Raw genomic sequence first — 114,838 nt, 5'->3', positions numbered from 1 at the left:
TTTGTTCGCGTGCACGAAGTCGGGGAACTTGATGCCGTCGCGAATGAAGAACACCGGCCAGTTGATGCCGACCATGTCCCAGTTGCCCTGCTGCGTATAGAACTTCACCGCGAAGCCGCGCGGGTCGCGCGCCTGCTCCGGCGAGCCGCGATAGCCCATCACGGTGGAGAAGCGCACGAACACCGGCGTGCGGGTGCCCGGCGTGAAGACTTTCGCTTTCGTCAGGTCGGAGATGTCGGCGCTCGGCACGAACTCGCCGAACGCGCCGGTGCCGCGCGCATGCACGACGCGTTCCGGAATGCGTTCGCGATCGAAGCGCTGCAGTTTCTCGATCAGCGCGGAGTCCTGCAGCAGTACCGGGCCGGCCGGGCCGGCCGTTTGCGAATTCTGGTTGTCGCCGACGGGCGCGCCGGTGTCGCGCGTGAGTTCGGCGGCGTACGGAGAGGCTGAGAGTGCGACGCAGATCGCGGCGACTGCGTGCCGCAGCACGCGATGGGAAGATGAGGACATGACGATGGAACTCCTTGAATCCGATCGGTGGTGGGGAAGCCGACTGAATTAGAAGAGATCGTCAGACGATTGGCTAATTGATATTCGATATGTTTTCGATAGCCGTGGGGCGATGCGGTGCGAGCCTGTTTGTTGCGCAAGAAACCAAGCCGTATTGTTGCGCGCACAATGAGTTATTGCCGGATTGTTTCGATGAGGATGATGTATCGGCCGTGCATGATTTTCGGCCGCGCAGTCAACCGGCGCTTGCCTGCCATCCGAGCCCGAGGCTCTTCTGCACCGACACATAGTCCTTGATCAGTTCGGCCTGCCCGGCGATCACGTTCTGCTGCGCGGACAGCGCTTCGCGTTGCGTATCGAGCAGGTCGATCATCGACGCGACGCCCGCGCGATAGCGCTGGTCCATCAGCGTGCGCGAATGCACGGCCGACGTCTGCACCTTCGTCAATGCGACGACGTGCTCACGCTGATGCCCGTAACGCTGCAGTGCGGTATTGGCGTCCTGCAACGCACCGAGCACGGCCTTCTGATAATTCGCTTCCGCTTCGTCGCGCGACGCTTCGGCTGCGCGCACCGCGCCGCGCGTACGCCCGAAATCGAGAATGTTCCATTGCAGGTATGGTGCGCCCACCCAGGTGAAATTCTGCTTGCGGAACAAATGGCCGGGGTCGGTCGCGCTGAAGCCGAGATCGCCGAGCAACGTCACCTTCGGGAAATAGTCGGCGACGTGTTCGCCGATCTGGGCATTGCTCGATGCGAGCCGGCGTTCGGCCGCGCGGATGTCGGGGCGCTGTTTCAGCAGCGTGGCCGGATCGCCGATCGCGGCGCTGCCGGGCAGCGTCGGCAATGCGGCGTCCAGAGTCGACAGCGCGGCGTCCAGCGCGCCCGGCGCGCGGCCCGTCAGGATCGCGAGCCGGTCGAGCGATTCGGTCACCTGGGCATCGAGCGGGATCAACGACGCACGCGTGTTCTCGACCTGCGTGGTCAGCCGCTCGATGTCCGCATCGGCCGCGACGCCGCGCGCGCGGCGCTGCCGCGTGAGTTCGAGCATCTGCTGCTGCAATTGCGCGGTGCGCCGCGACAACGCAAGCCGTTGCTGCTGGTCGCGCAGGTCGACGTACGCATTCGCGACTTCGGCCGCGATCGACACCTGCGTGTCGGCGAGATCGGCATCGACGGCCTCGGCTTGCGCGGACGCGGCTTCGACCGCGCGGTGCGTGCCGCCGAACAGGTCGATTTCCCACGTCGCGTCGAAGCCCGCCGAATAGAGTTGCAGCGGGCCCGCGCCGCCGAGCGACGGCGACGTGCCGCCTGATTGTTCCGAGCCGTTCGACGGCAGCAGCGAGCCGAGCGCGCCGACGTCCGGTTCGCGCATGCGGATGGCCGCGACGGTGGCCGACGATTTCGGCATCTGCGCGGCGCGCTGTTGCGAGAGCTGCGCGCGCGCCGCGCGCAAGCGCGCTTGCGCGGCGTGCAGATCGGGGTTGTACACGAGCGCGGCAACGATCAGCTCGTCGAGCTGGCGATCGTTCAACGCGTGCCACCACGCGCTCGGCGCGGGCGCGGCGGTGTCGACGCCGGTGGCAGGCGCACGCACGAAGGTTGGCGCATCCGGCGCGGCGGGCGCGCCGCGATAGTCGGGGCCGACCGTGCAGCCGGCGAGCAGGCACGCGGCCGCGCACAGGGTGAGCACGGGGCGGCGGGGCAGGGAGAAGGATTTCATCGCGTATGACGGGTCAATGGCCGGACGACATCGGTTGCGGGCCGCGCGGCGGCGTTCTCAGCAGCAGCGCGAGCGGCACGCAGGCGAGCAGCGCGAGGCCCAGCAGATAGAAGGTTTCTGAATAGGTCATGACGACGGCCTGGATCTGGATCTGCCGCGCGAACTGGCCGAGCGCGCGCATGTTCGAATACGCGAGATCGCCGGTGTGCGCGAACCAGTTGGCCGCATAGGCCGACAGGCGATCCTGACCGATCAGCGAGTTCGCGCTCACCGATTCGCGCAGCACGGCCGTATGGAAGGTCGTGCGGCGGTCGATCACGGTGCCGATGATCGCGAGCCCGATCGAGCCGCCGAGATTGCGCGCCATGTTGTAGAGCCCGGCCGCGTCGCCCGAGTCTTCGCGCGCGACGGCCGCCATCGACGCCTGGTTGAGCGGCATCATCGCGAGCATCTGCGCGAGGCCGCGGATCAGTTGCGACCACACGAAATCGTGGCCGACGCTCTGCGCGGTCAGGCTGATGTCGAGCATGCAGCTCAGGCAGAACAGCAGCAGCCCGGTGATCACGAGGATGCGGAAATCGACCTTGCCGAGCAGGCGCGGCAGGATCGGCATCACCAGAAAGGCCGGCAGCCCCGACAGCAGCATGATCGCGCCGGCCTGTTCCGCGTTGTAGCCGGCGACGATCGCGAGGAACTGCGGCAGCAGGTAGGACACGCCGTACAGCCCGGCGCCCACCGCGGACACGATCACGATCACGCTCGCGTAACGCGGGTTGCGCATCAGCGACAGCCGCATGATCGGCCGCTTCGCGAAGCGCTGCGACAGCGCGATCAGGACCATCCCGACGAACGACACGACGCTTAGCGTGACGATCATCTGCGATTCGAACCAGCGTTCGCGCTGACCTTCCTCGAGCACGACGGTCAGCGAGCTCAGGCCGATCGCGAGGCCGAGGATGCCGAGCCAGTCCGCGTTGAAGAACGCACTCCATTGCGGGCGGTCCGACGGCAGGCCGAACACCAGCAGCGCCATCAGCAGCAGGCACACGGGCAGGTTCAGGAAGAAGCACCAGCTCCAGTTCACGTTTTCCGCGAGCCAGCCGCCGAGCACCGGACCGAACAGCGGCCCGAGCAGCACGATCAGGCCGAACAGCGTCATCCCGACCGGCAACTGCGACAGCGGCAGGCGGGTGCGGATGATCGTCTGCGCGGTCGGGATCAGCGCGCCGCCGGTGAAGCCCTGGCCGATCCGGCCGGCGATCATCATCGGCAGCGAATGCGACCAGCCGCACATCATCGAGAACGCGATGAACAGCGCGGAGTTCGTCAGCAGGAAATTGCGCAGCCCGAACACGCGCGTGAGCCACGCGGCGAGCGGGATCATCACGATTTCCGACATCAGGTAGCCGGTCGAGATCCACGTGCCTTCGGTGCCGGTCGCGCCGATTTCGCCCTGGATCTGCGGCAGCGCGGAATTCGTGATCGAGATGTCGAGCGTCGCCATCAGCGCGCCGAGCGCGCCGGCCGCGACCGCGATCCAGTCGGTCACGCTCGCGCGGCCTTCGTGCGGCGGCATGGGTATCGTGGCGGGCGTATCAGCCATGATGCTGCTCGTCGCGCACCGAGCGCGTATCGACGTCGACCGTCACCGACAGCCCGGGCAACAGCATGCGTTGCGCGCGAGCGTTCGCGGCGAGGCGGATGCGCACCGGCACGCGCTGGACGATCTTCGTGAAGTTGCCGGTCGCGTTCTCCGGCGGCAGCAGCGCGAACTGCGCGCCGGTGCCGGGCGCGAAGCTGTCGACGACACCGGACAGCGGGCCGTCCGGCAGCGCGTCGACGTGCAGCTCGACGGACTGGCCGATGCGCATGTTGCCGATCTGCGTTTCCTTGAAATTCGCGACGAGATAGATCGAATCGACCGGCACGACGGTCAGCAGCCGCGTGCCGGGCTGCACGTATTGGCCGACGCGCACCGTCCGGTCGCCGACGCGGCCCGCGAGCGTGCTGCGCACGATCGTATTGTCGAGGTCGAGCTGCGCCTGCGCGGCGCTGGCCTGCGCGGCCTCGAGCTGCGCGCGCGCCTGCTGGAGTTGCGCGGTGAACGACGCGATCTGCGTGCGGGCGGCGGCGATGGACGCGTTGTTCGCGGCGAGCGTCGCCGCCGCCTGGTCGCGCGTGCTCTTCAGGTCTGCCACGCGTTCGTGCGTTTCGGCGCCGGTCGCCGCGAGCGGCGCATAGCGCGTGTATTCGTCGCTCGCATGCTGCGCGTTGATGCGCGACACCTTCGCCTGCGCGTCGGCCTGGTCGAGATTCGCGCGCTGCTGGCTGATGTCGGCCTCGGCGCGCGCGATATCGGCGCGACGGGCGTCGACGGTCGCCTGCGCTTGCGCGAGCGCCACCTGGTACTGGCGGACATCGAGCCGCACGAGCGGATCGCCGGCCTTCACGGGCTGGTTGTCGCGCACGTAGACGTCGGTCACGTAGCCGGCGACCTTCGGTGCGGCGGTCATGCTGTCCGCCTGCAGGTACGCGTCGTTGGTGCTTTCGATGAAGCGGCCGACCGTCCACCAGCGGCCGAGCCACACCGCGCCGCCGACAGTCGCGAGCACGGCGACCGCGAGCAGGACGCGCCGCCTCGTTCCGCCGTTGCGAGGCTTTGTTCCGTTTTCCTGACGATCTGCTTTCTGTGGCGGGTCTTGTGGCGACGACATGCGGGATCCAATTTATTCCAAGTGGAAGAATTATTCCAGTTGATAAAATTGTGTCAAGTAGAATGTCGATCGAGCGAATGACGAGGAAGGCATGAACGAAGCGAAGAAGCTGCGCCGCACGTCGGCGGGCGGCTACGCGCGCGGCGACGAAACGCGCCAGCGGATCATCGAGGCGGCGATCGAACTGTTCGGCGAACGCGGGTTCGCGGGCGCGTCGACGCGCGAGATCGCCGCGATGGCGGGCGTGAACGCGCCGGCGCTCCAGTACTACTTCGAGAACAAGGAAGGCGTGTACCGCGCGTGCGTCGAGACGATCGCCGAGCACGGCTGGCAGGTGTTCGCGCCGGCGGTCGGCCATGCGCGTGCGATGCTCGACGCCCACGCGAGCGTCGATGCGCTGATCGATGCGTTCATCGGTCTGCTGCGGGCGCTGTCGGACCGAATGTTCACCGCACCGAAGACGATGAACCAGCGGATGTTCTTCGCGCGCGAGCAAGGCGGCCAGGAACCGGCGAGCGCGAGCGAAATCCTGATGAAGCGCATGCGCAAGCCGCTGAACGACGTGAGCGCGGAGCTGATCGGCCGCATCTCGGGGCGGCCGGCCGACGATCCCGTCACGCGGTTGCGCGCGCTGAGCCTGTTCGGGCAGATCACGGTGTTCCACATCGCGCAGCGTTCGGCGCTGCGGTTGCTCGAATGGGACGCGTTCGAGGGCGAACGCGCGGCGTTGGTGACCGACACGATTGCCGAGCAGACGCGCGTGCTGCTCGAGCAATGGCATGCGCAGCGCGATGCGGGGGCCGCTGGTCCGGAAACCGCCGCGAAGCGCGGGCAGGGTGCCGCGGCGAAACGACGTGCGGCGAAGCCGGGGGCCGCACCGCCCGCCGCGAAAAGCACGGCGCGCGTGAAGAAGCCCGCCGCGCGTTGAGCGCCGCCGGTCACCGGCCCCGGGCGATCGCGATCATCCCGGCTTGCGCTCCGCTGCGTCGGGCGACGGCGGCCGGGCCGCCGGTTCGGCGGTATTCTGCGCGTCTGGGCGCGCGTCGTTGTCATCGCTGCCGACGGGTCGCGACCCGTCCGCATAGGCCACGACGCTGCGCTGCGGATTGGCGATCCGGATCCCGCGTTCGAGGAACGTCTCCGCGATCCGCCGGTTGAATTCGCGCTGCACGCTCCAGCGCGCCGAGTCCGTGCACTGGATCTGACCGGCCAGCGCGAGCGCCGCGCCGTCGACCTGGTCGATGCCCCAGTAGCTGAAGTCCGACAGGATGCCGTCGTGGTACTTCGGATCGTCGCGCAACGCGGCGCCGATTTCCTTCAGCGTCGCGATCGCGCGCTCGACGTCCTCGCCGTACGCGATGCTGACCTTGACGGCCGCGTTGCCGAGCCCGCGATTCGTGTTGTTGACGGTCGTCACCGAGCTGAACGGAATCGTGTACAGCGACCCGTCGCCGGCGCGCAGCCGCACGGTGCGGATCGACAGGTATTCGACCGTCCCCGACACGCCGGCGAGCGTGACCCAGTCGCCGACCTGCATCGCGTTTTCCATCAGCAGGAAGATCCCGGTGATGAAATCCTGCACGAGCTTCTGCGAGCCGAAACCGAGCGCGACGCCGAAGATGCTGGCGCCGGCCAGCAGCGGGCCGACGTTTACGCCGAGTTCGCTGAGGCCCGTCAGCACGACGACGAGCGCGATCATCACGAACAGCAGCGAGCGCAGCATCGGCAGCAGCGTGCGCAGCCGCGCGGCGCGCACCAGGTTGCCTTCGCGCGTCCAGCGTTGCAGCCGGCGCTCGATCGCGATGTTGGCCGCTTCCCACACGACGAGCGCGACGATCGCCGCGATCGCGATCGTCACCAGCGCGGACGCGAGCCGGTGGCCGATCGTGCCCGTCTCGAATGCTCGGAAGATCGGCACGCCCCAGATCTGCAGTAGCAGCACGACGGTCACGACGCCGATCGCGCCCGACACGATCTGGCGCAGCAGCGGGTAGTAGCGGTATGCGTGCAGATGAACGAGCGTGCGATCGTCGTCGCGGCGCTGGAACAGCCGCGCGAGCGCACCGAACACGACGATCGACACCATCCGCATCGCGATCATCACGGCGATCGACCGGCCGCCGAGCGCGATCAGTACGCGGTAGCCGTTGTGGACGTCGAGCGCCCACACGAACCACAGCGCCATCACGATGAAGACCGATACGGGCGCCCACGCGTCCGCGAGCGCGTTGCCGACGACGGTGAAGGTCGGACGATCCGCGCCGGCGGCGCGGATGCGTGCCGCGACCGGCCGGCGGCACTGCAGGATCAGCACCGAGATCATCACGTGCCCGACGAGCGCGACGGCCTTCAGCAGCGCGACATGGCCGGCTTCGGTCAGGCCGAAGTTCGCGGCGATCTCGACGGCCGCCGTGCATGCACCGACCGCGATCACGATCCGCGCGATCGAGCGTTGCGCGAACGCGGCCCATGCGTCGCTGATATGCAGCAGCCGCAACTGCCGCGCGTCGGGCTGGAAGAACAGCCGGCTGACGATCGTGACGAGCCGGCAGATCACGTAGGTGTCGATCAACGCTTCGAGCGCGGCTTCGATCGGCGTGTCGGCTTCGACGAGCAACGACATCGTCAGGCTCGCGACGCCGACGAACACGAGCAGCGGTACCGCGCGCAGCGCGAGACTGATGAGTGCGCGCGGCATCCGGTTCAGCAGCGTGGTGTGCCGGCGGGCGTGGCCTCGGCTTTGCGACGGCGGGGGCGCGTGGTCCTCGTCCGATGCGGCGGCATCGGGTGCCGCGCGGCGCGCGGCCACCGCGGCCAGTGCGCGTCGCAGCAGCCGCTTCGCGAGCCATTCGACGACGAGCGCAGGCAGCAGCACCGCGAGGAGGATGCCGAGCGTGCGCGTCAGGTTCGCACGCTCGTCGGCGCGCACGAGCGTGTCGCGCCACCAGCTTCCCACCGAACCGATATCGAGCAGCGAGCGCAGCGACTCCTGCAGCGCGTTGCCGATCTGCGCGGCCCATCGCGAGCCCTGACGGACGAGCATCGAGGCGAGCCCGTTCGACGTGAGCGCGGCCGGCGCCGCGGCAGCCGATGCGCCGCTGGCTGCCGGCGCCGCGCTTGCCGGCACGGCGGGTGCGCTCAACGCGCCGACGGCCGCGATCGCGCGCAGCGTCGTTTCGACCTGCGCACGCTCGCGCGGGTTTTCGAGCACATTCAGTGCCTGCCGCGCCTCTTGCGGCGTCAGTGCGGGCGCGGCGCCGGAGGCGGCCGACGCGGCGGCCGGTGCGGGAGCGGCCGCGTGAGCGGCCGAGACGACGGCGGCGAGCAGCCAGCCGAGGAGGATATGTCGCATGGAATGGGCATGCGGGTGCGTCTCGTCACGCGGCCCGCCAGGCTGAACGATGGACGGAAGTTAACATGATCGCGATCGAAACCGAATAGTTCCGTCGTCGACGAGTTGAATCGGGCATGAAGGCGCCGGCACGGGCGTCGGCGGCACATGCCGGCAAGCCGTGTGCCGGATACGGACGGTCGACCGTCCGATATCGACAGGAACGTCATGTTGGCCCGGTCGTAAGGCGTCTGTAACGCGCCGTTGCCGATTCCTGTCAGGGATGCGCCGTTGCGGGAGCATTCGCCCGGCCACGATCAGCGCTCGCGTCGCATCATGTGAATTGGGATTCCTGATGAATCACGCTTGTTCGTCGTGAAAGACCGGCAACACATGCTCGGCGATTTCCTCGACGACGTCGCGCACCGGCCGGTCCGATCCCGGATTCAGCGTGACATGGTGCGTCCCGGCCGCGCGCATGTCCCGCAGGATATCGACCAACGCGCGGCGCCCGGTCGCATAACCGAGCGGCAGCGCGGTGGCGGGCGTATCCGGATGCGCGGCGAGATCGAGCCGCATCGATACGCCGAACGCGCGAAATTGCGGCGACGCGAGCCGCTCGACCGCCGCGCGCCACATCGAATAGCGGGCGCGCTGCGTATCCGGATCGCGGTGATACGTCATCCAGCCGATCGAATGCCGTGCGATCCAGTCGACGCTCTGTCCGCCCGAGCCGACCGCCAGCATCGGCACCGCGTCGCCGTCGCGCGGCAGCAGCGTGAAGGCGGGCGCATCGGGTGGCGTCCGGTCGGGCAGCACGCGCGCCGGCATGCCGAGCGCGGCCGCGACGACGTCCCAGTGCGCGCGATAGCGGTCGCGCCGGGTTTCCGCGTCGACGCCGAACGCCGCATATTCGGGTGGCCGGTCGCCGGAGCCGAGCCCGAGGATGAAGCGCCCGCCCGACAGCGTCGCGACCGACAGCGCGCCTTTCGCGATATGCAGCGGATGACGCAGCGGCAGCACGATCGCGCCGCTGGCGAGCGCGATCCGGCGGGTGCGCGACGCCAGTGCGCCGAGCAGTACCCACGGGTCGAGGTGGCCGACCGGGTCCGGATAGTCGGCGCTGTTCAGCGGCACGTCGCGAATCCACAGCGCGCGAAAGCCGAGCGAATCGGCCAGCGCGGCGAGTTCGAGTTGCTCGTTGAAGTCCGCGACGATGTGGCCGCCGCGAAGCAGCGGAAGCGTGAGGCCGATCGACAGCCGCCCGGACGAGAACACGCGATGCGCGACGTCGGGAGGGGCGGAAGCGGGTGGGGTCATGTCGGGTCCTTGGCGGCGAGGCAGCGGAAGCATGCGGGCGCTCCGTGTCCGAATGCTAGCGTGTTTGCGCGATGCACGAGCGGGACGGCGCAAACCCCGCGCTATCCGCTTCGCAACGCGAGACCCGGGCGGAACGCCGCGCATTGCGACGCGCGGTTGTCGCGATCGGTGCCGTAGAACAGCATGCGGTAGTCGATATCCGGCCCGTGCTTCGTGTCGGACAGGCAGCGAGTGCGGGTTCCGGTCGGGCGGTGGTGCGCCGCGGGAAAGGGCAAGTCCGGGCGCACGCGCGCCGCCAATCGTGGGGCGATTGTAAGGCGACTGGCCGCCCTGCAACGCGCCAACCCGACGATACCGACGCCACCGCCGGTGCGTTTCAGTTTCGAAACATTCGCGCTTTCTGACGGGGCGCGATGCCTGCCCGCGGCCCCTGATGTGCCCGCGCGGCCTTGCGGCATGAAGCATGGTGCGCTCCTTGCATGGTTGTATGCGCCGTGAGCGCGATTGCAGGTGCAGTTGGCCCGGCAATCGCTTCAGTGGGTCGGATGTATCGAAGACGGGGACAAGAGAATGAAAAAAGACCGAAACGCAACATGCCGTGTTGCAAACATGAATCGCCGACCTGCCAGGGTATTCGCTTCGCCGCTGATCGCGGCGACGTGAGCGAGCGGCTTTCCGTTCCATCCGAACGATCGGGTTCGTTCTGAACGACGGCGTGCATGGGTGACGCGCGCGTCCGACCAATGTCGGTCGGCCGTCCAGGATGAACCGCGAATGCAGGCGGATGGCCGCGGCCCGGATCCCGAATCGTCAAGCCATGGCGCAACGCACACCGTCGCGCGGCGAATGCGTTTGCACGCCGCGCATGACATCGGCGTGACGAGCGCGACGAACGGGATCGGGTCGGGAAAGCCGATGACGCGCCGATGGGCGCGGCAGTGCGGAACACGTGAAGTCCGGGGGAGCGTCCGTCGATCGCGGTATGACGGACGTCGCAACATTGTGCTGTCAGTTGATCCACTACCCCGATGGATCAATTGTTTGAAGCGCCCGTCGCCGAGCGGCGATGGGCGTCTTTTTGCGTGCTGTTGCGTGCCGCGGCTAGCCGCGGCGGCAGCCCGCCCGATCGCACGGCGTTCTGTATCATGTGCTGGCGCGCGTGGCCGCCCGTGCGGGCGCACGACCTGCCCGCGCGACCGATCACGTTGCCAACATGAACGACACAGCCTTGCCCGACTCCTCCATCGCCGACGTCGATCCGGCCGCGCTCGATGCGCTGCACGCGTTCGTCGAGCGTCATCCGCGCCTGTTCGTACTGACCGGCGCGGGCATCAGCACCGATTCCGGCATTCCCGGCTACCGCGACCGCAACGGCCAATGGATGCGCTCGCCGCCGATCCAACTCCAGGAATTCCTCGGCTCCGATGCCGCGCGGCGCCGCTACTGGGCGCGCAGCATGATCGGCTGGCCCGTGGTCGGCCGCGCGCGGCCGAACGGGTCCCATGTCGCGCTGGCGCGGCTCGGCGGCGCGGGCCGGATCGAGCGTCTCGTCACGCAGAACGTCGACGGCCTGCATCAGCGCGCGGGCAGCGACGACGTGATCGAGCTGCATGGCGGCATCAACGGCGTGACCTGCCTCGACTGCGGCGCGCATCATGCGCGGGCGACGATCCAGACCGTGCTCGAAGCCGACAATCCCGAGCTGCTGGGCGCGCAGGCCGAGCCGGCCGCGGACGGCGACGCGCATCTCGAATGGGCCGCGCTCGATACGTTCCGCATCCCGGCGTGCCCCGCGTGCGGCGGCCTGCTGAAGCCGGCGGTGGTGTTCTTTGGCGAGAACGTGCCGCGCGAGCGCGTGGCGCTGGCGTCGCAGGCGCTCGACGCAGCCGACGCGCTGCTCGTCGTCGGCTCGTCGCTGATGGTGTATTCCGGCTACCGGTTCTGCGTGTGGGCGCAGGCGCAGCACAAGCCGGTTGCCGCACTCAATCTCGGCCATACGCGCGCCGACCCGATGCTGACGCTGAAGGTCGAGGCGCGTTGCGCACCCGCGCTCGACGCACTGGTGACGCGGCTGGGGCTCGGGCGCAACAGCAACAGCGACACTGCGGAGCGTGCATCGTGACCGGCGCCGCTTCTTCTCACGATCCGTCCGCGCGGCTGTCGGCGCCGGCGGCCGAACGCAATCGCGGGCCGATCCTCGACGTGCTCCGCCGCGTGCTGCCGGCGACCGGCAGCGTGCTCGAAATCGCGAGCGGCACCGGGCAGCACGTCGTTCACTTCGCGCAGGCGTTGCCGGGCCTGCACTGGCAGCCGAGCGATCCCGACGCGCACGCGCGGCGTTCGATCGCCGCGTGGGTCGCGCATGCGGGCCTCGCGAACGTCGCCGGGCCGCTGGCGTTCGACGTGCGCGACACGCCGTGGCCGGTCGCGGCGCTCGACGCGATCGTCTGCATCAACATGATCCACATCTCGCCGTGGGCCTGTACGGAAGCGCTGTTCGCGGGCGCGTCGCGTGTGCTGCGGCCGGGCGGCGTGCTGTTCCTGTACGGCCCGTACCGTCGCGAAGGCCGCCATACGGCGGCGTCGAACGAGGCCTTCGACCGGCAGTTGCGCAGCCGCGACCCGTCGTGGGGCGTGCGCGATCTCGAGACCGTCGTCGCACTCGGGCTCGATCGCGGGCTCGACTGCATCGAGGTCGTCGAGATGCCGGCGAACAACCTGAGCGTCGCATTCCGGCGCCTGCCGCACGCGGAGCAATGACACGCAAGCGGGCAGCGCCGCCGGGTTTCCACTATCCTTTCGCCTGTGCGCGCGGCCCGGCTCGGGTCGCGCCCCGTTTTTTCCGGAGAATTGACTAATGGGCAAACAAGCAATCGGTGTGATCGGGCTCGCGGTGATGGGCCGCAATCTCGCACTCAATATCGAGAGCCGCGGTTACGCGGTGTCGGTGTTCAACCGCAGTCGCGAGAAAACCGACGAACTGATCGCCGAATTCCCCGGCCGCAATCTGGTGCCGACCTATACGCTCGAGGAATTCGTCGCGTCGCTCGAAACGCCGCGCCGGATCCTGATGATGGTGAAGGCCGGGGAAGCCACCGATGCGACGATCGCATCGCTGAAGCCGCTGCTCGAGAAGGGCGACGTGCTGATCGACGGCGGCAATACGCATTTCACCGACACGATCCGCCGCAACCAGGAACTCGCGCAATCGGGGCTGCATTTCATCGGCACCGGCGTGTCGGGCGGCGAAGAGGGCGCGCTGCGCGGCCCGTCGATCATGCCGGGCGGCCAGCGCGACGCGTACGATCTCGTCGAGCCGATCCTCAAGCAGATCGCCGCGAAGGCGCCGTCGGACGGCGAGCCGTGCGTCGCGTACATGGGCCCGGACGGGGCGGGCCACTACGTGAAGATGGTCCACAACGGCATCGAATACGGCGACATGCAGCTGATCGCCGAAAGCTACTCGGTGCTGAAGGACGTCGCGGGCCTGACCAACGACGAACTCGGCGCGGTGTACACCGAATGGAACCAGGGCGAGCTCGACAGCTACCTGATCGAGATCACGTCGAAGATCTTCGGCAAGAAGGACGAAGAGACCGGCAAGCACCTCGTCGACGTGATCCTCGATCGCGCCGCGCAGAAGGGCACCGGCAAGTGGACGAGCCAGAACGCGCTGGATCTCGGCGTGCCGCTGCCGCTCATCACCGAATCGGTGTTCGCGCGCGTGCTGTCGTCGCTGAAGACCGAGCGCGTCGCCGCCAGCAAGATCCTGTCGGGCCCGGCGGCCGCGCCGTTCGACGGCGATCGCGCCGCGTTCGTCGAAGCGGTGCGCCGCGCGCTGTACCTGAGCAAGGTGATCTCGTACGCACAGGGCTTCGCGCAACTGCGCACGGCGTCGGAAGAATACGGCTGGAACCTCGATCTCGGAACGATCGCGAAGATCTTCCGCGCGGGCTGCATCATCCGCGCGCGCTTCCTGCAGAAGATCACCGACGCCTACGCGAAGGATCCGGCGCTCGCGAACCTGCTGCTCGATCCGTACTTCAAGGACATCGCCGCGAACTATCAGACCGCGCTGCGCGACGTCGTGGTGGCCGCGGTGAAGGCCGGCGTGCCGGTCCCGGCGTTCGCGTCGGCGGTCGCGTACTTCGACAGCTATCGTTCCGAGCGGCTGCCGGCGAACCTGGTGCAGGCGCAGCGCGACTTCTTCGGCGCGCACACGTTCGAGCGCACCGACAAGCCGGGCAGCTTCCACGCGAACTGGGCCTGACCGGCGAGCGGGGGCAGCATTGTTGCGAAAATCTATGCTCTGAATAGGGTTTTTCCATCCCGGATGCCAGCATTGTTGGCTCCGGGGAAACAGTGTTTTCGTTCTTTCATGGTTTTCCCTAGGTGCTGCCGGGACTAAACTCTGTTCCATCGCTGCAGACATGGTGTGTGCGGCGGAGCAAAAAAATCCCGGAGGTAATCATGAAATCGCTGATCGCAACGTTCGCTGCTGCTGCCGTCCTCGCTGTCCCCGCCGTCTCGTTCGCTCAACAGAACGCGCCCGTCACCCGTGCCCAGGTGAAGGCCGAACTGGTTCAACTGCAACAGGCCGGCTACAAGCTGGGCAGCGACCGTACGAACTACCCGGAAGGCATCCAGGCCGCTGAAGCGCGTGTGAACCCGCAACAGAACGTCGCCGCCGCCGATACGACCGGCTACGGCGCACAACCGGCCGCCGGCCAGGAATCGGGCGTACCGGCTGCTGCCAAAACCGGCTGGCAAGTCAAGCGCATCGCTGATGGCGCGCCGGTCTACAAGGGTCGTTAATGGTACGGCCGCGCTGGCGACCGCATCCGACCCCCTGTCGTACGAAAGCCCGTCGTTCCGCATAGCGGAACGACGGGCTTTTTCATTGGCGGCGCGCAATGCGCCGTCGTTCAGTGCAGCGGGCGTCTGCCGCGCCCGATATCGCGGAACAGCGCTTCCGCCGGTTCCAGCACCTGCAGCCACGTTTCGTCGTAACCGCTCAGCGTGTCGAGCGCGTCGCGCAGCCGTTCGATCGCGAGGACCGGCAGCTCGACGCTGTGACGCGCGGCGCCGGTCAGGTGCGTGACGCTCGCCAGCTGGACGAGCGCATCGGCCGCTTCGGCGACGTCGGTCGCGAACAGCAGGTGCCGGTTGAGCAATTCGACCAGACCGCTGGAACCGGCGAAATCGTCGGCGTCGAGCTGCACGGAGAGAAACGTCGCGTTATTCATTGTCATGGTCCTCGTTGTCGTTGGATCGCGCTGCGCATCACCGAGTATAGGCGGCGATCGAAGCGGACAATATGACGCCGCCGATACGGCAGGCGGCGGTGCGCCTCCGCGACAAACCGCGAGCAGCCACTGGGCGGCCCGCCCGGCCCGGCCAGCAGGCCGCCGGCGCCCGTGCGACGCCGCAAGATTGTTTCCGGATCAGGCAACTGTCGGAGCCTTGACCGCGACAAATGGTATCTTTGCCGATCGGGACGATGCGAAAAAGGGCCGATGAGCGCTTCGCACCACGTTCCGCTGTGGAAACTGACGGCCGCGAAAGCGGTCGGATACTGATTGATCCGGCCGTTCGGCCGGACATCGTGCGTCGCGCGCCGGGGGGCGGTGGGCGGCGCAACGACGCAAATCCGGGAGGACCCTTGAGAGAAACTATTCCCATCCACGACGCGCTCACGCGTTGGCTGCCGCAGGCGGCGCTCGTCGCCGCGGCCATCGCGCTGACGGGCTGCACGATGACGCCGTGGACCGACAGCTGGCAGCCCACGCGCCAGCCGGCGTCCACGTCGGCGGCGACGCCGGGCGTGATTGCCGGTTATTACCGCGTGAACCCCGGCGATACGCTGGCGGGCATCGCGAACGCCTACGGGCAGCGCGTGCAGGACGTCGCCAACTGGAACCGCATGGCGCCCACGGACGCCGTGTCGCCGGGCCAGGTATTGCGGGTCGCGCCGCCGCAGGCCGCGACCTCGTACGGGCAGCCGCCCGCGGCGGCCGCCCAGCCGGGCTCGCTCGCATGGCCGGCCACGGGCGTCGTCGCGACACCGTTCTCGGCCGGCAAGACGCGCGGCGTCGTGATCGCCGCATCCGGGCCCGACCATTCGGTGCGGGCCGCGGCAAACGGGCGCGTCGTGTACGCCGGCACCGGCGTCAAGGCATACGGTCCGCTCGTGATCCTGAAGCACGACAACGGGCTCATCACGGCCTACGGGCACAACGGCAAGCTGCTCGTCAACGAAGGCGACGCGGTGCGTCAGGGCCAGCCGGTCGCCGAAATGGGCGCCGACGCGAGCGGTCGTTCGACGTTCGAATTCGAAGTCCGCCAGAACGGCAAGGTCGTCGATCCGATGAACTTCCTGCCGCGCAACGGCGGCTGATCGTCGGCATCGCCACGTGTGCGCCGGGCGGCGCACACGTTCCCACCTTTCTCCCCCGCCTCTTTCACCTTTCCGCCTTCATCCTTCCTTAAGCGTCGCGCTGCCAGACTGTCTCGCATGATTACCGAGCCAGCAAATGCACAACGCGAGCGCCACCGCGCCGAGCGCGATCAGCGAACACTGGATCGCGACGGGCAGGTAGCCGTGCGGCCGCGGATCGACGAACGGGTAGGGGTACCAGTTCTCCACCGCGCCGCGCACGAGCGTATAGCCGAGATAGACGACCGGAAAGCCGAGCCACGCGAACGCACTGCGGCGCGGAATCGGCGAGCGCGGTTCGACATACAGCCAGTCGCACAGCATCACGAGCGGTACGATCCGGTGCAATACCCAGTTGTTGAACGCCGGCGTGACGTGGAGCAGCGCATCGAGCCGCGCAAGCAGCAGCTCGTAGACGATCGCGGTGATCAGCACGTACAGCACGGCCGCGCCGCGCATCGATTCGTAGCGGGCCGAGCCGGGGCGCGCGATGCGCCACAGCCCCGCGGCCAGTATCGCGGCCGCGTAGAGGCTGCTCAGTTGCGTGAAGTAGCTGAGGTAGTTGCCGAGATGGAAGCTTGGCAGGCGCCAGTAGTCGGCGACGCTGTGCAGCGTGGTGGACACCGCGAGCAATGCGGCGATCAGCCGGTAGGCCGCAACGAAGAACGCTTTGCTCATGATGCCCGCGCGCCGCCGCACCAAAGCTTCATCGTGCCACAGCTGCCCGCCCGCGCGATGCGGATTTTCCATAGGGCGGCCATGGTTCGGCGCGCGTCGACAATACATCGGATATTTGACCGCGTCGTGCAAAACTGGACGCCCGTGCGGCTACAATCGCCACAGCTTTGCCGGGCGCAGGCCGTTTGCAATGGGCGCCCCTCCCCGAATACGACACGAGACGAAGCATGAAAAACATCCTCGCGAAACAGACGCGCTACAGCTCGCCCGCGATCTTCTTCCACTGGGCCATCTTCCTGCTGGTTGCGCTGGCCTACCTGGCCATCGAGATCCGCGGACCGAAGGGCAGCGACAGCCGGGCGTTCTGGATGAGCGTGCACCTGACGGCCGGTACGTTCGTCCTCGTGCTGTCGGTGCTGCGCGTGCTGTGGCGCGTCGTCAGCCGCGTGCCGGAACCGATTCCGCAGACGACGCTGCTGCGCTGGCTGTCGAAGCTCGCGCATTTTGCGCTTTACGCGTTCGTCATCGCGCAGCCGCTGCTCGGCATCATGACGATCAACATGGGCGGCAAGCCGGTGTCGCTCGACTGGCTCGGCGTGTCGTTCACGCTGTTCGGCCCCGACAAGGCGCTGCGGCCGACGATCAAGGAGGTGCACGAGCTGATCGGCAATGCGTTCTACTTCGTGATCGGCCTGCATGCGCTGGCCGCGCTCTACCATCATTTCATCCGGCGCGACGACGTGCTGCGCCGCATGATGCCCTGATCGTCCGGCTGCCGGCACGCGCAGCACGCGGGGGCGCATGGTTGTGTTGACAACCATGCGCCCCCGGTTCGTTTACCGTGCGCCCGCACTGGTCATCACGTTGAACATTCTGTAACATCGCGGCTGTTTTTTACATTCCGCTGACTCGTTGCCGTACATGCTGCACCGACATCGTCACCTGACTGCCTGGCTTGGCCTGCTCGCGATCTGGATCGCGATCGCGGCGCCGCTGGTGTCGCAGTGGCGTATCGCCCATGCGGCCACGCCCGAGGCGATCGTCTGCAGTACCGAGCATGGCGCGCATCGTCCGTCCGATGCGCGCGGCATGCACGATCATGCGCTGCATCTCGACGCGTGCGGCTACTGCGGTTTCTTCGCGCATAGCCCGGCCATCGGCGCGCCTGCCGCCGTGTCGGTCGACTCCCTTCCCGTCGTTTCCGTTTCCGCCGTCGCGTCGCCTGCCGTCGCGGCGCGCGGCGACCGTTATCCGCGCGCCTATCCGCGCGCACCGCCCGAGCGCGCCTGACGCGTTTCTTCCGTTCTTATCACCGCCGATATCCGTGCGACCGTCGAGGCCGCGTGGAGGGCGTCACTCGGGCTTTCGATCATGACCAATTTCCAGTTGCGTGCGCCGCGTGCGCCACGCAATGCCGGTGCGCGGCCTTTGCCGCGCATGCTGAAACTCACCGTTCGCGCGCTGGCCGTCGGCGCGCTGACCGCGGGCCCTGCCGCAGCCGACACCGCGCATGCTGCCGGTGCGCCGACGGGCGATGCGGCCATGCTGTTGCCGCCCGTCGAAGTCGTCGCGTCGCCGCTGTCGACGCCGCTCGTCGTCGTCACCGATCCGAAGGCGCCGCGCCAGCCGCTGCCCGCCAGCGACGGCGCCGATTACCTGAAGACGATTCCGGGCTTCACGTCGATCCGCAGCGGCGGCACGAACGGCGACCCCGTGCTGCGCGGGATGTTCGGATCGCGGCTGAACATCCTCGCGAACGGGATGCCGACGCTCGGCGCGTGCCCGAACCGGATGGATGCGCCGACGTCGTACATCGCGCCGGAAAGCTATGACAAGGTCACCGTCGTGAAGGGGCCGCAGACCGTGCTGTACGGTCCGGGCGCGTCGGCCGGCACCGTGCTGTTCGAACGCGTGACGCCGCGTTTCGAGCGCCCCGGCATGCGCTTCGACGGCAGCCTCGTCGGCGGATCGTTCGGCCGCAACGACCAGAACCTCGACCTGACCGCCGGCACGCCGGACGTCTATGGCCGCGTCACCGCGAACCACGCGCATTCGCAGGACTACCAGGACGGCAACGGCCACACCGTGCCGTCGCAGTGGGACAAATGGAACGCCGATGCCGCGCTCGGCTGGACGCCCGACGACCATACGCGTGTCGAGCTGACCGCCGGCACCGGCGACGGCTATGCGCGCTATGCGGGCCGCGGGATGGACGGCGCGCATTTCCGCCGCGAGACGTTCGGGCTGTCGTTCGACAAGCGACATCTCGGCGACGTGCTCGACCGGATCGAGGCGCGCGTGTACTACAACGAAGCCGATCACGTGATGGACAACTATACGTTGCGGCAGCCCGATCCGACGAGCAGCATGCCGATGCGGATGGCCGCGGACGTGCGGCGCCGCACGGTCGGCGCGCGTGCGGCCGCGACGTTGCGCTTCGGCGACGACGTCAAGCTCGTCACGGGTGTCGATGCGCAGTCGAACCGGCTCGATTCGCGTTCGTCGATGGGGCGGCAGAACTACCGAAACCAGCCGTGGGATGCGCAGGCGACGATGTGGAACGCGGGCGTGTTCGGCGAACTGACGTGGTATGCGAGCGACGTCGCGCGCGTGATCGGCGGCGCGCGCGTCGACTATGCGAGCGCAGGCGACAAGCGCGCGATGACGCCCGGGATGATGACGAGCAAGCCGAATCCGACGTTCGACGACGATCGGATGAAGGTGCTGCCGAGCGGCTTCGTGCGCTACGAGCGCGATCTCGCGTCGCTGCCCGTCACATGGTACGCGGGGATCGGCCACGCAGAGCGTTATCCGGACTACTGGGAATTGTTTTCCGCGACGCGCGGGCCGGCCGGTTCGGTCAACGCGTTTTCGGCGGTGCAGCCGGAGAAAACCACCCAGCTCGACGTCGGCGCGCAATACAAGGGCGACCGCGTCGATGCGTGGGTGTCCGCGTACGCGGGCTACGTCCAGGACTTCATCCTGTTCAACTATGCGGCCGGCATGATGGGCCCGACCACGCAGGCCACCAACGTCAACGCGCAGATCATGGGCGGCGAAGCCGGCGTGTCGTGGCGGCCGGTCGCGCCGCTGCGCGTCGAGACGTCGCTCGCGTATGCGTGGGGGCGCAACGTGGCGAGCGGCGATCCGCTGCCGCAGATGCCGCCGCTCGAAGCGCGCATCGGGCTCGAATACACGCGCGGCGCATGGTCGGCGGGCGGCCTGTGGCGCATCGTTGCGCCGCAGCATCGCTATGCGCCGAACGAGGGCAACGTGGTCGGCAAGGACTTCGGCCCGAGCGCCGGATTCGGCGTGTTGTCGCTGCATACGCAGTACAACGTCAGCAAGACCGTGCAGATCTCGGTCGGCGTCGACAACGTGCTGAACAAGGCCTACACCGAGCATTTGAACCTCGCCGGCAATGCCGGTTTCGGCTATCCGGCGAACGCGCCGGTGATGGAGCCGGGGCGTACCGCATGGGTGCGCGTGAGCGCGAAGCTGTAGCGTGCATCGCGCGTGTGCGTCGCAGCATGCGCGTGCCTGGACGCCGCACCGCCCGAACGGGCGGCGCGCGTCAACCGATTAGAGAACCGTATCTAGTCGGGGCGCAAACGTTCGCGAGTCGTGCTTCACTCCCGCATTCGACCCGCGCGGTGCGCGCAATGCGGCGTGCGTGTCGATCCGGTGTCATTCGCACCGGCAGCACAATAATCAGGAGAACATGCATGGCCAGATCGATGCGTTCCAGGGTAATGGCAGGGGCAGTGGCATGCGCGATGAGCGTCGCGCCGTTCGCGGCGTCGACCGCGCTGACGACGCTCGCGACGACGCAGACGGCGATGGCGGCAACCGCGCCCGCCGACGACTATGCGACGACGCGCTATCCAATCATTCTCGTGCACGGGCTGACCGGCACCGACAAGTATGCGGGCGTACTCGACTACTGGTACGGCATCCAGGAAGACCTGCAGCAGCATGGCGCGACCGTCTACGTCGCGAACCTGTCGGGCTTCCAGAGCGACGACGGCCCGAACGGGCGCGGCGAACAACTGCTCGCTTACGTGAAGACGGTGCTCGCGGCGACCGGCGCGACCAAGGTCAATCTCGTCGGGCACAGCCAGGGCGGGCTGACGTCGCGCTATGTCGCGGCCGTCGCACCCGATCTCGTCGCGTCGGTGACGACGATCGGCACGCCGCATCGCGGCTCCGAGTTCGCCGACTTCGTGCAGGGCGTGCTCGCATACGATCCGACCGGGTTGTCTTCGACGGTGATCGCCGCGTTCGTCAATGTATTCGGTATCTTGACGAATAGCAGCCACAACACGAACCAGGATGCCCTCGCTGCACTGAAGACGCTGACGACCGCGCAGGCCGCCGCCTACAACCAGAACTATCCGAGCGCGGGCCTCGGCGCGCCAGGGAGCTGCCAGACCGGTGCACCGACCGAAACCGTCGGCGGCAACACGCATCTGCTGTATTCGTGGGCCGGCACGGCGATCCAGCCGACGCTTTCCGTGCTCGGCGCGACGGGCGCGACGGACACGAGCACGATTCCGGTGATCGATCCGGCGAACGCGCTCGATCTGTCGACGCTTGCGCTGTATGGAACCGGCACGGTGATGATCAACCGCGGCTCGGGCCAGAACGACGGGCTCGTGTCGAAGTGCAGCGCGCTGTACGGCAAGGTGCTGAGCACGAGCTACAAGTGGAACCACATCGACGAGATCAACCAGTTGCTCGGCGTGCGCGGCGCGTATGCGGAAGATCCGGTCGCGGTGATCCGCACGCATGCGAACCGGTTGAAACTCGCGGGCGTGTGATCGATGGCGGCACGTGAAGCGCGCGCGCCGCTGGCGCGGCGCGCGGCGATCTATGGTGTCGTGGGGCTGGCGGCGATTGCCGGCGTCGCGATGTGGAGCGCGGCGGGATCGCATCGCGGCACGGGCGCCGCGGGTGACGTGCCGGATGCGTCCGCTACGAGCCGCGTGGCGGCCGCCGCGCGGCAGCCGGCCGTACCGGCGAGTACGGACCTGCCGACGTCGCTCGCCGGTTCCAGCGCGCCGCGCCTGCCGCTCGATGCAGGCGGCCATCTTGCGAAGTCGCGCGCGGTGCGCGATTTCTTCGACTATTGCCTGACCGCGCAGAGCGACCTGAGCGCGGTGGCGCTCGATGCGTTCGTCGTGCGCGAGATCGCCGCGCAGCTCGACGGCACGGTCGCGCAGGCCGAGGCGCTCGACGTGTGGCACCGGTATCGCGCGTATCTCGATGCGCTCGCCAAATTGAGCGATGCCGGCGCGGTCGACAAGTCCGACCTGGGCGCGTTGCAGCTCGCGCTCGACCAGCGCGCGTCGATCGCGTATCGCACGCTCGGCGACTGGAGCCAGCCGTTCTTCGGCGCGGAGCAGTGGCGGCAGCGCTACGACCTCGCACGATTGAAGATCACTCAGGATCGCTCATTGACCGATGCGCAGAAGGCCGAGCGGCTCGCGGCGCTCGAGCAGCAGATGCCGGCCGACGAACGCGCGGCGCAGCAGCGGGTGGACCAACAACGCGCCGCGATCGACCAGATCGCGCAATTGCAGAAGCGCGGCGCGACGCCTGACGCGATGCGCGCGCAACTGACGCAGACGCTCGGCCCCGAGGCCGCCGCGCGCGTCGCGCAGATGCAGCAGGACGACGCGTCGTGGCAGGGCCGTTACGCGGACTATGCGGCGCAGCGTGCGCAGATCGAATCGGCCGGCCTGTCGCCGCAGGATCGCGACGCACAGATTGCCGCATTGCGGCAGCGTGTGTTCACGAAGCCCGGCGAAGCCGTGCGCGCGGCATCGCTCGATCGCGGCGCGGGCAGCGCGCATTGACGAGCCGCGCGCCGCCGTGTGCGGCAGGCTTCACGCGGCGCGCGTGATGTTCCGCGGCAGATGTTGCTCGATGGTATCGGCGAGCGTGTCGAACGCGGGGCGAATGCCTTCGTGCGCGACGCATGCATAGCCGAGCAGCAAACCCTGCCGCGCGGTGTCGAGGCTGCTGTAGTAGCTGGTGAGCGGGCGCACGATCACGCCCGCGTCGAATGCGCTCTGCGTGACCGCGCGATCGTCGCACGCGTCGGGCAGGCCGAGCACCAGATGCAGGCCGGCCTCGTCGCCCATTACCGGCAGCGCGTCGCCGAAGCGCGCGCGGATCGCGTCGATCATCAGTTGCCGGCGCTCGCCGTACAGCGTGCGCATTCGTCTGACGTGCGAAGTGAGGTGACCGTCCATGATGAATTCGGCGAGCACGGCCTGCTGCATCAGCTGGCCTTCCCGATACAGCTCCGACAGCCCGGTGCGGAAGGTGTCGACCAGATGCTCGGGCACGACCATGTAGCCCATCCGCAACCCCGGGAACAGCATCTTGCCGAGACTGCCGACGTAGATCACGCGGCCCCCCTCGTCGAGTCCCTGCAGCGACGCGAGCGGGCGGCTGCCGTAACGGAATTCGCTGTCGTAATCGTCCTCGATGATCCAGCAGCGGTGCTGGCGCGCATATTCGAGCAGCATGCGGCGCCGCGCGAGGCTCATCACCATCCCGAGCGGGTACTGGTGCGACGGCGTGACGAGCACGAGCCGCGGCGGATGCTGCATGTCGCTCGCGCGCGGGTCGAGCCCTTCCTGGTCGACCGGCACCGGCGCGAGCGTGAGGCCGGCCGCCTGCAGCACGCTGCGCACGCCCCAGTAGCACGGTTCCTCGACCCACGCGCGATCGCCGATGTCGGACAGCAGCCGCACCGCGAGATCGATCGACTGATGAATACCGGTCGTGATGATCACCTGGTCCGGCGAGCATTTGACCGAGCGTGCGACGCGCAGGTAGTCGGCGAGCGCGCGCCGCAGCGGCCGGTAGCCGCCGCCCGGCGCATAGGTCAGCAGCTCCGGATTGGCTTCCTTCCACAGTCGCGCCTGCAGCCGGCTCCACGTGCGGCTCGGGAATTCCGACACGTCCGGCACGCCCGGCATGAACGCCCCCCACTGGCGCCGCGACACGCCCGCATGCTCGACCAGTTGCCGCCCGCGCATCGACAGGCTGCGCTGCGCGTCGGGCGGCGGCGGTTCGCCAGTGGCCGACGCCGGCGGCGCGGCGCCCGGCACGCGGATCGCGGCGGCGTCCGGCCGCGTGTCGGCCACGTAGGTGCCGCTGCCGGTCGTCGTCAGCACGTAGCCTTCGGCCGTCAGCTGGTCGTATACGTGCAGCACCGTATTGCGCGCGATCGACAGGTCGCCCGCGAGCGTGCGCGAACTCGGCAGCTTTGTGCCGGGCCCCAATTCGCCGGTCAGGATGGCCTGCTGCATCAGTTGCAGCAGTTGCCGGTACATCGGTTCGGGCGAGCTGCGGTCCAGACGGGCGGACAGCCAGTCGGCGAGGATCACGGTATCCAAAGTGGTCCTACTAGGAATATTGAAATGGTTCCCTAGTATAGAACCGTGCGGGCCGTATAGTGGGTCCATCTCAAAAACGTTTTGTTGCGCAGCAAGGGGACAGCCACGATGAAGTCCGATGATGTGATCGTCAGCTTTCGCGGCGTGCGGAAGACCTACGACGGCGAGACGCTGGTCGTCAAATCGCTCGACCTCGACATCCACCGAGGGGAATTCCTGACGCTGCTCGGGCCGTCCGGCTCGGGCAAGACGACCTGCCTGATGATGCTGGCCGGCTTCGAATTCCCGACCGGCGGCGAGATCCGCCTCGACGGCGAGCTGCTGAACACCGTGCCGCCGCACAAGCGCAACATCGGCATGGTGTTCCAGAACTACGCGCTGTTTCCGCATCTGACGGTCGAGCAGAACGTCGCGTATCCGCTGACGGTGCGCAAGCTGCCGGCCGGCGAGCGCGCGGAGCGCGTCGCGCATGCGCTGAAGATGGTGCAGATGGAACGCTTCGCGAAACGCTATCCGGCGCAACTGTCGGGCGGCCAGCAGCAGCGCATCGCGCTGGCCCGCGCGCTCGTGTTCGAGCCGAAGCTGGTGCTGATGGACGAGCCGCTCGGCGCGCTCGACAAGCAGCTGCGCGAACACATGCAGTACGAACTGAAGGCGCTGCATGAAAAGCTCGGCGTGACCTTCGTGTACGTGACGCACGACCAGGGCGAGGCGCTGACGATGTCCGATCGCGTCGCCGTGTTCGACAAGGGCATCGTGCAGCAGCTCGACACCGTCGACCGCCTGTACGAATCGCCGTGCAACGAATTCGTCGCGAACTTCATCGGCGACAGCAACCGGCTGCGCGGCACCATCGCGCGCGTCGACGGCGAATTCTGCGAATTCCGGCTCGACGACGGCACGAAGCTCGTCGGCCGCCATATCGGCGAAGCCGCCGAGGGCGCGCCGGCCGTCGCCTGCATCCGCCCCGAGCGCATGAGCCTCGCCGCACATGGCTCGAACGGCGCGAATGGCGCCGCCGCCAATTGCGTGAGCGGCGAGGCGCGCAGCCTCATCTATTTCGGCGATCACGTACGCATGCGCTGCGCACTGCCCGGCCAGGACGAATGTTTCGTGAAGGTGCCGCTCGGCACCGGCGCGCTCGACGCGTTCTCGCCCGGCGCACCGGTCTCGCTTGCGTTCTCGCCCGAACACCTGCGCGTGTTCGCGTGAGCATGGTTTACCCGGTTTTCCGCAGCACGTCGTCAACAACAATGCCCACTTCCACCACGAGAGGAGAGGAACCATCATGAAACGAGCAAGCTTTACCGCGCGCCGTACGGCGCTCGCGCTGGCACTGGTCGCGTTTGGCGCATCGGCCAGCGCTGCCGAACTCACGGTCGTCAACTTCGGCGGCGCGAACGGCGACGCGCAGAAGGCCGCGTTCAACCAGCCGTTCGAGAAGGCGACCGGTAACAAGGTCACGGCCGTCGAGTACAACGGCGAGCAGGCGAAGGTGAAGGCGATGGTCGAGGCGAAGCACGTCAACTGGGACGTGGTCGAAGTCGAATCGGGCGACCTGAACCGCGGCTGCGACGAAGGGCTGTACGAGAAGCTCGACTGGTCGAAGATCGCGAAGAAATCCGACCTGATTCCGGAAGCGCCGCAGGTATGCGGCGTCGGGTTCTTCGTGTGGTCGACCGCGCTGTCGTACAACGCGGACAAGCTGAAGTCTGCGCCGACCGGCTGGGCCGATTTCTGGAACGTGAAGAAATTCCCCGGCAAGCGCGGGATGCGCAAGGGCGCGCGGTACAACCTCGAATTCGCGCTGATGGCCGACGGCGTCGCGACGAAGGACGTCTACAAGGTGCTCGGCACGAAGGCCGGCCAGGATCGCGCGTTCAAGAAGCTCGACGAGCTGAAGCCGTACATCCAGTGGTGGGAAGCGGGCGCGCAGCCGCCGCAGTTCCTCGTCGCCGGCGACGTCGTGATGTCGACCGCATACAACGGCCGCATCGACGCCGCGCAGAAGGAAGGCAAGAACCTGAAGGTCGTGTGGAACGGCAGCATCTACGACCTCGACTACTGGGCGATTCCGAAGGGCTCGCCGAACAAGGCGCTGGCCGAGCAGTACATCGCGTATTCGCTGACGCCGAAGCCGCAGCAGGCGTATGCGCAGCACATCGCGTACGGCCCGACGAACGTCGCCGCGATCAAGGCGCTCGATGCGAAGACGCTCGCGAACCTGCCGAACTCGCCGGCCAACGGCAAGAATGCGGTACTGGAGGACATCGGCTTCTGGACCGACCACAGCGACGAGCTCGAACAGCGCTTCGCCGCGTGGGCAACGAAGTAAGCGGTCAGGCGTCCTCACGGGTGTCGTGATGCAACCGGCCGCGCGACACGTCGATCGCGTCGCGCGGCATTCCGCCGGAACGTGCCCGGCCGGAGAGAACTCTTGAATACGATGACGATCGCGCCTTCCTCGCCGTCGACCGCCGCGCTCAAGCGCGAGCTGAAGGCCGCCGAGTCCCGCAAGCGCACGATGGCGCTGCTGCTGATCGCGCCGCTCGCGATTTTCCTGCTGCTGATTTTCGTCGTGCCGATCGGCACGCTGCTCACGCGCGCGGTGCAGAACCCGGAGATCGCGACCGCGTTGCCGAACACGGTCGCCGCGCTGTCGGGCTGGGATCGCAAGACGCCGCCGGCGGATGCGGCCTATGTCGCGCTCGCGGCCGACATGACGAAGGTGGCCGACAGCGAAGCGATGGGTGCGCTCGCACGGCGCCTGAACACCGAGATTCCCGGCTATCGCTCGCTCGTCGCGAAGACGGCGCGCGCGATGCCGCTGAAGGGCGACAATGACGCGGCGCTGACGCCCGCGCAGACGCGCGCGAAATTCATCGATCTCGATGCGCGCTGGGGCGACGTCGCGTACTGGCAGTCGATTGCGAAGAACGGCAGCCAGGTGTCGCCGTTCTATCTGCTCGCCGCGCTCGACCACAAGCAGGACGGCTTCGGCCACATCGTGCAGGCCGACCCCGACCAGTCGATCTACGTCGCGATCTTCGGCCGCACGTTCGTGATCGGCGTGGCCGTCACGCTGTTCGCGCTGCTGCTCGGCTATCCGCTCGCGTACTGGATCTCGACGCTGTCGGAACGGCGCGCGAACCTCGTGATGATCCTCGTGCTGATTCCGTTCTGGACGTCGGTGCTCGTGCGCGTCGCCGCATGGATCGTGCTGCTGCAGAGCGAAGGGCTGATCAACACGGCGCTGCTCGGCAGCGGGCTGATCTCGCATCCGCTGACGCTGCTGTTCAATCGCGTCGGCGTGTATATCTCGATGACGCACATCCTGCTGCCGTTCATGATCCTGCCGCTCTACAGCGTGATGAAGTCGATTCCGCCGACCTACCAGCGCGCGGCCGTGTCGCTCGGCAGCCATCCGTTCGCCGCGTTCTGGCGCGTGTACGTGCCGCAGACCTATCCGGGCGTCGGCGCGGGCGCGCTGCTCGTGTTCATCCTCGCGATCGGCTACTACATCACGCCCGCGCTGCTCGGCGGGCCGAACGACCAGATGGTCAGCTACTACGTCGCGTACTTCACGAACGTGACGATCAACTGGGGCATGGCGTGTGCGCTCGGCGGGATGCTGCTCGCGGCGACGCTCGTGCTGTATGCGGTGTACGGGCGCTTCACGCGCACCAACGTGAGCCTCGGCTGAGCGCCGGGCACAGGGAAACGGGAAGGGGATGCCGACCATGAAACTCGCCAGGCCGCTGTTCGCGCCGCACATGTCGTTCGTCGAGCGCGCGTGGTACGTCGCGCTGCGCGTGCTCGTCGTGCTGACGCTGCTGTACCTGATCCTGCCGGTGCTCGCGATCGTGCCGCTGTCGTTCTCGTCGAGCACGTTCCTCGTCTATCCGATCCCGGGTTTCTCGACGCGCTGGTACGAGAACCTGCTCGCATCGGACGAATGGCGGATGGCCGCGAAAAACAGCTTCATCGTCGCGCCGTCGGCGACCGTCGTCGCGACGGTGCTCGGCACGCTCGCGGCCATCGGCCTGACGAAAGCCGACTTCCGCGGCAAGGGGCTGCTGATGGCCGTGCTGCTGTCGCCGATGATCGTGCCGGTCGTCGTGGTCGGCGTCGGCATGTACCTGTTCTTCGCACCGCTCGGGCTCGCGAATACCTACACGGGGCTGATCGCCGCGCATGCGGCGCTCGGCGTGCCGTTCGTCGTGACGACGGTGGCCGCGACGCTGCAAGGCTTCAACCATAACCTCGTGCGCGCGAGCCTGTCGCTCGGCGCGAACCCGGTTACGACGTTCTTCCGCGTGACGCTGCCGGTGATCGCGCCGGGCGTGATGTCGGGCGCACTGTTCGCGTTCGCGACGTCGTTCGACGAAGTGGTCGTCACGCTGTTTCTCGCGGGCGCCGACCAGACGACGCTGCCGCGCCAGATGTTCACGGGCATCCGCGAGAACATCAGTCCGACGATCGCTGCGCTCGCCACGATCCTGATCATCTTCTCGACGAGCCTGCTGCTCGCGCTCGAATGGCTGCGCGGCCGCAATGCGCGGCGTGCGGTGTCGTGACCTGGTCGACCTGACGTGATGGCGCGACGGCGTCGCCGGCAGCCGCGGCCGGGCCGGCCCCCGGCGCCGCACGACGACGCTGCGCGCGAGCCCGACAGGCCGCCCGGCAGCCGCCGGATCGTCGATCGTTGTGCGCTCAACGATGCCGCGCGCCAGGCACGGCATCCCGCAAGCTTTCGTTTCGCTGACTGACGAAGCGGCCGCCTGCACGTTCGATGCGGCTCTGCAACAATACGGATCGCGGCAACGCGCGCGCCGGTCTTGCCGTCCGGCACGCACGCCGCCGCACTGCTCAATCCGCGACGCCGCGCGTCGCTCGTCAGCCGAGCCCATCTTGTCCGAATTCGCTTCCCCTGCCGGCGCGCACGAGCCGGCCGTCAACTGGCGTGCGATGTCCGCCGTGCTGCTGGCCGTCGCGCTCGCGACGCTCGACACCGCGATCGCGAACACCGCGCTGCCCGCCATCGCGACCGACCTGCATGCGTCGCCGGCCGCGTCCGTGTGGATCATCAACGCGTACCAGCTCGCGATGGTCGCGACGCTGCTGCCGTTCGCGTCGCTCGGCGACATCGTCGGCCACAAGCGCGTGTATGTCGCCGGGCTGGCGGTGTTCACGCTGGCGTCGCTCGGCTGCTCGCTCGCGTCGACACTGCCGATGCTGACGGCCGCGCGCATCGTGCAGGGCTTTGGCGCGAGCGCGATCATGAGCGTCAACGTCGCGCTGATCCGCGGTCTGTTTCCCGCGCACCGGCTCGGGCGCGGCGTCGGCTTCAACGCGCTCGTCGTCGGCGTGTCGTTCGCGGTGGGGCCGACGATCGCGTCGCTGATCCTGTCGGTGGCCGCGTGGCCGTGGCTGTTCGCGGTGAACGTGCCGCTCGGCGCGTTCGCGCTCGCGGTGGCGATTCCGTCGCTGCCGCAGACGGCGCGCGGCAAGCATGTATTCGATCCGGTAGCCGCGCTGTTCAACGTGATCACGTTCGCGTCGCTGATTTTCGCGCTCGGCGAATTCGCGCAGCGCGGGCCGCTCTCCGTCGTGTTCGCCGCGGCCGCGGTGGCATTCGCATTCGGCTGGCTGCTGATCCGCCGCCAGGCCGGGCATCCGGCGCCGATGCTGCCGGTCGACCTGTTCCGCCGGCCCGTGTTCACGCTGTCCGCGCTGACCGCCGTCTGCGCGTTCGCCGCGCAGGGGCTCGCGTTCGTGTCGCTGCCGTTCTATTTCGAAACCGTCCTGCATCGCAGTGCGGTCGAGACGGGATTCCTGATGACGCCGTGGTCGGCGATCGTCGCGCTCGCCGCGCCGATCGCGGGGCGGCTGTCGGACCGTTATCCGCCCGGGCTGCTCGGCGCGATCGGCCTCGCGTTGCTGAGTGCGGGGATGGTGTCGCTTGCCGCGCTGCCGGTGTCGCCGGGCGTCGTCGACATCGGCTGGAGAATGATGCTGTGCGGAGCGGGCTTCGGCTTCTTCCAGTCGCCGAACCTGAAAGCGCTGATGTCGAGCGCGCCGCCCGAACGCAGCGGCGGCGCGAGCGGGATCATCGCGACCGCGCGGCTGATCGGGCAGGCGACGGGTGCGGCGCTGGTTGCGCTGTCGTTCGGGATCGCGGGCCGCCACGGGCCGACGCTTGCGTTGATGCTCGGTGCGGGTTTCGCGGGTGCGGCGAGCGTCGCGAGCGGGCTGCGGCTGTTCGCGCCGTCGCATCGGGCCGGCGCGCCGGTCGTGTCGGAACGCGTGGAGGAGCCGGCGACGGAGTAGCGCGGGGCAGTTACAACCGGCGCGCGGCAAGCCATCGCCGCGCGCCGGTCTTCATGCATCGCTCAGAACCCGCCCGACTTGATCAGCTGGTTGAGGTTCGCGATGTTCAGGCTGCCGAAGCCGGTCGTCAGATCCCAGCCGGTGCCGGCCTTGTAGCCATACCCCTGGTAGCCGTTGTTGCCCGACACGACGTCATAGCGCACGAGCGACGGATGCGACGGAATGTCCGCATAGAAGTTGCCGGCCGGGAAGCCGAGGCCCGTGCCGTTCGCCGCGAGCAGACGCGCCCAGAAGCCCGTGAAAATCGGCGCGGCGAGGCTCGTGCCGCCGATCTGCTGCAACTGGCCGTAGTTGTAGATGTACGCGCCCGTGCTTTGCGCGGCGTCGAACGCGACGTCCGGCAACCGGCGATTGCTGCCCGACTGCCACGACGGCGCGGGCAGAATCGTGCTGACGCCGCCGCCCGTCGCCCACAGCTTGCCGTTCGAATCGAGCCCTTCGTTCCACACCGTCTCGTTCGAGAACGCACCCGCCGACGTCGTGTAGAGCGTCGTGCCGCCGATCGCGAGCACGTGCGGCGACGAAGCTGGCCACGACACCGTGTAGTTCGAGCCGTCCGGATAGCCGCGGTTGTTGCACTCGTACACGCCTTCGTCGCCCGACGATACCGAGAACGTCTGGCCCTGCGCGGCGGCCGTCGTGAAGATCTGCTCCTCGGCGTCGAGCGTGCCGTCCGAGTCCGCATCGGTTTCGCACCAGCCGAGCGACACGTTGATCACCTTCGCGGTGTTGTCCGACACCGCGCGGTTGAACGCCTGCGTGAGGCCCGTGTTGCCGGCGGCGTTCAGGTCCGCCATGTAGAACACCAGCTTGCCGACCTGGCCGCCGGCCGAGCCGACGATCGACTGGCTGTCGAGATCCCATTCGCCCTGGCCGTCCTGGTCGTCGGAGTAGCTGCCGCCCGTGCCATTGGTCTTGACGGTCTGCGTGGAGACCGTGCCGTAGCCATTGCTCGACGTGAACTGCTTCAGGTCCTGCAGCGTCTGCGACACGCCGCCGATCGTGATGATGCCGACGGTCACGCCGGCCGCGGTCGGCACGCCGGTCGCGTTGTAGAGGCCCGGGAATTCCTTCGGATAGTGGCCCGTCGCCGTGCCGGCCGCGAGCGCCTGCGGCTTCGCCACGTTGCCGATGCGCAGCATCGGCCGTGCACGCGCGACACTTTGCAGCCCGAGCACCGAGCCGACCACGTCGCCGAGCGCGCGCGGCACTTGCGCGGTCGACGTGTTGGCGAACCCCGAGCGGCCCGCGTACTCGAAGTGCACGAGCGACGTGTTGAACGCGGCCTTCACCGTGCCGGCCGTGCCGCTGGCGGAGATCAGCAGCCGGTTCGGCGCGACCTCGACATTCGTGAAGCCGCTCTTGTGCAGATAATCGACGACCGACTTTACCTGCGCGTCGGTCGGCGCGTAGTTCGCGAGGAACTGCTCGTGCGTCAGGTACTGGCGGTAATGCGCGCTGCCGGGCCGGTTCACGTCGCGTGCCAGTTGCTTGAGCTGCGCGGCGTTGCGCAGCTTCAGGCTGACGACGACGTTGGTCGTCTCGCCGGCCGCGAGTTCGAGCGATGGCGCCGCACTGCGCGCCATCAACTGCGGGCCGGTCAGAAAGGCCTTCGTATGGGTATCGACCCAATCCGTCGCTGCGTGCGCCGCGGCGGCGGCGAACACGAGCGGGGCCACGCACGCCAGGCGGCGGGGCGACGGATGGGGAAGGGCAAACCAGGCGTTCCTTTTCATCGGGAGTCCTTTTTTAGGAGAGGCGACGTTACTGGAACCCCCGGCCCTTGTGGGGCCGCGAGCGGTGACGAGCGTAGGGCGTCGATGCCGTTCGGGTAGCTGCCATTTTCCATAGCTGTCAGTTCTGACAACGGGGCGCATGACGGACACGCGCAGCGTCGTACGCGACGGCGATGGCGGGCGCCGATGAGCGGATCGGTTTGCGGTACGTCGGCGCGGCAACGCGCGTCGCTCGCACACACGAGCCGTTCGTTGCAGCATCGGAATGTGCGCGGTCTTGGAAGGGAGCGCCGCATGGATGCATCGCGTTTGCGTGTCAATCGCTGCGCGCCGTATCGCACTATGTGGTCATTGGAAGCGGCTCGTCAGAAACGGATTCGCGCATGCACGACAACGGGGCGGGTTGAGCCCAGATGTTTCCCGAACTGTGGAACAGCGCATCGGCCAGTCTTGCAGGCCGCTTTCGGATCGCGCTTCGCCATCGCGGATTAGAGGACATGCTCGAATCGGGCGTGGACGAGAGCCGGTGTGACGAACCCGCCGGTCGCGCGGGATCGAGCCACGTCATTCATGAAATCCCGCCTTGACGCGCGCCGATCAGCGGATATCCTTCAATACATAACTCGTTGGTTATGGATTTTGGACGACATGCAAAAAGCTCAGGACACGCTTTTCAGGACACTCGCCGATCCCACGCGCCGCGCGCTTTTCGAGCGGCTGTGCGCGGAGGGCGAGCTGACGGTTGCCGCGCTGACCGCCCATGCGGGCGTGTCGCAGCCGGCGGTATCGAAGCATCTGGGCGTACTGAAGCAGGCCGGGCTCGTGAACGACCGTCACGAAGGCCGGCAGACGCATTACAGCGCGCAGCCGCAAGCGCTGGCCCCGTTGATCGACTGGACGAGCCAGATGGCGGGCTTCTGGCAGCGCCGGTTCGATGCCCTCGAAGATCTGCTCAAAAGGATGGACCAGTAATGACGCAAGCCACTACCGAAACGCGCTCCGTCGTCGTCGACCGGGAGCTGCCGCATCCGCCGGAGAAGATCTGGCGCGCGCTCACGCAACCGCACCTGATCGAGGCGTGGCTGATGAAGAGCGACTTCGAGCCCGTCGCGGGCCGTGCGTTCAGTTTCCGTGCGGACTGGGGCTCGGTCGACTGCACGGTCCTCGCGATCGAGCCGCACCGTACGCTGTCCTATACGTGGGTGGCGCACGGCCTCGAAAGCGTCGTCACGTGGACGCTCACGCCGACGCCGGCCGGCACGCACCTGCGTATGGAACAGGTCGGCTTCCGCCCCGACCAGGAGCAGGCGTACCGCGGCGCGCAGTATGGCTGGGTACGGTTCTTCGAATCGCTCGAACAGGTGTTGTCGCGTCCTGACACGCAAACGGAGGCCCGCGCATGAGTGCAACGGAGCTGCAACCGTCCGAGCGCATCGACGCACTGATCGCCGGCATCACCGACTGGCGTGGCAAGACGTTCGCCGAGCTTCGCCAGACGATCCTCGCGACGGACGAAGGCATCGTCGAGGAATGGAAGTGGATGGGCAGCCCCGTGTGGTCGTGCGACGGGATGATCGCGGTCGCGAACGCGCACAAGGGCAAGGTGAAGCTGACGTTCATGCACGGCGCGCACCTGCCCGATCCCGACGGGCTGTTCAATGCGGGCCTCGAAGGCAATGCGCGGCGCGCGATCGATTTCGTCGAAGGCGACAAGATCGACAAGCGAGCGCTGAAGCACCTCGTGCGCGCGGCGATCGACTACAACCGCACGCATCTGAAGAAGAACGCGCGCTCGGGTTCCTCCGCGGGCGCGAAGGTGCGAAGCAGCAAGGCGGCGTGACGCGCGAGCCGCATACCGGCGGGTGACGTTCGGCGAAAGCGGGGCGCCGCCGTGCGATCGTCGCTACGACGCCCGCCGGCGCACAGGCGAAAAAAAGCCCGACACGAAGTCGGGCATCCAAATCGGCCGCAACCGCCCGCGAGGCGGCTGCGGCACCTGCAAAAGCCGCGCGCTTACGCTGCGAGCAGCGAGCGCAGCACGAACGGCAGGATCCCGCCGTGCTTGTAGTAGTCGACTTCGATCGGCGTATCGATGCGCAGCAGCACCGGCACACGCTGCGTTTCGCCGTTCTTGCGGTGAATCACGAGCGTGACGTCCTGCTGCGGCTTGAAGTCGTCGCCGAGGCCTTCGATGTCGTACGTCTCTTCGCCGGTGATGCCGAGCGACTGCACGCTGTCCGCGCCCTTGAACTGCAGCGGCAGCACGCCCATGCCGACCAGGTTCGAGCGGTGGATCCGTTCGAAGCTGCGTGCGATCACGGCCTTCACGCCGAGCAGTTGCGTGCCCTTCGCGGCCCAGTCGCGCGACGAGCCCGTGCCGTACTCTTCGCCCGCGAACACGACGGTCGGCGTGCCGGCGGCGACGTACTGCATCGCCGCATCGTAGATCGACTGCTGTTCGCCGCTCGGCTGGTGGATCGTCAGGCCGCCTTCGACGCGCGTGCCGTCCGCCTTCGCCGGGATCATCAGGTTCTTGATCCGGACGTTCGCGAACGTGCCGCGCATCATCACGTCGTGGTTGCCGCGGCGCGAGCCGTAGCTGTTGAAGTCGGCCTTCTGCACGCCGTTTTCCTTCAGCCACTTGCCTGCCGGCGAGTCTTCCTTGATCGAGCCTGCCGGGCTGATGTGGTCGGTCGTGACCGAATCGCCGAAGATGCCCAGCGCGCGCGCGCCCTTGACGGTCGGGATCGACGCAGCCGGCTCCATCGAGAAGTCGTTGCCGAAGAACGGCGGCTCGGCGATGTAGGTCGACTTCGGCCAGTCGTAGACCTCGCCCGTTTCGCCCTCGATCTTGCTCCAGAGGTCGCCCTTCTTGGTCAGCTTCGAGTAGTTGTCCTCGAACTTCTTCGGATCGAGCGCGAACTTGAGCAGCGCGTGGATTTCATCGCTCGTCGGCCAGATGTCGCCGAGGTAGATGTCGCGGCCGCCCTTGCCCTTGCCGACCGGCTCGGTCATCAGGTCGCGCGTGATGTTGCCGGCGATCGCGTACGCGACGACGAGCGGCGGCGACGCGAGGAAGTTCGCGCGGATGTTCGGGTGGATACGCGCTTCGAAGTTACGGTTGCCCGACAGCACGGCCGCCGCGACGATGTCGTTCTTCGTGATCGCTTCGTTCAGTTCCGGCGTCAGGTCGCCCGCGTTGCCGATACAGGTCGTGCAGCCGTACGCCGCGACTTCGAAGCCGAGCTTCGACAGGTAGGGCAGCAGGCCCGTCTTCGTCAGGTACTCGGTGACGATGCGCGATCCCGGCGCGAGCGAGGTCTTGATCTTCGGGTCGACCGTGAGGCCGGCCTCGACCGCCTTCTTCGCGAGCAGGCCGGCGGCCAGCAGCACGCTCGGGTTCGACGTGTTCGTGCACGACGTGATCGCGGCGATCAGGATGTCGCCGTTCTTCACGTCGACGCCGTTGCTCGTCGTGTACTGCGTGCCCAGGTCGTCCGCCTTCTTCGCGAAACCGTTTTCCGCGACCGGCTTCGAGAACAGGTCGGTGAACGTCGACTTGACGTGGCCGATCTCGATGCGGTCCTGCGGGCGCTTCGGGCCGGCCAGCGACGGCGCGACCGTCGTCAGATCCAGCGTCACGACCTTCGTGTAGTCGATGTCGCCGGCGTTCGGGATGCCGAACAGGTTCTGCGCCTTGAAGTAGTTTTCGAACGCGGCGATTTCGGCCTTCGTGCGGCCCGTGCCTTCGAAGTAGTCGATCGTCTTTTCGTCGACCGGGAAGAAGCCCATCGTCGCGCCGTATTCCGGCGCCATGTTGCCGATCGTCGCGCGGTCCGGCAGCGACAGCGAGCGCGTGCCTTCGCCGAAGAACTCGACGAACTTGCCGACGACCTTCTCCTTGCGCAGCATTTCGGTGATCGTCAGCACCAGGTCGGTGGCCGTCACGCCCTCGCGCAGCTTGCCCTTCAGCTCGACGCCGACGACGTCCGGCGTCAGGAAGTACACCGGCTGGCCGAGCATGCCGGCTTCCGCCTCGATGCCGCCCACGCCCCAGCCGACCACGCCGATGCCGTTGATCATCGTCGTGTGGCTGTCCGTGCCGACGAGGGTGTCCGGATAGTACACGGTGTCGGCGCCGTCGGTCTTCTTGTGGACGCCGCGCGCCAGATACTCGAGGTTCACCTGGTGGACGATGCCCACGCCCGGCGGCACGACCTTGAACGTGTCGAACGCCTGCATGCCCCACTTCATGAACTGGTAGCGCTCGTTGTTGCGCTGGAATTCCAGCTTCATGTTCAGGTCGAGCGCGTCCTTCTGGCGGAAGTAGTCGATCTGGACCGAGTGGTCGACGACGAGATCGACCGGGACCAGCGGTTCGATCTTCTTCGGGTTCTTGCCCGTGCGCTCGGCGACGCCGCGCATGGCCGCGATGTCGGCGAGCAGCGGCACGCCCGTGAAATCCTGCAGCACGACGCGCGACACGACGAACGGAATCTCGTCGACGCGCTTCGCGGTCGGCTTCCAGTTCGCGAGCTGCTCGATGTGCTCTTCGGTGATTTTCTTGCCGTCGTAGTTGCGCAGCACGGACTCGAGCACGATGCGGATCGACACCGGCAGGCGTTCGATCTTCGTCTTCAGTTCCTTGCCGAGCTGCGGCAGCGAGTAGAACTTGCCTTTGCCGGAACCGCTGTCGAATTCCTTGAGGGTCTTGTGGAGATTGTGGGCCATGGTGATTTTCCTGGGTTTAAGGCTAGGAAACAAAGAGTCCTGTAGATGACCAGGGGGCTGTTTGCGGATGAAACGGACATGCGTTGCCCCGAGAAAGGCCGCTCGCAAGGAGCGTGACGCAGCGAGCGGCCTTTCTCGGGGCAACCCCAAATTTAAAATTTATTCCACGGGAATGCCCCAAATCGGCCGCATGACGGCGTCGTTCGTCGCTTGTTTGGCACGGCCAAACGGCGCTCCTCACTTCTGGTCCTGCGACCGATTTGGGGCATTCGCATGTCCGTTTCATCCGCAAACAGCCCCCTATACCACATACAAGTCGACGTACTCATCGACTGGCATCGCTTCGAGCTTTGCCTGGTCCAGCGACACGTCGAGAATCGCTTGTTGCTGCTTGGCCGGGAAACGGCGGGCAAGGTTGGTCCGGAACTTCTCGACCAGGAGCGGGACGCCTTCGGCACGGCGCCGCCGATGGCCGAGCGGATACTCGACCGCCGCTTCGGCAAGCTTCGATCCGTCCGTGAACTCGACCGTCAGCGCATTCGCGATCGATCGCTTGTCCGGATCGTGGTAATCCTGCGTGAACTGCGGATCCTCGACGCACACGGTTTTCGCGCGCAGCGCGTCGATGCGCGGGTCCGCCGCGGCCGCGTCTTCGTAGTCGGCCGCGGTCAGCCGGCCGAACAGCAGCGGCACGGCGACCATGTACTGGATGCAGTGGTCGCGGTCGGCCGGATTGGCGAGCGGGCCCTGCTTGTCGATGATGCGGAGCGCGGCCGCGTGCGTGCGGATCGTGATCCGGCCGATGTCGTCGGCCGTGCGGCCCGCCGCGGCGAGCTGCGCGTGCAGCTGCAGCGCGGCCTCGGCGGCCGTCTGCGCATGGAATTCGGCGGGGAACGCGATCTTGAACAGCACGTTTTCCATCACGTACGTGCCGTACGGGCGCTGGAAGCGGAACGGCTTGCCGTCGAACAGCACGTCGTAGAAGCCCCACGTCTTGGCGGTGAGCGCCGACGGATAGCCCATTTCACCCGTTTTCGCGATCAGCGCGAGGCGCACCGCGCGGGACGTCGCGTCGCCGGCCGCCCAGGATTTGCGCGAACCGGTGTTCGGCGCATGGCGGTAGGTCCGCAGCGCGTGGCCGTCAATGAATGCGTTGGACACCGCGTTGATCAGCTCGTCGCGCGTGAGCCCGAGCAGGCGCCCGACGACGGCCGTCGACGCGACCTTCACGAGCAGCACATGGTCGAGCCCGACCGCGTTGAATGAATTCTCGAGGGCGAGGCAGCCCTGGATCTCGTGGGCCTGGATCATCGCGACCAGCACGTCGCGCATCGCGAGCGGCTGGCGGCCGGCCGCGCGGGCCGTGCGGGAGAGCCAGTCGGCCGTCGCCAGGATCCCGCCGAGGTTGTCGGACGGATGACCCCATTCGGCGGCGAGCCAGGTGTCGTTGAAGTCCAGCCAGCGGATCATCGCGCCGATGCCGAACGCGGCCTGGACGGGATCGAGCTGGAAGGACGTGCCGGGCACCTTCGCGCCGTTCGGCACGATCGTGCCGGGCACGACGGGGCCGAGCAGCTTGGTGCAGGCAGGGTAGGACAGCGCCTCGAGTCCGCATCCGAGCGTGTCGATCAGGCAATGACGCGCCGTCTCCAGCGCGAGCGCGCTGTCGAGGCCGGTGTTCAGCACGTAGTCGACGATGTCGACGAGTACCGAATCCGGCGCGGGGCGGACGTTGGAGACCGGGGCGGACATCGAGGGGCCGGAGGGAACGCGCTTAGTTCGTTGCCGGCTTCAGCTCGTTCGACTGCGTCGGTGCTGCCGTGCCTTGCGCCATTTCCGGCGTCACGCATTCGTCCGCGAGGCGCTCGCCGCCGTTGGCGTCGGAGAACAGCATCGCCTTGGTCGGGATCACGACCAGCTTGAAGCCTGCGGCCGGATCGTAGAACGTGTCGGCGCCCGTCGTCGTGGCTTGACGCGGCAGCTTGTAGTTCTTCTTCGCCCAGTGAACCGTGACGACCTGGTCGCGCTTCATGTCGCCGGCGAGGTCGAACGACAGACCTTCCTTACAGGACCACTTGACCGCGCCGTCCGGTACCGGATCGACCTTGGCGGCCGCGCGTGCCTGCGCCTTCTTGCTGCGCGGGATGATGCGCTTGGCCGGCGCCGGGCGCTTGGCCGTGGCCTTCTTCGCGGTCGTGGTGGCCGTACCCTGGGCAAACGCGCTCGGAGCCGACACCAGCATCGTGGCGGACAAGGCGCCGATGGCGGTAGCGATCAGGAGTTTCTTCATGGAGTCAGAACCTTTCGATAATCAGTTGACAAGGGCCGGCAATCGAAACTGCCGGCCGGTTTGAAACTGCACGCGCCCCGAAAGCGCGCAGCGGCCGCTATTTTCACCTATTTGGCCGCGCGTATATCAGGTTTTCGGGCTCCGTTACGTTTTTTGTCGTTTCGCAAACGTCTGTCCGGTTGGCGAAACGTCGAATGCATGAAACGCGTGTATCGACGGGCGGCGCGCGCTCACGGCGCGACGCCCGCGGCGGCCGGGCCGAACAGCGGCGCAGCCTCGTCCGGTACGGGCTGGCCGGTGGCCCGCGCACGGCGCAGCACCGACCAGTAATACCGATAACTCGCGCGATCGTGCAGCGTATCGCCGTGGCGCGTCGGGCCCCAGTCGGCGGCCTGCGCGGCCAGCAGGATCTCGGCGGCCAGCGTGACTTCGTCGGCGCGCGGCGCGAACGCGTCGACGATCGGGCGGATGTGCGCCGGGTGGATGCTCCACATTCGCGTGAACGCGAATTCGTCGCGCGCGCGGCGGGCGTCGCCGGCGACGACGCTCATGTCGCGCACTTCCGTGGTCACGTTGTGCGACGGCGTCTTGCCGTGCGCGTGACAGGCCGCGGCGATTTCCAGCTTCGCGCGGCGCACGAGCGGGTGATCGAACTGGCCGGGCGAGCGCATCGCGGAATCGGGAATCGCGCCGTGGTGCGCGGAGACGAAATCCATCAGCCCGAAGCTCAGCGTGCCGACCGTCGGCAGCGCGGCGAGGGCGGCCGCCTGCGCGAGCGCGCCGTGCGTTTCGATCAGCACGTCGGCCGGGATCGGCTGCGCGATGCCGAACTCGCGGCGCGTGCCTTCGATGAACGCGGTCATTTCGGCCGCGTCGGCGGCGCTCGCGATCTTCGGCAGCGTGATGTAGGCGGGTGCGCGCGACGCACGCAGCACGATGCGCACGTCGTCGCGCCAGTGCGGGTGGGAAAAGTCGTGGATGCGGACGCCGACGCGGCCGAAGCGGTTCTCGGCGCTGCCGAGCAGGTCGGCGACGAGCGCCGCGTGCGCGGCTTCCTGGCCGACGGCCGCGCCGTCCTCGCAGTCGAGCGTGAGGTCGAACACGGGACCCAGCTCGGCTTGCAGCGCGAGCGACTTGCGCATCAGCTTCTCGCTGCCCGCGTAGTGATCGCAGCAGGGCAGGATCGCGGGCGGGGACGCCCCGTCGTACAGCACTTGTGCAGGAGTGAGCGCGGCCATCTCTTCTACGTGAGGGAAGCGGGTCAACGTGGCGGAAATCGGATTCGGGCAGGCTCTGGGCCGGTGCGCGGCGCGGCGCGGGCGGCAAAACGTGCGCGAATCGGATCGGCGGGCCGGGCCGGCGGCGTGCCGGCCCGTGCCGAAGCCGGGCGCCGCGAAGGCCGCCCGGCACGATGCGTGATGCTTAGTTCTTCAGCAGGTGGGCGACGCCATCGCGCTCTTCGAGCAGCTCGGCCAGCGTGCCGTCCATCTTCTCGCGCGAGAACGCGTCGATTTCCAGGCCTTCGACGCGCTTGTATTCGCCGTTTTCGCAGGTGACCGGCACGCCGTAGATGATGTCTTCGGGGATGCCGTACGAGCCGTCCGACGGGATGCCCATCGTGACCCACTTGCCGTTCGTGCCGAGCACCCAGTCACGCACGTGGTCGATCGCCGCGTTGGCTGCCGACGCCGCCGACGACAGGCCGCGCGCTTCGATGATCGCCGCGCCGCGCTTGCCGACGGTCGGGATGAACGTGTCGCGGTTCCACACGTCGTCGTTGATCAGCTTCAGCAGCGATTCGCCTTCGGCGGTCGCGAAGCGGAAGTCCGGGTACATCGTCGGCGAGTGGTTGCCCCACACGGCGAGCTTCTCGATCGACGCGACCGGCTTGCCCGACTTGGCGGCGAGCTGCGACAGCGCGCGGTTGTGGTCGAGGCGCAGCATGGCCGTGAAGTTCTTCTTCGGCAGATCCGGCGCCGACTTCATCGCGATGTACGCGTTCGTGTTCGCCGGGTTGCCGACGACCAGCACCTTCACGTCGCGGCTCGCGACTTCGTTCAGCGCGGCGCCCTGAACCGTGAAGATTTCGGCGTTCGCCGACAGCAGGTCCTTGCGCTCCATGCCCTTCGAGCGCGGACGCGCACCGACCAGCAGCGCGACGTCTGCATCCTTGAATGCGACCTTCGGATCGTCGGTGATCACGACGCCTGCGAGCAGCGGGAACGCGCAATCGTCGAGTTCCATCACGACGCCCTTGACGGCGCCTTGGGCTTGCGGGAGGTCGAGCAGTTGCAGGATGACCGGCTGGTCCTTGCCGAGCAGGTCGCCGTTCGCGATGCGGAACAGCAGGGAGTAAGCGATTTGACCTGCGGCGCCGGTGACGGCAACGCGCTTTGCGGGCTTAGCCATTGAAAATCTCCAGGACGGGTGAAGCGTTGGACGCGAGCGAAAACGCCATTCTATGCGCGTTGTGCGTAGCGTTGCATTGAAGCAGGGCGGAGGACTCGCGATGGCAGACGCGGTGAACCTGGAGACGGCCGTGGCACGTAGCCGGGGACGCGCTGTTGCACCCGCGAACCCTTGCTCGACCGGGAGTGTAGGAGCCGTCACGCGCAAAGTCAAACGGTATCATATGTCTTATATAAGACAGATGTTTTGCGGAAATTGAGTGGACGAAAAAGTGCGGTTTGTGATGAAATGCGCGCCATGACATCGAACCAGGCGAACACCGCGAATCAAACCGGCGCAGGCGGCCCAGGGCAGCCGGGCGCGGGCGATCCCGCAGCCTCGCCCGCGGCGTCCGCGTCGCCGACGTTCAGCCCGTTATACCAGCAGATCAAGTCATTGATCACGCAAAGTCTCGAATCCGGCGAATGGAAGCCGGGCGAGATCATTCCCAGCGAAGTGGAGCTCGCGGCCCGCTACAAGGTCAGCCAGGGCACCGTGCGCAAGGCGATCGACGAGCTGGCCGCCGAAAACCTCGTGGTCCGGCGGCAGGGCAAGGGCACTTTTGTTGCAACGCACAACGAAGATCGCGCGCAATTCCGCTTTCTGCGTCTGCTGGCCGACGACGGCGCCGAGCACCCGCACGTGAGCCGCCTGCTCGAATGCCGGCGCCTGCGCGCGCCGGCCGAGATCGCGCGGCAGCTCGACCTGAAGCCCGCCGATCCGGTCGTGCAGGTGCGCCGCCTGCTGGAATTCGACAGCGAAGTGACGGTGCTCGACGAGATCTGGCTGCCGGGCGCGATGTTCCGCGGGCTGACGTTCGAGCGGCTGAGCGAGTACAAGGGGCCGCTCTACGCGATGTTCGAGACGGAGTTCGGGACGCGGATGATCCGCGCGACGGAGAAGATCCGTGCGGTCGCGGCGGATCCGGCGGTGGCCGACCTGCTGCACGTGCCGGCGGGCTTCCCGCTGCTGTCGGTCGAGCGCGTGTCCTATACGTATGGGGACCGGCCGGTGGAAGTGCGTCGCGGCTGGTATGTCACAACCGGGTACTACTATCAGAATGACTTGAGCTGACGACGTTCGGTTCAGCCGCGTGCATTCGCGTTTCCCACGCTCGCGAAGCACGTTTCGGGCCGCCTTTGTTCGTGTTCGCGCAATGATCCAGAGCAGACTTTCGCTGCAGCGCGATATAAAAAGGCGCTAAAATCGCGGATTAGTGTGACAACATAGTAGGGGTCTAGCATGACTGACGCAGTAAGAAAGCCGAGGCCGGAATACCGGAACATCGGAATCGGCGACATCACGTTGAAATATCGCATGCCCCTGGCGGCGATATTGTCGATTCTCCATCGTATCAGCGGCGCGCTGCTGTTCCTGTTCCTGCCGTTCCTGCTGTTCCTCTTCGACCAGAGCCTTACCTCCGAGCTCAGCTTCGAAGTCTTCAAGGCTTTCCTCTCCAACATCGTCGTCAAGCTGATCGTCCTCGCGTTGTCGTGGGCCTTCTTCCACCATTTCTGCGCCGGCATTCGCCACCTGCTGATGGACGTCAACCACGACGCCGTCACGAAGGAAGGCGGCAAGCGGACGGCCGTCGTCGTCTTTGTCGTCTCGATCGCGCTGACGATCGCCATGGCACTCAAACTGTTCGGAGCATTCTAAGAAAATGGCAGCCAACAACCGAATCGGCTCGAAGCGCCTCGTCGTCGGCGCTCACTACGGCCTGCGCGACTGGCTCGCGCAGCGCGTCACCGCCACGATCATGGCGGTCTACACGGTCATTCTGCTCGTCCTGTTCTTCGGCGCGCACGATTTTTCGTACGAAGGCTGGGCATCGATCTTCGCCGCGCAATGGATGAAGCTCGCGACCTTCGTGATGCTGCTTTCCCTCTTCTACCACGCATGGGTCGGCGTGCGCGACATCTGGATGGACTACGTGAAGCCCGTCGGTGTGCGCCTGCTGCTGCAATCGCTGACCATCGTCTGGCTGCTCGCATGTGCGGGCTACGCCGCGCAGATTCTCTGGAGAGTGTAAAGAATGGCTGCAATCAAAACTTCCCTCCCGCGCCGCAAGTTCGACGTCGTGATCGTCGGCGCAGGCGGCTCCGGCTTGCGCGCAGCGCTGCAACTGTCGCGCGCGGGCCTGTCGGTCGGCGTGCTGTCGAAGGTGTTCCCGACGCGTTCGCACACGGTGGCCGCGCAAGGCGGTATCGGCGCGTCGCTCGGCAACATGAGCGAAGACAACTGGCACTTCCACTTCTACGACACCATCAAGGGTTCCGACTGGCTCGGCGACCAGGACGCGATCGAGTTCATGTGCCGCGAGGCACCGAACGTCGTGTACGAACTGGAACACTTCGGCATGCCGTTCGACCGTAACGCGGACGGCACGATCTACCAGCGTCCGTTCGGCGGCCACACCGCGAACTACGGCGAGAAGCCGGTCCAGCGCGCTTGCGCGGCCGCCGACCGTACCGGTCACGCGCTGCTGCACACGCTGTACCAGCAGAACGTCGAAGCGAAGACGCAGTTCTTCGTCGAATGGATGGCGCTCGACCTGATCCGCGACGCGGACGGCGACGTGCTCGGCGTGACGGCCCTCGAGATGGAGACGGGCGACGTCTACATCATGGAAGGCAAGACGACGCTGTTCGCGACGGGCGGCGCAGGCCGGATCTTCGCGGCGTCGACGAACGCGTTCATCAACACCGGCGACGGCCTCGGCATGGCGGCCCGCTCGGGCGTCGCGCTGCAGGACATGGAGTTCTGGCAGTTCCACCCGACCGGCGTGGCCGGCGCGGGCGTGCTGATCACCGAAGGCGTGCGCGGCGAAGGCGGTATCCTGCGCAACGCGAACGGCGAGCGCTTCATGGAGCGCTACGCGCCGACGCTGAAGGATCTGGCGCCGCGCGATTTCGTGTCGCGTTCGATGGACCAGGAAATCAAGGAAGGTCGCGGCGTCGGTCCGAACAAGGATCACGTGCTGCTCGACCTGTCGCACATCGGCGCCGAGACGATCATGAAGCGTCTGCCGTCGATCCGCGAAATCGCGCTGAAGTTCGCGAACGTCGACGCGATCAAGGAACCGATCCCGGTCGTCCCGACGATCCACTACCAGATGGGCGGTATCCCGACCAACATCCACGGTCAGGTCGTCGGCACGTCGCGCGATCACAAGGAACCGATCAACGGCTTCTACGCAGTGGGCGAATGCTCGTGCGTGTCGGTGCACGGTGCGAACCGTCTCGGCACGAACTCGCTGCTGGACCTCGTGGTGTTCGGCCGTGCGGCCGGCAACCACATCGTTCAGCACGTGAAGAACCAGAAGGAACACAAGCCGCTGCCGGCCGATGCGGGCGAGTTCTCGCTGGCGCGCCTGAACAAGCTCGACACGTCGAGCTCGGGCGAGTACACGCAGGACGTCGCGAACGACATCCGCGCAACGATGCAGAAGCACGCAGGCGTGTTCCGCACGTCGGCGCTGCTGAAGGAAGGCGTCGACCAGATGGCCGGCCTGAAGGCGCGCGTGGAAAACATCCACCTGAAGGACAAGTCGAAGGTGTTCAACACCGCGCGTGTCGAAGCGCTCGAGTTGGAGAACCTGATCGAAGTGGCCCGCGCGACGATGGTGTCGGCGGAAGCGCGCAAGGAAAGCCGCGGCGCGCACGCGCACAGCGACTACGAACACCGCGACGACGACAACTGGCTGCGCCACACGCTGTGGTACAGCGAAGGCGATCGCCTCGACTACAAGCCGGTTCAAATGAAGCCGCTGACGGTCGAATCCGTGCCGCCGAAGCCGCGCACGTTCTAAGCCGAGTCAAAGGAATCCGAAATGGCAAAACGCATTTTTGAAGTCTACCGCTACGATCCGGACAAGGACGCAGCGCCGCGCATGCAGACGTACGAGCTCGATATCCAGCATGAGCGCATGCTGCTCGACGCGCTGGTCAAGCTGAAGGCCCTGGACGAGACGCTGTCGTTCCGCCGTTCGTGCCGCGAAGGCGTGTGCGGTTCGGACGCGATGAACATCAACGGCAAGAACGGTCTCGCGTGCCTGACGAACCTGAACGACCTGCCGCAGAAGATCGTGCTGCGTCCGCTGCCGGGCCTGCCCGTCGTGCGCGATCTGATCGTCGACATGACGCACTTCTTCAACCAGTACCACTCGATCAAGCCGTACCTGATCAACGACGCGCCGCCGCCGGAGAAGGAACGCCTCCAGTCGCCGGAAGAGCGCGACGAGCTCGACGGCGTGTACGAGTGCATTCTGTGCGCGAGCTGCTCGACGTCGTGCCCGAGCTTCTGGTGGAACCCGGACAAGTTCGTCGGCCCGGCCGGCCTGCTGCAGGCTTACCGCTTCATCGCGGACAGCCGCGACACCGCCACCGGCGAGCGCCTCGACAATCTGGAAGACCCGTACCGTCTGTTCCGTTGCCACACGATCATGAACTGCGTCGACGTTTGCCCGAAGGGCCTGAATCCGACGAAGGCGATCGGCAAGATCAAGGAACTGATGGTTCGCCGCGCGGTATAAAGCTTGATGAGCGACGATTCGCATCAATCCGACCCTCACCGCCGCGCGCGCCTGCGCTGGCGCGCGCGGCGGGGTCTGCTGGAGAACGACATCGTATTCGAGCGTTTCTTCAGCCGATACGAGCATGACCTCACCGATGCAGACGTAGGCGCGTTGTCGCGCCTGCTCGATCTGAGCGACAACGACCTGATGGACTTGCTCCTCGCGCGCAAGGAACCAGAGGGCGACCTAGACAGCCCGGACATTCACCGGCTGTTGGAGATGCTGCGCAACGTGTAACGCCAAGGTGTAACGCGCTGTGCCCGTTATCGAATCCCGTTTCTTTATTTCGATTGAGGATGTGCCATGACTCCGTCTGATGTTAAAGCCACGCTATCGTTCAGCGACAACTCGCCGAGCGTCGAAATGCCGATCTACAAGGGCACGATGGGCCCGGACGTAATCGACATCCGCAAGCTGTACGGCCAGACCGGCAAGTTCACGTACGACCCGGGCTTCATGTCGACGGCAGCTTGTAATTCGGCGATCACGTACATCGACGGCGACAAGGGCGAGCTGCTGTACCGCGGTTACCCGATCGACAACCTCGCGCAGAACGCCGACTTCCTCGAGTCCTGCTACCTGCTGCTGAAGGGCGAGCTGCCGAACGCCGCGCAAAAGAAGGAATTCGTCGACACCGTCACGAAGCACACGATGGTGCACGAGCAGATGCACTTCTTCTTCCGCGGCTTCCGTCGCGACGCGCACCCGATGGCGGTGCTGGTCGCGGCCGTCGGCGCGCTGTCGGCGTTCTATCACGACTCGCTCGACATCAACGACCCGCGTCACCGCGAAGTGTCGGCGATCCGCATGATCGCGAAGCTGCCGACGCTCGTCGCGATGGCGTACAAGTTCAGCATCGGTCAGCCGTTCGTCTATCCGAAGAACGAACTGTCGTACAGCGCGAACTTCATGCACATGATGTTCTCGAACCCGTGCGAAGAGTACAAGGTCAACGACGTGCTGGTCCGCGCACTCGACCGCATCCTGATCCTGCACGCCGATCACGAGCAGAACGCATCGACGTCGACGGTTCGCCTGGCCGGCTCGTCGGGCGCGAACCCGTTCGCGTGTATCGCGGCCGGTATCGCGTGTCTGTGGGGCCCGGCGCACGGTGGTGCGAACGAAGCCGCGCTGAACATGCTCGAGCAGATCGGTTCGCCGGACAACATCCCCGAATTCATCAAGCAGGTGAAGGACAAGAATTCGGGCGTGAAGCTGATGGGCTTCGGTCACCGCGTGTACAAGAACTACGACCCGCGCGCGAAGCTGATGCGCGAAACCTGCTACGAAGTGCTGAACGAACTGGGCCTGCACGACGACCCGCTGTTCAAGCTCGCGATGCAGCTCGAGAAGATCGCGCTGGAAGACGAATACTTCGTGTCGCGCAAGCTGTACCCGAACGTCGACTTCTACTCGGGCATCGTTCAGCGCGCGCTGGGCATCCCGACGTCGATGTTCACGTGTATCTTCGCGATGGCACGTACGGTCGGCTGGATCGCGCAGTGGAACGAAATGATTGCCGATCCGGAACAGAAGATCGGCCGTCCGCGTCAGCTGTTCATCGGCGACACGCCGCGCGAAGCGAAGCCGCTCAACGCACGTTGAACCGTGCGCGGCGCGAACGGCCGTCAGGCCGCTCGCGTCCCGCAATCGCAACGCCACGACACCCCGGTGGGTCATCCCGCCGGGGTGTTTTCATTTGTGCGGCCGACGCTGGCGCGAGGTAAGCGCTCGATGCACACCGTCCGTTCATGAGCGTGCGACACGGGCAATCTGATTCCCATCAGATGTGCAATGGGATTGATATCCTCCGCTGCCTTCGGGCAGGGAGGATATCAAGGTCATGCTTTACGCTCCCAACGTTCGTTGCCGATTGGCTAAAGGCGGTCTTACCATTCGCGCCGAATGCCGGTCTTTACGATGTGCGCGTCATAGTCGGCCTCGGAACTGAGCTGGGCTCTAATGGCATTGTAATAGTCAGGAGCTTGAACACCATGGACCTGATGCTGGTCACCATTTGGCGCCTGATAATATGGGTTCATTCCGGGCCGATCCGGCACGGCGACGGCCTGCGGATATACCGGCTGACGCGCGGCTAATTCCCGATCAACTTGACGAGCGGTGTGCGCATGCGCTTGCGGGACGTAAACGCCACGAAACTCCGACGGCGGAATACTGCGACGGGTGTCTTCGTACGGAGATGCATATGCCGCTGGGGCACTGGCGTGCGCTGTCACCATGAAAGTATTCTGCATCCGATGGTAGGCCTGCGATTGCCCCTGCGGTGACAAACTTGTTGTTCGTTGATCCCTCGCCATCATCCCGAGAATCTGCTCAGGCGTCATACCGTACTCCTTCGCTGCCTCAAAGTCTTTACGTTGTTCGGGACTCAACGAGCGAAGCAGCTCTTCCGTTGATGGCGCGCGTGTTTCAGTATGCAGTGGGCCGTATCCATGGCGCTCGAGCGCGACGGACAGTGCCCCATGCGCAGAGTTTTCCACAGCCATGCGCGCGGCGCGCGCCCTCTCTTCATGATCCGGGCTACCGTGTATCCGGGTGACATCAATATCGCTCCGCGCCACTTGACCGTCGTGTGATTGATTAAATGCAATGTGCTGATCTCGCATCTGGTCTTGAGAAAGGATACCGTGTCGCCTTACGCTGCTATAGGGGCCAGCAAACGCGGGATCAGTCGTCGTTGGCGCGGAAGATGGACGCCCGTTGAATGCCGGAGGCATCCCATGGATAGGAGGCTGCGTGTGAGAGGCGGGCCCAGTCCCCGATCCTGCCCCCGAGCCGGGCGCTGGGTACGGTTCATGAAAATCAGTCGTGTAAGCGCTGTTGCCGTACGTAACTCGAGACAAGTTGTTGCTGCTCGTCATGTGGTTTCTCCGGTTAACACAAGGTGTAGTGCCGATATTAATGATGTACGCCGACCCGGAAGCCTCACTCATGCGCAGTAAAAGCATGAAACGCGAACCGGAGAACGCTTCAATCTGGAAGCGGCAATTGACCGAGAGGAGTGCAACTAAAGATTGCGCCTGTGAAGGCATTCTTCCGCATGCGCGACGAGCTCGGCCGGCGCGAGCAGAACCTCTGGCAGCAGATGCGGGCGCTGATCGCGCGCGAAGTCGAATCGAAGGTGCGGGCGTCATTGGGCTCGCACTCCTCGGGATCGAGGCCGTTCAGGCGTGCGGTGCCGATCAGGCGATACGCGATCCGGCGCGGCGCTCCAGCGACGGCGGCCGTGTGTCGAGCGCGGGCGCGTCGTCGTCGGGCGCGTGGCCGTGCTGCTTGAAGAACTGCCGGTACGCGCCGGGCGTCATGCCGTGCGCAGCGAGGAACTGGCGGTTGAAGTTCGCGGCATTCGCAATGCCGCAGCGCGCGGCGACCGTCGCGATCGGCCAGTCGGTGCCGGCGAGATGGCGGCACGCGTGCGCGAGCCGCAGCCGTTGCACGTAGCGGCCGACGCTTTCGCCGATATGACGCGCGAACAGCCGCTGCAGCGTGCGTTCGGACAGGTGCGCGACGGCCGCGAGCGCGTCGATGCGCAGCGGTTCGTGGAACTGCCGGTCGATCGCGTCGAGCACGCGGTCGAGGCGTTCGGCGCCGGATGCGGTGGAGTCGACCGAGGACGTGGCTGCGTCGGAGCGATCGTAGGCCTGCGAGGTGGCGAGCGGTTCGCCGCCGGCTTCCGCGAGATCGGCAAGCGTATCGAGCGTGGCCGCGAGCCGCACGCGCGGCGACGGATCGAGCAACCGCGGCAGCCGCGCGCGTATCGCGCGGGCCGTCTCCACGTCGAAGCGCAGGCCCGGCGCCGCGCGCCGCAGCAGCGAGCGCAGCGGCGCGTATTCGGGGCAGCAGTCGGCCAGCCGCCGTACCCAGTCTCCGTCGAACCAGACGACGAGCGCGACCTCGGGCGCGCCGCGATCGATGCGCGCGTTCGACGACCACGTATGCGGCAGGTTCGGCGGCACGAGCACGAGATCGTCATCCGCGTAGCGTGCGACGTGATCGCCGATGAAGCGCTGGCCGCGGCTGTTGAGCGTCAGCGTCAGTTCGTACTCGGGATGGCGATGCCACTCGAACGGAATGCGCGCGAGCTGACGGTGATACACGCGGATCGAACAGCCGGACGCGAACGTCACATGCTCGTATTGCGGTTTCATCGCGGCCTCCGGTAGGGGCGGGCAGTGCGCCGTGGCATGATCGTGAGCGATCTTCACGACGGAGCGATGCCATGTTTTCACATGTTTGCGTGGGCGTCGGCGATACGGCGCGCGCCTACGATTTCTACGCGCCGCTGTTCGCCGAACTCGGGTTGCGCGTCAAATTCCACGAACCGGACGGCTGGTCGGGCTGGATGCCGGCCGACGCCGACCGGCCGCTGTTCTTCTTCGGCAAGCCGCTCGACGGACGCGCGCCTGAACCGGGGAACGGCCACACGATCGCGTTCGATGCGCCGACCCGCGATCACGTCGATCGCTGCCATGCGCTCGCGCTTCAGCACGGCGGCGCCTGCGAAGGGCCGCCGGGCCTCCGGCCGCACTATCACCGCGACTACTACGGCGCGTATTTCCGGGACCCGGACGGCAACAAGCTGTGCGTGGTCTGCCATCGTCCCGAGTAACGCGCGGTTGTCAGGATTGTATCGATTATTGGCTGGATAGTATCGATGATGACCGTGCGGCGGCCGTACGCTGAGTGCTCATCAAAACGCGATTCAGCGAGGAGACAAGCGATGCACCTGACGATTGACGATCTGCCGGCCGCGATCCGCACGGCGAAACGGGCGCTACGCGCCGACTTGCCCGGCTACGCGGCCACGTTCCGCGAAGTGGAGGGCGACATCGCGCGGCAGGTCGACGCGATCCGCCGCGCGCACGCGCATGGCGATGACGTGATTCCGGTCGTGCCGTTCGCGGATGTCGCGAGCGGGACCGTCGATCCGCTCGCGATTGCCGCGATCCGCACGCGCGGCGCGGTCGTGATCCGCGGCGTGTTGGATGCGCAGCAGGCACGCGACTGGAACGACGAGATCGGCGCGTATCTGGATGCGAACCGTTTCACCGAGCGGCTGCATGCGCGCGCGGAAGACCGCTATTTCGGCAACCTCGCGTCGGGCAAGCCGCAGATCTACGGCGTCTACTGGTCGAAGCCGCAGGTGGCCGCGCGCCAGTCGCCGGCGCTCACGCAGGCGCGGGTGTTCCTGAACCGTCTGTGGCGGCATGCGGACGGTACGCGCACGCATTTCGATTCCGACCAGGTGCCCGCCTATGCGGACCGGATTCGTCGCCGGCCGCCCGGGTCGACGTCGCTCGGGCTGTCGCCGCACGTCGACGGCGGCTCCGTCGAGCGCTGGCTCGGCGCGAATTTCCGCCAGGTCTATCGCCACGTGCTGGCCGGCCGCTGGCGCGATTACGATCCGTTCGATGCGGCGTTCCGCCCCGACGTCGAGGAGATTCCGTCGCCGGCCGTGTGTTCGATGTTCCGCACGTTCCAGGGCTGGACCGCACTGACGCCGCAGGGGCCCGGCGACGGCACGCTGCAGCTGATCCCGGTCGCGAACGCGATGGCCTATGTCGTGCTGCGCGCGCTGCAGGACGACGTCGCCGACGACGACCTGTGCGGCGCGCGTCCCGGCCGCGCGCTGTCGATCCGCCCCGAATGGCACGCGCTGCTGCTCGACGCACTGGTGCCGATCCCGCACATGGAACCGGGCGACGCGGTGTTCTGGCACGGCGACGTCGTGCATGCGGTCGAGGACGCGCATCGCGGCAGCGGCGACAGCAACGTGATGTACATCGCGGCCGCGCCCGGCTGCGCGAAGAACGATGCATACCTGCAGCGGCAGCGGCTCGCGTTCCTGCGTGGCGACAGCCCGCCCGATTTCCCGGCCGACCATTTCGAGGCCGATTTCGATGGCCGTGCGGGGGAGGGCGATCTCACGGCGCTCGGCCGTGCGCAGATGGGATTCGAGCCCGGCGCGTAACGCGCGGGCGGCGGGCGAAACGGCCATTCGCGAGACGGCGGGCGGCCCGTCTGCCGAATCCGCTGCGTGGTGCGCGCAATTCGACGCAATCGGCTGTCGGCGCCGCCGAAATCGACGCGAATTGCGCAAATTGGCTTCCGATAATGGTCCGGACACAACGCCGCCGGCCCGTGCACCGCACGGAGGCGGCGCAGATCATGGAGGAGTCGATGCAATTCACGCAAGCGATCGTTCGCCGTCCCGCGCCGTCCTGCGGCGCGGGCCTGACCACCGCCGAACTCGGCGCACCCGATTACGACAAGACGCTCACGCAGTTCCATGCATACTGCGACGCGCTGCGCATGCTCGGCGTCGAACTGACCGAATTGCCGCCGCTCGATGCGTTTCCCGATTCGCATTTCGTCGAGGACGTCGCGGTCGTCACGCCGGAATTCGCGGTGATCACGCGCCCCGGCGCGCCCGCGCGGCGCGGCGAGACCGCGCACATCGAAGCGGCGCTGCGCGTGCATCGCGAACTGCTGCCGATGCAGCAGGGCCGCCTCGACGGCGGCGACGTGATGCTGGTCGGCAAGCGCTTCTTCATCGGCCTGACGAGCCGCACCGACGCGCAAGGCATCGCCGCGTTCGAGTCGCTGGTGTCGCGCCATGGCTATTCGGTCGTCGCGGTGCCGGTCGGCGCCGGCCTGCACCTGAAATCGGTCGTCAACGCGCTCGGCGACGACACGCTGCTCGTGACCGACGCGCTGGCCGCGCATCCGGCGTTCGCCGACTATCGCCGGATCGCGATCCCGGCCGCCGACGAATACGCGGGCAACACGCTGCGCGTGAACGGCACGCTGATCACGCCGGCCGGTTATCCGCGCGTGCATGACGCGATCGCGCCGCTCGGCATGCCGCTGCACGTGATCGACACGAGCGAGTTCCGCAAGATGGACGGCGGCCTGACCTGCCTGTCGCTGCGGTTCTAGCCGATTGGCGCGCAGCGGCTTCGGCCGGATAATGTGGCCCCGCGCGGAACGGCAGACGTTCCGCGCATGAGCCACGAGCCACGAGCCACGACCCGACCGGAGCGAACGCGGATGACCGACAAGAAGATGCAGCTCGACAAGATCGATCTCCGGATCCTCGACATCCTGCGTACCGACGGACGGATTTCCTACCGGAAGCTGTCGGAGCTCGTGAATCTCACGCCGCGGCCGTGCCAGGCGCGCGTGGAGCGGCTCGAGGCGCTCGGCGTGATCGAAGGGTACCGCGCGGTGATCAAGGCGCCGCGCGCGACCAAGCCGATCGTCGTGATCGCGCAGATCGTGCTGGCCGACCACGGGCGTTCGCAAGCGCCGTTCGAAGAGGAAATGCGCGCGAATCCGGCCGTCCTCGATTGCTGGCTGGTGAGCGGCACGTTCGATTTTCTCGTGCGGCTCGCGTGCGAGGACCTCGACGAGTACCGGCGGATCGCGAACGCGTGGCTGGAAAGCCCGCGGTTCCGGATCGAGAAGATCGTGACGACGGCCGAACTGCAGTCGATCAAGCGCAGCGTCGCGTGATGCGGCCGGCCCGGCAGGGCCGGTTTGGATGCGAATGACCGGGTCAATCGATTTGCATTCCGAATCGAATCGGCTGGCCGGCTCACAATCAGGGGGAACACCATGGATGCCATGCAAGCGGCGACGGACACGGCCGCACCGTCCGGGACGGCGCTGAAGCGCCGTCTGCAGGGCCGCCACGTCGCGATGATCGCGATCGGCGGGTCGATCGGCACGGGGCTGTTCGTCGCGTCGGGCGCGTCGGTCGCGCAGGCGGGGCCGGGCGGGGCGATCGCCGCGTATATCGCGATCGGGATCATGGTCTACTTCGTCGTGACCGGGCTCGGCGAGATGGCCGCGCTGATGCCGGTATCGGGCTCGTTCGCGATCTACGGCGAGAAGTACGTCGACGAAGGCTTCGGCGTCGCGCTCGGCTGGACCTACTGGTACAGCTGGGCGGTGACGATCGCGATCGAGCTGGTCGCCGCGCAGATCGTGATGCGCTACTGGTTTCCGTCGGTGCCGGGCGTGTGGTGGGGCGCGGGCTTCCTCGTGCTGATCTTCCTGCTCAATACGCTGTCGGTGCGCGGCTTCGGCGAATCGGAATACTGGTTCTCGCTGATCAAGGTCGTCACCGTGATCGCGTTCATCGCGGCCGGGCTGCTGATCGCGGCCGGCGTGCTGGGCGGCGGGCATACCGGCAGCGGGCATACCGGCGGCGGGTATACCGGCGGCGGGCATACCGGCACCGGGCATCCGGTCGGCTGGCGCAACTTCACGACCGGCGACGCGCCGTTCGTCGGCGGCGTGCACGCGATGATGAGCGTCGCGCTGATCGCGGGCTTCTCGTTTCTCGGCACCGAGCTGGTCGGCATCACGGCCGGCGAATCGGAGAACCCGCGCAAGACGATCCCGCGCGCGGTGAAGCAGATCTTCTGGCGGATCATGCTGTTCTACGTGCTCGCGATCTTCGTGATCGGCCTGCTCGTGCCGTACACCGATCCGAACCTGCTGAAGAGCGACGTGACCGACATCGGCGTGAGCCCGTTCACGCTGGTATTCAGCCACGCGGGGTTCCCGCTCGCGGCCGGTGCGATGAATCTCGTGATCCTGACGGCCGTGCTGTCGGCCGGCAATTCCGGCACCTACGCGGCGACGCGGATGCTGTACAACCTCGCATCGGAAGGGCGCGCGCCGGCCGTGTTCGCGACGCTGTCGCCGGGCGGCGTGCCGCGCAACGCGCTGTACGCGACGATGGCCGTCGGCGGGCTGTGTTTCCTCACGTCGTTGACCAACAACCAGCGCATCTATCTGTGGCTGCTGAATACGGTCGGCATCACCGGCTTCATCGCGTGGCTTGGCATCGCGGTCTGCCATTACCGGTTCCGCAGGGGATTCCTGAAGCAGGGTTATCGACTCGATCAACTGCCGTATCGCGCGAAATGGTTTCCGTTCGGGCCGGTGTTCGCGGTCGCGGTCTGCATCGTGATTTCGCTCGGGCAGGATTACCAGGCGTTTTTCGCGGCGCGCATCGACTGGATGGAAGTGTTGTCGATCTATGTATGGATTCCGCTGTTCGTCGCGATCTGGTGGGCGTATCGCCGCGCGCGCAAGAGCCGGCTCGTGCGCTACGAGGAGATGGACATCGGGCCGTGGCTCACGCGCTCGGTGGAAGCCGTCGACGCGGCCGCCGCGCAGCACGGGCAGCCGCGCTGATCCTGCGTGAAATTCGCCCGTGCGCGCACGTTCCGCGGTACGTGCCGGGCCGTTACTTGTCCAGCTCCGGATAGTGCCGGAAGATCCCCATGTCGTTGAACGGGATGCGGCGTTCCGACTCGAGGTAGCGCGCGACGGGCGGATGCCGCGCGACGCGATCGTGCAGCGCGACGAGCGTCGCGACCTTGCGCTCCGCGCGCTTCATCGCTTTCGGGAACGCATAGCGCAGGCCCTCGATCAACTGGAACATCGTCAGGTCCGCGTAACTGAGCGCGCTGCCCGCGATATAGCCGCGCTTGTGCGGGTTCTGTTCGAGCACGCGATCGAAGTAGCCGAGGAATTTCGGCAGCCGGTTCTCGAGGAAATCGGCCGCGCGCTCGGCCGCTTCCGCTTGTTGGTCCTCGTAGTACAGGCCGCTGCCGATCGGATGGTGCGTGTCGTGGATCTCGGTGATGAAATCGGCGGCGGTCAGCTGGATCTGATGGACCCACAGCCGGCCGGCTTCGTCGTCGGGCGCGAGCCCGAGCCGCGCGCCGAGAAACAGCAGGATGTTCGCGGTCTGCCCGACGACCACGTCGCCCGCCTTCAGGAACGGCGGCGCGAACGGCACGCATTCGGCCTTCGCGCTGTCCATCATGCGCATCATGGCCGACACGCCCATCCCGCGCCCCGATTCGCGCGCGACGTCGACGTAATCGGCTTCGGCCGCTTCGAGCGCGAGCCGCACATATTCGCCGCGGCCCTGGATTTCAGGCCAGTAATAGAGTTCGTACCGCATGCAAGGCTCCTGTCCGGTCGATGCGCCGGGACGCACGCATCGCGATGGCGGGGAGGGCAGCCGCGCGCCGCCCGTTGCGAATAGACAGTCTATGAGATCGAGTGCGAAATGCCAGTGACGCCTGTACGGTTCGCATGGCTTGATTTGGAAATGATCATTTCCTATAATGGCGCATGGCTAGGAAAATTGCAGCGAACGTGGGCAGGCCGCGAGAATTCGATATGGATGAAGCGCTAGACGGCTTCATCCGCGTCTTTCGCGAGCGTGGCTATCACGCGACTTCTATCGGCGATCTGTCCCGGGCGACGGGGCTCACCGCAGGCAGTCTTTACAAAGCCTTTGCCGACAAGAACGCCATCTTCGTTGCCGCGTTGAACCGGTACATCGATCGGCGCGTCAGCGAGCTCAACATGATCCTTGCCGATGAAGAAAACGGACGGGACAAGGTGCGAGCGCTCCTGCGCTTTTACGCGGACGTCTCGCATGGAGACGAGGGTCGAAAGGGCTGTCTGGTCGTCGGCGGCGCCATGGTTCTGAGTGCGTTGGATAGCGAGATCGCCGGCATCGTCCACAGATCGATGCAGAGGATCGAGCGTCTCCTTCGCGATTTGATCAAGCAGGGGCAGGCCGATGGATCCGTCGATGCCGCGCTGAACGCGCAAGCCACGTCGAGCTGTCTGTTTGCCATGGTGCAGGGGCTTCGAGTGGTGGGGAAGCTCGGCCAGAGCCGGAGCGACATGTCGATGCTGGTTGACGAGGCAATGCGGCTGCTCGACTAAGGTTTGTGCGTCACCCGACAGGTGACGCGATGTGAAGCAACACGCGAAACCGCGCATGCGCGTGATTCGGTTTCGCCGAATTAGGAAACAAATATTTCCGAACGGAAGTGCTCCCGCTGCTCGGGGGCCATCATCCAGCGCAGTCGATTCTGTGGAGAGGACGAACTTATGTACCAGCATCAATCCACCGCGGATGCTTCGCATCTCGAGGCCGCGCCCTATTTTCGGGAAGACCCGCGGCTCAGCGGCTTTCGTCATCGGTTCGATACGGTAGACGGGGTGCGCCTTCATTTCGTCGAAGGAGGCCGCGCCGACGGCGAGACCATCGTCCTGCTCGCCGGCTTTCCGGAAAGCTGGTACGCGTGGCGGAGAGTCATGCCGCTTCTCGCGGACGAATTCAGGATCGTGGCGCCGGATCTTCCCGGACAAGGCGATTCGGACCGTCCACTCGTCGGTTACGACACGCAGACCGTCGCGGCAACGCTTGCGCGCCTGCTGGAGCAGCAAAAGATCGCGCGCTTTTACCTGGCCGCTCACGACGTCGGCGCGTGGGTCGCCTATCCGTTTGCCGCGATGTATCCCGATGCGGTGAAGCGATTGGCGTTGCTCGACGCGGGGATACCCGGCATCACGCTGCCCGCCGCACTGCCGATCGAGCCCGGCAACGCATGGCGCACGTGGCACTTCGCGTTTCATACCGTCGCCGACCTGCCGGAGACGTTGATTGCCGGCAAGGAGCGCGAGTATCTCGATTGGTTCTTGCGTCGCAAGGCGGCCAATCCCGAGTCGTTCTCCGACGCGGATGTCGACGAGTATCTCCGGGTGTTCACCCGGGACGGCGGGTTGCGAGCGGGGCTGGCCTTCTACCGGGCCGTGTCGGCGTCGTCGGCTCAGAACCGCACGCTGAAGGCGCTGGGGAAGCTGAAGATGCCCGTGCTCGCTGTCAGTGCGGATCAGGGGTCCATACCCGACATGGCGGGGCCGCTCGGACACGTGGCGGAAGATGTGACGGCCGCGACGATCGCGTATAGCGGGCATTTCATTCCCGAGGAGCAACCGCAGGCGCTGGCGCGCGAGCTGCGCAATTTCTTCCGGTAGCACGCCGCCGCAAGCCGCCGCGCTTGCCGGGTAATGCTTATCCGGGTATCGCGTGTACCACCCAACTCACTGTTTTTATTCACTTTTTTCGTTATCGTGGTACTCCATGGGCCGATTTTGCGTGGCATAATCGACCGCATCCGCAAGGCTTGTAGTCACAACGACCCCGCATACCCATGGCACAGACTCTCTACGACAAACTGTGGAACACCCACGTGGTCCACACCGAGGAAGACGGCACGACCCTGCTCTACATCGACCGTCAGCTGCTGCATGAAGTCACGAGCCCGCAAGCGTTCGAAGGGCTGAAGATCGCGCAGCGTCCGGTGTGGCGCATCAGCGCGAACCTGGCCGTGTCGGACCACAACGTGCCGACGACGGACCGCAGCCACGGCATCGCCGATCCCGTCTCGAAGCTGCAGGTCGACACGCTCGACGCGAACTGCGACGCGTTCGGCATCACGCAGTTCAAGATGAACGACGTGCGGCAGGGCATCGTCCACATCATCGGGCCGGAGCAGGGCGCGACGCTGCCGGGCATGACGATCGTGTGCGGCGATTCGCATACGTCGACGCACGGCGCGTTCGGCGCGCTCGCGCACGGCATCGGCACGTCGGAAGTCGAGCACGTGCTCGCGACGCAGACGCTGCTGCAGAAGAAGAGCAAGAACATGCTCGTGAAGGTCGAGGGCGCGCTGCCGCGCGGCTGTACCGCGAAGGACATCGTGCTCGCGATCATCGGCAAGATCGGCACCGCGGGCGGCACGGGCTACGCGATCGAATTCGGCGGCTCGACCATTCGCGCGCTGACGATGGAAGGCCGCATGACCGTGTGCAACATGGCGATCGAGGCCGGCGCGCGCGCAGGCATGGTCGCGGTGGACGACACGACGATCGAATACCTGAAGGGCCGCCCGTTCGTGCCGACCGGCGCGGAATGGGATCAGGCGGTCGAGTACTGGCGCCAGTTCAAGTCGGACGACGGCGCGCAATTCGACCGCGTGGTCGAGCTGAATGCCGCCGACATCGTTCCGCAGGTCACGTGGGGCACGTCGCCGGAAATGGTCACGTCGATCGACGGTCGCGTGCCCGATCCCGAGCGCGAGAAGGATCCGGTCAAGCGCGACGCGATGGAGCGCGCGCTGGCGTACATGGCGCTCGAGCCGAACACGCCGATCGAATCGATCAAGGTCGACAAGATCTTCATCGGCTCGTGCACGAACGCGCGCATCGAGGACATCCGCGCGGCCGCGTACGTCGTGAAGAAGCTGAACCGCCGCGTCGCGTCGAACGTGCGGCTCGCGATGGTCGTGCCGGGCTCGGGCCTCGTGAAGGCGCAGGCCGAGCGCGAAGGGCTCGACAAGGTGTTCACCGATGCGGGCTTCGAATGGCGCGAGCCGGGCTGCTCGATGTGCCTCGCGATGAACGCCGACCGGCTCGAGCCGGGCGAGCGCTGCGCGTCGACGTCGAACCGCAACTTCGAAGGGCGGCAGGGCGCGGGCGGTCGCACGCACCTCGTGAGCCCCGCGATGGCGGCGGCCGCGGCGATCGAAGGTCACTTCGTCGACATTCGCCAGCTGGGGTAACACGTGACGGCATCGAAGGTCATCGCGCGGCTGGTTGCCGCGCTGGCGCTGGCCGGGTTGGGCTTCGGCCTGGCCGGCTGCAATACCGTCCGAGGCTTCGGGGAAGACGTCAACGCCGCCGGCAGCGCGCTCAAGCGCGCCGCGGAGTGACGTTTCCCGCCGAGAATTTGTCGATGTGCGCCGGCTGACCGCCGGCCCTTCAACCGGATAGACGGATCATGGAAAAATTCACTGTACATACCGGCGTCGTGGCGCCGCTCGATCGCGAGAACGTCGACACCGACGCGATCATCCCGAAGCAGTTCCTGAAGTCGATCAAGCGCACGGGCTTCGGTCCGAACGCGTTCGACGAGTGGCGTTACCTCGATCACGGCGAGCCGGGCCAGGACAACTCGAAGCGTCCGCTGAACCCGGACTTCGTGCTGAACCAGCCGCGCTACCAGGGCGCATCGGTGCTGCTCGCCCGCAAGAACTTCGGCTGCGGCAGCTCGCGCGAGCACGCGCCGTGGGCGCTGCAGCAGTACGGCTTCCGCGCGATCATCGCGCCGAGCTTCGCGGACATCTTCTTCAACAACTGCTACAAGAACGGTCTGCTGCCGATCGTGCTGACCGAGCAGCAGGTCGATCACCTGTTCAACGAGACGGCCGCGTTCAACGGCTTTCAACTGACGATCGATCTCGACGCGCAGGTCGTGCGCGCGGGCGACGGCCGCGAGTATCCGTTCGAGATCGCCGCGTTCCGCAAGTACTGCCTGCTGAACGGTTTCGACGACATCGGCCTCACGCTGCGCCACGCGGACAAGATCCGCCAGTTCGAGGCAGAGCGGCTCGTGAAGCAGCCTTGGCTCAACACCAAGCTGGTCCGCTGACATCGCGTTCGAGGCGGGCGCGCTTTGCGCGCGCTCGCCGGCCTGCCTCCATCACACTCTACCCAGTCAGGAATTTCGCATGAAGATTGCAGTGCTGCCCGGCGACGGCATCGGTCCGGAAATCGTCAATGAAGCGGTGAAGGTGCTGAACGCACTCGACGAGAAGTTCGAACTCGAACAGGCGCCGGTCGGCGGCGCGGGCTACGAGGCGAGCGGCCATCCGCTGCCCGACGCGACGCTGGCGCTCGCGAAGCAGGCCGACGCGATCCTGTTCGGCGCGGTCGGCGACTGGAAGTACGACTCGCTGGAACGCGCGCTGCGCCCCGAGCAGGCGATCCTCGGGCTGCGCAAGCACCTCGAGCTGTTCGCGAACTTCCGCCCGGCGATCTGCTATCCGCAGCTCGTCGATGCATCGCCGTTGAAGCCGGAACTCGTCGCGGGCCTCGACATCCTGATCGTGCGCGAACTGAACGGCGACATCTACTTCGGCCAGCCGCGCGGCGTGCGTGCGGCGCCGGACGGCCCGTTCGCCGGCGAGCGCGAAGGCTTCGACACGATGCGCTATTCGGAGCCGGAAGTGCGCCGCATCGCGCACGTCGCGTTCCAGGCCGCGCAAAAGCGCGCGAAGAAGCTGCTGTCGGTCGACAAGTCGAACGTGCTGGAGACGTCGCAGTTCTGGCGCGACATCATGATCGACGTGTCGAAGGAGTACGCGGACGTCGAGCTGTCGCACATGTACGTCGACAACGCGGCGATGCAGCTCGCGAAGGCGCCGAAGCAGTTCGACGTGATCGTCACCGGCAACATGTTCGGCGACATCCTGTCGGACGAAGCGTCGATGCTCACGGGCTCGATCGGCATGCTGCCGTCGGCGTCGCTCGACAAGCACAACAAGGGCCTGTACGAGCCGTCGCACGGTTCGGCGCCGGACATCGCGGGCAAGGGCATCGCGAACCCGCTCGCGACGATCCTGTCGGCCGCGATGCTGTTGCGCTACTCGCTGAATCGCGCCGAGCAGGCCGATCGCATCGAGCGCGCGGTGAAAGCGGTGCTCGAACAGGGCTACCGCACCGGCGACATCGCGACGCCGGGCTGCAAGCAGGTCGGCACGGCCGCGATGGGCGATGCGGTGGTCGCCGCGTTGTAAGCGTGTGGCAATGAAGTGCGGTAATTAATGTGGAAAAGGGTGCGAACGGGCCGGAAAAATCGGCCGGTTCGCGCACGGTTGGCCGTTGTGCGGGCCACCGGCTTTGTGTAGACTCGAACGATGGCGCTGATTTCCCTGATCTCCCCGGTCCTGAAACTCCACGGCAACACTGCCCGTGCGGGTGCGCGCGCCATCGTCATCACGAAAACCATTACCACGAAAACGATCATTAAACGCTGATCGCCGTCGTGCCCGCCTGTTTCCCCGCGCGGTCACGCGGGGACGGAAATGGCGGGGAAGCTCCATTCAAAGCAAAGGGTTAGTCATGAACGTAGGTCTCGTAGGTTGGCGCGGCATGGTCGGCAGCGTCCTGATGCAGCGCATGCAGGAAGAGGGCGATTTCGACCTGATCGAACCGGTGTTTTTCAGCACCAGCAATACGGGCGGCAAGGCGCCGTCGTTCGCGAAAAACGAGACCACGCTCAAGGACGCGACCAACGTCGACGAGCTGAAGAAGTGCGACGTGATCATCACGTGCCAGGGCGGCGACTACACGAACGACGTGTTCCCGAAGCTGCGCGCGGCCGGCTGGAACGGCTACTGGATCGACGCGGCATCGTCGCTGCGGATGCAGGACGACGCGGTCATCATCCTCGATCCGGTCAACCTCGACGTGATCAAGGACGCGCTCGTCAAGGGCACGAAGAACTTCATCGGCGGCAACTGCACGGTCAGCCTGATGCTGATGGCGCTCGGCGGCCTGTTCCGCGAGAACCTCGTCGACTGGATCACCGCGATGACGTACCAGGCCGCATCGGGAGCGGGCGCGCAGAACATGCGCGAGCTGCTGTCGCAGATGGGCACGCTGAACGGCGCGGTGCAGGAACAGCTTGCCGATCCGGCTTCCGCGATCCTCGACATCGACCGCCGCGTGCTGGCCGCGATGAACAGCGACGCGATGCCGACGAGTCACTTCGGCGTGCCGCTGGCCGGTTCGCTGATTCCGTGGATCGACAAGGATCTCGGCAACGGGATGTCGAAGGAAGAGTGGAAGGGCGGCGCGGAAACCAACAAGATCCTCGGCAAGCCCGCGATGGGCGAGCCGGGTTCGATCCCGGTCGACGGCCTGTGCGTGCGGATCGGCGCGATGCGCTGCCACTCGCAGGCGCTGACGATCAAGCTGAAGAAGGACGTGCCGCTCGACGAGATCAACGGCATCCTCGCATCGGCGAACGACTGGGTGAAGGTCGTGCCGAACGAGCGTGAAGCGTCGATGCGCGACCTGTCGCCGGCGAAGATCACCGGCACGCTGACGGTGCCGGTCGGCCGCCTGCGCAAGCTCGCGATGGGCGGCGAATACCTGTCGGCGTTCACGGTCGGCGATCAGCTGCTGTGGGGCGCGGCCGAGCCGCTGCGCCGCATGCTGCGCATCCTGCTCGACAAGTAAGCACGTTGGCTGTCCGGCCCGCGGGCCGGGCTGCACGATACGACGCGCCGCGTCGGCCTTGGGATTCAGGGCCGGCGCGGCGCGTTTTTCATGCGCGGTTCAGCGCAGGTTCAGCAGCGTCTGGTCGACGGCCTGCTGGGTCTTGATCGTCTGCGCATTCGCCTGGTAATTGCGCTGCGCGGTGATCAGGTTCACGAGTTCGGTCGTCAGGTTGACGTTCGAGTTTTCCAGCGCGCTGCCCTGCAGCGTGCCGTGGTTCGTGCTGCCCGGCGCGGAGATCTGCGGCACGCCCGACGCGGCCGTTTCCGCATACTGGTTGCCGCCGATGTTCACGAGCCCGTTCGGGTTGTTGAAGTTCGCGAGCGCGATCAGGCCGAGCACCGCGCTCTGGCCGTTCGAGTAGTTGCCGGTCAGCTTGCCGTCGGTGCCGATCGAGAACGTCGTCAGCGTGCCGCTCGCGAAGCCGTCCTGCGCGAGGTTGTTCACGCCGTCCTTGCCGCCGTACTGGGTCGTGCCGCCGAGGTCGAGCGTCAGGTTCTGCGGATTCGCGCCGCCCGTCGTGTTCGGGATCGAGAACGCGAACTGGCCGAGGCTCGCGGTCGGCTGGCCGGTCGCGGCCGACGTCGTCGAGCTGATCCGGCCCGATGCGTCGAACGTGACGGTGCCGAGATTCGTCGGCGTCTGGCCCTGCGCGCCCGCGTAGGCTTGCCACGTGCCGGCCGCCGGCTTCACGAAGTACAGGTTGACCGGCTGCGAACCGCCAAGCGAGTCGTAGACCTGGATCGACGTGTTGTAGTTGTACGTCGTGTTGTCGGTCGCGTTGAACGGCGTCTTGGCCGGCACCTTGTCCTGCGCGTTCAGGTTGAACTGGCCGGTGATCTTGTTCGTCGCGCGCGGCGCGATGTTGCTGGTCGGCGCCTGCAGCGGCACGGTCTGCGCGGTGTTGATCACGCCGCCGGCACCTGCCGCATAGCCCATCAGGTTGCGGCCTTGCGCGTCGACGATCGCGCCGTTCTTGTCGCGGTGGAACGTGCCGTCGCGCGAGTACGTGGTCACGCCGTTGCTCGACATCTGGAAGAAGCCGTTGCCGTTGATCGCGACGTCGAGCGACGACTTCGTCGAATTGATCGTTCCCTGGCTGAAATGCTGCTGCACCGACGCGAGCCGCGTGCCGATGCCGATCTGCGTGTTGACCGACGTCGCGACCGAATTTGCGTACATGTCGGCGAAGTTTGCGCGGCCCTGCTTGAAGCCGACCGTGTTTGCGTTCGCGATGTTGTTGCCGATCACGTCGAGATTGCTCGACGCGCCGGCCAACCCGCTCAAACCCTGTTGATAGCCCATGTTCGTCCCCGTAACGAGCTGGTGAGTGATGCAGTCGTGCGACTGCGCGATGGCCCTCCGGTACTTCACGGCATCAGCCCGGCCGGCGCGCTCCCGCCTTTCCCGCATGGGCGAGCGCGACGTCGAAACATGCCGATTCCTGTTTGAAGGCGATCGTATCGACGGCGGTTATTCGGTCTGTGTAATTTTGTGTAATGAAATTGAATTGATGCAGAAATGATCGCTTTTGTATGAGTAATCAAGCGAGAGAGAGGTGGTCAAAGCCTTGCGGGGCGGGGCTTTGGTGGTGTGGATTTTCATTTCTCCGATAAGAGACGGAAATTGGCTTCTTATCGGCGAATTGGAATTGATTGGAGTGGGATGGGGTGCCGGTCGGGATTTGTCTTGATTTTCCGGCTGTTAATTCATTAATGGCGGACAGGATGGATTGTTGAGGGAGTGCTTGCGATCCTGCGGCGGACGCCCGCTGACCGCCAAAAAGCCGCGTCATTCGAGCGGGGCGCGAGGCTGCCGCGAGACGGCTTCCAACTGCGGCACGCAGGTTCGTTTTGATCGATCGGATGCATGGGCTACGGGCAGACGGACCCGCGCGACACGAGCGCCCGCCCGGGCCCGGAGGCACCTGCCGGCGACGAATTCGGCCGGAACCCGATCGTGTGAAGTAAACTACGCGGTTACGACGCACAGACCCGCCGAAAGCGTCGCGTTCCGCGCGACGCTTTTGCATTTCTGCAGCGCTTTATTGACGCTTCCAACCGCGAATCCGAGCCGCGCCCGTGCGCGGCGATAGAGCCAACGATGTCCCGAATTTCCTTGTTTCCGCGCCAGTCCCGTCTGTCGCGCGCCGTGCGTGGCGCGCTGGCGATCCTGGCACTCGGCGCCGCCGCATCGGCGTGGGCAGTCGGCACCGGCGACCTGCCGGCATCCGCCGTCGGCGGCGCCGCACCGCTTACCGTGACGGTCCAGCCGGGCCAGTCGCTGAACGACATCGCGAAAGCGGCCACGCAATCGCACGATCCGGCCGTGCTCGCGCGCGCCGGTCGCGCGCTGTTCGACGCCAATCCGCAGGCGTTCATGAAGCGCGACGCGAGCCGTTTGAAGGTCGGCGCGACACTGACGGTGCCCGCGCTCGATGCGACCGGCGCGGCGCTCGCGCCGGCCGGCGCATCCGCCGCGTCCGCTGCATCTGGCCCGACGGCCGCTTCCGCGCCCGCCGCCGCATCGGGTGGGGCAGCGATCGCGCAGCACGGCGCATCCGCGCCGCAGCCCGGTTCGGCCGCGCAACCCGCGCCGGTGGCGCCGGCCCTGCATGCCGCTCCGGTGAGCGGCGCGAGTGCCGCGACGGCGACGGCGGCGGGCGCATCCGCTTCGAGCGGTGCTTCGGCGTCGATCGGTGCGTCGGCCGCGCATGGCGCATCGGCTGTCGACGGCACGCAGCCGGCGGCGCCCACGGGCGGTGCGAGCGGCCCGCATGTATGGAGCGGTGCGATCCAGTCGGCGCCGTCGTCCGCGAGCGAGGCGACGGGGCAGTCGGTGCCGGGCAACCCGGTTGCCGGCATGCGCGAGCCGGCCGGCGCGGCACCCGCCGTCGGTGCGTCGCAGCCGCGGCCGTCGAGCCTGCAGCAATTGCTCGCGTTGAAGAACCGCGTGCTGATGGAGTTGCAGAAGCACGGCATCGGCAAGCCGGCGACGACGACCGGCGTCGCGCCTGCTCCGGCGCCTGCCGCGCCGCGTGCGGCTGCGAATGACGCGGGTGCATCGGCCGCTGCATCGACGGCGGACGAAGCCGCGTCGGGTGTGGCAGCCAGTGCGCCGCAACCGGCATCGGCTTCCGTGCAACCGGTCGCACCCGTCGCGACCTCGGCACGTCGTACCGAGCAGATGGACTGGCGTCCGGCCGCGGCGGCCGGCGCTGCCGTTATCGTGCTCGCGGCCGGCTTCGCATGGCGCAAACGCCGGAAGGGTCGGCGCGCGGACGAGGCGGGTGCCGCTGCGACCGCGGCCGCAGCAGGTGGCGCCGCGGCTGCGGAGGCGGAAGCCGCGCCGTCCGTCGAACGCGAACTGCCGATCACGCCCGAGATGCCGATCGCACGCGATGCCGCGTCCGACATGAATCTCGCCGCGGCGACTGCCGCCGCCGCGGAGACGATCGAGCCGCCCGCGGCGGATACATCGCCTGCGCTTGTAGTGACGGCGCCGCACGACGAGTCGCCGGAATTACCGCCTGCTGACGCTGCCGTGTCGCCGGCGAACGACGCGATTCCGGGTTCGGCCGAGGCTCCGCACGACGCAGAACCCGTGGAAGAAGCCACTGCCGCCGACAAGCCGGCCGAGTCGACCAAGCTGGCCGAGCCGTCCGCCGCATCCGTCGCCCCTTCGAGCGCCGAAGCCCAGCACGCGACACTGATGCAGAACGCGATCAGCGCGCTCAACAGTCTCGACATGCCGTTGCCGCCGCGGACGGCGGAGGAGCCGTCGACGACGGGGGAACCGCCCGCGCAGGCACCGCAGCCCGACGCCGATAAAATTGCAACTAACGGTCAAGCCGCGCAGCACCCGCCGATGGGTTCGGCTGAAACGACACCGGAACATCCGGCCGACCAGGAAGACGAGCTCGACTGGGATCCGGACGCGGTGACGTCTGCCGGCCAGGCGGGCAGCCCAGCTACGCCGTCGTCGTTGCCGCCGCTCGGCGGTGCGCAGTTCGGCGCGCTGAAGCTCGACTTCGATCTCGACCTGCCGTCCACGCCGGGCGCCGCGCTGCCTGCGCTCACCGCGGACGAGCTTGCGCGCATCGCCCGCAACAAGCTCGACCTCGCGGCCGAATACGTCGAACTGGGCGACCTGTCCGGCGCGCGGACGCTGCTGCAGGAAGTGGTCGACGCGAACGACGCCGCGACGCGCGACGATGCCTGCGCGCTGCTCGCGAAACTGGCGGACGAGGCGTGATGCGGATCGCGCTGGGCATCCAGTACGACGGCGCGGCGTTCTGCGGCTGGCAGGCGCAGCCGCACGGCAAGACCGTGCAGGACCGGCTCGAACATGCGCTGGCCGAGTTCGCGCGGGTGCCGCTGCACACGACGGTGGCCGGGCGGACCGATACCGGCGTGCACGGGCTTGGGCAGGTCGTGCATTTCGACACGGACCTCGATCGCGAGGTGTTTTCGTGGGTGCGCGGCACCAACGCGTTCCTGCCGCCGACCGTGTCGGTGCAGTGGGCGAAGCCGATGCCGGACACGTTCCATGCGCGCTTCTCGGCGTTCGAGCGCACCTACTACTACGCGCTGTACGTGCACCCGGTGCGTTCGCCGATGCTGGCCGGGCGCGCGGGCTGGATCCACACGCCGCTCGACGACGACGCGATGTGCGCCGCCGCCGCGCACCTGATCGGCGAGCACGATTTTTCGTCGTTCCGGTCGTCGGAATGCCAGTCGAAGACGCCGGTCAAACACCTGTATCAGATCGACGTGCGGCGCGACGGGCATTTCATCCATTTCCGCTTCCGCGCGAACGCGTTCCTGCATCACATGGTGCGCAACCTGATGGGCTGCCTCGTCGCGGTCGGGCGCGGCCGCTATCCGGCCGACTGGCTCGCCGACGTGCTGGCCGGCCGGGACCGCAACCTCGCGGCCCCGACGTTCATGGCCGACGGGCTGTATCTCGCCCACGTCGGCTACCCGGCGGAATTCGCCGTCCCGCCCGCGCAGCTCGGCAGCGTGCCGTGGAGCAGCGTCTGGGCCGATCTGGACCCACAAACATGACGGAGCACGCCGTGTCTTCTTCGACTTCCGCCGCGGCCGGCCAGCCGCCGCGCACGCGCATCAAGCTGTGCGGGCTGTCGCGCCCCGAGGACGTGCTGCACGCGGCGGCGCTCGGTGCCGATGCGATCGGCCTCGTGTTCTACCCGAAGAGCCCGCGCGCGGTGACGATCGCGCAGGCGGCCGAGCTGGCGAGCCTCGCGCCGCCGTTCGTGTCGGTGGTCGGGCTGTTCGTGAATGCGACCGAAGCCGAGATCGAAGCCGTCGTGCGCGACGTGCCGCTCACGATGCTGCAGCTCCACGGCGACGAGACGCCGCAGCAGTGCGATGCGCTCGGTCGCGCGGCCCGCCTGCCGTGGTTGCGCGCGGTGCGCGTCGGCCCCTCGACGCAGCGTGCCGATTTGGTAGAATCGGCTCTTCATTATTCGAAAGCGCGCGGCCTCCTGTTCGACACTTTGGTGCCGGATTACGGCGGTAGCGGCAAGGTCTTCGATTGGTCTCTTATTCCCGCAGAGCTCGCGCGTCGGGCCGTTTTGAGTGGTGGCTTGAACGCGCAAAACGTCGGTGATGCGATCCGCCAGTTGCGTCCGTTTGCTGTCGATGTCTCGAGTGGCATCGAAGTGGAGGGCGCGAAGGGCGTGAAGGATCACGCCCGGATGGCGGCGTTCGTACGCGCGGTGCGCGAGGCGGACGCCGGGTGATGCAAGCCGGTGCGGCCCCAAAAGCGGGCGCACCGACCGATCGAGAGAGACACCATGTACAACCTTCCTGATGATCGCGGCCACTTCGGCCCGTATGGCGGCGTGTTCGTCGCCGAGACGCTGATTCACGCGCTGGACGAACTGCGCGCGGCGTATGAAAAGTTCCAGAACGATCCCGACTTCGTCGCCGAATTCGAGCGCGAGCTGAAGTATTTCGTCGGCCGCCCGTCGCCGATCTATCACGCGCAGCGCTGGAGCGAGATGCTCGGCGGCGCGCAGATCTACCTGAAGCGCGAAGACCTGAACCACACGGGCGCGCACAAGATCAACAACGTGATCGGCCAGGCGCTGCTCGCGAAGCGCATGGGCAAGAAGCGCGTGATCGCGGAAACGGGCGCCGGCCAGCACGGCGTCGCGACCGCGACGATCTGCGCGCGCTTCGGGATGGAGTGCGTCGTCTACATGGGCTCGGAGGACGTGCGCCGGCAGGCCGCGAACGTCTACCGGATGAAGCTGCTCGGCGCGACGGTCGTGCCGGTCGAATCGGGTTCGCGCACGCTGAAGGACGCGCTGAACGAGGCGATGCGCGACTGGGTCACGAACATCGAAAGCACGTTCTACATCATCGGCACGGTCGCGGGCCCGCACCCGTACCCGATGATGGTGCGCGACTTCCAGCGCGTGATCGGCGACGAATGCAAGGTGCAGATGCCCGAGCTCGCCGGCCGGCAGCCGGACGCGGTGATCGCGTGCGTCGGCGGCGGGTCGAACGCGATGGGCATCTTCTATCCGTACATCGACGACGAATCGGTGCAGCTGATCGGCGTCGAAGCGGCCGGCGACGGCCTCGACACGGGCCATCACGCGGCCTCGCTGATCGCCGGCAGCCCGGGCGTGCTGCACGGCAACCGCACGTACCTGCTGCAGGACGACAACGGCCAGATCATCGAGACGCATTCGGTGTCGGCGGGGCTCGACTATCCGGGCGTCGGCCCCGAGCACGCATGGCTGAAGGACAGCGGCCGCGCGCAGTACGTGCCGATCACCGACGCGGAAGCGTTGAAGGCGTTCCACGACTGCTGCCGGATCGAGGGGATCATCCCCGCGCTCGAGTCGAGCCACGCGATCGCGTATGGCGTGAAGCTCGCGCCGACGTTGCCGAAGGACAAGCTCCTGCTCGTCAACCTGTCGGGGCGCGGCGACAAGGACATGCACACGGTCGCCGAGCGATCGGGCATCGAGCTCTGACCCGACCGATGCGTGACCTGATCGAAGAGCCGGGCGGCGGTGCCGCGAGCGAGGCGGAGGCGGTTCAGCCCGCCGCTGCCGTGCCGCGCGCGCTGCCGTCCGGTATCGAGCTGCACAACCGCGATTTCCTGACCCACGCCGCGCACTTGCCGGATGCGTCGATCGACCTGATCGTCGCCGATCCGCCGTACGGGCTCGGCAAGGACTACGGCAACGATTCGGACAAGCGTTCGGGCGACGATTTCCTCGCGTGGACGCGCGCGTGGCTCGAGCTCGCGATTCCGAAGCTGAAGCCGAGCGGGTCGATGTATATCTTCTGCACGTGGCAGTACGCGCCGGAAATCTTCAGTTTCCTGAAGACGCAGCTCACGATGGTCAACGAGATCATCTGGGACCGGCGCGTGCCGAGCATGGGCGGCACGACGCGCCGTTTCACGTCGGTGCACGACAACATCGGCTTTTTCGCGGTTTCCAAAGCGTATTACTTCGATCTCGATCCGGTCCGCATCCCGTACGACGCCGATACGAAGAAGGCCCGCTCGCGCAAGCTGTTCGAAGGCAGCAAGTGGCTGGAGATGGGCTACAACCCGAAGGACGTCTGGTCGGTCTCGCGCCTGCATCGGCAGCACGCGGAGCGCGTCGATCATCCGACCCAGAAGCCGCTGGAAATCATCGAACGGATGGTGCTCGCGAGCTGCCCGCCGGGCGGCCGCGTGCTCGATCCGTTCATGGGGAGCGGCACGACCGCGGTGGCCTGCGCACGGCAGGGGCGCGACTTCGTCGGCTACGAGATCAACGAAAGCTATTGTGCGATCGCGCACGAGCGCGTGAGCGCGCTCGCCGCGCCGGCGTGCGCGTGAATCGCGCCGCCGCATCGCCGATTGCTGCTTTGCATGGGACCGGAGTAAGCGCTAAAGCGCTAACTCCGGATCGACATAGGAAAAATTGCCATGAATCGTATTCAGCAGACCTTCGCCGCGCTCGCCGAACAAGGCCGTAAGGGCCTGATCCCGTTCATCACGGCCGGCGACCCCGATCCCGCGAAAACCGTCGAATTCATGCATGCGCTCGCCGCAGGCGGCGCGGACGTGATCGAGCTCGGCGTGCCGTTCTCGGACCCGATGGCCGACGGCCCCGTGATCCAGCGCTCGTCGGAACGCGCGCTCGCGCGCGGCGTCACGTTGAAGAGCGTGCTCGCCGACGTGAAGCGTTTCCGCGAAACCGACGCCAAAACCCCCGTCGTGCTGATGGGCTATGCGAACCCGATCGAACGGATGGGCGTCGACGCGTTCGCGGCCGAAGCGCACGCGGCCGGCGTCGACGGCGTGCTGGTGGTCGACTATCCGCCGGAAGAGGCGGGCGTATTCGCGGAAAAAATGCGGGCCGCGCAGATCGATCCGATCTTCCTGCTCGCGCCCACGTCGACCGATGAACGCATCGCCGACGTCGGCAAGATCGCGAGCGGCTACGTGTATTACGTGTCGCTGAAGGGCGTGACCGGCGCCGGAAATCTGGATGTTTCGAGCATTGCGGGTAAAATCCCGGCCATCAAGTCGCGCGTGCCGGTTCCGGTGGGCGTCGGCTTCGGTATCCGCGACGCCGAAACGGCGCGCGCGGTGGCCGAAGTGTCGGACGCCGTCGTGATCGGCAGCCGCCTCGTGCAGCTGCTCGAGAGCGCCGCGCCGGAAGGTGCCGCCGCCGCGCTGAAGTCGTTCATCGCCGAGTTGCGCGCCGCGCTGGACGGCGCCGGCAACACGGCGCGATAAACACAACACAGGAAGCGGGAACGGGCCGGTCGGCCCGCCCCGCCACGGAACAGGAAACCATACGATGAGCTGGCTCGACAAACTGTTGCCGCCGAAGATCAAGCAGACCGACCCGAAAAGCCGCAAGGGCATTCCGGAAGGCCTGTGGGTCAAGTGCCCGTCCTGCGAGGCCGTTCTCTATCGCAACGACGTGGACGCGAACCTGCACGTGTGCCCGAAGTGCGATCACCACATGCGCATCGGCGCGCGCGAGCGCCTCGACGGGCTGCTCGATCCGGAAGGCCGCTATGAAATCGGCCAGGAAATCGTGCCGGTCGACTCGCTGAAGTTCAAGGACAGCCGCAAGTACCCCGATCGTCTGAAGGAAGCAATGGACGAAACCGGCGAAACCGACGCGATGGTCGTGATGGGCGGCGCGATCCACACGCTGCCCGTCGTCGCGGCGTGCTTCGAGTTCTCGTTCATGGGCGGCTCGATGGGTTCGGTCGTCGGCGAGCGCTTCGCGCGCGGCGCGCAGAACGCGCTGGAGCAGCACGTGCCGTTCATCTGCTTCACGGCGTCGGGCGGCGCACGGATGCAGGAAAGCCTGCTGTCGCTGATGCAGATGGCCAAGACCACCGCGATGCTGACCAAGCTGGCCGAAGCGAAGCTGCCGTTCATCTCGGTGCTGACCGACCCGACGATGGGTGGCGTGTCGGCGAGCTTCGCGTTCCTCGGCGACGTCGTGATCGCCGAGCCGAAGGCGCTGATCGGCTTCGCCGGCCCGCGCGTGATCGAGCAGACGGTCCGCGAGAAGCTGCCGGAAGGCTTCCAGCGTGCCGAATTCCTGCTGAAGACGGGCGCGATCGACATGATCGTCGACCGTCGCAAGATGCGCGACGAGATCGCGCAGTTGCTCGCGCTGCTGCAGCGACAGCCGGCCGACGCGCTGGCCTGACCGGCGCAACGTGGTGAACTCTGCGCGTCGCCTGGCCTCAGCGTCAGGCGGCGCGCTTCGTTTTTTGGCGTAGTGGCGGTACCGATCCAGATTTGATCCGATGAGCACTTTTCCCACTCTCGACGCGTGGCTTTCGCATCTCGAACGCGCGCACCCGGTCGGCATCGACATGGGCCTGACCCGTATCGGGCAGGTCAAGGCGGCGCTGCAGCTCGAATTCGCGTGCCCGGTGATCACCGTCGGCGGCACGAACGGCAAGGGCTCGACCTGCGCGTTCCTCGAGACGATTCTCGTGCGCGCGGGCTACAAGGTCGGCTGCCACACGTCGCCGCACCTGCTCGAATTCAACGAGCGCGCGCGCGTGAACGGGCAGAACGTGACCGACGACGAACTGCTGCCGCACTTCGAGGCCGTCGAAGCCGCGCGCACGTCGCTGGCCGAGCCGGTCTCGCTCACGTATTTCGAATTCACGACGCTCGCGATCCTGCATCTGTTCGCGTCGCGCGGGCTCGACGCGGTGATCCTCGAAGTCGGCCTCGGCGGCCGGCTCGACGCGGTGAACATCATCGATACCGATTGCGCGATCGTCACGAGCATCGACATCGACCACACCGAATACCTCGGCGACACGCGCGAGAAGATCGCGTTCGAGAAGGCCGGGATCTTCCGCGCGGGCAAGCCGGCGATCTGCGGCGATCCGGCCGCGCCGCAGACGCTGATCGATCACGCCGAAGCGATCGGCGCCGATCTGTGGCTCGTCGGCCGCGATTTCCGCTACGAGGCGCAGGCAGGCGCCGAGCGCCAGCAATGGAGCTACCTCGGCCGCGACAAGCGCTATCCGGCGCTCGCGTATCCGGCGCTGCGCGGCGCGAATCAGCTGATCAATGCGTCGGCCGCGCTCGCGGCGCTCGAGGCGCTGCGCCCGGTGCTGCCGGTGTCCGCGCAGGACATCCGGCTCGGGCTCGCGAACGTCGAGCTGCCGGGGCGCTTCCAGGTGCTGCCCGGCAAGCCGGCGATCGTGCTCGACGTCGCGCACAACCCGCATGCGGCGGCCGTGCTCGAGCAGAACCTCGGCAACATGGGCTTCTTCCCGTACACGTACGCGGTGTTCGGCGCGATGCACGACAAGGACATCGACGGCGTGCTGCGGCACCTGAAGGGCGAGATCGACCACTGGTGCGTGACCGACCTGCCGCTGCCGCGCGCGGCTTCCGCGGAGCAACTCGAAGCGGCGCTGCGCAAGGCTGGCGTGGAGGAGGGGCCCGATTCGAGCGTGACGCGCTACGCATCGCCCGCGGAAGCGTTTCGCGATGCACTAAAAAGAGCATCCGAGAATGATAGAATCGTGGTTTTCGGCAGTTTCCATACGGTTGCCGGCGTGCTGGCCTACCGTAAATCGCAGCAACACTGACTGACGGGCAGTTTCGGACTCAGCCATTCATGGGAATTTTCTCGTTCGGCAAGAAAGACGACGACGCGCCCCCGCGGCGCGCCGGTCGCACCGGGGCCTCCCGGAACGTGCGCACGGAGCGCACTGACCGCGTCGAGCGACGCTCGCGCCGCACCGAGCGTCCGGACTCGGATGCACTGCTCCTCGATCCGACCCTTCCAGAAAAGCAACGCGCGCGCCGGCGTCTCGTCGGCGCGATCGCGCTCGTCGTGGCTGCGGTGATCGTGCTGCCGATGGTGCTCGATTCGCACCCGAAGCCGGTGACCGACGACATCGCGATCGACATCCCGAACCGGCCCGCGCACCAGGCAGTCGTGCCGCGCGACGACGACGTGTCCGACGTGCAGGCAGGCGTCGCGCACGACGAACCGCCGGCCTCCGACACGGCCGTTGCGGCCGTACCGGCGCCCGCGCCGAAGGATGCGGCCAAGCCGGTCGCGAAACCCGAACCGACCGCCACCGCGAGCGTGACGCCGCCGAAGCCCGCGCCGAAGCCGGCTGCTGCGCCCGCGCCGAAGCCGGCCGCGCCGAAGCCTGCGCCCGCAACCGTTGCGAATGACGGCGCCGCCAGCCCGGACAGCGGCGACGCATCGTCGCCGGCGTCGCCGGCCGGTGCGCGCTTCGCCGTGCAGCTCGGGTCGTTCAAGGACGACGCGACGGCCCGTTCGTGGGCGACCAAGTTGAAATCGGCGGGCGTGCCCGCATATGTCGAGCATCGCAAGCAGGCAGACGGCAGCACGGCTACACTGTTGCGTGCCGGCCCGTTCGCGGATCGCGCGGCGGCCTCCGCCGCGATCGCGAAGGTGCGCGAAGCCGGTCTGACGCAGTAAGGCCACGATGCTGACGGCTTTCGACTACGCTGTATTGGCGGTGATCGTGTTGTCGGCGCTGCGCGGTGCGTGGCGCGGCTTCGTGTCCGAGATTTTCGGGCTGATCGGCTGGATCGCGGCGATCGTGATCGCGGGCCGCTACGTCGGGCTGGTCGTGCCATACATTCCGGCGAACTGGCCGGGCGGCGCGCTGACGCAGTGGGTGATCGCCTTCGCGTTGCTCGTGATCGGCGTCGTGCTGGTCGCCGGCGTGGCGAACGCGCTGCTGTCGCGGATCGCGCAGGCGAGTGGCCTGGGCGGCGTCGACCGCTCGCTGGGCATGATGTTCGGGCTCGTCCGCGGCTGTGTGCTGGTGGTGCTGCTGGTCGCGGCGGCCGGGCTGACCGAACTGCCCAAACAGGATTTCTGGCGCAATGCGCTCTTGCGTCCTTTTGCCGAACAGGGCGTGCACGAGCTGAAGCAGCTCCTGCCCGACGGCATGGCCCAGTACGTACGCGTGTGACGACGCGGTCGGGCAGGACGGAACCGATTTTGTCATCTTGAAGGACATGCCATGTGCGGCATCGTAGGTGTTATCTCCCAATCCCCGGTCAATCAGCTGATCTATGACAGCCTGCTGCTGCTGCAGCATCGCGGTCAGGACGCGGCGGGCATCGCGACGGCGGACGGCAGCAATTTCCACATGTACAAGGCGAACGGCATGGTGCGCGACGTGTTCCGCACGCGCAACATGCGCAGCCTGCCCGGCACCTACGGCATCGGCCAGGTGCGCTATCCGACGGCCGGCTCGGCATCGAGCGAGGCCGAGGCGCAGCCGTTCTACGTGAACGCGCCGTTCGGGATCATCCTCGCGCACAACGGCAACCTGACGAACTGGATGCAACTGAAGGACGAGATGTTCCGGATCGACCGCCGGCACATCAACACCAATTCCGACAGCGAAGTGCTCCTCAACGTGTTCGCGCACGAGCTGCAACTGTCGACCACGGGCCTCGAGCTCGATCCGGCGTCGGTGTTCAAGGCGGTCTCGGGCGTGCATCGCCGCCTCGAGGGTTCGTACGCGATCGTGTCGCTGATCGCCGGCTACGGCCTGCTCGCGTTCCGCGACCCGTTCGGCATCCGGCCGCTGTGCATCGGCAAGCTCGAAACCGAACACGGCACCGAATGGATGGTCGCGTCGGAGTCGGTAGCGGTCGAAGGCATCGGTTTCGAATTCGTGCGTGACCTGGAGCCGGGCGAAGCGGTCTTCATCGACAAGGCCGGCAACTTCCACAGCCAGCAGTGCGCGGAGAACCCGACGCTGAATCCGTGCATGTTCGAATACGTGTATCTGGCCCGTCCGGATTCGTGCCTCGACGGCGTGCCGGTCTACAACGTGCGCCTGCGCATGGGCGACTATCTCGCCGAGAAGATCAAGCGCGAACTGCCGAACGTGCCGATCGACGTCGTGATGCCGATTCCCGATTCGTCGCGCCCGGCGGCGATGCAGGTCGCCGCGAAGCTCGGCGTCGAGTATCGCGAGGGCTTCTTCAAGAACCGCTACGTCGGCCGCACCTTCATCATGCCGGGGCAGGCCGTGCGCAAGAAGTCGGTGCGCCAGAAGCTCAACGCGATGAGCATCGAGTTCAAGGACAAGCACGTGCTGATCGTCGACGATTCGATCGTGCGCGGCACGACCTCGCACGAAATCGTGCAGATGGCGCGCGATGCGGGCGCGAAGTCGGTGATCTTCGCGTCGGCGGCGCCGCCCGTGAAGTTCCCGAACGTGTACGGCATCGACATGCCGACGCGCGGCGAGCTCGTCGCGCACGGCCGCACCGACGAGGAAGTCGCGAAGATCATCGGCGCCGACCATTTGATCTATCAGGACGTCGACGATCTGCGCCGCGCGGTGCGCGACATCAACCCGAAGCTCGAGAACTTCGAGGCGTCGTGCTTCGACGGCAACTACATCACCGGCGCCGTGACGCCCGAGTACCTCGATGCGATCGAGCGCGCGCGCCTCACGCCGGCGTCGCAGGCCGATCGCGACACGGCCGGCGACACCGAGCGTTCGCAGATGAACCTGCAACTGTCGGTCGAGTAACGCCGGCGCACGCTTTTGTCGAGGCGTGATAGGATGTGGCCTTGCGTCGATTTGATATCAGCTTGCGGACGCGGGGCAACTTCCCAAAACAGCTAAAGCGAAGGCCGGCGGCAGCCGGCCCGAGTCGATCGCTGTCGTACCGCACCGAAGCCCGCTGATGCCGACGCATAGCGGGCTTTTTGTTTTTGGCCTCGGCTTTGACCGGGTCCGCGCCTCGTGCACGACCGTCGGCGCGGCCATCGAATACGGAAAACGGAACATGGACGACTCCCTCAACTTCGACACGCTTGCGGTGCGCGCGGGCACGCTGCGCAGCGACTTCAACGAGCATTCGGAAGCGCTGTTCCTCACGTCGAGCTTCTGCTTCTCCAGCGCGGCCGACGCGGCCGAGCGCTTCGCGAATTCGGAAGACTATTTCACCTATTCGCGCTTCACGAACCCGACCGTCACCATGTTCCAGGAGCGTCTCGCGGCGCTCGAGGGCGGCGAGGCATGCATCGCGACGGCGTCGGGCATGGCCGCGATCATGTCGGTCGTGATGTCCGCGCTGCAGGCGGGCGACCATCTCGTCAGCTCGCGCAGCCTGTTCGGCTCGACGCTCGGGATGTTCTCGCAGATCTTCAGCAAGTTCGGGATCGCGACGACCTTCGTCGACCCGACCGACCTGAACGCATGGCAGGAAGCCGTGCGGCCGGAAACGAAGATGTTCTTCCTCGAGACGCCGTCGAACCCGCTGACCGAACTCGCGGACATCGAGGCGATCGGCAAGATCGCGAAGGCCGCGAACGCGCTGTTCGTCGTCGACAACTGTTTCTGCAGCCCGGTGCTGCAGCAGCCGCTGAAGCTCGGCGCGGACGTCGTGATGCACTCGGCGACGAAATTCCTCGACGGGCAAGGTCGCGTGCTTGGCGGCGCGCTGGTCGGCTCGAAGGAATTCATCATGGGCAAGGTGTTCCCGTTCGTGCGCAGCGCGGGCCCGACGCTGTCGGCGTTCAACGCGTGGGTGCTGCTGAAAGGGATGGAGACGCTGTCGCTGCGCGTCGAGAAGCAATCGGCGAACGCGCTGGAGATCGCGCGCTGGCTCGATTCGCATCCGGCGGTCGCGCGCGTGTTCTATCCGGGCCTCGAATCGCATCCGCAGCATGAGCTCGCGAAGCGTCAGCAGAAGGCGGGCGGCGCGATCGTGTCGTTCGAACTGAAGGGCGACACGCCCGAGCAGCAGCGCGCGAACGCATGGCGCGTGATCGACGGCACGAAGCTGGTGTCGATCACCGGCAACCTCGGCGACACGCGCACGACGATCACGCATCCGGCCACCACGACGCACGGCCGCATCACGCCGGAAGCGCGTGCGGCAGCGGGGATCACCGAAGGGCTGATCCGCCTGGCGGTCGGCCTCGAGCATGCGGGCGACGTTCGCAACGATCTGGCGCGCGGCCTCGACGGCTGAGGCTGAGCGATACAGCTCGTTTGTGCTCGGCATCAATGAAACGGGCCGCTCGAGAGAGCGGCCCGTTGTCGTTGCGGCGCATGCCGTCGCGCGCGTGTCGTGCCGCCGTTCAGCCGGCGGCGTGCGCGGACGGTGCGGCACGCATCGCGTCCACCATCCAGCGCAGCGTTTCGTCGAGCGGCGTGACCGGCAATTCGCCCACCGCGCGCCGCAGCTTGTCGCGCGACCCGCTCAGGCTCTTCACTTCGTTGTGCCGCACGAAGCGCGGATCGATCGTCACGTCGATCACGTAGCCGGCGATCCGCGACAGCATCGCCAGCACTTCCTTCAGCGAATACGCGCGTTCCGAGCAGACGTTGAACGTCTCGCCGGCCGGTGCGGCTTCGACCAGCTTCAGATAGGCGGCCGTCACGTCGCGCACGTCGGAGAAATCGCGGCTCACGTCGAGGTTGCCGAGCGAGATCCGCGGCGCGTTGCTCGCATAGTGCGCGACGAGCTTCGGCAGCAGATACGCATCGCTCTGGCCGACACCCGTGTAGTTGAACGGCCGCGCGATCACGATCGGCAGCCGGTCGGTCCAGAGCTTCGCCGCATATTCCATCGCGAGCTTGCTGACCGCGTAGTCGTTCGCCGGGGCAGGCGCGACGGTTTCGTCGAGCACGCCGGGCGTCGAGTTGCCGTAGATGTTTGCGCTGCTGGCCAGCAGCACCGCCGACGGACGGCGGTCGAGGCCGGCGAGCGCCGCCAGCAGGTTGCGCGTGCCGACGATGTTGACCGCGTAGGTCGGCGACGGCTCGTCGTCGGCGACATGGGCACGCGCGGCGAGATGCACGACCGCGTCGGGTCGTGCGTCGGCCGCGGCCGCGCGCATCGCATCCGCGTCGAGCAGGTCGACGGGCAGCAGCGTGCACTGTGCGAACGCCGGATCGGCGGGGCGCGGCGTACCGGGCGCGACCGTGCCCCAGACGTCATAGCCGGCCGCCTGCAGGCGTTCGGCCATGTAGCGACCGGTGAAGCCCGTCAGGCCCGTGACGAACGCACGGCGCGACGGACGCCCGGTTTCAGAACGTGTCATGGTGTTGGTTCCGCGTCAAATCCGCTTCGACCATCATCTGACATAGTTGTTCGAGCGTCGTCTTGGGCGCCCAGCCCAATTTGCTTTTCGCCTTGTCCGCGCAGCCGATCAGCAGGTCGACTTCGGCAGGGCGGTAGAACTTCGGGTTCACTTCGACGAGCACGTTGCCGGTCGATGCGTCGAGGCCGCGTTCCTGCTCGCCCTTGCCGGTCCATTCGAGCTGGTAGCCGGCCGCCGCGAACGCCATCCGCACGAAGTCGCGCACGGTTTCGGTGCGGTTGGTCGCCAGCACGTAGGTGTCGGGTTCGTCGGCCTGCAGCATCCGCCACATGCCTTCGACGTATTCGAGCGCGAAGCCCCAGTCGCGCTTCGCGTCGAGATTGCCGAGCTCGAGCTTGGTCGCCTTGCCCAGCTTGATCTTCGCGATCGTGTCGGTGATCTTGCGCGTGACGAATTCGCGGCCGCGCAGCGGCGATTCGTGGTTGAACAGGATGCCGCTGCTGCCGAACAGGCCATACGATTCGCGGTAGTTCACGGTCATCCAGTGCGCGTACAGCTTCGCGACGCCGTACGGGCTGCGCGGATAGAACGCGGTGGTTTCCGTTTGCGGGATCGCCTGCACCTTGCCGAACATCTCGGACGTCGACGCCTGGTAGAAGCGCGTCTTCGGGCTCACGACGCGAATCGCCTCGAGCAGGTTCAGCGGGCCGATGCCGGTCACTTCGGCGGTCGTCGCCGGCTGGTCGAACGACACGCCGACGAAGCTTTGCGCGGCCAGGTTGTACAGCTCGTCCGGCTGAGTGCGTTCGAGCAGGCGCAGGCTGGAGCCCGCGTCGGTCAGATCGTGTTCGACGAGCGTCAGGTTCGGGTGCGTGTCGACACCCAGCTCGGCGATGCGCCAGAAATTCACCGAGCTGGTGCGGCGGTAGGTGCCGGTGACCTCGTAGCCCTTGTCGAGCAGCAGTTTGGTCAGGTACGCACCGTCTTGCCCCGAAATCCCGGTGATGATGGCCTTTTTACGCGTTTGGCTCATGGCGTTGTCCTGGTAGAAGCAATGGATGATGAAAGTCAGGCGGTCGTGCCGGCGGCGGCCGGCACCGCGCGGCGCGCAGGCCCGCGCGTCAGGCGCCGTTCGAAGCCGTACCAGCTCAGGGTCGCGTACGCGAGCGTGATCGCCAGCGCGAGCGCGGCCGTGACGAAGCGATTCAGGTGCAGCGGCCACAGCGCGTACAGCACGCTCAGGTGGATCAGGTAGACGGTGTAGCTGACGGTGCCGACGTAGACGAGCATCGGGTTCGTCAGCACGCGCTGCACGAGGCCGCGGCCGCGCAGTGCGATCACGACGATCGACGTGCACAGCAGCAGCGAGATGCTGTAGAGCGCCGCGTTCGACAGCGGCGTGTTCGCGGCGCGAAAGCGCGGGAACGACAGGTGCAGCCAGCCGAGGATCGCGAGCGACACGAGCGCGCCGACGATCGCGAGCGGATAGAACGGCTCCAGCGCGCGCCGGTCGCGGCGCAGCACGATCGCGAGCAACGCGCCTGCCGCGAGCAGGTCCATCCGGAACGGCGTCAGGTAGTAGATCGGCCAGAACGAATCGAACCACGGCGTCGCGATCGCGCGCAGGACCGGCGCCGCGACGATCAGCGCGGCGGCGACCCACAGCAGCGCGCGCTCCGAGCACCACAGCACGACGAACGGCCAGAAGATGTAGAACTGCTCCTCGACCGCGAGCGACCACAGCACGTTCAGGCTGTCATGGCCGATGCTGCCGAGCGACAGCCCGATATTGGTCGAGAAGAACGCGAACCACGGCCAGTGCGGCAGCCAGCTCGCACCGAACAGCAGCGTCGACACCACCAGCAGCAGCACGTACGGCGGCAGGATGCGGCGTACGCGGCGCGCGTAGAAGTGGCTGAAGTACGACTGCCCGCGCGCCTTGCGATCGAGCAGGATGCCGGTGATCAGCAGGCCGCTCAGCACGAAGAACAGGTCGACGCCCATCCACAGCGGCGCCTTCAGCGCGTGTTGCAGGAAGACGGCGCCCACCGCGATCGCGCGCAGCCCGTCGAGCTGCACGATGCGGCCGTGTTGCGGCGGGGCGAGGTCGGCGGGGCGCGACAAGGCCGTCATCGCGCGGCTCCTTCACGACCCGCATCCGATGCGTGTACGTATTGCATGCCTTTAAATGGAATATGGAATCGCAATCGATTCTAGGGAAAAGAAATCGGTAAAAAAACGCGCGCCATTTATCTGACGACAACCAGGCTAATGCCGATTATTACGATCGCGCGATGAAAGGTTGGCTCGCGGACGGGCGCGCCGGGCGGCGCGGAGCGGAATTTTCTACGTGGTGACGCGGAAAGAGCGGTCGTTATTGCCGTTTTCCGTGGTCATTTACTCGCTGTTCCGGTTCGATATTTCAGGCAGAAACATCCCCAAATATTTCCAAATTTCTTGTGATTATTTTTGCTTGTAACCTGCATCGCGACGTTTGAAACCCATTTAGCGACAGCGCGCCGCCGCGGGCGATCCGAGGCGGCGCCGGTCGCTGTTGCATCGAGTCTGGAGAAGCGCATTGCGACGTCTGATTCTGGTTGGCATGACGGTATGCGCGGCACTGCTGACGAGCGCCGTGCCGGCCGAAACGGTGTTGCCCGCGACGACGTCGTGGATCGGCAACACGTTCGGCTATGGCGACGGCACGTGGACGCAGATCGATATTCGCGCGATCGCGGTGACGCCGGAGGGCAAGGTGTATACGAATGCGCCGTGGGACGAGAGCGGCGCCGAGGCGAGCGTCTACCAGGACGGGAAGATGCTCGGCTTCGCGGGCGGCACGCACGGCTGGGGCAACCTCGGCGGCAGCGCGATCGCGGTGAACAGCAAGTACGCGTATGTCGCGATCGGCGTCGGCAACGAGCGCGGCCATCTGCAGTCGCCCGGCATCTGGCCGGACAAGGGCAAGCAATGGTTCGGCATCTCGCGGCGCACGATCGGCGACATGAAGCAGCCCGCGCCGTTTCGCGCGGCGCCGCAGGTCGCGCCGGGCGGGCGCGCCGATACCGGCCGCGCGCGGATGGCCGCGAGCTTCATGATGATGAACGAGGTGTCGGCGCCCGCGCGCTCGGAAGTCGGTGAGGCGAAGGCGGAAGTGGGCGGCCTCGCGGCCGACGACAAGACGCTGTTCGCGACCAATCCGTCGCGCGACGTGGTGGATGTCTACGACGCGGAAACGATGCAGCAGAAGGGCACGTGGAGCGCGCACGAGCCGGGCCGCATCGCGTTGGCGGGCGACGGCACGCTGTGGCTGCTGACCGATACGCTCGGCGGCCCCGCGCATCTCGTGCACGTGCGGGCCGACGGCCGCAAGCTCGACGACGCGCCGGCGCTGCCGGAAGGCACCGACGCGGTGGACGTGGCGGTCGACGCGAAAGGGCGCGTGCTCGTCGCGGACAACGGGCCGCGCCAGCAGATCCTGATCTTCTCGAAAGGCGGCAAGGGCTATGCGCCGTCGGGCACGCTCGGCGAGCGCGGCGGCATCTTCGCGGGCCCGGTGCCGGGCCGGCCCGGGCCGCAGCGCTTCAACGGGCTGACGGGCGTCGGCGTCGACCGCGCGGGCAACATCTATGTGTCGATGAACGGGATCGGGCCGCGCCACGACACGATCGGCGCGGGGCTCGGCGCGGTGCTGGAAAGCTACACGCCGGACGGCAAGCTGCGCTGGCAGGTGCAGGGGCTGCTGTTCGTCGACGGCGCGTGGCTGGACCCCGCGCGGCCGAACAGCGTGTACACGGGCAACAAGCGCTTCGAGCTCGACCTGTCGAAGCCGCCGGGCCAGGACTGGAAATACGTCGGCTTCCTGTCGAACCGCTTCAAGTATCCGGACGACCCGGTGTTCCACACCGACCAGTATCCGGGCATGCCGATCGCGCGGCGCGTCGACGGCCGCACGTTCCTGTACCTGACCGACATGTACGCCGATCACCTGAAGATCTACCGTTTCGACGCGAAGCGCGACGGCGAGGTCGCGATTCCGTCGGGCCTGATCGCGGGGCGCGCGCGGCCGGTCGACAAGGTGCCGAACAAGCCGCCGGGCGGCGACTGGCTATGGCGCGACGCGAACGGCAACGGCCGGATCGATGCCGACGAGTCCGAGATCAACACGACGGGCAAGGCAAAGGCGGGCGGCTGGGGCTGGTGGGTCGACACGAAGGGCGACATCTGGCGCACGAGCGACGTGCGAGGGATTCATCGCTTCGGCTATGGCGGCGTCGACAAGGCCGGCAACCCGATCTATTCGTACGACAAGGTCACGACCTACCCGACGCCGCAGCCGTTCACGCAGCTGCGCCGCGCGATCTACGAACCGCAGACGGACACGCTGTACGTGACGGGCTACACGGCCGACGCGCCGCCGCAGCCCGGCATCAACAAGGAAGTCGGCCGCGTGCTGGTGCGTTTCGACAAATGGTCGAGCGGCTCGCCGGTGGTGCGCTATCAGGTCGCGCTGCCGTGGCAGCTCGACGCGAAGCCGATCCTCGACCTGATCGGGATCACGGTCGAGGGCCGCTACCTCTTCACCGTGGAGCCGGTCGGCAAGATCCACGTGTACGACAAGGAAACCGGCAAGGAAGTCGGCGTGATGAGCCCGGGCGCCGAGGTCGGCAAGGCGTCGGGCTGGGTCGACGTGCCGTTCGGCATCAGCGCGTTCCGGCGCGAGAACGGCGAGTACCTGGTGTTCGTCGAGGAAGACGCGCGCGGCAAGGTGCTCATGTACCGCTGGAAACCGTAACGGGCCCCTGGGCTAAAGCATGGACAAAGGCATACTCAAGAACGTTTCGATCAACTTCATCGGGCTGATCCTGCCGACCTTCGTGTCGCTGGTGACGGTGCCCGCGTACATCCACGCGCTCGGCGTCGAACGCTACGGCGTCGTCAGCCTCGTGTGGACGCTGATCGGCTATTTCGGGATCCTCGATCTCGGGATGAGCATGGCCGCGCAGAACCACATCTCGAAGGCGCTCGCGAGCGGCAACGCCGACGAAAGCGCGCGCGTGTTCTGGAGCGCGTTCTGGCTGAATCTCGGCACCGGTATCGTCGGCGGCCTGCTGATCTATTTCGGCGCGTTCGTCTACACCGCGTATTTCACGAAGGTGTCGGCCGCGATGCAGCACGAGGTGTATCTGGCGCTGCCGTGGCTCGCGCTCGCGATTCCGCTCGCGAACGTGTCGTGGGTGTTCGCCGGCGCGATCAACGGCGCCGAACGATTCGGCGTGTTCAACACGAACCAGACGATCGGCACGTTCCTGTTCCAGTTGCTGCCGCTCGGCGCCGCGTGGTGGATCGCGCCGAACCTGCAGACGGTGCTCGCCGCGGCGGTCGTCGCGCGGCTGATCGCGGCGGTGATGCTCGGTCAGGCCAGCATCAAGGTGCTCGGGATTCGCCGCATCGATCCGCCGCAGTGGGGCACCGCGAAAGGGCTGTTCAACTTCGGCGGCTGGATGCTGATCGCGAGCACGACGAGCATGATCGCCGACACGCTCGACCGCGTGATGCTCGGCGCCGGCATGGGCGCGAAGTTCGTCACCTACTACACGGTGCCGCAGAACCTCGTCACGCGGCTGAACATGCTGCCGAACGCGCTGGTGCGCACGCTGTTCCCGCGCCTGTCGGCGGTCGGCCGCGATCATGCGGATACGCTCGCGCGCCAGTCGCTCGAATTCCTGAACGGCGTGTTCACGCCGGTCGGCATCGTCGCGATCTTCGCGCTCGCGCCGTTCCTCACGCTGTGGGTCGGCGCCGATCTCGCCGCGCATTCGGCGCCGGTCGGCCGCGTGCTGGTGATCAGCGTGTGGCTCGTCGGCCAGGCGAGCGTCACGCGCATCCTGATCCAGTCGCAGGTCAATCCGGCCCGCGCGGCATTCGCCGGGCTCGTCGAGATGCCGTTCTTCGTCGGCGGCCTGTGGTTCGGCATTCATCACTTCGGGCTGATCGGCGCGGCGGTGGTCGTCGCGGCGCGCGCGCTCGTCGACTACGGCGTGCTGTTGTACCTGTCGGCGATCCGGATGCGCGCGATCGTGCTCGACATGCTTGCCCATCTCGCCTTCCTGCTGGCGAGCCTGTTTCTCGCGCAGGCATGGCCGGGGCTGGTCCAGTCGATCGGCATGTGCGCGGTCGTGCTGGTGCTGAACGTCGCGTGGTCGCTCACGATGACGCCGGGGCTGCGTGCACTCGTGCGCGACCTGTTTGTCCGTCTCAATGCGAGGAGAACTGCATGAATCGCGATCTGGCGGAACACGCCGTCCTGAATCTCGCCACGGCCGATGCCGCCGTGGTCCATGCCGGCGACGCCGCCGCGCCGCACCCGGCCGAACGGGCCGGCGCGCGGCAGCCGACGCGTGCGCTGCGCGTGGCGATCGTCCACGACTGGCTCGTCACCTATGCGGGCGCCGAGCGCGTGCTCGAACAGATCGTCGCGTGCTTTCCCGACGCGGACCTGTTCAGCCTCGTCGATTTCCTCGACGATCGCGCGTTCGTGCGCGGCAAGCCGGTGACGACGTCGTTCATCCAGAAGCTGCCGCTCGCCCGCACCAAGTACCGCAGCTACCTGCCGCTGATGCCGCTCGCGATCGAACAGCTCGACGTGTCCGAGTACGACCTCGTGATCTCGAGCAGTCACGCGGTCGCGAAGGGCGTGCTGACCGGGCCGGACCAGGTGCACATCAGCTACGTGCATTCGCCGATCCGCTATGCGTGGGACCTGCAGCACCAGTATCTGGAACAGTCGAACCTCACGCACGGGCCGAAATCGCTGCTCGCGCGGATGATTCTTCATTACATCCGCAACTGGGATACGCGCACCGCGAACGCGGTGGACGGCTTCGTCGCGAATTCCGCGTTCATCGCGCGGCGCATCAAGAAGGTCTACCACCGCGACGCGGCGGTGATCTTTCCGCCGGTCGACGTCGACGCGTTCTCGCTCAACGCGGTGAAGGAGGATTTCTACCTGACCGCGTCGCGGATGGTGCCGTACAAGAAGATCGACCTGATCGTCGAAGCCTTCTCGAAGACGCCCGGGCGCAAGCTCGTCGTGATCGGCGACGGCCCCGAGATGCAGAAGATTCGCGCGAAGGCAGGCCCAAACGTCGAGATCATGGGCTATCAGCCGTTCGCGGTGCTGCACGACCGGATGCGGCGCGCGAAGGCGTTCGTGTTCGCGGCCGAGGAGGATTTCGGGATCTCGGTCGTCGAGGCGCAGGCGTGCGGCACGCCGGTCATCGCGTACGGCAAGGGCGGCGCGCTCGAGACCGTGCTCGACCCGCAGTCGAACCTGAACCCGACCGGCCTTTTCTTCGACGAACAGACGCCGCACGCGATCGTCGCGGCCGTCGACGATTTCGAGCGCGCGCCGCAGCGCTTCACGCCTGACGCGTGCCGCGCGAACGCGGAGCGGTTTTCCGCCGACACGTTCCGGCGGCGCTTCCTCGACTACGTGGAGCAAGCGCTGCCCGGCTCGACCGCGCAGCGCGGCACGGCGGCCCCGCTGCCGGTCGCCCGCGGCCCGGCGACGCTCGTGCTCGACCAGAGCGGCGTGCTCGGCGGCGCCGAGCTGTCGCTGCTCGAGATCATGAAGCACATGCGCGCCAACGCCGACGTGCTGCTGTTCGACGACGGCCCGTTCCGCGCGGCGCTCGACGAGATCGGCGCGCGCGTCGACGTGGTCGAGCAGGGCGCGCTCGCGGGCGTGCGCAAGCAGGGCGGCGTGTCGTTCGGCGCGGTGAAGCAGCTCGTGCGGCTGGTGCGCGACGTCGCCCGCCGCGCGCGCCGGGCGGAGGTGATCTACGCGAACACGCAGCGCGCGATGGTGGTCGCCGCGCTCGCCGGGCGGCTCGCGCGCAAGCCGGTGGTCTGGCATTTGCGCGACATCGTCAGCACCGACCATTTCGGCGGCAAGCAGTTGCAGGCGATCAAGTACTGCGCGCGGTTCGGCATCACGCGCGTGATCGCGAACTCCGACGCATCCGCGCAGGCGTTCCGCGCGCTGACCGGCTTCACGCCGCAGCACGTCGACGTCGTGTTCAACGGGATTTCGGCCGAACCGTTCGACGCGCTGGAAGGCGTGAGCCAGGCCGCGCTGCGCGCGCGCCTCGGGTTGCCCGCCGACGCGTGGCTGGTCGGCTCGTTCAGCCGTCTCGCGCGCTGGAAGGGGCAGCACGTGCTGCTGGAGGCCGCCGCGCGGCATCCGGACATGCACGTGGTGCTGGTCGGCGCGCCGCTGTTCGGCGAGGACGACTATGCGGCGCAACTGCACGAATACGTCGCGCAGCATGCGATGGACGAGCGCGTGCATTTCCTCGGCTTCCAGCGCGACGTGGCCGCGTGCATGACGGCCGTCGACGTCGTCGCGCACACGTCGATCACGCCGGAGCCGTTCGGGCGCGTGATCGTCGAGGGGATGCTCGCGCGCCGGCCGGTCGTCGCGGCGCGCGCGGGCGGTGTCGTCGAGATCATCGAGGACGGCGACAACGGGCTGCTCTGCGAGCCGGGCAACGCGGCCGCGCTGGCCGATGCGCTGGCGGCGCTCAAGCGCGACCGCGCGCTGCGCGAGCGGCTCGTCGCGAGCGGGCGGGCGACCGCGGTGCGCCGGTTCGGGACCGAAACCTACGTGGAGCGGGTCGAGAAGATCCTCGCGGATACGGCGAAGGCTGCGAAGGCGGCGAGCGCGAAGAAGTAGCAGCCGGCGCGAGCCGGCGGGAAAGGGCGGAAAATGGCGGAAAACGGGCCCCCATGCGGCGTTGCGCTGTGCGGGGGCTTCGTTTTTCAGCGAGCGGGGCGTGTGGCTGCGACGGGTGAGCTGGTTTGCGCCCCGGGTCCGAGTCGGGCGCGAGCGTAGCCGAGCGTCGTCTGGAACAGGATTGGGCCGTCGGGAACGTGAAGCGAGCAGTCGACACCGTCGCGCTCGTGCTTCGGCAACCGCGCACAAGGGGCCCGCGGGGGCCGTAGCGCGGTCGAAGGGCGGCAGACCACTCATTCCTTGTCGACCCGGCCTGCAACCGCGTGCCGGCCATGAAAAAGCCCTCGCGCAGCGACACGCCGCGCGAGGGCTCCGGACCGGACGGCCGATCGAGCCGGCCGGCTCGCGTCAGGCGGCCTGTTCGGGCGTCGACGCGACGACGCGGGCGGTGCGGGTCGGCTTGAAACTGGCCGACCACATCATCGCCGGGCGTTCGAACATCCGGTAGAACAGGTACGCGACCGGAATCGCGACGGCCATGAACGCGAACGACGGCCAGATCGACAGCTGCAATTCGGAGTGGAACAGCACCGAGCCGAGGCAGACGAACAGCGGCAGGTGGATCAGGTACAGCGAGTAGCTGAAGTCGCCGAACCAGCTCAGCACGCGCAGCGGCGGCGTCGTGCGCGGCGGCCGGGCGAGCGCGCGGTACAGGAAGCATGCGAAGCCGGCCGACCACAGCTGGAACGCGCCGTACTGGCCGAAATGGAATGCGCCGCAGCCGGCGGCCAGCAGCACGGCGGCCGCGACGTACCACGCGCGCGACGGCACGACGGCCGTGCCGCGCGACTGCTGCGCGCGCACGTCGGCGATCCATGCGCCGATCGTCCAGGACAGCCAGTACGACGTGAAGAACTGCAGGTCGTGCCGTTCGAGCAGCCACGCCGACGCGACGTTGACGAGCGCCACCGCGGCGACGACGGCCGGCATGCCGATGCGCCGGCGCAGCGCGAACAGCAGCGGGTAGATCGCGTAGAACTGCACTTCGAGCGACAGCGTCCACAGCGCGCCGTTCGACCCGTACGTGTAGCCGGCGACGCCCTGCAGCGAGAACAGGTTCACGAGGAACGCGACGAGGCCGACGTCGCGGATCTTGTGGCTGACGGGCTCGATCTGCAGACTGACCGCATCGAGCGCGAGCGTGAACAGCAGCGCGGCGAGCAGCACCGGGTAGATGCGCGCGAAGCGGCGCACCCAGAAGTTCGGCGCGTCGAGCCGGTACGCGGGATTGGCCGCGAGCTTGAGCGCCGCGTTGCGGTGGATGCAGTAGCCGCTGATCACGAAGAAGATCGGGACGCCGGCCGAGCCCCACGCGAACGGGAAGGTCAGGTAGCCGGCGATCGCGCCCGGGCTGAGTGCATGACCGTAAGCCTGATGGAAGCTCTGCATGCCGACCCAGACGACCTGGCGGCAGTGGAAATAGGCGACGAGCAGCGCCGCGAAGCCGCGCATCGCGTCGATCACGTGTTCCTTGTGGTCGGCGACGGGCGGCGCGGCCAGAGACGATCCGCTGAAAGCTTGCATGCGATTCGATTCCTTGCGACGGATGGACGGGAAGTTCATCCAATCGTAATGCGCAAGAATTCGGTCAATGAATAAAAAAATCTCGTCCGGAAATATCGGTATTCCGCATCATGGGTTTATCGCTGCCTGAAAGCGGTTCCGCGACGGGCACGAATTATTTGCCGATTTTTTTCTGATAGTTTGAAGCTCCAGTTGATTGATGCAAGGAGCGGCAAGATGGACATGCATTGGATCGCGAGCGCTGCAGTACTGCTGGTCATGGCCGTGCTGTCGGCGTACCGCGAGGCGCTGAAGAACGAACCGATCCGCCCGGGCCTCGAGCGGGGCGGCGTGCCCTATATCGAGGAATTCGAATCGTAAGAATTTGTATCCGGAAAATCGGTAATTTGTTTCTGCTCCGGCAATCGGTTCGGCAATATCGACCGGGTTGAAGCGATTATATTTTTTCCGGAATAATCGGGCAATCAGTTCATATCGAAAATGAGCGGAGCGGAATTGGCAGTACCGTCGATTCTCGATATGCCGTTCGGAACACAATCGCGCCGGGTCGCAGGTCGACGCGGCGCAGTCAACGCTATCAGGATGCGAACATGTTGAAAGTCACCAGGGCCGTGTTTCCCGTTGCCGGTCTCGGCACGCGGTTCCTCCCGGCAACGAAGGCGAGCCCGAAGGAAATGTTGCCCGTCGTCGACAAGCCGCTGATCCAGTACGCGGTCGAGGAAGCGATCAACGCCGGTATCACCGAGATGATCTTCGTCACCGGGCGCAGCAAGCGCGCGATCGAGGATCATTTCGACAAGTCGTACGAGATCGAGGCCGAGCTCGAGGCGCGCGGCAAGGAAAAGCTGCTCGAGCTCGTGCGCGGCATCAAGCCGAGCCACGTCAACTGCTTCTACGTGCGCCAGCCGGAAGCGCTCGGCCTCGGCCATGCGGTGCTGTGCGCGGAGAAGCTCGTGCACGGCGAGCCGTTCGCGGTGATCCTCGCCGACGACCTGCTGCACGGCGAACAGCCGGTGCTCAAGCAGCTCGTCGACGTGTTCGACCACTATCACAGCTCGGTGATCGGCGTGGAGACGATCCCGCGCGAAGACAGTCGCTCGTATGGCGTCGTCGAAGGCCGGGAGTGGGAAGAGGACATCATCAAGCTGTCGGGCATCATCGAGAAGCCGGCGCCCGAGGATGCGCCGTCGAACCTCGGCGTGGTCGGCCGCTACGTGTTCATGCCGACGATCTTCGATCATCTGCGCAAGCTCAAGCCGGGTGCGGGCGGCGAACTGCAGCTCACCGACGCCGTCCAGTCGCTGCTCGCGAACGAACAGGTGCTCGCGTATCGCTACTACGGCACGCGTTTCGACTGCGGCAGCAAGATCGGTTATCTGAAGGCCACTGTCGAGCTCGCGCTCCAGCATCCGGAAGTGAGTCGCGAATTCGAGGCGTACCTGCGTACCTGCTTGCCCGCGCTGGCTGCCGTCGCTTAAGCGGCCGCGCGCTCCGTCGTTTCAGGTGGTGGTTGTTCCGTTGGCCCCGGCCGCTCGCGCGCCGGGGCTTTTTTGTTTTTGGCGGGCGCACGAGCGTGGTGCGTGACGTCTGGATGCCGCACCTCGGACGGGCGGAGGTTGGTGGCCCGCGACGCGAGGAGTAGGCCGATGAGATGGGACGTCGCGCGTGAAACCGGTGCCGACGCATTCGTCGCGTGACCGGATCGGTGGATGGGTTGCGCGGGTTGCACGACGCGCGCTGGGGTGTCGCGCGATGACGCGGCATCGGCTGTCAAGCAGCTGGCCGCCGGCCGCCGGGCGTCACCGGTATCGACGCATTCCGATCCGTTGCCGCCGCCCACCGCTCAGCGCGGCGACGTGCTCGGTTGCGCGGCGAAGTGTCGGGCCAGCATCGCGGCGATCGGCTTCTTGAAGTCGAGCAGCCGTTTTTCGAGATAACGCCAGGACAGGTGCGCAAGCAGCACGGCGAGCGCGAATTGCAGCATTTCCGGCAGCGCGTCGCGGACGATTTCCGGCATCGGCACGTGCGCGAACGACGCGGGCAGCGCGCCGAAGCGCGCCGGAATCAGGTTGTGGAACAGGTAGAAGCCGTAGCTGATCGTGCCGAGATACGCGAGCGGCGCCCAGTCGAGCAGCGCGACGACGGGATGCTCGGGCGCGCTGACGATCCACAGCATCAGCGCGCCGAGCGACACCGACAGGCCGAGATCCGCGAGCCCCGCGACCGCATCGGGCAATGCCGTGCAGGCGGGCAGCACGAGGAAGAAGACGACGCCGGCCGCGCCGAGCCAGCCGGGCGGCACGCGGCGCGCGGCGGCCGCGCCGCGATCGGCGAGCGCCATCGCGCCGACGCCGCCGAGCGCGATCAACGCGAAATTCCACGGGGAAAACGCGTAGATCAGCACCGGCGACGCGTCGGACAGGTAGAGCGCGAGATGCGCGAGCGCGCACAGCGCGACGGCCGCGATGCCGAGCGCGACGTGTCGCGCGGCGGGCACCGCGAGCAGCGCGAGCGGGGCGATCAGATAGAACTGCTGTTCAACGGCGAGGCTCCAGAAGTGCGACGTGGAGCCCGGCCAGCCGTCCTTGACGACGCCGATCCAGTAATTCGACAGGAACACCGCGTGCCATGCGAGCCCGAGGTTGACGCCGCGCTGGTAGAACAGCGCGTGCGCGATCGCGAGCGCGGCGAGCAGCAGGTAGTAGACGGGGAAGATCCGCAGCGCGCGCTTCGCGAGGAACAGCGCGAGCGCGTGGCGACGCGTCATGGCGCTGCGCTCGACCGCCTGGCGGTTGCGATGCAGCTCGCCGACGATCAGGAATCCGCTGATGAGGAAAAACGTCCACACGCCAAGCTTGCCGACGTCGACGGCAAGGACATGGCCCTTGTGGGACAGGAAAACGAGGATGACGGCGAGGGCTCGCAGGCCGTCGAGTCCTTTGACGTATCTGACTTCGCGCATGGAGGCATCCGGGCATTGAGCACGCCCAGTATAGGTGCGCAAATATCGAACGTAATTCGCGTTCGGGCCCATACGTGAAGGTGTTTTTTCACGCTCGGGCGTCGATGAAGTCGGTCGCGCGCAACAAAACCTGCGGGAAACCCCGCGAAAACGCATAAAAGTACTGCACGAAGCGTCAAGGCGCTTGTAGAATCCGGCGTTGAAGCGCGCGCGTTGCACGCTTCGTGTATCCAACGACCACACCTGGTAGGAGAAACATGGCGACTTCCGCAAAAAAGGTGGCCAAGAAGGCTGCCGCACCGGCCACCAAGAAAGTGGCTGCCAAAAAGGCTGCGCCCGCGAAGAAAGTAGTGGCCAAGAAGGCTGTCGCAAAGGCAGCACCGGCTGCTCCGACGCCGCTGAAGGACAAGTTCACGAAGGCATCGCTCGCAACGCACATCGCTGAGCGCGCAGCTGTCGAAGTGAAGGCGGTCAAGGCAGTGCTCGTCGCACTCGAGAACGTCGTGCTGGGCTCGGTTCACAAGAAGGGCGCGGGCGAGTTCACGCTGCCGGGCCTGCTGAAGATCACGGCACAAGTCGTGCCGGCGAAGAAGAAGCGCTTCGGCAAGGATCCGTTCACGGGCGAAGAGCGTTGGTTCCCGGCGAAGCCGGCCAGCGTGCGCGTGAAGGCACGTGCGCTGAAGAAGCTGAAGGACGCGGCAGCGTAATGCCGCGCAACGACTGCCGAATGCATGTCGGCAGCCGTTGCGATGTCCCGAGATCCCCGTACGCGAAAGCGTGCGGGGATTTTTATTGGGCCGCGCAACGCGCGCGGCGGCGAACAGGCGGCATGGCGATCACCGGTTGCCCGGCACATGACGCGCGGCGGATCGTATGTCGCGCATCTGCATCCCCATCGCCGAGCGGCGAGCTTCGTTCGCGCGACGCGTGTCGGTGTCGCTGCGGCAGGGCGAAACGCTCGGCATCGTCGGCGAATCGCGATCGGGGAAGTCGACGCTCGCAGTGGCGCTGCCCGGGTGTCGTTTCTTCGCGTTCCATTGGGCGCGCGTCGTCAGGTTTGCCGTCGTGACCGACTTCATTCCGCATGAGATCGCCGCACAGCTCGCCGCCGCACGCGTCGCGATCGAACGGCATCTCGGCGCGACTCTGCACGCGATCCACCTGTTCGGATCGGCGCTCGACGGCGGCCTGAAACCGCGCAGCGACATCGATTTGCTGGTGACGGTAGCGGTACGCCCGGACGAAGCGCTGCGGCGCGCGCTGATGTCGGACCTGCTCGGCGTGTCTGCGCCGCCGGGTTGCAGCAGCGGCATGCGTGCGCTGGAGGTCACCGTCATCGCGCACGGCGACGTGGTGCCGTGGCGTCATCCCGCGCGACGCGAGTTGCAGTTCGGCGAGTGGCTGCGCGGCGATCTGGAAGCCGGCATCGTCGAGCCGCCGCTGATCGATCACGATCTGGCCATCCTGTTGACGAAGGCGCGACAGCACAGTGTCGCGCTGGTCGGGTCGCCCGCGAACGTATTGTTCGAGCCGGTGCCGGTGCGCGACTTCGTCGCCGCGCTGCTCGCGACCGTTGCGCAGTGGAAGGCCGAACCCGACTGGCGTGGCGACGAGTGCAACATCGTGCTCGCGCTCGCGCGCATCTGGTACAGCGCCGCGACCGGCGGGATCGCACCGAAGGACGTCGCCGCGACGTGGGTGCTGGCGCGTTTGCCGGACGCGCACCGGCCCGTTGTTGCGGCTGCGCGTGCTGCCTATGTCGATGGCGAGGCGGGCGCGGCGATTCTGTCGGGCGAGCCGCTGGCCGAATTCATCGGCTACGCGCAGCGCAGGATCGAGTCGATGCTGTCGGCGTAGCAGCGGCCACCAACGAAGCACGTCAACGGCTTACGGCCCGCCTGCCACGGATAGCGAACCCGTTCGAGCCGGGTGCATGCGCGACCCGTCGAGCCGGGTGCGTGCAGACGGCGATCCGGCGCGGCATCGCGCATCCGCAGCCGGCCGCCTGTCGTCAGCCCGCGGTGCCCGCAAAGGCGGCCTTCAGCGCGGCGTCGTCGAACTTCGTCATCTGCATCATCGCGGCGGCCACGCGGCCCGCCTTGACCGTGTCGCGGTCGGCCATCATCGGGATGAGCGCTTCCGGAACGATCTGCCATGACACGCCGTAGCGATCCCTCAGCCAGCCGCAGCCGTCGGCCGTGCCGCCGTTGTCGAGCAGGGCGCTCCAGTAGCGGTCGAGTTCCGCCTGGTCCGCGCAGCTGACGAGCAGCGAGATCGAGTGGTTGAACGCCTCCGTGCGCGGGTGGCTCATCGCAAAGAATGGCTGCCCGAACAGCTCGAATTCGACCATCCGCGTGCCGTCGGTGCCGGGCACGGCCGTGACGCGCACGATGCGCGAATCCGGAAAGATGCCGGCATAGAAGGCCGCGGCTTCTTCGGCTTCCGTCGAATACCAGAGGAAAGGCGTGATCTTCTGAATCGTCATGACGAGTCTCCTGTCTGCATGGGTGCGGGGCAACCGTATGCCGCCATCGATACGACGGACGACGCCCGCCGAAATCGACACGCGGCGCAAACAAATCCTGCGTCGGTTAACCCGGTCGGCGCCGGCTGTGCGGATGATAGGCGCTCAACGGAGAAACGGCGACCTCTCCGGCCATCGGAAACGGGGTTGCGGGTGCATTGCAGCCGTCAGGCGCCGTTGCCGGCGCGCCGACCTGTGTCGGGTCCCGGCTCGGGGCGAGGCGGCCCTGCGGGCGATGTCGGCTCCGCCTGCCGGAGATGGACGAAAAAAAGCCAGCCGCGGCCGAAGCCGGGGCTGGCTTTCCAGGTCGGCGGCAAGGCGTCGGAGACGCCATGCACGCCGGATACTTCGTTTTTAGAACTTGTGACGCAGGCCGAGTGCGACGATTTCCTGCGAGCTCTTGCCAGCGATGCCGTACGAGCCGATCGACGCTTGCGCATCGGTGCCGTCGGCGTTGTGGCCGCTTGCGTGCTGGTATGCGCCAACCAGGTACACGTCGGTGCGCTTCGACAGCGAGTAGTCCGCGCCGAGCGAAACCTGATGGTACTTGGCGTCGGTCTGGCCACTACCCTTCGTGTAGATGTAGCCGAGGCCGAGCAGCAGCGGTGCCGATGCCTGGTACGTGACGAATGCGCGGCCCGTGTTGTACTTCTGGTTCGTGCCGAAGCCCGAGTTCGCATCAGCCTTGTATTGCGCGTTGCTGTAGCCGGCACCGACCGTCACCGGGCCGAATGCATACTGGCCAGCGACTTGCGCGATACCGATCGACGATGCCGACGAGTAGGCGTTGTTGATGAAGCTGCCCGAACCGTCGAAGATCGCGTCCGACGTGCCGGCCCAGCCGGTGCGCACGCCAGCGGCGCTCAGGGGAGCCGAGTTGTTCGCGTGGAAGTAACCTGCAGCCAGGCCGACCGGGCCGTTGTTGTAGGCTGCGGCTGCCGCCCACGTCTGACCCTTGCCGGTTGCGCCGGCGACGCCGCCGAGTGCGTACATCGCTTCGACTTGCAGGCCAGCCCAGACCGGCGACGTGTACTTGATCGCGTTGCTGACGCGCAGGCTGTTGTCGTTGTTGTCGACGTCGCCCGGCGTGGCGAACACGCTGCCGAAGTAGTTGTCAGCCGTGACTGCCTGAACCAGGTCGACGAGCGGGTCGTACTGGCGACCCAGCGTCAGCGTACCGTACTGGTCGCTTTGCAGGCCGACGAAAGCCTGGCGGCCGAACATGCGCTGGCCTTGGCCCAGTGCACCCGTTGCCGAGTTGAAGCCGTTTTCCAACTGGAAGATCGCCTTCAGGCCGCCGCCGAGGTCTTCCGAACCCTTCAGGCCGAAGCGGGCGCCTTGCAGGTTGCCGCTACCCATCGACCACGAATTGTTACCTTGACCGTCGTTACCGTGAACATAGGTGATCGACGTGTCGATCACGCCGTACAGCGTCACGCTCGACTGAGCCTGAGCAGCACCAGCGGCGCCCAGCAGGGCGAGCGAGAGGGTCGAGAGAGCAAGTTTCTTCATCGTTGAGTTTCTCCACGCAAGTGATTCATCGTTATTTGTTGCGGATTGGAGAATAGCTCAGTGCCATACACGCAAGAAAGCTCAAAAAATAAAGTGTCTCGAAAAGGTAACAGCGCCAAAAAGTCCATATAGATCAAGCACATCAGCAACTGTTCCTGTTTATGAAACAGTTGACAATTGCTGCGCTGCGATTGTTTCAATAGTTGATGCTGATGGCCGCAGATCCCTTGTTTTAGCCCGTTACAGTAACGAAACGAGGGTGTGCAAACGTTTGCAGTTGCAGCCGGATGCATGTCGGCGTGCCACGCATGCGTCGATGCCGCGCGCATGCGCGGCGGGACGACGGGGTTGCAAAGGGGAGAGGCGTGTGCCGGGCCCGCGCGAGACCGATGCGCGGCCGCTTGCAGAGGGCGGGTGAATCAGTCGTCGCGCGGGCGATCGTCGGCGTGACCGGGTTGAACTGCCTGAGCGGACGCGGCCGGCGCCGGATGCTCGGCCGGCCGATGCGCGTCGCCGCGGGCCGCCGCGAATTCCGCGCCGAGCAGCAGCACGATCGCGGAGAAGTACAGCCACATCAGCAGGACCGCGAACGATCCGGCCGCGCCGAACGCACTCGCGGTGCCCGCATGCGCGAGATACAGCGCGAACAGCTTCTTGCCGCCGGAGAACAGGATCGCGGACACGATGCCGCCGATCGCGGCGTCGCGCCACGCGACGCGCGCATCCGGCAGGAATTTCATCAACGCCGCGAACGCGGCCGCGAGCACCGCGATGCCGACGAAGAACTGGATGAGGTTCGTGACGACCACGTATGGCGAATCGCCGAGCAGCCAGGTGCCGACGAAGGTGATCGCGGTGTCGAGCACGAGCGACACGATCAGCAGGAATGCCACGCCCAGCACGAGCCCGAACGAAATCAGCCGCACGCGCACGAGGCCGAGCATGCTCGACCAGCGGCTTTCGGTGGCCGGCCAGATCACGCTGAGCGCGGCGCTGAGCGACGCGAACGTGGCCGACGCGCCGATCGCGAGCGCGGCGAACGAGATCAGCGTAGCGAGGCCGCCGCGTTGGCCCGCGCGGTGCGCGTTCTGCACGATCGTCTGGATGCTGGCCGCCGCGTCGTCCCCGATCAACTGGTGCGCCTGTTCGAACACCTGGCCGCGCGCGGCGTCGTCGCCGTAGAACCAGCCGGCTACCGCGATCACCATCACGAGGGTCGGCGCGAGCGAGAACGCGGAGAAAAACGCGATGCCCGCGGCCATCGCGGAGCAGCGGTCGGACGAAAAGCGCTTGAACGCGGTGAGGGCCCAGTTGGCCTGCTGCTGGGCGAGACGGGTGGCTTCGGAAGTGATCTGTCGTTTCATGACGGTTCGGTTGCGCGCGGAACGCGGATCATCGCGGGTTGGTCGCAGGTTGGTCGGACAAATCGGTATTGATCCGAGGATTCGATCAGAGTTGCCTGAACTGTCTATAATTCCTTTCAGTCGTACCCCACCCCACAATAACGCCGAGACCGCCATGCTACAAATGTCCCGGCGCCAGTTCCTGAAGGTGACCGCCACGTCGCTTGCCGGATCGAGTCTTGCCCTGATGGGCTTTTCTCCGTCCGAAGCGCTGGCCGAAGTCCGACAGTACAAACTGGCGCGCACCGTCGAAACGCGCAACACCTGTCCTTACTGTTCAGTAGGTTGCGGCATCCTGATGTACAGCCTCGGAGACGGCGCGAAAAACGCGCAGCCGAGCATCATCCATATCGAAGGCGATCCCGACCACCCGGTCAATCGCGGCACGCTGTGCCCGAAGGGCGCGAGCCTGATCGACTTCATCCACAGCCCGAACCGCCTGACGCACCCCGAGTATCGTGCGCCCGGCTCGGACAAGTGGGAACCCATCTCGTGGAACGACGCGCTCGACCGCATCGCGAAGCTGATGAAGGCCGACCGCGACGCGAACTTCGTCGAGACGGCCGAAGACGGCGCGAAGGTCAACCGCTGGCTCACGACGGGCATGCTGGCGGCTTCGGCGGGCAGCAACGAGGTCGGCTACCTGACGCACAAGACCATCCGCAGTCTCGGGATGCTCGCATTCGACAATCAGGCGCGTGTCTGACATGGCCCGACGGTGGCAGGTCTTGCCCCGACGTTTGGCCGTGGAGCGATGACGAACCATTGGGTCGACATCAAGAACGCGGACGTGATTCTCGTGATGGGCGGCAATGCAGCCGAGGCCCATCCGTGCGGTTTCAAGTGGGTAACGGAGGCGAAGGCGCACCGCAAGGCGCGGCTGATCGTCGTCGACCCGCGCTTCACGCGTACGGCCTCGGTGGCCGATTACTACGCGCCTATCCGCACCGGCACCGACATCGTCTTCCTGGGCGGCGTCATCAACTATCTGCTGACGAACGACAAGATCCAGCATGAGTACGTGAAGAACTACACGGACTTCTCGTTCATCGTGCGCGAGGATTTCGCGTTCAACGACGGCATCTATTCCGGCTACGACGCCGAGAAGCACGCGTACCCGGACAAATCGAGCTGGGACTACGAGCGCGGCGACGACGGTTTCGTCAAGGTCGACCCGACGCTGCAGCATCCGCGCTGCGTCTACAACCTGCTGAAGCAGCACTACGCGCGCTATACGGCGGAGAGGGTCCAGCAGGTCTGCGGCACGCCGAAGGACAAATTCCTGAAGGTGTGCGAGATGCTCGCGACCACGGCCGTTCCCGGCCGCGCCGGCACGGTGCTGTACGCGCTCGGCTGGACGCACCACTCGATCGGCGCGCAGATCATCCGCACCGGCGCGATGGTGCAGCTGCTGCTCGGCAACATCGGCATCGCCGGCGGCGGGATGAACGCGCTGCGCGGTCACTCGAACATCCAGGGGCTGACCGACCTCGGGCTGATGTCGAACCTGCTGCCGGGCTACATGACGCTGCCGATGCAGGCCGAGCAGGACTTCGACGCGTACATCAAGAAGCGCGTGCAGGAACCGCTGCGGCCGAACCAGCTCAGCTACTGGAAGAACTACAAGGCATTCCACGTCAGCTTCATGAAGTCGTGGTGGGGCGATGCGGCCACCGCCGAGAACAACTGGGCGTACGACTACCTGCCGAAGCTGGACAAGCAGTACGACCTGCTGCAGGCGATCGAGCTGATGAATGCCGGCAAGATGAACGGCTACATCTGCCAGGGCTTCAATCCGCTCGCGGCGGCGCCGTCGAAGGTGAAGACGGCGGCGGGCCTCGCGAAGCTGAAGTGGCTCGTGATCATGGATCCGCTCGCGACCGAGACGTCCGAGTTCTGGAAGCATCACGGCGACTACAACGACGTCGATGCGTCGAAGATCCAGACCGAGGTGTTCCGCCTGCCGACCACCTGCTTCGCAGAGGAAAACGGCTCGCTCGTCAGTTCGAGCCGCGTGCTGCAGTGGCACTGGAAGGGCGCGGAGCCGCCGGGCGAAGCGAGGAGCGACCTCGAGATCATGTCGGGGCTGTTCCTGCGCATGCGCAAGCTGTACCAGAAGGACGGCGGCAAGTATCCGGACCCGATCGTGAACCTGACCTGGCCGTACGCGAACCCGGAAAGCCCGACGCCCGAAGAACTGGCGATGGAGTTCAACGGGAAGGCGCTCGCCGATCTGCCCGATCCGAAGGACCCGGCGAAGACGCTCGTGAAGAAGGGCGAGCAGCTCGCCGCGTTCGCGCAACTGAAGGACGACGGCACGACCGCGAGCGGCTGCTGGATCTTCTGCGGCGCGTGGACGCAGGCCGGCAACCAGATGGGGCGGCGCGACAACTCGGACCCGACCGGCATCGGCCAGACGCTGAACTGGGCGTGGGCATGGCCCGCGAACCGGCGGATCCTGTACAACCGCGCGTCGTGCGACGTCGCCGGCAAGCCGTTCGACCCGACCCGCAAGCTGATCGGCTGGAACGGCAGCGCGTGGAAGGGCGCCGACGTGCCGGACTTCAAGGCCGACGAACCGCCCGAAAACGGGATGGCGCCGTTCATCATGAACCCGGAAGGCGTCGCGCGCTTCTTCGCCCGCGCGGGGATGAACGAAGGTCCGTTCCCCGAGCACTACGAGCCGTTCGAGACGCCGCTCGCGGCGAACCCGCTGCACCCGAACAACCCGCTGGCGCTGAACAACCCGGCCGCCCGCGTGTTCCCGGACGATCGTGCGTCGTTCGGCAAGGCGGCGGACTTCCCGCACGTGGCGACCACGTACCGGTTGACCGAGCATTTCCACTACTGGACCAAGCATGCGCGGCTGAACTCGATCATCCAGCCCGAGCAATTCGTCGAGATTGGCGAAGACCTCGCGAAGGAAGTCGGCGTCGCGCATGGCGAGCGCGTGAAGGTGTCGTCCAAGCGCGGCTACATCATCGCGGTCGCCCTCGTCACGAAGCGGATCAAGCCGCTGACGGTCGACGGCAAGAAGGTCCAGACGGTCGGCGTCCCGTTGCACTGGGGCTTCAAGGGCCTGACGAAGCCCGGCTATCTCGCCAATACCCTGACTCCGTCCGTGGGCGACGGCAACTCCTATACACCGGAATTCAAGTCGTTCCTGGTGAAGGTCGAAAAGGCGTAAGGGGAAAGAGATGGCATTGCAATCGCTGGATATCAAGCGGGTCTCGGCCACCACGACGCCACCGCCCACGGTGCGCGAACCGGTGACCGGGAGCGTCGCGAAGCTGATCGACGTATCGAAGTGCATCGGCTGCAAGGCATGCCAGACGGCATGCATGGAGTGGAACGACCTGCGCGACGAGGTCGGCACCAACGTCGGCGTGTACGACAACCCGGCCGACCTGACCGAGCATTCGTGGACGGTCATGCGGTTCTCCGAATACGAGAACCCGGCGGGCGACCTCGAGTGGCTGATCCGCAAGGACGGCTGCATGCACTGCGAGGATCCGGGCTGCCTGAAGGCGTGTCCGTCGCCGGGCGCGATCGTGCAGTACAACAACGGGATCGTCGATTTCCACGAGGAGAACTGCATCGGTTGCGGCTACTGCGTGACCGGTTGCCCGTTCAACGTGCCGCGGATCTCGAAGAAGGACCATCGCGCATACAAGTGCACGCTCTGTTCCGACCGCGTCGCGGTCGGCCAGGAACCGGCCTGCGTGAAGACCTGCCCGACGGGCGCGATCGTGTTCGGCACCAAGGAGGACATGAAGCAGCACGCGGCCGAGCGGATCGAGGACCTGAAGGAGCGCGGCTTCGAGCATGCGGGGCTGTACGACCCGCAAGGCGTGGGCGGCACGCACGTGATGTACGTGCTGCACCACGCCGACAAACCGTCGCTGTATCACGGGCTGCCCGACAACCCGTCGATCAGCCCGATGGTGAAGCTGTGGAAGGGCATCGCGAAACCGCTGGCGGTCGCCGGCCTCGCGCTGACCGCGCTGGCTGGGTTCTTCCACTACACGCGGGTCGGTCCGAACGAGGTCACCGACGACGAGGAAGCCGCGGCCCGCGACGAAGCGCGACGCATCAAGGAGGACGCGAAATGAACCACGACGACCCCAACCTGATCGTCCGCTACACGCCGAACGAGCGCACGAACCACTGGATCACCGCGATCACGTTCGTGCTGCTCGCGTTGTCCGGGCTCGCGCTGTTCCATCCGTCGATGTTCTGGCTGACCGCGCTGTTCGGCGGCGGCCAGTGGACGCGGATCCTGCATCCGTTCGTCGGTCTCGTGATGTTCGTGTCGTTCGCGATTCTCGTGGTGCGCTTCTGGCACCACAATGCGCTCGACGCGGACGACCGGCAGTGGCTCAGGCAGATCGGCGACGTGCTGACCAACCAGGAAGACAAGCTGCCGCCGGTCGGGCGCTATAACGCCGGACAGAAGCTGCTATTCTTCACGCTGGTGGCCTGCCTGCTGCTGCTCCTGCTGTCGGGCATCGTGATCTGGCGGCGCTACTTCTCGTTCTACTTCCCGATCGGGGTGATCCGCGCGGCCGCTGTCGTGCATGCCGTGGCGGCCTTCGTGCTGATCGCGAGCATCATCGTGCACATTTACGCGGCGTTGTGGGTGAAGGGTTCGATCGGCGCGATGGTGCGCGGCACCGTCACGCTGGGCTGGGCCCGCAAGCATCACCCGAAGTGGTTCCGTGAAAGCGTGAAGTAACGCAGCGGAGCGGGGCGGTACGCCGATTGCGGCGTGCTGTTCCGCCAACCGTCGGAATCGCCTGAGAGCGCCGATTCGTCGGCGCTTAGTTTGGGGGCTGTTTGCGCATGGAACGCGCATGCGAATGCCCGAAATCGCTCGCAGGGCAAGGAGCGAGGAGCGCCGTTTGGCCGAGCCAAACAAGTGACGAGCGACGCCGCCCTGTGGGCGATTTCGGGCATTCCCCTAAAATGGATAATTAGACACGGGTTGCCACGAGAAGGGCCGCTCGCCACGTTGCGCTCCTTGCGAATACGCCAGTATTCGCTGCGTCGCGCGCCTCGCGAGCGGCCCTTCTCGTGGCAACGCATGCGCGTTCCATGCGCAAACAGCCCCCTTGGAAGATATTTTCGTGACACAACGCATTCTGGAGCCGACCGAGATCTCGGCACTCGATCATTCGGCCATTCCGCGCTTTCGTCTGCCGGAGCGCGCGACCGCGTTCGCGGCGCGCGCCGCGCGGCTGCGCAAGCTTGCCGACCTGAACCCGATCAGCGGCTACCTGCGGCTGATGGCCACCGTCGCCGATGCGCAGCACGCGACGCTGCAGACGCTGGAGCTGCCGCTGCCGTCGAAGGAAGCGATCGCACGCGCGCAGGAACATTCGATGCCGCTCGTGCCGGCGCTCCACGGCGAGCGCGATTCGCGCTGGCGCGTCGTGCTGTATGAACTGCTCGACCGCGTCGAAAGCGCCGGGCTCGTCAATCCGCAGTTGGCGAAGCTGCTCGACCGGCTGCGGCTGATGGCGCCCGCCGAGCTCGACGCGCAGGCCGACGCGATCCTCGCGCTGCGCTTCGCCGAAGTCGACCCGGCCACCGCGCCGTTCCTGATGGCCGCGCTGCAGGTCGTGTGGACGGACCTCGCGAGCCGCGTGACGCCGACCGACGTTCCGTATCTCGACCAGCCAGGGCTGTGCCCGGTGTGCGGCACGCATCCGGTTGCGAGCGTCGTGCGGGTCGGCGGCCAGTATCAGGGCTACCGTTTCCTGCAGTGCGGGCTGTGCACGACCGAGTGGCACATGGTGCGCACCAAGTGCTCGCACTGCGATTCGACGAAGGGCATCGCGTATCACGGGATCGAAGGCGGCAGCGAAGCCGTCAAGGCCGAATCGTGCGACGAATGCAAGACCTATCGCAAGATCGGCTATCAGGAGAAGGACTACGAGTTCGAGCCGCTGGCGGACGATCTCGCGAGCCTCACGCTCGACCTGCTGATGAACGAGGCCGGCTACCAGCGCAGTTCGCCGAACCCGCTGCTGTGGCCGGACGTGTCGCGGGAAGCGGACTGAAGGCACGGGCCGGGGCGGTGCGCGAGCGTCGGCCCCGGCCGATTGCGAAGCATGAGACTGGAGCGATAACGACGTGACCGAACCGGGTGTGAATGAATTGAATGCCGTGCTGGCGCGTGTGCCGTCGGTCGAGCGCGTGCTGTCGTCGGCGCCGCTGCAGCCGCTCGTCGCCGACTATGGCCGCACGCGCGTGCTGAATGCCGTGCGGGCCGAACTGGCACGCTGGCGCACGGCCGCGCAGCACGACCCCGCCGCGGCCGAGCCGCTCGACGAGCCGCGCATCGCCGCTGCCGTCGCGCATACGCTGGCCGCGCAGAGCGCGGGCGCGGTGCGGACCGTGTTCAATCTGACAGGCACCGTGCTGCACACGAACCTCGGGCGCGCGCTGCTGCCCGACGACGCGGTGCGCGCGGTGGTCGACGTGCTCACGCGGCCCGTCAACCTCGAATTCGATCTCGCCACCGGCCGCCGCGGCGATCGCGACGACCTGATCGACGCTCTGCTGTGCGAACTGACGGGCGCGGAAGCCGCGACCGTCGTCAACAACAACGCGGCGGCCGTGCTGCTGACGCTGTCGGCGCTCGCGACGAAGCGGGAAGTCGTCGTGTCGCGCGGCGAGCTGGTCGAGATCGGCGGGGCATTCCGCATTCCCGACATCATGAGCCGCGCCGGTGCGAAGCTGCGCGAAGTCGGCACGACCAATCGCACGCATCTGCGCGACTACGCGGACGCGATCGGCCCGCGCACGGCGCTGTTGATGAAGGTGCACTGCAGCAACTACGCGATCAGCGGCTTCACGAAGGAGGCGACGCTCGCCGAACTCGCGCCGCTCGCGCGCGAGCACGGCGTGCCGGTCGCCGTCGATCTCGGCAGCGGCACGCTGGCCGACCTGTCGCAATGGGGCCTGCCGCACGAGACGACCGTGCAGGAAACCGTCGCCGCCGGCGCAAACGTTGTCACGTTCAGCGGCGACAAGCTGCTCGGCGGCCCGCAGGCCGGCCTGATCGTCGGCGATCGCGCGCTCATCGCGAAGATCAAGAAGCATCCGCTCAAGCGTGCGCTGCGCGTCGGCAAGCTGACGCTCGCGGCGCTCGAACCGGTGCTGCGCCTGTATCAGTCGCCCGAATTCCTGCGCGACCGGCTCACGACGCTGCGCCTGCTGACGCGCCCGCAGTGCGAGATAGCCGACGCTGCCGAACGCGTGCGCCCCGCGTTGCAGGCTGCGTTCGGCAGCGGTTTCGACGTGACCGTCGAGCCGATGTTCAGCCAGATCGGCAGCGGCGCGCTGCCGGTCGACCAGTTGCCGAGCGCCGGGCTCGTGGTGCGCTCGGCGGACGGCAAGCGCAGCGGCCGCACGCTCGCGCAGCTCGAGAAGCGGCTGCGCGAATGGCCGCGCCCGGTGATCGGCCGCATCGCCGACAATGCGCTGCGGCTCGACCTGCGCTGCCTCGAAGCGGCCGACGAAGCGGCGTTCGTCGCGCAATGCGCGCCGCTCGCGGGGCCCGCCGCATGATCGTCGGGACCGCGGGACACATCGACCACGGCAAGACCACGCTCGTGCGTGCGCTGACGGGCGTCGACACCGATCGCCTGAAGGAAGAGAAGGCGCGCGGCATTTCGATCGAACTCGGCTACGCGTATACGCCGCTCGACAACGGCGACGTGCTTGGCCTGATCGACGTGCCGGGCCACGAGAAACTGATTCATACGATGGCGGCCGGCGCGTGCGGGATCGACTTCGCGCTGCTCGTGATTGCCGCCGACGACGGCGTGATGCCGCAGACGCGCGAGCATCTCGCGATCCTGCAACTGCTCGCCGTCACGCATGGCGCCGTCGCGCTGACGAAATGCGATCGCGTCGATGCCGCGCGCGTCGCCGAGGTGCGCGACGAGATCGCCGCGTGGCTGCACGACTCGACATTGGCCGGCGCGCCGATCTTCGAAACGCGTGCGACCGTGGCCGACGATCCGGGCGTCGCCGCGTTGAAGCAGCACCTCGCCGACGCGGCGATCGCGTGGCGCGCGCGTCGCGACGACGGGCTGTTCCGGCTCGCGGTCGATCGCGTGTTTACGCTTGCCGGGCAGGGCACTGTCGTGACGGGTACCGCGTTCGCGGGCCGCGTCGCGACGGGCGACACGCTCGCGATCGTGCGCACGGGCGGCGCGGCCCGCGTGCGCAGCATCCATGCGCAGAACCGGCCGGTCGAGGGCGGCCGCGCGGGCGAGCGTTGCGCGCTGAACCTGGCCGGCGTCGACAAGGCCGACGTCGAGCGTGGCGACACCGTCGCCGACGCGCGGCTCGTCGCGACGTCGCCGCGCCTGGACGTCGAGCTGACGCTGCTCGCGGACGCCGGGCTGACGCTGACCCACTGGGCGCCGCTGCATGTGCATCTCGGCACGCTGCATCGCGTGGCCCACGTCGCGCTGCTCGACGGCGACACGCTCGCGGCCGGCCAGCGGATGCGCGTGCAACTGGTGTTCGACGAGCCCGTGTTCGCGCTGCCGGGCGACCGCTTCATCGTCCGCAATCCGCAGGCGACGCGCACCGTCGGCGGCGGCCGGGTGCTCGATCCGTTCGGGCCGGCCCGCAAGCGCCGCACGCCTGCGCGTCGCGCGTGGCTCGATGCGCTCGCGGCGTGGCTCGACGAAGGGCGCGTCGATGCGCTGCTCGCGCAGGCGCCGCTCGGCATCGCGCGCGCGACGCTCACGCATCTGACGGGGTTCGCGCCGAATGTGCTGGCGTTGCCCGGCGATGCGCTGGCGATCGGGCGACGCGATGCCGCGTCGAACGAAGGCGCGGTGATTTCGCATGCGCACTGGCGTGCGTTGCAGACGCGGGCGGTCGAGACGCTGCGTGCGTACCACGAGCGCATGCCCGACGAGCAGGGGCTCGACGCCGCGCGCCTGCGGCGGATGGCTGCGCCGCTCGCTGGCGATGCGCTGTGGCGCGCGCTCGTCGACGTGCTGGTGTCCGGCGGCGAAGTCGTGCGCAGCGGGCCGTGGCTGCATCTGCCGTCGCATTCGGTGAGCCTCGAGCCGCGCGAGGAAGCGCTGGCGCGGCAACTGCTGCCGCTGATTCACGCGGGGCGCTTCGATCCGCCGTGGGTGCGCGACCTGGCGCGCGACACGGGCGCGGCCGAGGACGCGGTGCGCGCGCTGTTGCGCAAGCTCGCACGGCGCGGCGACGTGCAGCAGGTCGTGCGCGACCTGTTCTATCATGCCGACGTCGCGCGCGAACTGGCGGAACTGGTCGCGCATCTCGCGCCGTCGCGCGGCGGCGGGCTCGATGCGGCGACGTTCCGCGATGCGACGGGGCTCGGTCGCAAGCGCGCGATCCAGATTCTCGAGTTCTTCGATCGGGTTGGGTATACTCGCTTCCACCGCGATCTTCACTACCTGCGGCCTGATAGCGGTTGGGTGGGTATTCAGGCGTAGGCGCTCGTCGTTCTTCGGTTTCTTTTTCCCACGGAAGGCATTCGTATCCGGTGGTACGGCTGGACTTCAAATCCAGTTGGGGGTGTCAGACACTCCTGGGTAGGTTCGACTCCTGCTGCCTTCCGCCAGTCATGGCTTTGCGCGCATTCCGGCGGCTTCTGCGGCTCCAAGCGATATGGACGAAGAAGCCAGAAACCGCCCGTCGCGTACGCGGCCGTATCAACGCAATACTCGACGCCGAAATGGTCTTGGGCCATCGCACCGGCGCGAATCCGGCGCGGTACGTCGATCATCTACAGCTTGTGTTGCCACGCTCGAAGCAGCGTTCGCACGTCAAGCAATCATCCAGCGCTTCCTTGGGAAGAACCGCCAGCGTTCATCCGTGAACTGAAGCAACGGCCCCGGCGGGCTGCGAGCGTTCTGCACTTGCTCATCCTGACATCATGGACTGCGCCTCCTGTCCGTGGTGATCGCTCCATTTCAGGAGCCGACTGCCTGCGGACGCTGCATCGGTCGCCGGTGGCGATTCGACGGGCACAGCCTGGCCGATGGCCGGGGTGTATCGACCGATGGCGGACCTTCTTCGACGCCGAGCATCGAGCAAATCCTCCGCGTTTCGATACACGGCGAACGATCCGGCCTATCGCACCGATCGATCCCATCGCCGCGGTCGGTTTTCTTCTCCGTGCTCGCTTCGCATCCCGATCGTTCCGTTCGCATCGCGTCGGCGAAAGCCGACCCGATACAAGAGACTAACCGCCAGGGGACGTCCACCGCACGAGCCGGCAGCAAGCGCGGCACGGCTGTGCGCGGCGCCGCCGTGCGCTTTTTGATTGCAGCACTCCAGCAGACGAGGACATCGTGACTTACACAGGATGCAGGGACGAGATTGCCGGCGGCCTAACCAAGGTGCTGTGGACGGCTTCGCAGCTCGACGACGAAGCCGACTTCGAGGATCTCCTCGAAGCGATCCGCGTGCTTTGGCCGAAATGGCCCGGGGCGGGGACGGTCGCCGCGTGGCGCTACGTCCGGCGCCAGGCATGGGGAGACGCGCGCCGCGTGCTCGAAGACGACGACACCGAAGCGAAGCGCTCGGGGCTTCATACCGCACTGATGGCGGTGTGTCTGTTCGGCCTCGAAGACCCGCTGTGGCACAGCTATGCGCTCAGCGCGGCCGACCAACGCGAAAGCATCGAGGGCGCGAAAATCGGCGCGCGTCTGCTCGAGCGTGCCGCCAAGCTCGACGTCGGCGTTCAAGCGCCTGCGTCCACCGACGCACCGGCGAGCACGCACGGCGTGCCGGCCGACAACGGCGGATTCTCCGCGTCGATGACGTGGGTCCGCGCATGAGCATCCGTTTTCACGTTTTCCGCGCGCCGGGCGATTCGCATTTCGATTGCAGCCTTCGCATCGGTGCGCTTGTAGCAGCGACAGCAACCTAGACTGACTTTGCTTCGTAGTACCCACGGTCACGCAAACACTTACCCGACAGGAAGAAAACATCATGAATCTGAACGTTCCGAATATGACCACCTACCCCACCGATCCGGCGAGCTACCTGCAACGGCTGACCAACGGTGCCTCGACGGGCTCGACGCAGGACGTGCTCAAGGATCTCATCGGCCTCATCAGCCAGTTGCTCAAGCAGATGCAGAGCGGGCAGAACGGGCAGAACGGGCAGGCCGGCGGCATGCCGGGCGGTGCGGGCGGCGCCGGCGGCATGCCCGGTGGCGGCGCGGGCGCAATGCCCGGCGGTATGGGGGCAACGCCCGGTGGTGTGGGAGCGACGCCCGGCGGCATGGGGGGCGCAGGCGCCATGCCGGGCGGCACCGGGGGGATGACGGTGCAAAACGCGGCGGGCGTGCTGGCCTCGTACATGGGGCAGCATGGCATCAACGCGTCGGACCCGAACACGATGTACAAACTCGCGACGAACGCCGACGGCGGCACGCCGCCCACGGTGCAGCAAGCGGCGCAGACCATGCTCGCGAACCCGAGTGCCTACCAGCAGATCGACACGCACGACGTGGCGGGCACCGACGGCAAGTCCGCGGTCGGCAATTTCCAATGGGCGGCTCAAGGCGGACTCGGCGCGGCGGGCAACGCAACGGGTGGCGCGGGCGGCGCGGCGGCGCAGCCGGGGACGACCGGCGGCTTGCCCGGCACGGGCGGTTTTCCGGCGAACACCAATACGCTGCCGACGACGGGTGGCTTGCCGACGACGGGCGCGACGGCAGGCTTCACGCCCGGTACGGGCGACCTCTTGAAGGACGGCAAGTCGCTGCAGATGGCCGATGAAGGCAAGGCGCTGGCCAACTTCAACGCGCAGGATGGCGCCGACTTCCAGGCCATGGAAAGCGCGTTGTCGCACGGCGACGGCAATGCCGCGGCGAAGACGCTCGCCAACGCGGTGAAGTCGGGCAAGCTGAGCCAGTCGGATGCGGCGGCGATCGGCGCGCAACTGCAGCAGACGGCGAACGCGCATGGCGGCGGCAAGATCAGCCACGACGCGAGCAAGGCGCTGTCGGATGCGCTGGGCGGCGCGAACGTGCTGACGCCGGGCAAGACGCGCGCCGCGGTCGCCTTCGAGAACATCACCGGCATTCACACGGGTACGATCGCCGGCGTCAGCACGAAGTAACGTCGCCGGCCGTTCCGGCGATCATCCCGATCGGCGACCCGAGCGGCCACCGATCGGGGGCTGCAGGAAGCGACAATCGACGACAATCGGCGGCCGCGCTGCGAAACACCGCAGCGCGGCCGCTTCGTTGTTTACCGGCTCAACCGATGTCCGGATTCAGCCCCCCATCTGCTGACGAAGGGACGCGTTCAGCGGGCTCCATTCGAGCAACGCGACGAAGCCGTCCTGCGCGGCGACCACGACCCAGCGCCGGTACTGATGCACGATCTGCCCGGGCTCGTACGTGTGTGCTTCCTGCCACGCGGTGGCGCGCCGCACGTGGACGGTCGTGCCGAAGAGCGGCGCGATCGATTCGACGTTCCCGCAGGCCCGCACGACGCGCATCACCTCGGCCACGGGCCGCGCGAAATCGATCGTGCGCTCGGCATCGGCAAGGCGCGGCCAGTAGCTGCCCGCGCCTTGCGGACGCCGTTCGTTCCAGAGCCGATCGAAGTCGCTGGCCCCGCGCGTGGCCAGCCGACGGGCGGCCATCAGCAGCTTCAGTTGCAGCGTCTCGTGCCATTCGTCGGCATCGAGCGGAAAGCATTCGGAATCGATGATGTCCCCGGTATCGAAATCGGCATCGATTCGATGGCAACTGATGCCCCACTCGCGCCGCCCCTCGAGGATGGCGCGCATGGCCGGGTACGGGCCGCGCCCGTCGGGCAGCGGTGACGGATGAAAGTTCGCCGCATGGCGCAGATAGGGTTGCCACGCCGGAATCTTCCAGTTGTAGCCGGCCACGATCAGCGCCTCGCATTGCCGTTCGGCGAGCCAGCGCAGATCGTCTTCGTCGATGCGTGACAGTTGCACCGGAATGCGCAGCTTGTCCGCGCGCTCGACGAGCTCGCTATTGAAGTCGAGCCGGTTGTCGACCGGAATCGAGTAGAGCGCCACGGGCTCCCAGCCGGCGGCCACGAACGCGTCGAAGACGACGCGCCAGCGATCGAAGCCGGCGAACGCGAATCGCATGATCGGTTCTCCCTTTCGCAGTGAAGGTCATGGCGGCATGGACGGCGATGACGGCCACCCCGCTTCACGGTAAGCGCGCACGGTGGAGGACAGCCCGCGCATTCCGAAGTTTCGTCGAGTGCCGCGAACCGGCAAATCAATCGCCGACTGCGTGCCGCGGCGACGGCGTCGCTATTGCGCCTGACGCCGCGCCGCGCGTCAAGACCTCAGCCCGAGGTTTTTCTTGATGGCGTCCTCCGCCGTCTTGGCGGCGGTTGCCGTGAGGCCGGGCTGCCCGATGATGTTGGCGATCTGTTTGAGCCGCTCGCTTTCGGTCAGCGGGGCGGCGCTCCGGCTGGAAGCCGATGTATCGCGCGGCGCCGGCGCTTCTTGCGGTTTTTCGCGCCGCGCGCGAGCAAGCTGCGAAAGCAGCAGCGCCGCTTCGCCCTTCGGAATGCCGCTGTCCGTCAGTAGCGTGTGCGCGGCGATCAGATCCCGATTGCGGCTCGCGCGCGGATGGTTGGCCACGATCGCGAGCGCTTGCCTGGCGCGTTGCGAGCCTGATGCATCGACTGCCATGTCGGCACCCGCGAGCGCCGCAAGCGAGGCTGGATCGAGGCGCCCGATGCTCCGGGTGACCATCGACAGAATGTGCTTGACCACGATGTCGCGCTCGGCATCCTTGTGTACCTTCGCCTTGTCTTCGGCGTGCATGCCCGAGATCAGGCGCTTGCCGAACGACGTCGTGCCGTTGGCATAGCGGCGTGCGTCGTCGTAGAGCGACGCATAGATACCCGCCTGCGCCTGCGGGCTGCGCAAGTCCGCGGGCAGGCCTTCGTCCTCCGGCCGCGCCTCCATGGCGCGCAGATCGACGATCTTCGCACGGCTCGTTTGCAGCGCCGCGCGCAGGCGCTCGTCCCGCGTCTGACCCGTGTAGTCGTGCGGGGCCAATACCGTGTCGACGTAGCGTTGAATCGTGGCGGCCTTCGCATTGCGCAGGTTTTGCCGTCCTTCGACAAACGGCTTCTTCAAATCGAGCGCTTCCTTGACCGCGTTGGTCAGGTGCCCGGATGCCGCGAGCGGCGCCAGCGCGCCGTGCGAGCCGCCTATGAGCAGCCCGCTTGCCGTCAGGCCGATGGCGGACGTGACCGACTGGTAGAGCGCGCCGTTACGTTGTTTGCCCTTGTTCTCCGCGATGCTCATGGCGGTCAATACGTCGCGGGCATGCTGCGTGAGCGGATGCGCGTCGTCTCGCGCAATGCGCGAGAGCTTGCCTTTGTCGTATTGCCATTCTCCGTTGCTGTTTTTCGTCAGCAGCAGGTTGTCGACCCGGTTGGGGATCGGCGCGCCCGGCGGGCATTTTTCGGGGTGCTCGAAGCGTTCGACGTCGGCGGCGAGCATCGCCTTGACCTTGTTTTCGTAACGGCTATGAATCGAATGCGCGGCGGCGGCGTTCGAGCCCGAGGCCAGCGCGTTCACGAGGTCGGTGGCGGGCGCCGCGTCGTAGCCGAACTGTCCGTGCGCGGCCGTCGATGCGCCGTTCAGGCCGTCTTTCGCGGGCCGCTTGGCGGCGAAGGCCGTCAACGTCATGCCTTTGCGGTTGACGCCCATCGCGTGCGCGAAATCGGCGAAGCGCCGGCCCTTGCCGCCGGCACCCGGCACGAATGCGCCGATGTCGTCCACCCCGGGCTTCTGCGCCGCGATAGCCGCCGCGGGCCGGGGAGCAGCGGGCGCAGCGGGCGCGGCGGGCGCGGCGGGCGGGCCTTCCGCGCACGGGCGCTTGCCGAGGCTGCCGAGTTCGTCCATGAGCGCGCCGGCACTTGCGCGCCGGGTCGGCGCCGGCGCGGGTTTCGCTCCCGTGGAGGGGCCGGGGTCGCTCGGCGTGCGGGTGAGGGCGGCGGATTCGATCGCATGCGACCGGAACTGGAGCTTGGGTGGGGGCGCCATGATGTTCTCGACCAGGAGACAAGATGGACTGGACTGTGCGGGCCGGTCATGACACTCCCGTGAACCGCGCGAAGCATCGTCCGGATTGGCGAAGCGGGTTCGCGGCGGCATGCCGCCGAGCCGGCTCGCGGGTGTCGCTCATTCGGTTTTCGCGGTGCGGCTTCGCGCGCGCGAACGCTTTCGCATCCGCATTCATTAGATTGGAACGAGGGCCGCCTTCACGCGGTTCGGTGTCGCGCGTTTCATCGAACGCGCGTTTCGTTCACGATCAAGGAGAAAACGAATGAGCTTCATCGGCAATATTGTGAAGAGCGTAGTCGGGGATGTCACCAAGGCTGCCGGGGGTGTCCTCAATGGTGTCGGCAACGCGCTGCACGGCGCGGCGACGTTCGGCAAGGGGCTGCTGAGCGGCAACCCGAAGGAAGCCCTTGCGGGGGCGGGGGCCATTGCGAAGGGCGGGCTCGAGGCGCTCGAGGGCGGCACGGCGCTCGCGGAAAACCTGACGCCGGAGGGCGCCGCTACCGCGCTCGCGTTGGCGGGCGGCAAGGAGGCGGTGCGAACGCTGACCTCAGGCACGGGCGCAGCCTGATGCACGGACGGTGACGAGCATGATGGAGCTTCTTACCGAACTGCCGGCCGATGCGCCGGCCATCGCGCAGGCGATCATCGAGCATATCGAGGCCAACGAGCTGGACGAGGCCGAGGCGCTGCTGGCGCGCATGCACGATGTCTACCCCGAAACGCGCGAGGTGCACGTGTTCGCCGTGACGATCGCGTTGGTGCGCGGGCGTCCGCACGATGCGTGGCAGATCGTGAACGGATTGCCCGACGATCGCGCGCCCGAACTGAAGGCAATCTGTCTGAAAGTCCTCGATGATCCGTCGTGGCATGGCTATGCGACGGCGCACGAGGACAGTAGCGATCCCTACGTGCGCCTTGCCATGCGGCGCCTGCTCGAAAGAGACTGATGGCCGCTGCCGGGGCCTTCGGCCCCGCTCGGCGAATCCCATCGCGTCGTTTCCCTCGAATCCGTGTCGTCCATGTATTGCCGATGAGCGGCGTTGTCGCGCGGCGGAAAATGCCGGGCAAAAAAATGGTTCATCGCGGGAAACCGTGGAGCGTTTGAGGGGGATTGCGTAATCTGACGCCTGACTTTAAAGACGTCA

At 66.8% G+C, this 114,838-nt stretch carries 97 protein-coding genes, 1 tRNA gene and 1 pseudogene (1 of these 99 cut by a window edge); 70 read left to right on the top strand and 29 right to left on the bottom strand.

Features of this window, described 5'->3' with window-relative positions:
- The 4 genes from J8I33_RS16815 to J8I33_RS16800 all read right to left on the bottom strand — a co-directional run.
- Positions 1–510: the 5' end (the start) of a catalase gene (locus J8I33_RS16815; protein WP_209938220.1), read on the bottom strand. It extends 1,026 nt beyond the left edge of the window; 510 of the gene's 1,536 nt are visible here — the first part of the coding sequence; its start codon is at positions 508–510; the stop codon falls past the left edge of the window.
- Positions 511–745: 235 nt separating this feature from the next.
- Positions 746–2,233 (bottom strand): efflux transporter outer membrane subunit, encoded by a 1,488-nt coding sequence (locus J8I33_RS16810; RefSeq protein ID WP_209938218.1) that lies wholly within the window; start codon positions 2,231–2,233, stop codon positions 746–748.
- 13 nt (positions 2,234–2,246) lie between these two features.
- The gene (locus tag J8I33_RS16805) at positions 2,247–3,836 is read right to left on the bottom strand and encodes an MDR family MFS transporter (protein ID WP_050011317.1); all 1,590 of its coding nucleotides are present in this window, start codon (positions 3,834–3,836) and stop codon (positions 2,247–2,249) included.
- Entirely contained in the window at positions 3,829–4,947 is a 1,119-nt protein-coding gene (locus J8I33_RS16800) for an HlyD family secretion protein (protein WP_209924767.1), read from the bottom strand. The genes J8I33_RS16805 and J8I33_RS16800 overlap by 8 nt, the downstream gene beginning before the upstream one ends.
- A gap of 91 nt (positions 4,948–5,038) precedes the next feature.
- Here J8I33_RS16800 and J8I33_RS16795 point away from each other — a divergent pair, with 91 nt between their 5' ends.
- Complete coding sequence (locus J8I33_RS16795) at positions 5,039–5,875, top strand: CerR family C-terminal domain-containing protein (protein ID WP_209938216.1); 837 nt, start codon at positions 5,039–5,041, stop codon at positions 5,873–5,875.
- A gap of 33 nt (positions 5,876–5,908) precedes the next feature.
- Here the strand turns inward: J8I33_RS16795 and J8I33_RS16790 are convergent, their stop codons facing one another.
- Positions 5,909–8,299 carry a mechanosensitive ion channel domain-containing protein gene (locus J8I33_RS16790; protein ID WP_209938214.1) on the bottom strand — a complete coding sequence of 797 codons (2,391 nt, stop codon included), beginning with the start codon at positions 8,297–8,299 and terminating at the stop codon, positions 5,909–5,911.
- Between the two features lie 339 nt (positions 8,300–8,638).
- Complete coding sequence (locus J8I33_RS16785) at positions 8,639–9,598, bottom strand: LLM class oxidoreductase (RefSeq protein WP_209938211.1); 960 nt, start codon at positions 9,596–9,598, stop codon at positions 8,639–8,641.
- A gap of 1,213 nt (positions 9,599–10,811) precedes the next feature.
- Here J8I33_RS16785 and J8I33_RS16780 point away from each other — a divergent pair.
- From J8I33_RS16780 to J8I33_RS16765, 4 genes are all read left to right on the top strand, one after another.
- A complete protein-coding gene (locus J8I33_RS16780) occupies positions 10,812–11,720 on the top strand; it encodes an NAD-dependent protein deacetylase (protein WP_124553993.1) in 909 nt (302 codons plus the stop codon).
- Positions 11,717–12,358, top strand: coding sequence for a DUF938 domain-containing protein (locus J8I33_RS16775; RefSeq protein WP_050011311.1), 642 nt, complete (start codon positions 11,717–11,719; stop codon positions 12,356–12,358). The genes J8I33_RS16780 and J8I33_RS16775 overlap by 4 nt, the downstream gene beginning before the upstream one ends.
- Positions 12,359–12,455: 97 nt before the next feature.
- On the top strand, positions 12,456–13,868 hold the full coding sequence (gndA, locus tag J8I33_RS16770) for an NADP-dependent phosphogluconate dehydrogenase (protein WP_089489151.1): 1,413 nt from the start codon (positions 12,456–12,458) through the stop codon (positions 13,866–13,868).
- A 200-nt stretch (positions 13,869–14,068) separates the two neighbouring features.
- Entirely contained in the window at positions 14,069–14,413 is a 345-nt protein-coding gene (locus J8I33_RS16765; protein WP_069618486.1) for a DUF4148 domain-containing protein, read from the top strand.
- A 110-nt stretch (positions 14,414–14,523) separates the two neighbouring features.
- Here the strand turns inward: J8I33_RS16765 and J8I33_RS16760 are convergent, their stop codons facing one another.
- Complete coding sequence (locus tag J8I33_RS16760) at positions 14,524–14,844, bottom strand: hypothetical protein (RefSeq protein ID WP_124593291.1); 321 nt, start codon at positions 14,842–14,844, stop codon at positions 14,524–14,526.
- Between the two features lie 416 nt (positions 14,845–15,260).
- Between J8I33_RS16760 and J8I33_RS16755 the strand changes: the two genes are divergently transcribed.
- On the top strand, positions 15,261–15,995 hold the full coding sequence (locus J8I33_RS16755; RefSeq protein ID WP_209924769.1) for a M23 family metallopeptidase: 735 nt from the start codon (positions 15,261–15,263) through the stop codon (positions 15,993–15,995).
- 78 nt (positions 15,996–16,073) lie between these two features.
- On the opposite strand, the gene J8I33_RS16750 is transcribed toward J8I33_RS16755, so the two are convergent.
- Entirely contained in the window at positions 16,074–16,712 is a 639-nt protein-coding gene (locus J8I33_RS16750; RefSeq protein WP_089489725.1) for a Pr6Pr family membrane protein, read from the bottom strand.
- 227 nt (positions 16,713–16,939) lie between these two features.
- Between J8I33_RS16750 and J8I33_RS16745 the strand changes: the two genes are divergently transcribed.
- The 5 genes from J8I33_RS16745 (at position 16,940) to J8I33_RS16725 (ending at position 22,570) form a co-directional block, all read left to right on the top strand.
- Positions 16,940–17,476 carry a cytochrome b gene (locus J8I33_RS16745; protein WP_050011307.1) on the top strand — a complete coding sequence of 179 codons (537 nt, stop codon included), beginning with the start codon at positions 16,940–16,942 and terminating at the stop codon, positions 17,474–17,476.
- A gap of 157 nt (positions 17,477–17,633) precedes the next feature.
- Positions 17,634–18,002 (top strand): DUF2946 domain-containing protein, encoded by a 369-nt coding sequence (locus J8I33_RS16740; RefSeq protein ID WP_209924770.1) that lies wholly within the window; start codon positions 17,634–17,636, stop codon positions 18,000–18,002.
- 81 nt (positions 18,003–18,083) lie between these two features.
- Positions 18,084–20,216 carry a TonB-dependent copper receptor gene (locus J8I33_RS16735; RefSeq protein ID WP_209938210.1) on the top strand — a complete coding sequence of 711 codons (2,133 nt, stop codon included), beginning with the start codon at positions 18,084–18,086 and terminating at the stop codon, positions 20,214–20,216.
- A gap of 221 nt (positions 20,217–20,437) precedes the next feature.
- On the top strand, positions 20,438–21,532 hold the full coding sequence (locus J8I33_RS16730; protein ID WP_209938204.1) for a triacylglycerol lipase: 1,095 nt from the start codon (positions 20,438–20,440) through the stop codon (positions 21,530–21,532).
- Between the two features lie 3 nt (positions 21,533–21,535).
- Positions 21,536–22,570 (top strand): lipase secretion chaperone, encoded by a 1,035-nt coding sequence (locus tag J8I33_RS16725; RefSeq protein ID WP_209938197.1) that lies wholly within the window; start codon positions 21,536–21,538, stop codon positions 22,568–22,570.
- Positions 22,571–22,600: 30 nt separating this feature from the next.
- Here the strand turns inward: J8I33_RS16725 and J8I33_RS16720 are convergent, their stop codons facing one another.
- Positions 22,601–24,124 (bottom strand): PLP-dependent aminotransferase family protein, encoded by a 1,524-nt coding sequence (locus tag J8I33_RS16720; RefSeq protein WP_050011303.1) that lies wholly within the window; start codon positions 24,122–24,124, stop codon positions 22,601–22,603.
- A 108-nt stretch (positions 24,125–24,232) separates the two neighbouring features.
- On the opposite strand from J8I33_RS16720, the gene J8I33_RS16715 reads away from it, so the two are divergent.
- The 5 genes from J8I33_RS16715 (at position 24,233) to J8I33_RS16695 (ending at position 30,454) form a co-directional block, all read left to right on the top strand.
- The gene (locus J8I33_RS16715; RefSeq protein ID WP_209924774.1) at positions 24,233–25,336 is read left to right on the top strand and encodes an ABC transporter ATP-binding protein; all 1,104 of its coding nucleotides are present in this window, start codon (positions 24,233–24,235) and stop codon (positions 25,334–25,336) included.
- 76 nt (positions 25,337–25,412) lie between these two features.
- Entirely contained in the window at positions 25,413–26,459 is a 1,047-nt protein-coding gene (locus tag J8I33_RS16710; protein WP_050011301.1) for an ABC transporter substrate-binding protein, read from the top strand.
- Positions 26,460–26,570: 111 nt separating this feature from the next.
- Positions 26,571–27,827, top strand: coding sequence for an ABC transporter permease (locus J8I33_RS16705; protein ID WP_209938314.1), 1,257 nt, complete (start codon positions 26,571–26,573; stop codon positions 27,825–27,827).
- 37 nt (positions 27,828–27,864) lie between these two features.
- On the top strand, positions 27,865–28,701 hold the full coding sequence (locus tag J8I33_RS16700; protein WP_050011405.1) for an ABC transporter permease: 837 nt from the start codon (positions 27,865–27,867) through the stop codon (positions 28,699–28,701).
- Between the two features lie 334 nt (positions 28,702–29,035).
- Positions 29,036–30,454, top strand: a complete 1,419-nt coding sequence (locus J8I33_RS16695; protein ID WP_080334132.1) for an MFS transporter — start codon at positions 29,036–29,038, stop codon at positions 30,452–30,454.
- Positions 30,455–30,516: 62 nt separating this feature from the next.
- Here the strand turns inward: J8I33_RS16695 and J8I33_RS16690 are convergent, their stop codons facing one another.
- Positions 30,517–32,250, bottom strand: a complete 1,734-nt coding sequence (locus tag J8I33_RS16690) for a S53 family peptidase (protein WP_209938195.1) — start codon at positions 32,248–32,250, stop codon at positions 30,517–30,519.
- 648 nt (positions 32,251–32,898) lie between these two features.
- Here J8I33_RS16690 and J8I33_RS16685 point away from each other — a divergent pair.
- The 3 genes from J8I33_RS16685 to J8I33_RS16675 are packed head-to-tail and all read left to right on the top strand — an operon-like array spanning position 32,899 to position 34,090.
- Positions 32,899–33,222: a metalloregulator ArsR/SmtB family transcription factor gene (locus J8I33_RS16685; protein WP_050011403.1), complete on the top strand. Its 324-nt coding sequence runs from the start codon at positions 32,899–32,901 to the stop codon at positions 33,220–33,222.
- Positions 33,222–33,653, top strand: a complete 432-nt coding sequence (locus J8I33_RS16680) for an SRPBCC domain-containing protein (protein ID WP_209938193.1) — start codon at positions 33,222–33,224, stop codon at positions 33,651–33,653. The genes J8I33_RS16685 and J8I33_RS16680 overlap by 1 nt, the downstream gene beginning before the upstream one ends.
- On the top strand, positions 33,650–34,090 hold the full coding sequence (locus tag J8I33_RS16675; protein WP_124554004.1) for a DUF1801 domain-containing protein: 441 nt from the start codon (positions 33,650–33,652) through the stop codon (positions 34,088–34,090). Before J8I33_RS16680 ends, J8I33_RS16675 begins: the two co-directional genes overlap by 4 nt.
- A gap of 173 nt (positions 34,091–34,263) precedes the next feature.
- Here J8I33_RS16675 and acnA read toward each other — a convergent pair whose 3' ends face one another.
- From acnA to J8I33_RS16650, 5 genes are all read right to left on the bottom strand, one after another.
- Positions 34,264–36,981: an aconitate hydratase AcnA gene (gene acnA / locus J8I33_RS16670; RefSeq protein ID WP_124554005.1), complete on the bottom strand. Its 2,718-nt coding sequence runs from the start codon at positions 36,979–36,981 to the stop codon at positions 34,264–34,266.
- Positions 36,982–37,281: 300 nt separating this feature from the next.
- Entirely contained in the window at positions 37,282–38,733 is a 1,452-nt protein-coding gene (locus J8I33_RS16665; RefSeq protein ID WP_209938188.1) for a bifunctional 2-methylcitrate dehydratase/aconitate hydratase, read from the bottom strand.
- Positions 38,734–38,755: 22 nt separating this feature from the next.
- A complete protein-coding gene (locus J8I33_RS16660; RefSeq protein WP_050011294.1) occupies positions 38,756–39,271 on the bottom strand; it encodes a hypothetical protein in 516 nt (171 codons plus the stop codon).
- A gap of 230 nt (positions 39,272–39,501) precedes the next feature.
- The gene (locus J8I33_RS16655; RefSeq protein ID WP_209938185.1) at positions 39,502–40,509 is read right to left on the bottom strand and encodes an aldolase/citrate lyase family protein; all 1,008 of its coding nucleotides are present in this window, start codon (positions 40,507–40,509) and stop codon (positions 39,502–39,504) included.
- Positions 40,510–40,693: 184 nt separating this feature from the next.
- Positions 40,694–41,680: a malate dehydrogenase gene (locus tag J8I33_RS16650; RefSeq protein ID WP_006479357.1), complete on the bottom strand. Its 987-nt coding sequence runs from the start codon at positions 41,678–41,680 to the stop codon at positions 40,694–40,696.
- Positions 41,681–41,968: 288 nt separating this feature from the next.
- Here J8I33_RS16650 and J8I33_RS16645 point away from each other — a divergent pair, with 288 nt between their 5' ends.
- The 7 genes from J8I33_RS16645 (at position 41,969) to gltA (ending at position 47,900) form a co-directional block, all read left to right on the top strand.
- Positions 41,969–42,793, top strand: coding sequence for a GntR family transcriptional regulator (locus tag J8I33_RS16645; protein ID WP_006479356.1), 825 nt, complete (start codon positions 41,969–41,971; stop codon positions 42,791–42,793).
- A 168-nt stretch (positions 42,794–42,961) separates the two neighbouring features.
- Positions 42,962–43,378 carry a succinate dehydrogenase, cytochrome b556 subunit gene (sdhC, locus tag J8I33_RS16640; protein WP_023474464.1) on the top strand — a complete coding sequence of 139 codons (417 nt, stop codon included), beginning with the start codon at positions 42,962–42,964 and terminating at the stop codon, positions 43,376–43,378.
- A 4-nt stretch (positions 43,379–43,382) separates the two neighbouring features.
- The gene (sdhD, locus tag J8I33_RS16635; protein WP_006487767.1) at positions 43,383–43,751 is read left to right on the top strand and encodes a succinate dehydrogenase, hydrophobic membrane anchor protein; all 369 of its coding nucleotides are present in this window, start codon (positions 43,383–43,385) and stop codon (positions 43,749–43,751) included.
- 3 nt (positions 43,752–43,754) lie between these two features.
- Positions 43,755–45,530, top strand: a complete 1,776-nt coding sequence (gene sdhA / locus J8I33_RS16630) for a succinate dehydrogenase flavoprotein subunit (protein ID WP_050011292.1) — start codon at positions 43,755–43,757, stop codon at positions 45,528–45,530.
- A 21-nt stretch (positions 45,531–45,551) separates the two neighbouring features.
- Positions 45,552–46,253: a succinate dehydrogenase iron-sulfur subunit gene (locus J8I33_RS16625; RefSeq protein ID WP_059237255.1), complete on the top strand. Its 702-nt coding sequence runs from the start codon at positions 45,552–45,554 to the stop codon at positions 46,251–46,253.
- Positions 46,254–46,259: 6 nt separating this feature from the next.
- Positions 46,260–46,532, top strand: a complete 273-nt coding sequence (locus J8I33_RS16620; RefSeq protein ID WP_057923949.1) for a succinate dehydrogenase assembly factor 2 — start codon at positions 46,260–46,262, stop codon at positions 46,530–46,532.
- 66 nt (positions 46,533–46,598) lie between these two features.
- A complete protein-coding gene (gltA, locus tag J8I33_RS16615) occupies positions 46,599–47,900 on the top strand; it encodes a citrate synthase (protein WP_050011289.1) in 1,302 nt (433 codons plus the stop codon).
- A 284-nt stretch (positions 47,901–48,184) separates the two neighbouring features.
- On the opposite strand, the gene J8I33_RS16610 is transcribed toward gltA, so the two are convergent.
- The gene (locus J8I33_RS16610; protein WP_209927319.1) at positions 48,185–48,922 is read right to left on the bottom strand and encodes a hypothetical protein; all 738 of its coding nucleotides are present in this window, start codon (positions 48,920–48,922) and stop codon (positions 48,185–48,187) included.
- 576 nt (positions 48,923–49,498) lie between these two features.
- The gene (locus tag J8I33_RS16605) at positions 49,499–50,464 is read right to left on the bottom strand and encodes an AraC family transcriptional regulator (protein WP_209938183.1); all 966 of its coding nucleotides are present in this window, start codon (positions 50,462–50,464) and stop codon (positions 49,499–49,501) included.
- Positions 50,465–50,535: 71 nt separating this feature from the next.
- Between J8I33_RS16605 and J8I33_RS16600 the strand changes: the two genes are divergently transcribed.
- From J8I33_RS16600 to J8I33_RS16580, 5 genes are all read left to right on the top strand, one after another.
- On the top strand, positions 50,536–50,925 hold the full coding sequence (locus J8I33_RS16600) for a VOC family protein (RefSeq protein ID WP_050011286.1): 390 nt from the start codon (positions 50,536–50,538) through the stop codon (positions 50,923–50,925).
- 111 nt (positions 50,926–51,036) lie between these two features.
- Positions 51,037–52,287 carry a DUF1479 domain-containing protein gene (locus J8I33_RS16595; RefSeq protein ID WP_209927313.1) on the top strand — a complete coding sequence of 417 codons (1,251 nt, stop codon included), beginning with the start codon at positions 51,037–51,039 and terminating at the stop codon, positions 52,285–52,287.
- A 209-nt stretch (positions 52,288–52,496) separates the two neighbouring features.
- The gene (locus tag J8I33_RS16590) at positions 52,497–53,255 is read left to right on the top strand and encodes an arginine deiminase family protein (protein ID WP_124554009.1); all 759 of its coding nucleotides are present in this window, start codon (positions 52,497–52,499) and stop codon (positions 53,253–53,255) included.
- Between the two features lie 111 nt (positions 53,256–53,366).
- A complete protein-coding gene (locus J8I33_RS16585; RefSeq protein WP_050011284.1) occupies positions 53,367–53,831 on the top strand; it encodes an Lrp/AsnC family transcriptional regulator in 465 nt (154 codons plus the stop codon).
- Positions 53,832–53,933: 102 nt separating this feature from the next.
- Positions 53,934–55,526, top strand: coding sequence for an amino acid permease (locus tag J8I33_RS16580; protein WP_209938179.1), 1,593 nt, complete (start codon positions 53,934–53,936; stop codon positions 55,524–55,526).
- A 52-nt stretch (positions 55,527–55,578) separates the two neighbouring features.
- Here J8I33_RS16580 and J8I33_RS16575 read toward each other — a convergent pair whose 3' ends face one another.
- Complete coding sequence (locus J8I33_RS16575; protein ID WP_050011282.1) at positions 55,579–56,304, bottom strand: glutathione S-transferase; 726 nt, start codon at positions 56,302–56,304, stop codon at positions 55,579–55,581.
- A 173-nt stretch (positions 56,305–56,477) separates the two neighbouring features.
- Here J8I33_RS16575 and J8I33_RS16570 point away from each other — a divergent pair, with 173 nt between their 5' ends.
- The 8 genes from J8I33_RS16570 to asd all read left to right on the top strand — a co-directional run bounded on the left by J8I33_RS16570 (position 56,478) and on the right by asd (position 63,230).
- Positions 56,478–57,083 carry a TetR/AcrR family transcriptional regulator gene (locus tag J8I33_RS16570; RefSeq protein ID WP_080334131.1) on the top strand — a complete coding sequence of 202 codons (606 nt, stop codon included), beginning with the start codon at positions 56,478–56,480 and terminating at the stop codon, positions 57,081–57,083.
- Positions 57,084–57,251: 168 nt separating this feature from the next.
- A complete protein-coding gene (locus J8I33_RS16565; protein ID WP_209938172.1) occupies positions 57,252–58,181 on the top strand; it encodes an alpha/beta hydrolase in 930 nt (309 codons plus the stop codon).
- Positions 58,182–58,357: 176 nt separating this feature from the next.
- Entirely contained in the window at positions 58,358–59,767 is a 1,410-nt protein-coding gene (gene leuC / locus J8I33_RS16560) for a 3-isopropylmalate dehydratase large subunit (protein WP_050011280.1), read from the top strand.
- A gap of 3 nt (positions 59,768–59,770) precedes the next feature.
- Positions 59,771–59,917 (top strand): entericidin A/B family lipoprotein, encoded by a 147-nt coding sequence (locus J8I33_RS16555; protein ID WP_011548098.1) that lies wholly within the window; start codon positions 59,771–59,773, stop codon positions 59,915–59,917.
- Between the two features lie 68 nt (positions 59,918–59,985).
- On the top strand, positions 59,986–60,636 hold the full coding sequence (leuD, locus tag J8I33_RS16550) for a 3-isopropylmalate dehydratase small subunit (protein WP_050011279.1): 651 nt from the start codon (positions 59,986–59,988) through the stop codon (positions 60,634–60,636).
- A gap of 79 nt (positions 60,637–60,715) precedes the next feature.
- A complete protein-coding gene (gene leuB, locus J8I33_RS16545) occupies positions 60,716–61,783 on the top strand; it encodes a 3-isopropylmalate dehydrogenase (protein ID WP_209938169.1) in 1,068 nt (355 codons plus the stop codon).
- A gap of 120 nt (positions 61,784–61,903) precedes the next feature.
- Positions 61,904–62,023, top strand: coding sequence for a hypothetical protein (locus J8I33_RS16540; RefSeq protein ID WP_006756675.1), 120 nt, complete (start codon positions 61,904–61,906; stop codon positions 62,021–62,023).
- Between the two features lie 85 nt (positions 62,024–62,108).
- Positions 62,109–63,230 carry an aspartate-semialdehyde dehydrogenase gene (gene asd / locus J8I33_RS16535; protein ID WP_069618461.1) on the top strand — a complete coding sequence of 374 codons (1,122 nt, stop codon included), beginning with the start codon at positions 62,109–62,111 and terminating at the stop codon, positions 63,228–63,230.
- 99 nt (positions 63,231–63,329) lie between these two features.
- On the opposite strand, the gene flgE is transcribed toward asd, so the two are convergent.
- Positions 63,330–64,574, bottom strand: a complete 1,245-nt coding sequence (gene flgE / locus J8I33_RS16530; RefSeq protein ID WP_050011277.1) for a flagellar hook protein FlgE — start codon at positions 64,572–64,574, stop codon at positions 63,330–63,332.
- Positions 64,575–65,372: 798 nt separating this feature from the next.
- Between flgE and J8I33_RS16525 the strand changes: the two genes are divergently transcribed.
- From J8I33_RS16525 to J8I33_RS16470, 12 genes are all read left to right on the top strand, one after another.
- Positions 65,373–67,523 carry a FimV/HubP family polar landmark protein gene (locus tag J8I33_RS16525; protein ID WP_209938167.1) on the top strand — a complete coding sequence of 717 codons (2,151 nt, stop codon included), beginning with the start codon at positions 65,373–65,375 and terminating at the stop codon, positions 67,521–67,523.
- Positions 67,523–68,335, top strand: coding sequence for a tRNA pseudouridine(38-40) synthase TruA (truA, locus tag J8I33_RS16520; RefSeq protein WP_209938165.1), 813 nt, complete (start codon positions 67,523–67,525; stop codon positions 68,333–68,335). Before J8I33_RS16525 ends, truA begins: the two co-directional genes overlap by 1 nt.
- Positions 68,332–69,033, top strand: a complete 702-nt coding sequence (locus J8I33_RS16515) for a phosphoribosylanthranilate isomerase (RefSeq protein WP_050011274.1) — start codon at positions 68,332–68,334, stop codon at positions 69,031–69,033. The genes truA and J8I33_RS16515 overlap by 4 nt, the downstream gene beginning before the upstream one ends.
- A gap of 54 nt (positions 69,034–69,087) precedes the next feature.
- On the top strand, positions 69,088–70,281 hold the full coding sequence (gene trpB, locus J8I33_RS16510) for a tryptophan synthase subunit beta (protein ID WP_050011273.1): 1,194 nt from the start codon (positions 69,088–69,090) through the stop codon (positions 70,279–70,281).
- Positions 70,282–70,289: 8 nt separating this feature from the next.
- Positions 70,290–71,141, top strand: a complete 852-nt coding sequence (locus tag J8I33_RS16505; RefSeq protein WP_050011272.1) for a site-specific DNA-methyltransferase — start codon at positions 70,290–70,292, stop codon at positions 71,139–71,141.
- 90 nt (positions 71,142–71,231) lie between these two features.
- Positions 71,232–72,047: a tryptophan synthase subunit alpha gene (trpA, locus tag J8I33_RS16500; RefSeq protein WP_050011271.1), complete on the top strand. Its 816-nt coding sequence runs from the start codon at positions 71,232–71,234 to the stop codon at positions 72,045–72,047.
- 64 nt (positions 72,048–72,111) lie between these two features.
- Positions 72,112–72,984 (top strand): acetyl-CoA carboxylase, carboxyltransferase subunit beta, encoded by an 873-nt coding sequence (accD, locus tag J8I33_RS16495; protein WP_009691548.1) that lies wholly within the window; start codon positions 72,112–72,114, stop codon positions 72,982–72,984.
- A 100-nt stretch (positions 72,985–73,084) separates the two neighbouring features.
- A complete protein-coding gene (gene folC, locus J8I33_RS16490) occupies positions 73,085–74,395 on the top strand; it encodes a bifunctional tetrahydrofolate synthase/dihydrofolate synthase (protein WP_089489167.1) in 1,311 nt (436 codons plus the stop codon).
- Positions 74,396–74,424: 29 nt separating this feature from the next.
- Positions 74,425–75,264: an SPOR domain-containing protein gene (locus J8I33_RS16485; RefSeq protein WP_209938163.1), complete on the top strand. Its 840-nt coding sequence runs from the start codon at positions 74,425–74,427 to the stop codon at positions 75,262–75,264.
- A gap of 7 nt (positions 75,265–75,271) precedes the next feature.
- Complete coding sequence (locus tag J8I33_RS16480) at positions 75,272–75,766, top strand: CvpA family protein (RefSeq protein ID WP_027782633.1); 495 nt, start codon at positions 75,272–75,274, stop codon at positions 75,764–75,766.
- A 51-nt stretch (positions 75,767–75,817) separates the two neighbouring features.
- Positions 75,818–77,350: an amidophosphoribosyltransferase gene (gene purF / locus J8I33_RS16475; protein ID WP_050011268.1), complete on the top strand. Its 1,533-nt coding sequence runs from the start codon at positions 75,818–75,820 to the stop codon at positions 77,348–77,350.
- Positions 77,351–77,609: 259 nt separating this feature from the next.
- Positions 77,610–78,800, top strand: a complete 1,191-nt coding sequence (locus J8I33_RS16470) for an O-succinylhomoserine sulfhydrylase (RefSeq protein ID WP_209938161.1) — start codon at positions 77,610–77,612, stop codon at positions 78,798–78,800.
- A 109-nt stretch (positions 78,801–78,909) separates the two neighbouring features.
- On the opposite strand, the gene J8I33_RS16465 is transcribed toward J8I33_RS16470, so the two are convergent.
- From J8I33_RS16465 to J8I33_RS16455, 3 genes are read right to left on the bottom strand one after another with little or no spacing between them, the layout of a single operon-like run.
- Positions 78,910–79,875, bottom strand: a complete 966-nt coding sequence (locus J8I33_RS16465) for an NAD-dependent epimerase/dehydratase family protein (protein WP_209938159.1) — start codon at positions 79,873–79,875, stop codon at positions 78,910–78,912.
- Entirely contained in the window at positions 79,862–80,908 is a 1,047-nt protein-coding gene (gmd, locus tag J8I33_RS16460) for a GDP-mannose 4,6-dehydratase (protein ID WP_050011265.1), read from the bottom strand. The genes J8I33_RS16465 and gmd overlap by 14 nt, the downstream gene beginning before the upstream one ends.
- Positions 80,909–80,943: 35 nt before the next feature.
- On the bottom strand, positions 80,944–82,008 hold the full coding sequence (locus J8I33_RS16455; protein ID WP_050011264.1) for an acyltransferase: 1,065 nt from the start codon (positions 82,006–82,008) through the stop codon (positions 80,944–80,946).
- Between the two features lie 445 nt (positions 82,009–82,453).
- On the opposite strand from J8I33_RS16455, the gene J8I33_RS16450 reads away from it, so the two are divergent.
- From J8I33_RS16450 to J8I33_RS16440, 3 genes are read left to right on the top strand one after another with little or no spacing between them, the layout of a single operon-like run.
- Positions 82,454–84,670, top strand: coding sequence for a hypothetical protein (locus J8I33_RS16450; protein ID WP_209938157.1), 2,217 nt, complete (start codon positions 82,454–82,456; stop codon positions 84,668–84,670).
- A gap of 19 nt (positions 84,671–84,689) precedes the next feature.
- The gene (locus J8I33_RS16445) at positions 84,690–86,156 is read left to right on the top strand and encodes a flippase (RefSeq protein WP_050011262.1); all 1,467 of its coding nucleotides are present in this window, start codon (positions 84,690–84,692) and stop codon (positions 86,154–86,156) included.
- The gene (locus tag J8I33_RS16440; protein ID WP_209938150.1) at positions 86,153–88,612 is read left to right on the top strand and encodes a glycosyltransferase family 4 protein; all 2,460 of its coding nucleotides are present in this window, start codon (positions 86,153–86,155) and stop codon (positions 88,610–88,612) included. The genes J8I33_RS16445 and J8I33_RS16440 overlap by 4 nt, the downstream gene beginning before the upstream one ends.
- Positions 88,613–89,020: 408 nt before the next feature.
- Here the strand turns inward: J8I33_RS16440 and J8I33_RS16435 are convergent, their stop codons facing one another.
- A complete protein-coding gene (locus J8I33_RS16435) occupies positions 89,021–90,196 on the bottom strand; it encodes an acyltransferase (protein ID WP_209938148.1) in 1,176 nt (391 codons plus the stop codon).
- A 216-nt stretch (positions 90,197–90,412) separates the two neighbouring features.
- On the opposite strand from J8I33_RS16435, the gene J8I33_RS16430 reads away from it, so the two are divergent.
- Together J8I33_RS16430 and galU are read left to right on the top strand one after the other, a co-directional pair.
- Positions 90,413–90,556, top strand: a complete 144-nt coding sequence (locus J8I33_RS16430; protein WP_006479318.1) for a hypothetical protein — start codon at positions 90,413–90,415, stop codon at positions 90,554–90,556.
- A 230-nt stretch (positions 90,557–90,786) separates the two neighbouring features.
- Entirely contained in the window at positions 90,787–91,674 is an 888-nt protein-coding gene (galU, locus tag J8I33_RS16425; protein ID WP_027782643.1) for a UTP--glucose-1-phosphate uridylyltransferase GalU, read from the top strand.
- Between the two features lie 365 nt (positions 91,675–92,039).
- Here galU and J8I33_RS16420 read toward each other — a convergent pair whose 3' ends face one another.
- On the bottom strand, positions 92,040–93,158 hold the full coding sequence (locus tag J8I33_RS16420; RefSeq protein WP_209927288.1) for an acyltransferase: 1,119 nt from the start codon (positions 93,156–93,158) through the stop codon (positions 92,040–92,042).
- 257 nt (positions 93,159–93,415) lie between these two features.
- On the opposite strand from J8I33_RS16420, the gene J8I33_RS16415 reads away from it, so the two are divergent.
- The 3 genes and pseudogenes from J8I33_RS16415 (at position 93,416) to J8I33_RS16405 (ending at position 95,015) form a co-directional block, all read left to right on the top strand.
- A complete protein-coding gene (locus J8I33_RS16415; protein WP_011548077.1) occupies positions 93,416–93,865 on the top strand; it encodes an HU family DNA-binding protein in 450 nt (149 codons plus the stop codon).
- Between the two features lie 220 nt (positions 93,866–94,085).
- Positions 94,086–94,181, top strand: a pseudogene (locus J8I33_RS34860) (ATP-binding cassette domain-containing protein); the annotation flags it as partial.
- Positions 94,182–94,223: 42 nt separating this feature from the next.
- Positions 94,224–95,015, top strand: coding sequence for an AadA family aminoglycoside 3''-O-nucleotidyltransferase (locus tag J8I33_RS16405; protein WP_209938312.1), 792 nt, complete (start codon positions 94,224–94,226; stop codon positions 95,013–95,015).
- Positions 95,016–95,169: 154 nt separating this feature from the next.
- On the opposite strand, the gene J8I33_RS16400 is transcribed toward J8I33_RS16405, so the two are convergent.
- The 3 genes from J8I33_RS16400 to J8I33_RS16390 form a co-directional block, all read right to left on the bottom strand.
- Positions 95,170–95,643 carry a VOC family protein gene (locus tag J8I33_RS16400; protein ID WP_089489175.1) on the bottom strand — a complete coding sequence of 158 codons (474 nt, stop codon included), beginning with the start codon at positions 95,641–95,643 and terminating at the stop codon, positions 95,170–95,172.
- 393 nt (positions 95,644–96,036) lie between these two features.
- Complete coding sequence (locus J8I33_RS16395; protein WP_050011258.1) at positions 96,037–97,194, bottom strand: porin; 1,158 nt, start codon at positions 97,192–97,194, stop codon at positions 96,037–96,039.
- A gap of 419 nt (positions 97,195–97,613) precedes the next feature.
- Positions 97,614–98,558 carry a YihY/virulence factor BrkB family protein gene (locus J8I33_RS16390; RefSeq protein ID WP_124651333.1) on the bottom strand — a complete coding sequence of 315 codons (945 nt, stop codon included), beginning with the start codon at positions 98,556–98,558 and terminating at the stop codon, positions 97,614–97,616.
- A gap of 154 nt (positions 98,559–98,712) precedes the next feature.
- Between J8I33_RS16390 and fdnG the strand changes: the two genes are divergently transcribed.
- The 9 genes from fdnG (at position 98,713) to J8I33_RS16345 (ending at position 110,735) form a co-directional block, all read left to right on the top strand.
- Positions 98,713–101,784 (top strand): formate dehydrogenase-N subunit alpha, encoded by a 3,072-nt coding sequence (gene fdnG, locus J8I33_RS16385; RefSeq protein WP_148093084.1) that lies wholly within the window; start codon positions 98,713–98,715, stop codon positions 101,782–101,784.
- Between the two features lie 10 nt (positions 101,785–101,794).
- Complete coding sequence (gene fdxH / locus J8I33_RS16380) at positions 101,795–102,709, top strand: formate dehydrogenase subunit beta (RefSeq protein ID WP_059783956.1); 915 nt, start codon at positions 101,795–101,797, stop codon at positions 102,707–102,709.
- Positions 102,706–103,332: a formate dehydrogenase subunit gamma gene (locus J8I33_RS16375; RefSeq protein ID WP_089489179.1), complete on the top strand. Its 627-nt coding sequence runs from the start codon at positions 102,706–102,708 to the stop codon at positions 103,330–103,332. Before fdxH ends, J8I33_RS16375 begins: the two co-directional genes overlap by 4 nt.
- A gap of 391 nt (positions 103,333–103,723) precedes the next feature.
- Entirely contained in the window at positions 103,724–104,659 is a 936-nt protein-coding gene (gene fdhE / locus J8I33_RS16370; RefSeq protein WP_209938141.1) for a formate dehydrogenase accessory protein FdhE, read from the top strand.
- Between the two features lie 73 nt (positions 104,660–104,732).
- Positions 104,733–106,172, top strand: coding sequence for an L-seryl-tRNA(Sec) selenium transferase (gene selA / locus J8I33_RS16365; protein ID WP_209938127.1), 1,440 nt, complete (start codon positions 104,733–104,735; stop codon positions 106,170–106,172).
- Positions 106,169–108,094 (top strand): selenocysteine-specific translation elongation factor, encoded by a 1,926-nt coding sequence (selB, locus tag J8I33_RS16360; protein WP_209938125.1) that lies wholly within the window; start codon positions 106,169–106,171, stop codon positions 108,092–108,094. The genes selA and selB overlap by 4 nt, the downstream gene beginning before the upstream one ends.
- 32 nt (positions 108,095–108,126) lie before the next feature.
- Positions 108,127–108,222, top strand: a tRNA-Sec gene (locus J8I33_RS16355).
- A gap of 733 nt (positions 108,223–108,955) precedes the next feature.
- Positions 108,956–109,444, top strand: coding sequence for an HrpB1 family type III secretion system apparatus protein (locus tag J8I33_RS16350; RefSeq protein WP_124593869.1), 489 nt, complete (start codon positions 108,956–108,958; stop codon positions 109,442–109,444).
- Positions 109,445–109,598: 154 nt separating this feature from the next.
- Complete coding sequence (locus tag J8I33_RS16345; protein WP_209938123.1) at positions 109,599–110,735, top strand: hypothetical protein; 1,137 nt, start codon at positions 109,599–109,601, stop codon at positions 110,733–110,735.
- 156 nt (positions 110,736–110,891) lie between these two features.
- On the opposite strand, the gene J8I33_RS16340 is transcribed toward J8I33_RS16345, so the two are convergent.
- Together J8I33_RS16340 and J8I33_RS16335 are read right to left on the bottom strand one after the other, a co-directional pair.
- Positions 110,892–111,746, bottom strand: a complete 855-nt coding sequence (locus J8I33_RS16340; protein ID WP_209938117.1) for a formyltransferase family protein — start codon at positions 111,744–111,746, stop codon at positions 110,892–110,894.
- Between the two features lie 198 nt (positions 111,747–111,944).
- On the bottom strand, positions 111,945–113,672 hold the full coding sequence (locus J8I33_RS16335; RefSeq protein WP_209938113.1) for a hypothetical protein: 1,728 nt from the start codon (positions 113,670–113,672) through the stop codon (positions 111,945–111,947).
- A gap of 283 nt (positions 113,673–113,955) precedes the next feature.
- On the opposite strand from J8I33_RS16335, the gene J8I33_RS16330 reads away from it, so the two are divergent.
- Positions 113,956–114,261 carry a hypothetical protein gene (locus tag J8I33_RS16330; RefSeq protein ID WP_050011177.1) on the top strand — a complete coding sequence of 102 codons (306 nt, stop codon included), beginning with the start codon at positions 113,956–113,958 and terminating at the stop codon, positions 114,259–114,261.
- A 19-nt stretch (positions 114,262–114,280) separates the two neighbouring features.
- Positions 114,281–114,640, top strand: a complete 360-nt coding sequence (locus tag J8I33_RS16325; protein WP_124593868.1) for an HrpB1 family type III secretion system apparatus protein — start codon at positions 114,281–114,283, stop codon at positions 114,638–114,640.
- The last annotated feature ends 198 nt before the right edge of the window (positions 114,641–114,838 follow it).

The organism is Burkholderia sp. AcTa6-5, from assembly GCF_017815075.1.
In the GTDB taxonomy this organism is placed as follows: Bacteria; Pseudomonadota; Gammaproteobacteria; order Burkholderiales; family Burkholderiaceae; genus Burkholderia; species Burkholderia sola.
Note: the sequence above shows the minus strand (reverse complement) of the source record. Positions and strands in the feature narration are given on the sequence as shown.

What these genes read in the sequence shown, in the direction of transcription:
- J8I33_RS16810 (WP_209938218.1), bottom strand. Translation starts at nt 2,233, where the DNA reads ATGAAATCCTTCTCCCTGCCCCGCCGCCCCGTGCTCACCCTGTGCGCG.
- J8I33_RS16805 (WP_050011317.1), bottom strand. Translation starts at nt 3,836, where the DNA reads ATGGCTGATACGCCCGCCACGATACCCATGCCGCCGCACGAAGGCCGC.
- J8I33_RS16800 (WP_209924767.1), bottom strand. Translation starts at nt 4,947, where the DNA reads ATGTCGTCGCCACAAGACCCGCCACAGAAAGCAGATCGTCAGGAAAAC.
- J8I33_RS16795 (WP_209938216.1), top strand. Translation starts at nt 5,039, where the DNA reads ATGAACGAAGCGAAGAAGCTGCGCCGCACGTCGGCGGGCGGCTACGCG.
- J8I33_RS16790 (WP_209938214.1), bottom strand. Translation starts at nt 8,299, where the DNA reads ATGCGACATATCCTCCTCGGCTGGCTGCTCGCCGCCGTCGTCTCGGCC.
- J8I33_RS16785 (WP_209938211.1), bottom strand. Translation starts at nt 9,598, where the DNA reads ATGACCCCACCCGCTTCCGCCCCTCCCGACGTCGCGCATCGCGTGTTC.
- J8I33_RS16780 (WP_124553993.1), top strand. Translation starts at nt 10,812, where the DNA reads ATGAACGACACAGCCTTGCCCGACTCCTCCATCGCCGACGTCGATCCG.
- gndA (WP_089489151.1), top strand. Translation starts at nt 12,456, where the DNA reads ATGGGCAAACAAGCAATCGGTGTGATCGGGCTCGCGGTGATGGGCCGC.
- J8I33_RS16765 (WP_069618486.1), top strand. Translation starts at nt 14,069, where the DNA reads ATGAAATCGCTGATCGCAACGTTCGCTGCTGCTGCCGTCCTCGCTGTC.
- J8I33_RS16760 (WP_124593291.1), bottom strand. Translation starts at nt 14,844, where the DNA reads ATGAATAACGCGACGTTTCTCTCCGTGCAGCTCGACGCCGACGATTTC.
- J8I33_RS16750 (WP_089489725.1), bottom strand. Translation starts at nt 16,712, where the DNA reads ATGAGCAAAGCGTTCTTCGTTGCGGCCTACCGGCTGATCGCCGCATTG.
- J8I33_RS16745 (WP_050011307.1), top strand. Translation starts at nt 16,940, where the DNA reads ATGAAAAACATCCTCGCGAAACAGACGCGCTACAGCTCGCCCGCGATC.
- J8I33_RS16740 (WP_209924770.1), top strand. Translation starts at nt 17,634, where the DNA reads ATGCTGCACCGACATCGTCACCTGACTGCCTGGCTTGGCCTGCTCGCG.
- J8I33_RS16735 (WP_209938210.1), top strand. Translation starts at nt 18,084, where the DNA reads ATGACCAATTTCCAGTTGCGTGCGCCGCGTGCGCCACGCAATGCCGGT.
- J8I33_RS16730 (WP_209938204.1), top strand. Translation starts at nt 20,438, where the DNA reads ATGGCCAGATCGATGCGTTCCAGGGTAATGGCAGGGGCAGTGGCATGC.
- J8I33_RS16725 (WP_209938197.1), top strand. Translation starts at nt 21,536, where the DNA reads ATGGCGGCACGTGAAGCGCGCGCGCCGCTGGCGCGGCGCGCGGCGATC.
- J8I33_RS16715 (WP_209924774.1), top strand. Translation starts at nt 24,233, where the DNA reads ATGAAGTCCGATGATGTGATCGTCAGCTTTCGCGGCGTGCGGAAGACC.
- J8I33_RS16710 (WP_050011301.1), top strand. Translation starts at nt 25,413, where the DNA reads ATGAAACGAGCAAGCTTTACCGCGCGCCGTACGGCGCTCGCGCTGGCA.
- J8I33_RS16705 (WP_209938314.1), top strand. Translation starts at nt 26,571, where the DNA reads ATGACGATCGCGCCTTCCTCGCCGTCGACCGCCGCGCTCAAGCGCGAG.
- J8I33_RS16700 (WP_050011405.1), top strand. Translation starts at nt 27,865, where the DNA reads ATGAAACTCGCCAGGCCGCTGTTCGCGCCGCACATGTCGTTCGTCGAG.
- J8I33_RS16690 (WP_209938195.1), bottom strand. Translation starts at nt 32,250, where the DNA reads ATGAAAAGGAACGCCTGGTTTGCCCTTCCCCATCCGTCGCCCCGCCGC.
- J8I33_RS16685 (WP_050011403.1), top strand. Translation starts at nt 32,899, where the DNA reads ATGCAAAAAGCTCAGGACACGCTTTTCAGGACACTCGCCGATCCCACG.
- J8I33_RS16680 (WP_209938193.1), top strand. Translation starts at nt 33,222, where the DNA reads ATGACGCAAGCCACTACCGAAACGCGCTCCGTCGTCGTCGACCGGGAG.
- J8I33_RS16675 (WP_124554004.1), top strand. Translation starts at nt 33,650, where the DNA reads ATGAGTGCAACGGAGCTGCAACCGTCCGAGCGCATCGACGCACTGATC.
- acnA (WP_124554005.1), bottom strand. Translation starts at nt 36,981, where the DNA reads ATGGCCCACAATCTCCACAAGACCCTCAAGGAATTCGACAGCGGTTCC.
- J8I33_RS16665 (WP_209938188.1), bottom strand. Translation starts at nt 38,733, where the DNA reads ATGTCCGCCCCGGTCTCCAACGTCCGCCCCGCGCCGGATTCGGTACTC.
- J8I33_RS16660 (WP_050011294.1), bottom strand. Translation starts at nt 39,271, where the DNA reads ATGAAGAAACTCCTGATCGCTACCGCCATCGGCGCCTTGTCCGCCACG.
- J8I33_RS16655 (WP_209938185.1), bottom strand. Translation starts at nt 40,509, where the DNA reads ATGGCCGCGCTCACTCCTGCACAAGTGCTGTACGACGGGGCGTCCCCG.
- J8I33_RS16650 (WP_006479357.1), bottom strand. Translation starts at nt 41,680, where the DNA reads ATGGCTAAGCCCGCAAAGCGCGTTGCCGTCACCGGCGCCGCAGGTCAA.
- J8I33_RS16645 (WP_006479356.1), top strand. Translation starts at nt 41,969, where the DNA reads ATGCGCGCCATGACATCGAACCAGGCGAACACCGCGAATCAAACCGGC.
- sdhC (WP_023474464.1), top strand. Translation starts at nt 42,962, where the DNA reads ATGACTGACGCAGTAAGAAAGCCGAGGCCGGAATACCGGAACATCGGA.
- sdhD (WP_006487767.1), top strand. Translation starts at nt 43,383, where the DNA reads ATGGCAGCCAACAACCGAATCGGCTCGAAGCGCCTCGTCGTCGGCGCT.
- sdhA (WP_050011292.1), top strand. Translation starts at nt 43,755, where the DNA reads ATGGCTGCAATCAAAACTTCCCTCCCGCGCCGCAAGTTCGACGTCGTG.
- J8I33_RS16625 (WP_059237255.1), top strand. Translation starts at nt 45,552, where the DNA reads ATGGCAAAACGCATTTTTGAAGTCTACCGCTACGATCCGGACAAGGAC.
- J8I33_RS16620 (WP_057923949.1), top strand. Translation starts at nt 46,260, where the DNA reads ATGAGCGACGATTCGCATCAATCCGACCCTCACCGCCGCGCGCGCCTG.
- gltA (WP_050011289.1), top strand. Translation starts at nt 46,599, where the DNA reads ATGACTCCGTCTGATGTTAAAGCCACGCTATCGTTCAGCGACAACTCG.
- J8I33_RS16610 (WP_209927319.1), bottom strand. Translation starts at nt 48,922, where the DNA reads ATGCGAGATCAGCACATTGCATTTAATCAATCACACGACGGTCAAGTG.
- J8I33_RS16605 (WP_209938183.1), bottom strand. Translation starts at nt 50,464, where the DNA reads ATGAAACCGCAATACGAGCATGTGACGTTCGCGTCCGGCTGTTCGATC.
- J8I33_RS16600 (WP_050011286.1), top strand. Translation starts at nt 50,536, where the DNA reads ATGTTTTCACATGTTTGCGTGGGCGTCGGCGATACGGCGCGCGCCTAC.
- J8I33_RS16595 (WP_209927313.1), top strand. Translation starts at nt 51,037, where the DNA reads ATGCACCTGACGATTGACGATCTGCCGGCCGCGATCCGCACGGCGAAA.
- J8I33_RS16590 (WP_124554009.1), top strand. Translation starts at nt 52,497, where the DNA reads ATGCAATTCACGCAAGCGATCGTTCGCCGTCCCGCGCCGTCCTGCGGC.
- J8I33_RS16585 (WP_050011284.1), top strand. Translation starts at nt 53,367, where the DNA reads ATGACCGACAAGAAGATGCAGCTCGACAAGATCGATCTCCGGATCCTC.
- J8I33_RS16580 (WP_209938179.1), top strand. Translation starts at nt 53,934, where the DNA reads ATGGATGCCATGCAAGCGGCGACGGACACGGCCGCACCGTCCGGGACG.
- J8I33_RS16575 (WP_050011282.1), bottom strand. Translation starts at nt 56,304, where the DNA reads ATGCGGTACGAACTCTATTACTGGCCTGAAATCCAGGGCCGCGGCGAA.
- J8I33_RS16570 (WP_080334131.1), top strand. Translation starts at nt 56,478, where the DNA reads ATGGCTAGGAAAATTGCAGCGAACGTGGGCAGGCCGCGAGAATTCGAT.
- J8I33_RS16565 (WP_209938172.1), top strand. Translation starts at nt 57,252, where the DNA reads ATGTACCAGCATCAATCCACCGCGGATGCTTCGCATCTCGAGGCCGCG.
- leuC (WP_050011280.1), top strand. Translation starts at nt 58,358, where the DNA reads ATGGCACAGACTCTCTACGACAAACTGTGGAACACCCACGTGGTCCAC.
- leuD (WP_050011279.1), top strand. Translation starts at nt 59,986, where the DNA reads ATGGAAAAATTCACTGTACATACCGGCGTCGTGGCGCCGCTCGATCGC.
- leuB (WP_209938169.1), top strand. Translation starts at nt 60,716, where the DNA reads ATGAAGATTGCAGTGCTGCCCGGCGACGGCATCGGTCCGGAAATCGTC.
- J8I33_RS16540 (WP_006756675.1), top strand. Translation starts at nt 61,904, where the DNA reads ATGGCGCTGATTTCCCTGATCTCCCCGGTCCTGAAACTCCACGGCAAC.
- asd (WP_069618461.1), top strand. Translation starts at nt 62,109, where the DNA reads ATGAACGTAGGTCTCGTAGGTTGGCGCGGCATGGTCGGCAGCGTCCTG.
- flgE (WP_050011277.1), bottom strand. Translation starts at nt 64,574, where the DNA reads ATGGGCTATCAACAGGGTTTGAGCGGGTTGGCCGGCGCGTCGAGCAAT.
- J8I33_RS16525 (WP_209938167.1), top strand. Translation starts at nt 65,373, where the DNA reads ATGTCCCGAATTTCCTTGTTTCCGCGCCAGTCCCGTCTGTCGCGCGCC.
- truA (WP_209938165.1), top strand. Translation starts at nt 67,523, where the DNA reads ATGCGGATCGCGCTGGGCATCCAGTACGACGGCGCGGCGTTCTGCGGC.
- J8I33_RS16515 (WP_050011274.1), top strand. Translation starts at nt 68,332, where the DNA reads ATGACGGAGCACGCCGTGTCTTCTTCGACTTCCGCCGCGGCCGGCCAG.
- trpB (WP_050011273.1), top strand. Translation starts at nt 69,088, where the DNA reads ATGTACAACCTTCCTGATGATCGCGGCCACTTCGGCCCGTATGGCGGC.
- J8I33_RS16505 (WP_050011272.1), top strand. Translation starts at nt 70,290, where the DNA reads ATGCGTGACCTGATCGAAGAGCCGGGCGGCGGTGCCGCGAGCGAGGCG.
- trpA (WP_050011271.1), top strand. Translation starts at nt 71,232, where the DNA reads ATGAATCGTATTCAGCAGACCTTCGCCGCGCTCGCCGAACAAGGCCGT.
- accD (WP_009691548.1), top strand. Translation starts at nt 72,112, where the DNA reads ATGAGCTGGCTCGACAAACTGTTGCCGCCGAAGATCAAGCAGACCGAC.
- folC (WP_089489167.1), top strand. Translation starts at nt 73,085, where the DNA reads ATGAGCACTTTTCCCACTCTCGACGCGTGGCTTTCGCATCTCGAACGC.
- J8I33_RS16485 (WP_209938163.1), top strand. Translation starts at nt 74,425, where the DNA reads ATGGGAATTTTCTCGTTCGGCAAGAAAGACGACGACGCGCCCCCGCGG.
- J8I33_RS16480 (WP_027782633.1), top strand. Translation starts at nt 75,272, where the DNA reads ATGCTGACGGCTTTCGACTACGCTGTATTGGCGGTGATCGTGTTGTCG.
- purF (WP_050011268.1), top strand. Translation starts at nt 75,818, where the DNA reads ATGTGCGGCATCGTAGGTGTTATCTCCCAATCCCCGGTCAATCAGCTG.
- J8I33_RS16470 (WP_209938161.1), top strand. Translation starts at nt 77,610, where the DNA reads ATGGACGACTCCCTCAACTTCGACACGCTTGCGGTGCGCGCGGGCACG.
- J8I33_RS16465 (WP_209938159.1), bottom strand. Translation starts at nt 79,875, where the DNA reads ATGACACGTTCTGAAACCGGGCGTCCGTCGCGCCGTGCGTTCGTCACG.
- gmd (WP_050011265.1), bottom strand. Translation starts at nt 80,908, where the DNA reads ATGAGCCAAACGCGTAAAAAGGCCATCATCACCGGGATTTCGGGGCAA.
- J8I33_RS16455 (WP_050011264.1), bottom strand. Translation starts at nt 82,008, where the DNA reads ATGACGGCCTTGTCGCGCCCCGCCGACCTCGCCCCGCCGCAACACGGC.
- J8I33_RS16445 (WP_050011262.1), top strand. Translation starts at nt 84,690, where the DNA reads ATGGACAAAGGCATACTCAAGAACGTTTCGATCAACTTCATCGGGCTG.
- J8I33_RS16440 (WP_209938150.1), top strand. Translation starts at nt 86,153, where the DNA reads ATGAATCGCGATCTGGCGGAACACGCCGTCCTGAATCTCGCCACGGCC.
- J8I33_RS16435 (WP_209938148.1), bottom strand. Translation starts at nt 90,196, where the DNA reads ATGCAAGCTTTCAGCGGATCGTCTCTGGCCGCGCCGCCCGTCGCCGAC.
- J8I33_RS16430 (WP_006479318.1), top strand. Translation starts at nt 90,413, where the DNA reads ATGGACATGCATTGGATCGCGAGCGCTGCAGTACTGCTGGTCATGGCC.
- galU (WP_027782643.1), top strand. Translation starts at nt 90,787, where the DNA reads ATGTTGAAAGTCACCAGGGCCGTGTTTCCCGTTGCCGGTCTCGGCACG.
- J8I33_RS16420 (WP_209927288.1), bottom strand. Translation starts at nt 93,158, where the DNA reads ATGCGCGAAGTCAGATACGTCAAAGGACTCGACGGCCTGCGAGCCCTC.
- J8I33_RS16415 (WP_011548077.1), top strand. Translation starts at nt 93,416, where the DNA reads ATGGCGACTTCCGCAAAAAAGGTGGCCAAGAAGGCTGCCGCACCGGCC.
- J8I33_RS16400 (WP_089489175.1), bottom strand. Translation starts at nt 95,643, where the DNA reads ATGACGATTCAGAAGATCACGCCTTTCCTCTGGTATTCGACGGAAGCC.
- J8I33_RS16395 (WP_050011258.1), bottom strand. Translation starts at nt 97,194, where the DNA reads ATGAAGAAACTTGCTCTCTCGACCCTCTCGCTCGCCCTGCTGGGCGCC.
- J8I33_RS16390 (WP_124651333.1), bottom strand. Translation starts at nt 98,558, where the DNA reads ATGAAACGACAGATCACTTCCGAAGCCACCCGTCTCGCCCAGCAGCAG.
- fdxH (WP_059783956.1), top strand. Translation starts at nt 101,795, where the DNA reads ATGGCATTGCAATCGCTGGATATCAAGCGGGTCTCGGCCACCACGACG.
- J8I33_RS16375 (WP_089489179.1), top strand. Translation starts at nt 102,706, where the DNA reads ATGAACCACGACGACCCCAACCTGATCGTCCGCTACACGCCGAACGAG.
- selB (WP_209938125.1), top strand. Translation starts at nt 106,169, where the DNA reads ATGATCGTCGGGACCGCGGGACACATCGACCACGGCAAGACCACGCTC.
- J8I33_RS16345 (WP_209938123.1), top strand. Translation starts at nt 109,599, where the DNA reads ATGAATCTGAACGTTCCGAATATGACCACCTACCCCACCGATCCGGCG.
- J8I33_RS16340 (WP_209938117.1), bottom strand. Translation starts at nt 111,746, where the DNA reads ATGCGATTCGCGTTCGCCGGCTTCGATCGCTGGCGCGTCGTCTTCGAC.
- J8I33_RS16335 (WP_209938113.1), bottom strand. Translation starts at nt 113,672, where the DNA reads ATGGCGCCCCCACCCAAGCTCCAGTTCCGGTCGCATGCGATCGAATCC.
- J8I33_RS16330 (WP_050011177.1), top strand. Translation starts at nt 113,956, where the DNA reads ATGAGCTTCATCGGCAATATTGTGAAGAGCGTAGTCGGGGATGTCACC.
- J8I33_RS16325 (WP_124593868.1), top strand. Translation starts at nt 114,281, where the DNA reads ATGATGGAGCTTCTTACCGAACTGCCGGCCGATGCGCCGGCCATCGCG.